Genomic DNA, 90,414 nt, shown 5'->3' with positions numbered 1-90,414 from the left:
CCTGGTCATCGACCCCACCCGCGACTACCAGGGCACCGGCAAACCACCCGGCCCCACACCAAAGAAAAAGTAAAGGCCGAACCCACGAATGTGGGTTCGGCCTATTCCGATGTCCTGAGACATCACATGGCGGAGGTAGGGGGATTCGAACCCCCGAGGGCTATTAACCCAACCCGCTTTCCAAGCGAGCGCCATAGGCCACTAGGCGATACCTCCGCCGAGGAGGGTACCGGTGGGTCCGGGGGCGGACGAAATCGCCCGGGACGCCGGCTCGCGGTGGCGGCCGGAGGCACCCGGGGGCGCTCGGGTCGGGTTGGCCGCCCCTCAGGGCCTCACCTAGACTCCTCGGCAACCCCCCGCGTGGCGGCATCTCGCCCAACTCCCCCAGGGCCGAGAGGCAGCAAGGGTAAGTGAGCTCTGTCGGGTGCGCGGGGGGCCTTTTCATGCCCGCACCCGGCGGCGGAGGACCTCACGGCGGGCGCTCTCCCCAGGCCGGTGGCCGCGCCGTGGCCGATGTCGACGGGGCTGGTTAGGGTCAGGGCGTGGAGTCGCCGCTCGCCCTGTACCGCCGCTACCGGCCCGAGACCTTCAGCGAGGTCATCGGGCAGGACCACGTGACGGCGCCCCTGCGCGCGGCCCTGGCCAACAACCGGGTCAACCACGCCTACCTCTTCTCGGGCCCGCGCGGCTGCGGCAAGACCACCTCGGCGCGCATCCTCGCGCGCGCGCTCAACTGCGAGCAGGGCCCGATCGCCGACCCCTGCGGCGAGTGCGACTCCTGCCGCGACCTGGCGCGTGGCGGCCCGGGCTCGATCGACGTGATCGAGATCGACGCGGCCTCCCACGGTGGCGTCGACGACGCCCGCGACCTGCGCGAGAAGGCGTTCTTCGCGCCGGTGCGCAGCCGCTACAAGATCGACCTCCTCGACGAGGCCCACCGGGTCTCCCCGCAGGGCTTCAACGCCCTGCACAAGCTGGTCGAGGAGCCGCCGCCGCACCTGCGGTTCATCTTCGCCACGACCGAGCCCGACAAGGTGATCGGGACGATCCGCTCCCGCACCCACCACTACCCGTTCCGGCTGATCCCGCCCCGGCTGCTCTCGGCCTACCTCTCCGAGCTGTGCGAGAAGGAGGGCGTGGCCATCGAGCCGGCCGCGATCCCGCTGGTCGTCCGCGCCGGGGGCGGCAGCGCGCGCGACACGCTCTCGGTGCTCGACCAGCTGCTCGGCGGCGCCGGCCCGGAGGGCGTGACCCACGCGCTGGCCACCGGCCTGCTCGGCTACACCCCCGACAGCCTGCTCGACGAGGTCGTCGACGCCTTCGCGGCCGGTGACGGTGCGTCGGTCTTCGGCGTGGTCGACAAGGTCATCGAGACCGGCCAGGACCCACGACGGTTCACCGAGGACCTCCTGCGTCGCCTGCGCGACCTGGTCATCGTCGCCGCGGTCCCCGACGCGCCCGCCACGGGGCTCATCGACGTCTCCGAGGACGCCGGCGAGCGGCTGGTCGCCCAGGCGGCCCGTTTCGGTGCCGCCGACCTGACCCGTGCCGCGGACCTGGTCGCCGCCGGGCTCACCGAGATGCGCGGTGCCACGGCCCCGCGCCTGCTGCTCGAGCTGATCTGCGCCCGTGTCCTCCTGCCCGCCGCCGACCACGGCACCGACGGCCTCGCCGCCCGCCTGGACCGACTCGAGCGCCGGATGTCGGTCACCGGTACGCCGGCCCCGGCCGCCGTCCAGCCCGCACACCAGCCTGCACACCGGCCCGCACACCAGCCCGCCCCTGCCCGGCCGGCTCCTGCGGCCGCCGCCCCGGCCGCGACCCACCAGGCGCCTGCCGAGATACCCGCCCAGGACCGGCCCGCCCCCGCAGCGGCCGCGCCCGAGCCGGTGCCGACACCCGCGCCCACCCCGGCGCCGGCCCAGGGCTGGCCGACGACCCCCGAGCCCGACCCGAACCCGCCGGCCGAGCCGATGGGGCAGCAGGCCCCGGCGACGGGAGGTCCGGCTCGGGACCAGGCGCCGGCTGCGACCTCCGGTGCAGGGCCAGTGGAGCCGGCGGAGTCGGCGGCGCCGGGTGGCGGCCTGTCGCTGGTCGAGGTCCGGCGCCTGTGGCCCGACATCGTCGACGCCACCAAACTGCGCCGCCGGGTCACCTGGATCCACCTCACCCAGAACGCCCAGGTCGTGGCGGTCGACGAGCGCACCCTCACCCTGGGGTTCGCCAACTCAGGGGCCCGTGACTCCTTCGACGGCAACGGCAGCGCCGAGATCGTGCGTCAGGCCGCGATCGACGTGGTCGGCGCCGACTGGCGCATCGAGACCATCGTCGACCCCGGTGCCTCCCCCGACGCCGGCCCGCCGGCCGCGCCCCGACCCTCACCCGGTGACTCGGCCCCGGCGGCCCCGGCGCAACCCGCCGCCCCCGCCCCGGCAGCGCCCGTCGAGCCGCCGCCCACCCCGGCAGCGCCCGCCACCCCGGTGGCCGCCGACGAGCCCCCGCCCCCGTGGGCCGTCGAGCCGCCCGCCGGCCTCGGCGACGAGCCCGAGCCGGGCGCCCCCGCCGCCGCTCCGGCCCCCGCGCAGGTGCAGGTCGCCCCGGCCGGTCGCGCCTCCATCGACGCGGCGCGCGGTGCGATCCTCCAGACGCGTGCCGCCGGAGCGCCGGTGGTCGAGGAGGGCCCCGACCTCTCGGCAGCCGACGCCGACGCCCACCCCGACGACGAGGTCGTCGAGCACGACTCGGTCGCCGACGCCGAGCTGCTCGCCCGCGAGCTCGGGGCCCGGGTGATCGAGGAGATCAACCACACCTGAGCCCCGGCGGGCGCGGCGAGCCCTCGCCTCACCGCCGTCCCGGCACACTCGACCCCAGCGCCCACCAGCAGCACGGACCAGCAGCACCAGCCGACCACCATCCACCCGAGGTGAACCCCATGAGCCAGAACCCGTTCGACGCCCTCGGCGGCGGAGGTCTCGACATGAACGCCCTGCTCCAGCAGGCCCAGCAGATGCAGGAGCAGCTCACCCAGGCCCAGGCCCGCCTCGCCGACCCCGTCGTCGAGGGCACCGTGGCCGGCGGTGCGGTGACGGTCAAGGTCAACGGCGTGGGCGAGCTGGTCGGGGTCGACATCCGGGCGGGCGGCTTCGACGGGTCCGACGCCGACGACCTGTCCGACCTCGGCGACATGATCGTGGCGGCGTACCGCGACGCGAAGTCCCAGGCCGACGCCGCCGCCGGCGAGGCCCTCGGCCCGCTGGCCGGCGGGCTGGGCGGCATGGGTGGCGGGCTGCCCGGGGGCACCCCGGGTCAGCTCGGCTTCTAGGGGCGGTCGGTGTACGAAGGCGTCGTCCAGGACCTCATCGACGAGCTCGGCCGGCTGCCGGGTGTGGGGCCCAAGAGCGCCCAGCGCATCGCGTTCCACCTGCTGCAGGCCGACCCCGTCGACGTACGCCGCCTCGCCGACGTGCTCATCGAGGTCAAGGCCAAGGTGCAGTTCTGCTCCACCTGCTTCAACGTCAGCGAGGACGAGCAGTGCCGGATCTGCCGCGACCCGCGGCGCGACCCCGGCGTGCTGTGCGTCGTCGAGGAGTACAAGGACGTCGTGGCGATCGAGCGCACCCGTGAGTACCGCGGCCGCTACCACGTCCTCGGCGGCGCGATCAGCCCCATCGACGGCATCGGGCCCGACCAGCTGCGGGTCCGTGAGCTGATGACCAGGCTCGCCGACGGAGCCGTCACCGAGGTCATCCTGGCCACGGATCCGAACCTCGAGGGTGAGGCGACGGCGACCTACCTCACGCGCATGCTGAAGGTTCTTGACTTGCGCGTGACGCGGTTGGCGAGTGGACTGCCGGTGGGCGGCGACCTCGAGTACGCCGACGAGGTCACCCTTGGCCGCGCGTTCGCAGGGAGGCGAGCAGCAGAATGACCAGCACCCAGAACACCCCCGCCGGGAGCAGCAGCGCCCCGGTCCTGGACGCCGAGACGCTCGCCTTCGCCGAGCAGATCTCCGACCAGGTCGCCAGCTTCCTGCTCGCGCTGCGCGCGATCGCCCAGGAGAACGACGCCGGTCGTGCGGTCTCGCTGCTGCTGCTCGAGATCAGCCAGGTGCTGCTGGCCGGCGCCCGGCTCGGCGCGCAGCGCGACTTCACCCCGCGCGAGGAGTACCAGCCCGACGTCGGCCCCGAGCCTGACCTCGACGAGATGCGGATGCGGCTGGCGGGGAGGCTCGACAACGTCGACACCTCCCGCTTCGGCTTCGAGCCCTACGTGCCCGAGGTCGTCGAGAGCCAGCTCTCCGACGACCTCGCCTCGATCGCCACCGACCTCGACACCGGTCTGCGGCACTACCGCAACGGCCACGTCACCGAGGCCCTGTGGTGGTGGCAGTTCTCCTACGTCTCCAACTGGGGCAACCTCGCCGGCGCTGCGCTCAACGCGCTGCTCTCGGTGGTCAGCCACGACCGCCTCGACGTCGAGGTCGACCTCGACTCCGACCAGGTCGTCGTCGCCGAGCAGATGCTCTCCGACCCGTCCTGAGGCCCTCCTCGCCCCACCTCGTCCACGGCTGAGCCTGGCGCGGGGCGGCACCCGGGCGCGCCGGTAGACTCGGCCACCGGCCGGGCGCACCCGTGACGGGAGGTCGCGCCGCAGCACGTGGAGCAGTCGAGGGGACAGAGCAGTGGGCATTGTCGTGCAGAAGTACGGCGGGTCGTCGGTGGCGGACGCCGACGGCATCAAGCGGGTGGCCCAGCGCATCGTCAACACCAAGAAGCAGGGCCACGAGGTCGTCGTGGTCGTCTCGGCGATGGGCGACACCACCGACGACCTGCGCGACCTCGCCGAGCAGGTGACGCCGCTGCCGCCGCCGCGCGAGCTCGACATGCTGCTGACCGCCGGCGAGCGCATCTCGATGGCGCTGCTGGCCATGGCGGTCTCCTCGCTGGGCCACGAGGCGCAGTCGTTCACCGGCTCCCAGGCCGGCGTGATCACCGACTCGGTGCACGGCAAGGCCAAGATCATCGACATCACGCCGGGGCGCATCAAGAGCGCCATCGACGAGGGCCACGTCGCCATCGTCGCCGGCTTCCAGGGCGTCTCCCAGGACACCAAGGACGTCACCACGCTGGGCCGCGGCGCCTCCGACACCACCGCCGTCGCGCTGGCCGCGGCGCTGGGCGCCGAGGTCTGCGAGATCTACACCGACGTGGCCGGCGTCTTCACCGCCGACCCGCGCATCGTGCCGGCCGCCCAGAAGCTCGACCGCGTCTCCCACGAGGAGATGCTGGAGATGGCCGCCTCCGGCGCCAAGATCCTCCACCTGCGCTGCGTCGAGTACGCGCGCCGCTACGACGTCCCGATCCACGTGCGCACCTCCTTCGACACCATCGAAGGCACCTGGATCCTCCCCGACACCGCAGACACTGAAGGAGACACCGTGGAGCAGGCGATCATCGCGGGCGTGGCCCACGACCGGTCCGAGGCCAAGATCACCGTGGTCGGCGTGCCCGACAAGGTCGGCGAGGCCGCCCGCATCTTCGAGGTGCTGGCCGGCTCCGAGGTCAACATCGACATGGTCGTGCAGAACGTCTCGGCCGCGGCCACGGCGCGCACCGACATCTCCTTCACCCTGCCGCGCGAGGACGGCCAGAACGCCATGGCGGCGCTGGCGAAGATCCAGGACGAGGTCGGCTACGACAAGCTGCTCTTCGACGACCGCGTCGGCAAGGTCTCGCTCATCGGCGCGGGCATGCGCAGCCACCCCGGCATCACCGCGAAGTTCTTCGCCTCGCTCGCCGCGGCCGGGGTCAACATCGAGATGATCTCGACCTCGGAGATCCGCATCTCCGTCATCGTCGACGAGGGCCAGATCGACACCGCCGTGCGCGCCACGCACACCGCCTTCGACCTCGACGCCGACGAGGTCGAGGCCGTCGTCTACGGAGGGACCGGCCGATGAGCCGCGGCCTGCGAATCGGCGTCCTCGGCGCCACCGGCCAGGTGGGCGTCGCGATGCGGCAGATCCTCGCCGAGCGCGACTTCCCGGTCGAGGAGATCCGCTTCTTCTCCTCCCCCCGCTCCGCCGGCAAGGTGCTGGACTACCGCGGCACCGAGGTCGTCGTCGAGGACGCCGAGTCCGCCGACCCGACCGGTCTCGACGTCGCGCTGTTCTCTGCGGGCGCCACCGCCTCCCGCGCGCTGGTGCCCCGCTTCGTCGAGGCGGGCGTGATCGTCGTCGACAACTCCTCGGCGTTCCGCAAGGACCCCTCGATCCCGCTCGTGGTCTCCGAGGTCAACCCCGAGGCTGCTGCCGAGGTCATCGAGGCCGGTCGCGGCATCATCGCCAACCCCAACTGCACGACCATGGCCGCGATGCCGGTGCTCAAGCCGCTGCACGACGAGGCCGGGCTGGTGCGGCTGATCGCCTCCACCTACCAGGCCGTCTCCGGCTCCGGCGTGGCCGGCGTGGCCGAGCTCTCGGGCCAGGTCGCGGCCGCGGGCGACGCCAGCGCCCTGGCCTACGACGGCGCCGCGGTCGAGTTCCCCGCCCCCGGGGTCTACCAGCGCACGATCGCCTACAACGTGGTGCCGCTGGCCGGCAGCATCGTCGACGACGGCTCGCAGGAGACCGACGAGGAGCAGAAGCTGCGCAACGAGTCGCGCAAGATCCTCGGCCTGCCCGACCTGCGGGTCTCCGGGATCTGCGTGCGGGTGCCGGTGTTCACCGGTCACTCCCTGGCGATCAACGCCGAGTTCGAGCGCCCGCTCACCCCGGCCCGGGCCCGCGAGCTGCTCGCCGGTGCTCCCGGCGTCGAGCTGAGCGACATCCCGACCCCGCTGCAGGCCGCCGGCCAGGACCCGTCCTACGTCGGCCGGATCCGTCAGGACCCGGGCGTGGACGGCGACCGCGGGCTCGCGCTGTTCATCTCCAACGACAACCTGCGCAAGGGCGCGGCCCTCAACACCGTGCAGATCGCGGAGCTGCTGCTCCAGCGCTGAGGTCGCAGACCGTCCCACCGCGTCTCGAGACGCGTGGAGGGGACGGGGTGCCGTGCCCGTCGTCGCTGGTCGGCTCGCTGCGTCTCGTGACGGCGCTGGGGCGCCTCCTCGACGAACGTGGGTGATCACGGTCGTCGCGCCGACCACCGTAGGGAAGCTACGGTCGTCGAGGAGCGAGCGGTGCGAGCGTCACGAGACGCCCGCACCCGGCGTCGGCGTCAGGGGCGGGTCAGCGGCCGCGCGACGGCGTGTCCGGGACGGCGGTGGTGAGCCACCAGCCGCCGAGGTAGGTCAGGGCGCACAGCAGCGGCAGGATCGGCGCCATCACCCAGCTCCCCACCAGTGGGGTCAGGAAGATCAGCACGACGGCACAGGCGCCGCCCAGGCCCAGGAACCCGATGGTGTCGGGGTCGGCCACCTGCCACATCCGCAGGAGCGCGCGGCCGGCGACGTAGGCCAGCATCACGATCACGGTCTGGGCCAGCAGGCCGGGGCCGTTGCCGCACGACGGCACGTCGCGCGCGGCCTCGCACACCGTGATGCCACTGCGGGTGAGGCCGACGAGCACGATCCCGACGAGCAGGCCCGTGGCGGCCGCGGCGATGCGCGGTGCCGGTCGTCGCACGGTGCTGCGACGCCGGATGACCCGCGGGCCCTCGGGGGCGGCATGGCTGCGGGCGGTCCGGGCGGCGCCGCGACGGCGTCCGCGGGGCGCGGCCGGCGGTGCCGGGGCGGTCTCGGCGCCCGTGGGTCCCGCCGCCGTTGGGTCGGTCGAGAGATCAGCGAAGAGCCAGTCGTGGTCGCCGCCACCGGTGGCCGCGTCGTCGTCGGGCACGTGGTGGGACGCCGGCTCGGACACCTCCGCGCGGATCCGCAGCTCCTCCGGAGGCGGCGTCACGTCGTGGTGGTCGCGTCGCCGGCGCCGCGCCCGCAGCCGCGGGGGCGCCAGGTCGCGCTGCTCACGACGCGGGAGTGCCATGGTCACAGTGTTCCATCCGGAGCCGAGCCGTGGGGCGGTACCGGCAGGACCCGGGTGTCACGTGGGCCACGCGCCGGCCAGTCCCAGCGCGACGCCGAGGCCCGCGCAGACGCCGAGCGCGCTCAGGGTCGACCAGCGGCGCACGAGCAGCAGGAGCGCGGCGAGCGCGATGATGGCCAGGGCCGGCAGCACGAGCGTGTCGAGGTCGGGCAGCGCGATCTCGGCCGGGCCGACGTCGACCTGACGCTGGCGGCTGGTGACCACGTGCACGGTGAAGTAGAGCGCCAGGCTGCCGATCACCCCGACGACGGCGGCCGTGATCCCGGCCAGCGCGTCGCGCAGCCCCTTCACCCCGCGCAGCCGCTCGACGTAGGGCGCCCCAAGCAGGATGAACACGAAGCAGGGCACGAAGGTCACCCACGTCGTCAGCAGCGCACCGAGGACGGCCGCCACCCACGGGTCGAGGCCGCCGGGGTCGCGGTACGCGGCGAGGAAGCCCACGAACTGCACGACCATGATGAGCGGGCCGGGGGTCGACTCCGCCAGGCCCAGGCCGCGGGTCATCTCGGCACTGCTGAGCCAGCCGAAGGTCGTGACGGCCTGCTGGGACACGAAGGCCAGCACGGCGTAGGCGCCGCCGAAGGTGATGAGCGCGGTGCCGGAGAAGAACGTGCCGAGGTCGACCAGTGTGGAGTCGCCGCCCAGCAGCAGCCCGGCGGCCACGACGGGGGTGACCCACAGCAGCAGGCCGACGACGAGCACCCGCACGGCGTGGCCCGTGGACGGCGCCTCGTGGTGCAGGGCGTCGTCGGCGATCAGCGGCGCCGGGCCGTCGTCGACCGCCACCGGCACGGGAGCGGCCGGACGGCGTCGTCCCCACCACCAGCCCAGCGCGGCGGCCACCGCGATGACCACCGGGAAGGGCACCAGGTTCAGCGCCAGCACCACGAACGAGGCCAGTGCCAGCAGCCGGTTGCTGAGTCGCGTGAGGCTGCTGCGCGCCACCCGCAGCAGTGCCTGGACCACGATCACCACCACCGCGGCCCCGATGCCGAGGAACGCGCCGTCCACGCCCGCGACGTCGCCGAAGGCGACGTAGACCGCCGAGAGGGCGAGCAGGGTGACCACGCCCGGCAGCACGAACAGCGTGCCGGCCACCAGCGCGCCCTTCACCCCGTGCAGCAACCAGCCGAGGTAGGTGGCCAGCTGCTGCGCCTCCGGGCCCGGGAGCAGGGTGCAGAAGGAGAGCGCGAAGAGGAACCGCTGCCGCCCGATCCACCGCTTCTCGGTGACCAGGTAGCGCTCCATGATCGCGATCTGGCCGGCCGGCCCGCCGAAGGTCTGCAGCGAGATCAGCGCCCAGACCCGGGTCGCGGCGCGCAGGCTGAGCGGGGCCGCCTCGGCGGCGGGGGTCTCGGCAGCCACCCCCCGAGTATCGCCCGACACGGGTCCCGGTCCGGACCCACCCCGAGCGACGGGGTCGGAAAATGCGAACGGACCCACGGTTCTCCGTGGGTCCGTTCCGATGTCGGGCTGACAGGATTTGAACCTGCGGCCTCCTCGTCCCGAACGAGGCGCGCTACCAAGCTGCGCCACAGCCCGTGCACTCTCGCGAGCACAACGTCGCGATCCTACCGCCGAGACCGCTCACCCCTGCAATCGGGGGGTGAGCGTGAGCAGGGTGGCCTCGGGGCGGCACGCCACCCGCACCCGCAGGTAGGGGTTGGTGCCCGCGCCGGCGCTCACGTGCAGCCAGGACGACGCGGCGTCGCCGGGCCGCGAGGCGGCCGGATGGCGGTGCAGACCGCGCGCCCGGGCGGGTTCGAGGTCACAGTTCGTGGCCAGCGCCCGGCCACCGGGCAGGCACACCTGGCCGCCGTGGGTGTGGCCGGCCAGGATCGCGTCGTAGCCGTCGTGGGCGAACTGGTCGAGCACGCGCAGGTAGGGGGCGTGGGTGAGCGCGAGGCGCACGTCGGCCCCGGTGTCGGCGGGCCCGGCCACGGCGGACAGGTCGTCGTAGGAGAGGTGGGGGTCGTCCACGCCCGCCAGTGCGATCCGCACGCCGGCGACGTCGATCCCGTCGCGCCGGTTGGTGAGGTCGCGCCAGCCGGCGCCGGTGAACGCGGTGGACAGGTCGCGCCACGGCAGCTCGGGCACGTCGGTGCGGCGGCGGCCGTCGTCGGGCAGCAGGTAGGCGAACGGGTTGCGCAGCCGCGGCTCGAAGTAGTCGTTGGAGCCGTGCACGAACAGGCCGGGCCGCTCCAGCAGCGGTCCGAGGGCGTCCAGGAGGGCGGGCACGGCGTGGCGGTGCGCGAGGTTGTCGCCGGTGTCGACCACCAGGTCGGGCCGCAGTCGCGCCAGCGACCGCACCCAGTCCAGCTTGCGGCGCTGGGTCGGCACGACGTGGAGGTCGCTGAGGTGCAGCACCCGCACCGGGTCGGCGTCGGGCGGCAGCACCGGCAGGTCCACCGTGCGCACGACGAAACGGCGCGCCTCGCTCAGGCCGTAGGCCGTGAGCGCGCCGCCGAGCAGGGTCGCCGCGGCGCCGGCACGCGCGACAAACCGGGTGGGGGGCACCCCTCCAGGCTGCCACAATGGCCACCATGACCAGCACGCCGAGCCTCAAGGACCAGTTGCGCACCGACCTCACCACCGCCATGAAGGCGCGCGACGACGTCACGTCCTCGACGCTGCGCATGGTGCTGGCGGCCGTGAGCACGGCCGAGGTCGCCGGCAAGGTCGCCCGCACCCTCAGCGACGAGGAGGTCCTGGAGGTGCTCGGCAAGGAGGCCAAGAAGCGCCGCGAGGCCGCCACCGCCTTCGCCGACGGCGGCCGCCCCGAGAGTGCTGCGAAGGAGGAGGCCGAGGCCGCCGTGATCGGCCGCTACCTCCCCGAGGCGCTCAGCGCGGCGGAGATCGAGGCGATCGTGGCCGCCGCCGTCGAGAGCACCGGCGCCGCGGCCGAGGGCATGCGCGCCATGGGCAAGGTCATGGGCGTGGTGACGCCCCAGGTGAAGGGCCGCGCCGACGGCGGCGTCGTCGCCGCGGAGGTCAAGCGCCAGCTCGCCGCCGGCTGATCGGGCCCCCGGGCCCGGCGGCCTGAGATCAGTCGCCCCGGCCGCCGCGTCCCCCGTCGCCCCCGCGTCCGCCGCGGCCACCGCGGTCGGGCTGGGGCGCGGGCGGGTTGATGGCGCCGGCGCCCTCCACGGTGGAGGGGTAGACGAAGTCCTCGAAGGGCAGGCCGTCGTCGATCACCTTCATGGCGTCGCCCCAGATGGGGGCCGCGACACCGGAGCCGGACACCGAGCCGAGGAACGAGCCGTTCACCGTGACCGTCGAGAGCGGGATCGGGGTGCCGAACTGGTTGGCACCGGCGAGCATGGCGGCCGCGGCCACGGTGGGGGTGTAGCCCACGAACCACACCGACCGGCCGCTCTGGGTCGTGCCGGTCTTGCCGGCCGCCGGCACGGCGAGCTTCTGCGCCACCGCGAATCCGAAGTCGATGACGCCGCGCAGGATGTCGTTGACGGCGTCGGCGGTGGACTGGTCCATCACCTGGGTGCATCGCGGTGAGTAGTCCTTGAGCACGTTGCCGTCGGAGTCCTCGATGCTGGTGACCGGCCGGGAGTCGCAGTGCAGGCCGCGCGCGGCGAAGGTGGCGTAGGCCTCGGCCATCTCCAGCGGGCTGACGTCGGCGACGCCGAGGGTGAGGTTCGGCACCCGCTCGGGCTCGACGCCGGGGCAGGAGTCGGCCTCGGGGCAGGTGAGCCGCACGCCCATGGCCTTGGCCAGCTTGTAGGGCGCGCACACGCCGGTGTCCTGCTCCAGGCGCAGGTAGAAGGTGTTCACGGAGTCGCGGGTGCCGCTGTAGAGGTTCTCCAGGCCGCCCGCGGTCGAGTTGGTCATCGGGAACGTGCCGGCGCCGTAGCTCGGCGCCCCGGGGCAGTTCTTGTAGTCGGCGTAGCTGAAGGTCGTGGCGTCGGGGGAGTTGTAGACCGTGTTGAGCGGGACGCCCTTCTGGATCGCCGCGGCGAGGGTGAAGGCCTTGAACGTCGAGCCGGCCTGGAAGCCGTTGGAGTCGCCGTACTCGGACGGCACCACGTAGTTGAGGTAGGTCTCCCCGGCCTTGGCGTCGTTGCCCATCGGGCGCGACTGCGAGATCGCGCGCACCAGGCCGGTGCCGGGCTCGACGATCGCCAGGGCCCCGATGGCCTGGTCGGTGGGCAGCACCTTGGAGGTGACCGAGGCGTCGGCCGCGCGCTGGTAGTCCAGGTCCACCGAGGTGCGGATCGTCAGGCCGCCGGAGAACACCAGCCGCTCACGGTCCTCGCGGGTCTTGCCCAGCGCGGGGTCGGACTTGAGGTACTCGATCACGTAGGAGCAGAAGAACGGCGCCGCGGTGTTGACGCAGCCGTTGGGCACGTCCTGCACGTCCAGCCCGAGCGGGCGCTTCTTGGCCTTCTCCGCCCGGTCGGCCGGGATCGCGTTGAGCTCGGCCATCCGGTCGAGCACAACGTTGCGCCGCGCGAGCGCCTCGTCGGGGTAGTTCGTGGGGTCGTAGGCGTCGGGGCTCTTGACCAGGCCCGCGAGCATCGCCGACTGCGTGAGGTCGAGGTTGCGGGCGTTGACGTCGAAGTAGTGCCGCGCCGCGGCCTGGATGCCGTAGGCGCCGTCGCCGAAGTAGGCGGTGTTGAGGTACTGCTCGAGGATCTGGTTCTTGGTGTAGCGCTTCTCCAGGGCGATGGCGTAGCGCAGCTCGTTGAACTTGCGGGCGTAGGTGTCGGCGCTGACCTCGCGCCGCTCCTCGTCGGTCTCGGCCTGGGCCTGGAGGGTGAGCTTCACCAGCTGCTGGGTGATCGAGGAACCGCCCTGCACGACGCCGCCGGCCCCGGCGTTGGTGAGGAACGCGCGCAGGGTGCCCTTCACGTCCAGCGCCCCGTGCTCGTAGTAGCGGTAGTCCTCGATCGCCAGGATCGCGGTGACCATCTGGCGCGAGACCTGGTCGAGGGTGACGTTGATCCGGTTCTGGTCGAAGACCGTGGCGAACGGCTTGCCGTTGGCGTCGAGGATCGTGGTGCGCTGCGGCAGCTGACCGATCTCGAGGTCCTGGGGCAGCTCGTCCATGCTCTCGGCGGTGGTGCGCGCCGCGAAGCCCAGCACGCCCGCGAACGGGATGGCGAGGCCGGCCACGACGACGCCCATGATGGCGGCGACGGCCACCATCACGCCGAGGTGGCTGGTCACGGTGGCAACGGTGGGTCGCTCCGAACGAGGTCGAGACACGCCGCCCAGGGTACGTGACGACGCCGCATCGGACCGCCTCGCCGGGACCCGCCCGAGCGCGGGCCCCACCCCTGAGTAGCCAGGACGGACTAGTCATTTCGGGCCATCCAACTTGGGTCGATAGAGCCTTACCCCTGTGGGCCGCGTCTCTTTACGTTAAGGGTCAAGAGATGGATTCGGGTGGGGCGCCACCGTGGCGCCGGACCTCTCGAGATGATGTGGGGACATCGCTATGTGGGTTGAAGACTGGGCGCCGAGCGCCGCGTGCCGGACCGAGCAGCCGGACAGCCTGTTCGTTCGAGGGGCCGAGCAGAACAAGGCCAAGCAGCTGTGCCAGGGGTGCCCCGTGCGCACCGAGTGCCTCGCCGAGGCCCTGGACAACCAGATCGAGTGGGGCGTCTGGGGCGGGATGACCGAGCGTGAGCGGCGTGCGCTGCTCAAGCGCCGGCCGTCGTCGTCGTGGCGCGAGGTGCTCGAGTCGGCGCGGACCCGCGCCGAGCACGGCAACATCGCCGTCTGAGGCTCACTCGGGCCTGTCGGCCGGACCGGAGGGGTTCGGCCGGAGGGGTGGGCCTGAGAGGTCTCAGCCGGTCGCGCGACCGAGCAGGTCGCCGACCGCGCGCAGGCCGTCGAGGTCGTGCACGTCGGCCGCCAGTGCCGGCACGACCGCTGTCGCCACCTGCGGGTGCGACGCCGCAAACCGCTCGCGCAGTGCGGCCTCCCGCTCGACCAGCCGGGTCTGGTCGGCGTGCAGGCGCAGCAGTCCGGCCGTCAGCGACGTCGGGTCGTCCTCGCGCAGTCGCGCGGCGGCGGTGAGGGCCTCGTCGGCCGACACCGAGCCCAGCGGCGCGGGGCCCGCGCGGTTGATCACCAGGCCGGCCAGCGGCATGTCATCGGCGCTGAGCCGCTCCACGAAGTAGGCGGCCTCGCGCAGCGCGTCCGGCTCGGGTGCGGCGACGACGACGAACGCCGTGCCGCGGTCCTGCAGCAGGGCGTACGTGGCGGTGGCGCGCTGCCGGAACCCGCCGAACACGGTGTCGATCGCGGCCACGAAGGTCTGCAGGTCGCGCAGCACCTGGGCGCCCAGGATCTTGGTGAGCGCACCGGTGATCAGGCCGAGCCCGGCGGTCATCAGCTTCGCCGGTCCCTTGGCCGGGGCCAGCATCAGCTTGATGAAGCGGCCGTCGAGGAAGCTCGAGAGCCGTTCGGGGGCGTCGAGGAAGTCCAGCGCCGAGCGCGAGGGCGGGGTGTCGACCACGATCAGGTCGTAGGTGCCCTGCTCGCGGGCCTCGGCGTGGATCTGGCCGAGCTTCTCCATCGCCATGTACTCCTGCGTGCCCGCGAAGGACGACGACAGCACGATGTAGAAGGGGTTGTCGAGGATCTGGCGGGCCTTCTCCGGGCTGGCCTGGCTCTCCACCAGCTCGTCGAAGGTGCGCTTCATGTCCAGCATCATCGCGTCGAGCCGACCGCCGGCCGCGGTGTCGATGCCGGTCACCGGGCGCGGGGTGTTGTCCAGGGCCTCGATCCCCATCGACTGCGCGAGGCGCCGCGCCGGGTCGATGGTGAGCACCACGACCTTGCGGCCCTGCTCCGCCGCGCGCAGCGCGAGGGCGGCCGAGGTGGTGGTCTTGCCGACGCCGCCGGAGCCGCAGCACACGATGATCCCGACGCTGCGGTCGGCGAGCAGCGCGTCGACGTCGAGAGGGGTCGCACTGCTGCCCGGGGGCAGGCCGGGGCCGACGCGCGAGGTCTGCTTGCTCATGCCATCCCCTGCTGTCGCAGCCGGGCCGCGAGGTCGTAGAGGGCGCCGAGGTCGACGCCGCCGGGCAGTCGCGGCAGCTCGTAGGCCGGCACGCCCAGGTCCGCCACCAGGGCCCGCTGGGACTCCTCGAGCCGACGCCGCTCGGCGTGCTGGTGGCCCTCGGCGACCAGCGCGCCGGCGAGGTCGTCCAGGGTGGTGCTGCGGTCGGTCTTGACCCCCGCGGACACGAGGTCGGCCGCCACGGCCGGGGCCTGTGCGCCGTCGAGCTGGTCGAGGGTGAGGTCCTGCGGGCGCACCTGGTTGACGACGACGCCGCCCACCGGCAGCGCCACCGAGCGCAGCTCGGCGATGCCGTCGGCGGTCTCCTGCACCGGCATCTCCTCCAGCACGGTGACCAGGTGCACGGCGGTGCGGGGGCTGCGGAACAGCGTCATCATCGTGTCGGCCTGCGACTTCACCGGCCCGACCTTGGCCAGGCCGGCGAGCTCGTTGCTGACGTTGAGGAACTGCACGATCCGGCCGGTGGGCGGGGCGTCGAGCACGACGTGGTCGTACTCCTGGGCGCCCTTGTTGCGGGAGTTGCGCTGCACGGCCTCGAAGATCTTGCCGGTGAGCAGGACGTCGCGCACGCCGGGCGCGATCGTGGTGGCGAACTCGATGACGCCGAAGCGGTCCAGGGCCCGGCCGGCGCGGCCGAGCTTGTAGTAGAGCGCGAGGTACTCCAGCAGTGCCGACTCGGCGTCGACGTGCAGGGCGTTCACGACGCCGCCGGGGCGGCCGTCCTCGCCGGGCAGTCCGGTGGCGAGGCGGCGCTCCTCGAACGGCAGCGGGTCGACGTCGAACATCCGGGCGATGCCCTGACGGCCCTCGACCTCGCACAGCAGCACGTGCTTGCCCTGGGTGGCCAGCGCGAGCGCCAGGGCGGCGGCGACGGTGGACTTGCCGGTGCCGCCCTTGCCGGTGACGACGTGCAGTCGCACCTTCGGCCAGTCGCTCACAAACCGGAAGGCTAGCGCCCGGGGACTCACCCGGCTGAGGATCGGGGGCGACGCGCGTCACACCGGCCGCGGGGGAGTGTGCCGCGGGCGCGGTGGATGTCACACACGGTGGGGCTGCGTCGTCGTGAGGGGGAGCGGGTCCGCCGGACCCGAGGACGGGAGTGGAGCACGATGAGGATCGCGATCGCCGGGAGCACCGGCACGGTGGGACGGCACGTGACGGCGGTGGCCCGGGAGCGGGGGCACGAGGTGGTGGGGCTGTCCCGCGCCTCCGGGGTGGACCTCACCGACGGCGGAGACCGCGGCCGCGGGCTCGCGACCCGGCTCGCGGGGGTGGACGCCGTGATCGACGTGCTCGGCACGCCGGCGCAGAACCGCGCGGCCGCCACCGCCTTCTTCACCGGCACCACCGCCGCGCTGCACGAGGCCGAGCGGGCCGCCGGCGTCGGGCACCACGTGCTGCTCTCGATCGTGGGCATCGAGCAGGTGCCCACCGGCTACTACCGCGCCAAGCTCGCCCAGGAGGAGGCCGTGACGCGCGGACCGGTGCCGTGGTCGCTGCTGCGCAGCGCGCAGTTCACCGAGTTCGCCGAGCAGGCCCTGGGCTTCGTGCGGGTCGGGCGCACCGCGCTGGTGCCGCGCATGCGGATCGCCCCGGTGCCGGCGCGCACCGTGGCCGCCGCGCTGGTGGACGCCGTCGAGGCGGGGCCCGGCGGGAGGCTTCCCGACCTGGTGGGTCCCGCGCGGCACGACCTGGTGCGGCTGGCGCGTGCCGAGGCCGCGGTGCACGACCCGCGGCTGCGGGTGATCGGCGTGCGGATGCCCGGTCGGGCGGGCCGGGCCATGCGGTCCGGGGCGCTGTGCGGGGACGCCGGGTGAGCCGCACCGGCGCGGGTGCGCGGGACGTCGAGCTGGCGGAGGCCTACGCCCGGGTGCGCCCGCGGCTGGAACGGGTCGCCTACGCCATCCTGGGCAGCCTCGCGGAGGCCGAGGACGTCGTCGCCGAGACCTGGTTGCGGCTCGTGGCGGCCGACGCCCGCGAACCGGTGCGCGACGTGGGCGGCTGGGCCACGGTCGCGGTCTCCCGCGGCGCGCTGGACGTGCTGGGCTCGGCGCGCGTGCGGCGCGAGGCCTACGTCGGTCCGTGGCTGCCGGAGCCGTCGGTCGCGGGCACGGCGGGGAGTCCGGTCGGGGATCCGCCAGGGGATCCGGCGGACCGGGTCACCCTCGACGACGACGTCCGCTACGCCCTGCTCGTGGCGCTGGAGCGGCTCAGCCCCGCGGAACGCACCTCGTGGGTGCTGCACGACCTGTTCGCCGTGCCCTTCGACGAGGTGGCGGCCGCAGTAGGACGCTCGCCGGAGGCGGTGCGGCAGCTGGCCTCGCGGGCCCGGCGACACGTGCGGGCCGAGGCGCCCCGGCTGGAGGTCAGCCGCGACGAGCACGACGAGGTCGTGCAGGCCTTCCTCGCCGCGGCCGGCACCGGCGACCTCGCGGCGCTGGTGGCGGTGCTCGACCCGGCCGTGGTCGCCACCAGCGACGGCGGCGGCGTCGTCTCGGCCGCGCGGCGCCCGGTGGAGGGCGCCGACCGGGTGGCGCGGTTCCTGCTCGGCGTCACCGCCCGGGCGCTCGGCCACCCCGGTGCCGACCTCGCCCTCGTGCAGGTCAACGGCCGGCTCGGCCTGCTCCTGCTGCGCGACCGCGCCCCCGACGCCGTCGTCTCCCTCACCGTGGCCCACGGCCGGGTGCAGCGGGTGGACCTCGTCCGCGCCCCCGACAAGCTGACGCGCGTGCGGGCGGGCTGACGGGAGCGGGCTCAGGGGACTCGCGCGGCGTTGGGGGCTTCCCCACGCGTCCCGCGCCCGGGCCGCCACCGAGGCGACGAGTAGGGTGCGGCCATGACCAAGTGGGAGTACCAGGTGGCGCCGATCCCGTTGCACAACGAGGCGCTGATGCTGAACAACTTCGGCCAGGACGGCTGGGAGCTGGTGACCATCCAGACCAACGCCCAGGGCGGCCTGATCGCCTTCCTCAAGCGGCCCGCGCAGGGCTGAGGCGGGCGGCCGCGATGAGCACGCCCACGCCGGAGCAGCGCCTCGCCGAGCTCGGACTCGCCGTGCCGGAGGTCGCGAAGCCGGTCGCGGCCTACGTGCCGGCCGTGCGCACCGGCTCCCTCGTCTACACCTCCGGCCAGCTGCCGATGCGCGGCGGCGAGCTGATCGTCACCGGCAAGGTCGGCGGCGAGGTCACGGTCGAGGAGGCGGTGGAGTGCGCGCAACAGTGCGCCCTCAACGCCCTGGCCGCCATCAACGCCCAGCTCGGCGACGCCGGCCTGAGCGGCATCGCGCGCATCGTCAAGGTCGTCGTCTTCGTGGCCTCCACCCCCGACTTCACCGGCCAGCCGCAGGTCGCCAACGGCGCCTCCGAGCTGTTCGGCACCGTCTTCGGTGACGCCGGGGTGCACGCCCGCTCGGCGGTCGGCGTGCCCTCGCTGCCGCTGGACGCGCCGGTCGAGGTGGAGGTCATCGCCGAGGTCGTTCCCGGGATCGCCGGGGCGTGAGGATCCCGATCCCGCCGGTGCCGCTGCCGCCGCACCTGGCCGACGTCGCACGTGAGTACGCCGACGGCACCCGCGTCGCCGTCGAACCCAAGGACGCCGCCACGGTCGTCGTCATGCGCCAGGGCGCCGCGGGCCCGGAGGTCTACCTGCTGCGCCGGCAGGTCTCGATGGAGTTCGCCGGCGGGATGGCGGTCTTCCCCGGCGGCGGCGTCGACCCCCGCGACTTCGACGACGTGCTGGAGGACCACGCCGCCTGGGTGGGCCCCACGCCGCACGAGTGGGCGCAGCGGCTGGCCTGCACCCCCGAGCAGGCGCGCGCGCTGGTGTGCGCCGCGGTGCGCGAGACGTTCGAGGAGTGCGGGGTGCTCCTCGCGGGGCCCGACGCCGACACCGTCGTCGCCGACACCACGGGCGAGGACTGGGAGGCCGACCGGCAGGCGCTGGAGGCCCGCGAGCTCTCCCTCACCGACCTGCTCGTCCGCCGTGGGCTCGTGCTGCGCACCGACCTGCTCGGCACCTGGTCGGGCTGGCTGACGCCGGTCTTCGAGTCGCGGCGCTACCGCACCTGGTTCTTCGTCGCCGCGCTGCCCGAGGGGCAGCGCACCCGCGACGTGTCCACCGAGTCCTCCGCGGTCATGTGGACGGGGGCGATGCAGGCCGCCGACGCCGTCGACGCCGGCGAGCTCGCGATGCTGCCGCCCACCTACCTCACCTGCCTCGAGGTCGGCGGGCACGCGAGCATCGAGGACGTCCTCGACGCCGCCCGACACCGCAGCGTCGCGATGTTCATGCCCGAGGTCGAGCCGCTCGGCGAGGGCTGGACCCTCTCGATGCCCGACGCGCTGCGGCCGATGGTGGCCGAGCGCGCCGCCCGCCGGGGCGCCACCGGGAGCGCGTCGTGAGCGAGGCGCCCCAGGGCTGGCGGGGCGGCCGGTTCGGCCGCACCGGCACCTGCGTGCTGGCCCCCAACCCGGGTCCGATGACGCTGGACGGCACCAACACCTGGGTGCTGCGCGGCTCCGACGCCGACCGGTCGATCGTCATCGACCCCGGCCCGCTCGTCGCCGAGCACCTCGACGCCGTGCAGGCCGTCGCGGGCCGCGTCGGGCTGGTGCTGGTCACCCACCACCACCACGACCACACCGAGGCGCTCGCGGAGTTCTGCGAGCGCACCGGCGCCCCGGCGCGGGCGCTGGACCCCGCCTGGTGCGTGGAGGCACCCGCGCTCACCGACGGCGAGCTGCTCACCGTCGACGGCCTGCGGGTGCGCGCCCTCCACACCCCGGGCCACACCGCCGACTCCACCTCCTTCGTGCTGCCCGAGGAGCAGGTCATCCTCACCGGCGACATGGTGCTGGGGCGCGGCACGACCGTCGTCGCCCACCCCGACGGCGGGCTCGGCGACTACCTGGCCTCGCTGGAGCGGATGCGCGCGCTGGTCGAGGCCGGCGAGATCGCCCACTGCTGGCCGGCGCACGGGCCGGTGCTCGACGACGCCGGCGCCGCGCTCGACTTCTACCTCGCCCACCGCCGCGACCGCCTCGCCCAGGTGCAGGCCGCACTCGACCACCTCGGCGTGCGGGCCGGCGACGTCGACCTCGCCGCCGAGGAGCACGGCCAGGGTCTGCCGCGTCGGGTGGTCGAGGTCGTCTACGCCGACGTCGACACCGCGCTGTGGGACGCCGCCGAGCTCTCGGTGCGTGCCCAGCTGGTCTACCTCGCCGACGCCGACCGGGCCTGAGGCCGGTCCCGGCCGTAGGTCGGGTGCGGGCGTCTCCGCCCGCTGCGCTCGCTCCTCGACGACCGTGCTTCCCGGGTTCGTCGAGGAGGCGCCCCGGCGCCGTCACGAGACGCGGCGAGGTGGGGGCGCTGCGGGAGGGACGGTTTCCTCGGCTGACCGAGGAAACTGCCCGACACGCCGACGACGGTGCGGCGTGTCGGGCAGTTTGCTCGGCTGACCGAGCAAACTGCCCACCGATCGCATGGGGTGACACGATCGGCGCATGCGAGCGGTGGTCATCGAGTCGGCGGGCGGGCGCGTCGGGGTGGAGGAGCGGCCGGTCCCGGCCGCACCGCCGGGCGGGGTCGTGGTCAGGGTGCTCGCCACCGGGCTGTGCCGCTCCGACTGGCACGCCTGGGCCGGTCACGACACCGACGTGACGTTCCCGCACGTGCCCGGGCACGAGCTGGCCGGGGAGGTCGCCGAGGTCGGTGACGGCGTCGGCGGGTGGGCGGTGGGCGACCGCGTGACCGCGCCGTTCGTGTCCGGCTGCGGGCGCTGCGCGTGGTGCCGCCGCGGCGAGGCGCAGGTCTGTCCCGACCAGCAGCAGCCCGGCTTCACCTACCCCGGCTCGTTCGCCGAGTACGTCGTGATCCATGCCGCCGCCCTCAACCTCGTCCGGGTCCCCGTCGGGGTCTCGATGCCGGCCGCCGCGTCGTTGGGCTGCCGCTTCGCCACCGCCTACCGGGGCCTCGTGGCCCGCGCGGGGCTGCAGGAGGGCGAGTGGCTGGCCGTCGTCGGCGCCGGTGGGGTGGGGTTGAGCGCGGTGATGATCGGCCGCGCCCTCGGCGCCCGCACGGTCGTGGTCGACCGTCACCAGGAGGCGCTCGACGCGGCCCTGGCCCACGGTGCCCGCCACGCCGTGCTGGCCACCCCCGACCTGACGCCGAGCGACCTCGCCGAGCGACTCCACGAGCTCACCGACGGCGGTGCCCACGTCGCCGTCGACGCCGTGGGCGACGAGGCCACGGCCGCCGCCTCGATCCTCGCGCTGCGTCGTCGCGGTCGGCACGTGCAGGTGGGCCTCCTGCCACCCGTCGACGGACACCCGCGGATCCCCATGGACCGGGTCATCGGCTGGGAGCTGGACCTGCTCGGCAGCCACGGCATGGCGGCCGCGGACTACCCCGAGCTGATGGCGCTCGTCGCCGCCGGCCGGGTGCGGCCGCAGGACCTCGTGGAGCGCACCATCGGGCTGGCGGAGGCGGCAGTAGTGCTGCCCACCTTCGACTCCGCGCGGCTGGGCGGGATCACGATCATCGACCCCACCCGCTGAGCCGCTCGGCAGGCCCGTCCCGGAACACGACGACGCCCCCACCGGCGAGCGGTGGGGGCGTCGTGGAGCAGCGGTGTCAGCGGGCCCGGCGGGAGAGCCGTTCGACGTCCATGATCACGACCGAGCGGGGCTCCAGGCGCAGCCAGCCGCGGGAGGCGAAGTCGGCCAGCGCCTTGTTCACGGTCTCGCGCGAGGCGCCGACCAGCTGGGCGAGCTCCTCCTGGGTGAGGTCGTGGTGCACGTGCACGCCGTCGTCGGCGGTGCGGCCGAAGCGGTCGGCGAGGTCGATGAGGGCCTTGGCCACGCGACCGGGGACGTCGGAGAACACCAGGTCGGCAACGACGTCGTTGGCCTTGCGCAGCCGGCCGGCCAGCTGCGCCAGCAGGTTGCGGGCCACGACGGGACGGCCCTCGAGCCAGCGCAGGAGGTCCTCGTGGGACAGCGAGGCGAACTCGGCGTCGGTGACGGCGGTGACGGTGGCCGAGCGCGGGCCGGGGTCGAAGAGCGAGAGCTCGCCGAACATCGAGCCCGGGCCGAGGATGGCCAGCAGGTTCTCGCGGCCGTCGGCGGAGGTGCGCCCCAGCTTCACCTTGCCCTCGAGCACGATGTAGAGCTTGTCGCCGGTGTCGCCCTCGTGGAAAAGCACGTCGCCGCGGCGCAGCCGGGCCTGCGACATGGAGGCGCGCAGGGCCGAGGCGGCCTCGTCGTCGAGGGCGCTGAAGAGCGGGGCCTGGCGGAGCACGTCGGTGTCCACGTCGGACCTCCTGGCATCGTCGAGGGTAGGGGTGGGGCAGGCAGGCGACCGCTCGCGGCCGTCGGCCCGGTGCGATCCTAGTGCGTGGTGGAACTCACAGTCGCCCGCACCCGCCGACTCGCCGCAGGATTGCTCGCGCGCGACCGGCGCGCTCCCCCCTGCGGGCGGGCGAACCCGGCGTCGGCGGTGCGCCGTACGCTGCCCACGTGAGCACCTCCGGCCCCGCATCCCGCGCCCGCGGCGAGGAGACGGCGCTCGCGCGGGTGCGCCGTGCCCGCCGGATGCACCGCGTGCTGGCCGAGACCTACCCCGAGGCCGGCTGCGAGCTCGACTTCGACGACGCCTTCCAGCTGCTCGTCGTCACCGTGCTGAGCGCCCAGACCACCGACCGGCGGGTCAACGCCGTCCGGCCCACGCTGTTCGCGGCCTACCCCGACCCCGCCGCGATGGCCGCCGCGCCGCGCGAGGACCTCGAGCGCATCGTGGGGCCGCTGGGGTTCTTCCGCGCCAAGACCGATGCGCTGCTCAAGCTCAGCGCGGCGCTGGTGGAGCGCTACGACGCCCAGGTGCCGGGTCGGCTGGAGGACCTCGTCACCCTGCCCGGGGTGGGGCGCAAGACGGCCAACGTCGTGCTCGGCAACGCCTTCGACGTGCCCGGCATCACCGTCGACACCCACTTCGGACGGCTCGTGCGCCGCTTCGGGTGGACCACCGAGACCGACCCGGTGAAGGTCGAGCACGCCATCGCCGCGATGTTCCCGAAGTCCGACTGGACGATGCTGTCCCACCGCCTGATCTGGCACGGTCGCCGTCGCTGCCACGCCAAGAAGCCCGCCTGTGGAGCCTGCCCGCTGGCCCGGCTGTGCCCCTCGTTCGGCGAGGGCCCGACCGATCCGGAGGTCGCCGCCGCGCTCGTCACCACCCAGGGCCCGGCATGACCCCGGCGTCGTCGCGCCGTCCCGGTCGCTCCCGCCGGGCCGTCGTCGCGGCGCTGGCGCTCGCCGTCGTGCTGCCGCTGGCGGCCTGCGGCGACGGCGCCGGCACCGCGGGCGGCACCTCGGTCGACGTCGACACCCCGGAGCTGCGCGACCTGCGCGCCGCGGCCGGGATCGAGCCCTGCGCCCCCGGGACCGCCACCGAGCCCGCGAGCGGCGGGCTGCCGTCGCTGACCCTGCCCTGCCTGGGCGGCGGGGAGTCGGTGGACCTCGCCGGGCTGCGCGGACCCCTGGTCATCAACCTGTGGGCCTCCAACTGCGGTCCGTGCCGCTCGGAGATGCCGGTGCTGCAGGAGTTCCACACCACCTACGGCGACCGCGTGCCGGTGCTGGGCATCGACATGCAGGACACCTACCCCGAGGCCGCGATCGGGCTGGCCCAGCTCACCGGCGCCACCTACCCGAGCCTGGCCGACCCCGACGGCGAGCTGTTCGGGATCTCGGAGTTCCGCATCCCCCCAGCGCTGCCCCAGTTCATCCTCCTCGACGCCGACGGCGCGGTGGCCCACCAGCAGCTGGGTGGCTTCGACACCCTCGCCGAGGTCGAGGACATGGTCGCCCAGCACCTGCCCGGCGTCCTGCCCGACAAGCGACCCGGCGCGGACGCCGACGTCGCGAAGGAGCCCTCCTGATGACCGAACCGACGCGTCCCGCCCCGGTGCTCCCGGACTGGCTGCACCCGGTGCGCGAGGCCGCCGAGCGCATCACCGTGCACGACCTCACCCGGTTCCTGGTGCCCGAGGGGGCCGACCCGCGTCGCTCGGCGGTGCTGATGCTCTTCGGCGAGGGCCCCGACGGTCCCGACGTCCTGCTCACCGAGCGGGCCCACCACATGCGCTCCCACCCCGGCCAGGTGTCCCTCCCGGGCGGGTCGCTCGACCCGGGGGAGACCCCGGTCGACGCCGCCCTGCGGGAGGCGTGGGAGGAGACCGGCCTGGACCCGGCCGGCGTCCACGTCTTCGGGCGCCTGCCCGACCTGTGGCTGCCGCCGAGCAACTTCGCGGTGACCCCGGTCCTGGGCTGGTGGCACGCACCGAGCCCGATCTCGGTGCAGTCGCCGGACGAGGTGCACGCCATCTACCGGGTGCCGGTCGCGGAGCTGCGCGACCCCGAGCGCCGCATCACCGTGCGGGGGCCGGGCGGCTACCGCTCCCCGGGGTTCCTGATCGGCGATCGCCGCGACGTGATCCTGTGGGGCTTCACCGGCGGGGTCATCAGCCGGATGTTCACCTTCCTCGGCTGGCTCGAGGATGCGCCGGATGCGCCCGAACACGAGCTGCCTGCCTATATGCTCGCGGGCCAACCGCGTTCCGCCTCCCGGGTGCGGCCCCCCTCCCCCACTGGTCCGGACGAGTCCGAGGAGCCCCAGGGTCCATGAACCTGCTCGACTGGCTGCTGATCGTGCTCGTCCTCGCCTACGCCCTCTCGGGCTACTGGCAGGGATTCGTGACGGGTGCGTTCGCCACGGCCGGTCTGCTGCTGGGTGGTCTGGCGGGCATCTGGCTCGCCCCGCTCGTGCTCGGCGACGCCATGCCCTCCCTCACCGTCTCGCTCGGCGCGCTGTTCATCGTCATCGTGGCGGCCTCCCTCGGGCAGGCGCTGCTGCAGTACACCGGCGCGCGGCTGCGCGACCGCATCACCTGGCAGCCCGCGCGGGCCGTCGACGCCGTCGGCGGGGCCGCGCTCAGCGCGCTGGCGGTGCTGCTGGTCGCCTGGGCGCTGGGGGTGGCGGTGTCCGGCACCCGCATCGGCGGGCTGACGCCGTTGGTGCGGGAGTCCTCGGTGCTGCGCACCGTCAACTCCGCCCTGCCCACGGCCGCCACCAGCGTGCTCGACCGCTTCAACAGCGTCGTCGGCACCTCCTTCTTCCCCCGCTACCTCGAGCCGTTCGCCACCGAGCAGATCCGCGAGGTCGCCCCGGGAGCGCAGCGCCTGCTGGCCGATCCCGACATCGCCGACGCCGAGCAGAGCGTGCTCAAGGTGCGCGGCACCAACAGCTGCGGCAGCGGGGTGGAGGGCTCCGGCTTCCTCTACGCCCAGAACCGGCTGATGACCAACGCCCACGTCGTGGCCGGCGTCTCCGACCCCGAGGTCGAGGTCGGCAGCATCGACGTGCCCGCCACCGTCGTCTACTACAACCCCGGCCTCGACATCGCCGTGCTCTCCCTCGACGACCAGGGCCGTCCGCCGCTGCGGTTCGTCGACAGCGACGAGGAGGAGCAGCAGTTCGTCACCGAGTCCGACGACGGCGTCGCCATCGTCGGCTACCCCCAGGACGGTCCGTACGACGTCGAGCGGGGCCGCGTGCGCGCCGAGCAGCAGCTGCAGTCGCCCGACATCTACGGCGAGGGCCGGGTCGTGCGCGAGGTCTACTCGCTGCGCGGCAACATCCGCCCCGGCAACTCCGGCGGTCCGATCATCACCACCCAGGGCCACGTCGCCGGCGTGGTGTTCGCCGCCTCGGTCACCGACGACGAGACCGGCTACGCCCTCACCTGGCAGCAGGTGCAGGACGCCGCCGCCGCCGGCGCCTCCGCCAGCGACCGGGTGAGCTCCGGCGGCTGCCCCGGCTGATCGTCGCCGCCGCGGCCCGGGCCCCGGGCCGCGGAGCCGGCCCCGGACGACGTCCGCCCCGGCGCCGAGGGCACCGGGGCGGAGGGGGAGCGGGAGGCGTCAGCGCTGGCCGCGCAGCGCCTTGGGGATCTCGCGGCCCTGCTCGATGGCGCGCTCGGGGGCCTTGACCTTCTTGACCTTCTTCACGCCGAGCGCCACCAGCAGGCCGGTGAGCAGCAGGTAGAGGCCGGTGACGATGAGGTAGGCCCAGTGCAGGTCGAGGCCGTCGCCGTTCCAGTGGATGAGGTAGGCCAGGGCGACCGAGAACATGATCACCGCGAGGATCGCGAGGAACCCGGCGACGGCGAAGTACAGCGCGCCGGTCATGCCGAACTTCACCGACACCTTCAGCTCGGACTTGGCGAGCTGGATCTCCTTCTGGACCAGGGTGCCGACGTCGCGGATCGCGTCGGTGACCAGAGCGCCGATCGTGGGCTCCTCCACGGGCGCGACGGGCGTCGTGCCTGCCTTGGCAGCGGTGGGGAGGTCCGGGGTGGGCTCGGTCGCCATGGTGGGTCCTCGGGGGTCGGGAGCGGTGTGACGGGCCTGACCTTACCGACTACGCGCTCGGGCGGCGCTCGCCCTCCTGGTACACGTCGGGGATGCCGTCGGCGTCGAGGTCCACCAGCTCCAGCTCGCACAGCCGTCGGTAGGTGCGGTTGCGCAGCCGCAGCACGACCGCGGCGCCCCCGGCGGCGATCAGCGACCCCAGCAGGACGCCGACCTTCACGTGCTCCTCGGCGTCGGTGCCGACGCCGAAGGCGAGCTCGCCGATGAGCAGCGAGACGGTGAACCCGACGCCGGCGAGCATGGAGAGTCCCAGCACGTCGAGCCAGGACAGCTCGTCGTCGAGGTCGGCGCGGGTGAAGCGGGCCAGCAGCCAGGTCGCGAGCAGGATGCCGATCGGCTTGCCGAGCACGAGGCCGAGCATGATGCCCAGCGTCACCCGGTCGCCGAGGGCGGCGGTGAGGCCGTCCCAGCCGCCGACGGTCACGCCGGCGGCGAAGAACGCGAACACGGGCACGGCGACGCCGGCGGACAGCGGGCGCACCAGGTGCTCGAGGTGCTCGGCGAGGCCGAGGCCGGAGTCGGGCTCGCGGTCCTCCTTCACCCCCTGACGGCTGCGCAGCACCGGCACGGTGAAGCCGAGCAGGACGCCGGCGACGGTGGCGTGCACCCCGGACTCGTGCACGCAGAACCAGGTGAGGGCCGCCAACGGGACCAGCAGCCAGCCGCTGGAGATCCGACGCTGCACCAGCACGGCGAACAGGCCGAGCGGCACGAGCGCGGCCAGCAGCCACAGCGGTGCGAGCGTGTCGGTGTAGAACACCGCGATCACGGTGATCGCCAGCAGGTCGTCGACGACGGCGAGGGTGAGCAGGAAGGTCCGCAACCCCGCCGGCAGGTGGGTGCTGATGACGGCCAGGATGGCCACGGCGAAGGCGATGTCGGTGGCGGTGGGGATCGCCCAGCCCACGAGGCCGTCGCCGCCGAGGTTCACCAGGAGGTAGATGAGGGCGGGCACGGTCATGCCGCCCACCGCCGCGGCCACCGGCAGGGCGGCGCGCCGCGGGTCGCGCAGGTCGCCGGCCACGAACTCGCGCTTGAGCTCCAGCCCCGCCACGAAGAAGAAGATCGCCAGCAGTCCGTCGGCCGCCCAGGTGCCGAGGCTCAGGTCCAGGTGCAGCGCGGAGGGGCCGACGGTGAGGTCGCGCAGGTCGGCGTAGGCGTCCGACCAGCCGCTGTTGGCCCACACCAGCGCGACGACGGCGGCCACGATCAGCAGCACACCGCCGGTGGTCTCGGCACGCAGCACCTGGGCCACGTGCGAGGCCTCCGGCCAGGTGCCCCGGTCGAAGAGGCGGCGGCGCAGCGGGGACGGGTCGGTCACGGGGGCTCCTGCGGGGTCGTCGGCGTCGTCGCCGACCAGACTTCCCGGCACACCCATGAACCCTGCGATCCTATCGCGCCGTGCGGGGTCCTCGTTCCCCGTCGTCACCAGCACCTGGCAGGTGATCCGGGCCGGATCGGGTGCCGTTCGCTGGTGACGACGGAGAACGGCGACCCGCCGCCCACCGTGAGGGGAGGGGCTCAGCCGGCGGCGAGCGCCTCCTCGCGCGGTGCCTCGGGCTCGGCCTGACGACGTCGGCGCCAGGCGCCGGGCAGCAGCAGCATCAGCGGCAGCGCCACCACCTGGGCACCGAGGCAGACCCGCCACCAGGTGCCCCACTCGTCTTGGCCCTCGAGCAGGCCGTCGCGCACGTCCTCGCGGTGGGCGGCGAGGTAGGCGACGTCCTCGGGCGGCATGGTGGCCTCGGCGGCCTGCCGCACCGCCGGGTCGGGGTCGGTGAGGCGGTCGGCGGCGGGGTAGGTGGCGTAGATCCGGCCGACCTCCGCCACGTGGTCCACCAGGGTGCTGGCCGCGGGCACCAGCACGAGCACCGCGCTGAGGCTCAGCGCCGCCGAGATCCGCACGACCCAGCCGTAGATCGCCATGCCGGTCGCGACCAGGCGCGGCTCGACGGCCTCCACGGCCTCGCTGTAGGCGGTCAGCCACATGCTGGAGGCGATGACGCCGCCGAACGCCGCGGGGATGATCACCGCGATGAACCCGTCGTAGGAGGTGGCCTCGGTGGCGCGGCTGCCGAACAGGGTGAGGGCCACGATCGAGATCAGCCCCCCGCCCAGCAGCAGCGGCTTGCGCACCCCCAGCCGGTCGGAGACGACGCCGATCAGCAGCAGGGTCAGCGCGCTGGTGCCCCACCACCAGTTGCTCAGCGCGTTGGCGTCGGCCAGCGAGAACGGCGCGGGGGTGAGCAGGAAGGAGGTGGTGAAGAAGATCGTCCAGTACGCCAGGCGCGTGAAGTAGAAGACGAGGAACAGCCCGATCCCCACCAGCGGGAGCAGCAGTGTCGGGGTCAGCAGCAGGCGCCAGGCGCCGGGGGCCAGGGGCGTGAGGACGGCGGCTCCGGCGGCGGCGTCGACGTCGTCGGGCGACTCGGTGCCGCGCACCACCTGGGCGCGCAGCTCGGGGCTCAGCTCGCGCAGCCCGACCCAGGCCAGCACCAGCGCCCCGAGCACGACCAGCCCGCAGACGCGGTACTGGTAAGGCCAGTCGGGGTGGTCCTCGAGGGTGCGGCTGGCCACCTGGCTCACCATCAGGCTGCCCAGGATCGGGCCGAGGTTCCACACGCACATGCCGGTCGCGCGGTTCAGTTGGGGGGCGAAGTCGCGCACGAGGGCGGTGGTGGCCACCAGGATCGCGCCGAGCACGCCGGCCTGGGTGACGTCGGCGATGAGGAACACGGTCTTCGAGCCCGCCGTCGGGATCACCACGAGCGTCAGCAGCGTGACCACCGCCGTGCCGCCCAGCACGATGCCGGTGCGTCCCACCCGGTCGGTGCGGCTCGCGGCGAGGGCGGCGAACGCGCCCACCAGGCTGCCGGCGATCGAGATCGAGACGTAGAAGGTCAGGGTCATGTCGAAGTCGGCGATGATCAGCGGCGCGACCGAGCCCTTGACGTAGAGGGCGTAGTAGAGCGTGATCGTCACCAGCACGGTGACGGCGAGCGTGCGCACGCGGACGGCGGTGCTCGGGTACTGGGGGAGGACGCGGGGGATCACGCGGGAAGTATGGACCCGTCGGGGCCCGTGTGGGGGCCGAACCGTGCCCGCTGGATCGCATCCTCGCGAAACGGATCAATGTCGACCCGTGCGGTCTAGTATCCCGGCATGCTCCCCGCACGACGTCGCCTCCCCCTGCTCGGCCTCGCCACCGCCGCCGCGCTGGCCGGGCTCGCCGCCCCCCTCGCGCCCGCCCCGGCCGCGCCGGCACCCGATGCCCCCGCGCCGTCCGCGCGCCCGGCCGAGCCGAGCTGCCGCACCCCGCGCGGCCCGCACGAGCCCCCGTGCAACCCCCACCTCGCGACGTCCGGCTGGGGCGCCAGCCACCGCAACTCCTACGCCAGCGGCTCCTCGCCGTTCCCCGCGCCCCGCCCCGGCGACGACGTCGTGCGCGACCGCACCACGTTGACCCGCAGCCCGTTCAGCACCCCGATCACGGTGACCTTCACCGAGCCCTACCGCGACGGTCGCCGCGCGGCCTGGGCCTCGGTGGTGCTGCAGTCGGCGGTGCACAAGATCGACGTCGACACCGGCGAGGTCATCGACAGCTTCACCCCGCCGCCGAGCCCGAGCACGGTGGGCATCTCCGGCGCCTACAACCTGCTCGACCGCGACGGCCACTTCTTCGTCGGCCGCGGCGAGTCGATCGAGGTCTTCGGCGACGCCCGCCCCGGCGTGCGCACCTCGGGCATCAAGCGACTCGGCGAGCTCGTGCTGCCCGCGCGCGCCCGCTGCGGCGACGACAAGCTGGTCGGCATCACGATGACCTACGACGGCCACATCGCCTTCGCCACCGAGCGCGGAGTGGTGGGCGTGGTCCCGCGCGACCTGACGCGGTTCACGCCCGCGAACCTGCAGACCGTCAACCTCAACGCCGGGCGCTGCGCCCGGCCGGACGCGCAGCTGGAGATCGTGTCGAACTCGATCTCCGCCGACGAGGGCGGCGGCATCTACGTCGTGACCTCCCAGGCGATGAACCGGGTGCAGTGGAACGGCCGGAGGCTGCGGCTGGGCTGGACGGCCGACTACAACGTCGGCCCGCCGGCGTCCGGGGTGCGGCTGGGCGACGGCTCCGGCTCGACCCCCGACGTCATGGGTACCGAGGCCGACCGCGACCGGTTCGTCGTCATCACCGACGGCGGCCCGCTGATGAACCTCGTGCTGTTCTGGCGTGACCGCATCCCCGCCGACTGGCGTCCGCTCGCCCCCGGCCTGGACCGCCGGATCGCCTGCCAGGTGCCGGTGACCTTCGGCGACCCCGAGGCCACCCGCACGATCTCCGAGCAGTCGGTGCTCACCACCGGTTACTCCAGCATCATCGTGAACAACAGCCTCAAGAACGAGGAGCTGCTCGACGCCGTGCCCGCGCAGCTGCGCCCGCTCGTGGCGGCCGAGATGGGCGGCAACCCGCTCTTCGCGCCCTACGGCATGCAGCGCATCGACTGGAACCCCCGCACCCGCACCTGTGCGGTGCGCTGGGTGAACCGCACGGTCTCGATCCCCAACGCCATCCCGACCCTGAGCACCGACTCCGGCCTGATCTACGGCCAGGGCCAGCGCAACGGCGTCTGGGGCCTGGAGGGCGTCGACCTGCGCACCGGCCGCACGCGGCTGTGGGTGCGCTCCACCGCCCTGCCCACCGGCAACTCCTTCTACGCCGCCACCGAGGTCGGCCCCGACGGCGACGTCTGGCAGGGCACCACCGGCGGCATCGACATCTACCGGGGTCCCGACCGCTGAGGACACCTGAGCCCCCTCGGGGCGTTCGGCGTTCGGGGTTGTTCGGGACCGATCCGCGGCGACGACGGCGTCCCTAGCGTCGGTGCGTCGGCCCGCCCGGGCCGGTGCACCGACGTCCCCAGGAGGTCCTGCCGTGCCCGACGATCCTGCGCCGTACCCGTGGGTGCCGGCGGTCGCGCCGGCCTACCCCTCACCGCCGGTGCCGCCGGTGCCGCCGGCGCCCCCGCTCCCGCCGGTCCCTGACGACACGGGCTCCTGACGACACGGGTTCCTGACGACACGGGGGCGCGGAGCCGTCGGCCCCGCGCCCCCGTCGTCGTGGGAGGACGTGCCGGTCAGTCCTCGGACTTCCCGGTGCTCAGCCCGGCCGAGATCAGGTCCATCACCGAGGAGTCGGCCAGGGTGGTGACGTCGCCGACCTGGCGGTTCTCGGCGACGTCGCGCAGCAGCCGGCGCATGATCTTGCCCGAGCGGGTCTTGGGCAGCTCGGGCACGACCATCACCTGCCGCGGGGTCGCGATCGGGCCGATCTCCTTGCGCACGTGCTGGCGCAGCTCGGCCACGATGTCGGCGCCGCCGTCGCCGGCCTCCTCGCGCAGGATCACGAAGGCGACCACGGCCTGGCCGGTGTCCTCGTCCTTGGCGCCCACCACGGCCGCCTCGGCGACCTTGGGGTGGGAGACCAGCGCCGACTCGATCTCGGTGGTGGAGAGCCGGTGGCCCGAGACGTTCATGACGTCGTCGACGCGGCCGAGCACCCACAGGTCGCCGTCGGAGTCCTTCTTGGCGCCGTCGCCGGCGAAGTACCAGCCCTGCTGGGCGTACTTGCTCCAGTAGGTCTCCTTGAACCGCTCGTCGTCGCCCCAGATGGTGCGCAGCATCGAGGGCCAGGGGGCGGTGAGCACGAGGTAGCCGCCGGAGCCGTTGGGCACCGACTCGCCCTCCTCGGTCACGACGTCGGCGCTGACGCCGGGCAGCGGGATCATCGCCGAGCCGGGCTTGCCGTGGGTGACGCCGGGCAGCGGGGAGATCATCACCGCGCCGGTCTCGGTCTGCCACCAGGTGTCGACCACCGGCGTGCGGCCGCCGCCGATGACCTCGCGGTACCAGACGTAGGCCTCGGGGTTGATGGGCTCGCCCACCGAGCCGAGGATGCGCAGGCTGGAGAGGTCGCGCTGGTCGGGGATCTCGCGGCCCTGCTTCATGAACGAGCGGATGGCGGTGGGCGCGGTGTAGAACAGCGAGACCTTGTACTCCTCGATGATCCGCCACCAGCGGCCGCGCTCCGGGGCGTCGGGGGTGCCTTCGTAGAGCACCTGGGTGACGCCGTTGGCCAGCGGGCCGTAGACGATGTAGGAGTGGCCGGTCACCCAGCCGATGTCGGCGGTGCACCAGTACACGTCGGTCTCGGGCTTGAGGTCGAACACGGCCCAGTGGGTGTAGCTGGCGCCCACGAGGTAGCCGCCGGTGGTGTGCAGGATGCCCTTGGGCTTGCCGGTGGTGCCGGAGGTGTACATGACGTAGAGCGGGTGCTCGGCGTCGAAGGCCTGCGGGGTGTGGCTGGTGCTCGCGCCGCCCACGGCGTCGTGCCACCACACGTCGACGCCGTCGTGCCAGTCGACGTCCTGCTCGGTGCGACGCACGACCAGCACCTTCTCGACCGTGTGGCCCAGCGCCTCGGCCTTGGTGCGGGCCTCGTCGACGGCCGGCTTGAGGGCCGACGGCGCGCCGCGGCGGTACCCGCCGTCGGCGGTGACCACGACCTTGGCCTGGCAGTCCTCCAGCCGGGAGGCGAGGGCGTCGGAGGAGAAGCCGCCGAACACGACGCTGTGGGGGGCGCCGATGCGGGCGCAGGCGAGCATCGCCACCACGGCCTCGGGGATCATCGGCATGTAGATCGCGACCCGGTCGCCTGCCTGCACGCCCAGGTCGGTGAGGGCGTTGGCGGCCTGGCTGACCTCGTCCTGGAGGTCGGCGTAGGTGATCGTGCGGGTGTCGCCGGGCTCGCCCACGAAGTGCAGGGCGACCTTGTCGCCGCGCCCGGCCTCGACGTGGCGGTCGACGCAGTTGTAGGCGGCGTTCAGCTTCCCGCCGACGAACCACTGCGCGAAGGGCGGGTTGGTCCAGTCCAGCACCTGGGTGAACGGCGTCTCCCAGGTCAGCCGCTGCGCCTGCTCGGCCCAGAAGCCCTCGCGGTCGGCCTCGGCGCGGGCGTAGGCCTCCTCGGTCAGGTTGGCGTTCGCGGCGAGCTCGGCCGGCGGGGCGAACCGACGGTCCTCCTTGAGCAGGTTCGACAGGGTCTGGTCGCTCACGAATGTCTCCTCGGGCGTGGGGTGGGGCGGGTGTTCGGGGGGTGTGGGACGTGCCCGCCATCACAGTAGTCAGGCGGGGTTGCCGCCTGGTTGCGGCGGGTTGGGGCTGGTGGCGGAGCGGTGAGGCGTGCCGGACGCCGGGCCGGCGAGGTGCCGACCCGGCGTCCGGTCCCCCGTCAGGGGGTGTCGCTGAGCGAGCTCGGCGACCTCAGTGGGCGACGGCCTTCTCGGCGCCCGCGCCGGTGAGGGCGCGCACCTCGAGCTCGGTGTACTTCTCCGCCGAGGTCGGCTCCTTGCTGGTGACGGTGCCGAGCCAGCCGAGGAAGAAGCCCAGCGGGATCGAGACGATGCCGGGGTTCTCCAGGGGGAACCAGGAGATGTCGATGCTGGTGGGCAGCAGGGACAGGTTCTTGCCGGCGGCGTCGAGGCCCTTGCCGGACACCACGGGGCTGAAGATCACCAGGGCGATGCAGGAGCCCAGGCCGCCGTAGATGCTCCACAGCGCGCCGCGGGTGTTGAAGCGTCGCCAGAACAGGTTGTAGACCAGCGCCGGCAGGTTGGCCGAGGCCGCGACCGCGAAGGCGAGCGCCACCAGGAAGGCGATGTTGAGGTGGCGGGCCGGGATCGCCAGGGCGATCGCGACGACGCCGATGCCGGCGGCGGCGTACCGCGTCATCCGGATCTCCTCGCGCTCGGTGGCCTGGCCCTTGCGGATCACGGAGTTGTAGATGTCGTGAGCCACGGAGGTGGAGGAGGTGAGCACCAGGCCCGCGACCACCGCCAGGATCGTGGCGAACGCGACCGCCGAGATCACCGCGAGCAGCACCGAGCCGCCCACCGATCCGGCGCCTCCGCCGACCTCCTCGGCCAGCAGCGGGGAGGCGAGGTTGCCCTTGCTGGTCGCCACCTCGGAGGTGGCGCCGGTGTCGAGCAGCGCGGCGGCACCGAAGCCCAGGGCCAGGGTGAAGAGGTAGAACACGCCGATGATGCCGATCGCCCAGAGCACCGACTTCCGCGCGTCGCGGCTGGTGGGCACGGTGTAGAAGCGCACCAGGATGTGGGGCAGGCCCGCGGTGCCGAGCACCAGCGCGATGCCCAGGGACAGGAAGTCGATGCGCGAGGTCGTGTCGATGCCGTACTTCAGGCCCGGCTCCAGGAAGCCCTCCTTGCCGGAGTTCGACGCCGCCGCCCCGAGCAGCTCGGAGAGGTTGAAGTCGAACTTGGCGAGCACCAGCACCACGATGAGCGCCGAGCCGGCCATGAGCAGCACGGCCTTCACGATCTGCACCCAGGTGGTGCCCTTCATGCCGCCGACGGTCACGTAGAAGACCATCAGGGCGCCGACGCCGGCGATGACCGCGCTGATCGCGAGGGTGTTGTCGGTGTCGATGTCGAGCAGCAGCGCCACGAGCGAGCCGGCGCCGACCATCTGGGCGAGCAGGTAGAAGATCGAGACCACCACGGTCGACGTCGCCGCCGCGGTGCGCACCGGCCGCTGCTTCATCCGGTAGGCCAGCTGGTCGGCCATCGTGAACTTGCCGGAGTTGCGCAGCATCTCCGCCACCAGCAGCAGCGCCACGAGCCAGGCCACGAGGAAGCCGATGCTGTAGAGGAAGCCGTCGTAGCCGGCGAGCGCGATGGCGCCGGAGATGCCGAGGAACGAGGCCGCCGACATGTAGTCGCCGCCGATGGCCAGGCCGTTCTGGAAGCCGGAGAACGACCGGCCGCCGGCGAAGTAGTCGCTGGTGCCGCTGGTGGAGCGGCTGGCGCGGATCGTGATGCCGACGGTCAGGCCGACGACGGCGAGGAACAGGCTCGCGGTGAGCACCTGGTCGTTCATGCCCGACCCCCGTCCTGCGTGCCGGGCTGGCCGGCCTCGAAGCGGTCGTACAGCTCGCCGGCGAGCGGGTCGAGGCGGGCGCTGCTGAACCGGGCGTAGGCCCAGGCGATCGCGAACGTCGTCGCGAACTGCAGCAGCCCGAAGAGCAGGGCGATGTTGACGTTGCCGAACACCTTGGTGCTCATGAAGCCGGTGGCCCAGTTGGACATCACGACGTAGAGCAGGAACCAGGCGAGGAACGCGATCGAGGCGGGGATCGCGAACCCGCGGTAGCGACGGCGCAGCTCGGCGAACTCAGGGGAGGCGTGGAGCTCGTCGAACAGCTCCTCGCTCCGCGTGCTCGCCCGCCGCCCGCCCTCGGGTGCGCCCGCGGGCGCCTCCGGGGTCTTGTGGAGGTCGTGTGCCATGGGTGGCTCCGCCTTTCCGCTGGGAGGGAGTGGGGGTGGAACGTGACGCCGGTCACGCTAGGAGTGGCGTGGGTCACGTCGGCACCCGTCAGGTGTCCCCCTGCGCCCGATGGGACGCGGCCTGCGACGAACGGTCGGATGGGCGGGACGAGCGGCACCGGCCCTGGGGACGGATCGCCTCAGCCCTGGTCCGCCCTCGCCGGGCTCCGGGCCTCGGCGGCGTCGCCCGAGGGCGTCGCCGGCGCCTGTCCCCGGGTCGCGTACAGCACCGCGGCGGCGATCGTGGCGCCGACGAGCGCGCCGAGCGTGTTGGTCGCCCAGTCGTTCGTCGAGCACGCGCGGTGCAGGACGGTCAGGAGGGCCTGCGCGGTCTCGACGAGGGCCGAGCCCGCACTCGCGATCAGCACGACCAGCCACGGACGTCGGACCGCGGCGGCCAGCAGCAGCGTCGGTGGGATGAACAGCACGACGTTCGCGACGAGTTCGACCCGGCCCAGCGTGGGGAGGGACCACTCGGCCGCACAGGCGATCCCGGTGGGCCCGGCGCTCGCCGGCGTCAGCGTCAGGACCACCACCGGCACGACCGCGGCGACCCCGAGCAGGAGCGCGGCCCGGCGCCGGTGCAGCAGTGCGACGGCGACGAGCGGACCGCCGACCAGGCATGCCACCAGGGCGACGGTGGTGAGCCAGGGGTGGGCGACGAGGAAGGTGGAGATCACCCTGCGACGGTAGGCAACCAGGGTGCCCATCGCCTCGTGCGCAGGTACCGACCGCCTCCCCCTCGGGTACCGCGGCAGCGCGTGGAGGCCGTGGCGCCCGATCGCCCGTGGGGTCGTCGTTCTCGTGAGGTGGTGAGGCCCGTGAGGTCGTGAGGGAACCGTGACGGCATGTTTCATGCCGGCGACCGGGCCCTGAAACAGCCGGGGTCTGGACTACCACCATGACCCTCACGACTCCTCCGGCCTCGGCGACGCCCGTGGCCTCCCGCCGCGCACGACGCGGCTCCCGTTGGATCGACGACTGGCGTCCGGAGGACGCCGCGTTCTGGGAGGGCGGCGGCCAGGACGTCGCCCGCCGCAACCTGGTCTGGTCGATCTTCGCCGAGCACCTGGGCTTCTCGGTCTGGCTGATCTGGAGCGTCAGCTCGGCGTTCCTCGTGGCCCAGGGCTTCACCTTCACCCCGCAGCAGCTGTTCCTCCTGGTGGCGCTGCCCAACCTGGTGGGCTCGCTGCTGCGCCTGCCCTACACCTTCGCCGTCGGCCTGTTCGGCGGGCGCAACTGGACGATCGTGTCCGCGGCGCTGCTGCTGGTGCCCACCCTGCTCTTCGCGGTGGCGGTGACGAACCCGGGCACGCCGTACTGGGCGTTCTGCCTGATCGCGGCCACGGCCGGTGTCGGTGGCGGCAACTTCGCCTCCTCGATGGCCAACATCAACTACTTCTACCCCGCCGCCAAGAAGGGCGCCGCGCTCGGCCTCAACGCCGCCGGCGGCAACCTCGGCGTCGCGCTCATCCAGCTGCTGCTGCCCGTGATCGTCGGCGGTGCCGGCATCTTCGGGCTGGTCAAGGCCCGTGAGGCCGGGATCCACCTCGAGTACGCGGCCTTCGTGTACGCCGCCCTGGCGATCGTCGCGATCGTCGCCGCCGCCACGCGCATGGACAACCTCTCGACCGCGGTGGCCGAGCCCCGCAAGCAGCTGCAGGTCGTGAAGGAGCGCCAGACCTGGGTGATGTCGTTCCTCTACATCGGCACCTTCGGCTCCTTCATCGGCTACTCCGCCGCGATGCCGCTGCTCATCAAGCTCAACTTCTGGCGCCAGCCCGTGCCGGCCGTGGAGGGCATCGGCATCAACTTCGTGTTCTACGCCTTCCTCGGCGCCCTCGTCGGCTCCATCTCCCGCCCCTTCGGCGGCTGGCTCGCCGACCGCTTCGGCGGCGCGAAGGTCACCCTGGCGGCGTTCGGCGGCATCATCGCCGGCACGCTCGGCATCCTGGTCGTGCTCGGCAACCTCCAGACCCTGCCCCCGCCGCCGGACAAGGACGCGCTGGCCGCGATCGCCGCCGACCCCGCCGCCTTCGAGTTCCCCGCCCCGGTGCGGGCCGCGGTGGAGAGCAACGCCGACCTGTTCCCGGTGTTCCTCGCGGTGTTCCTGTTCATCTTCGCCTGCACCGGTATCGGCAACGGCTCGACCTACAAGATGATCCCCGCGATCTTCCGCACCCAGGCCGAGCGCGCCACCGAGGCCGACACCGTCGAGCGCGAGGTCGCCGTCATCGAGGCCAACTCGCAGTCCTCCGCGGCGATCGGCGTGATCGGCGCGGTGGGTGCCCTCGGCGGCTTCCTGATCCCGCTGGCCTTCGCCACCCCGTTCGTGGACGACCCGCTGTCGGCGGCCACCGGCGCCTTCCGGATCTTCCTGGGCTACTACGTCGCCTGCGCGGTGGTGACCTACGCGGTCTACCTGCGCCGCAACGCCACGGCCGACAGCCTCGCCACGGCCGGGATCTGAGGAACCCCCGTGACCCCCACCCACTGCCCCTACTGCAGCCTCCAGTGCGGCATGACCCTCACCGGTCGACGCACCCTCGAGGTGCAGGCGTGGCCGGAGTTCCCCGTCAACCAGGGGGCGCTGTGCCGCAAGGGCTGGTCGGCCGGCGGTCTGCGCGGTCACCGCGAGCGGCTCACCACGCCGCTCGTGCGTGACCGCGCGACCGACACCTGGCGGGCCGTGGAGTGGGACGACGCGCTCGACCTCGTCGCCGAGCGACTCCGCACGCTCCGCGCCGAACACGGCCCCGACGCCGTGGCCGTGTTCGGCGGGGGCGGGCTCACCAACGAGAAGGCCTACGCCCTCGGCAAGTTCGCCCGGGTCGTGCTCGGCACCAGCCGGATCGACTACAACGGCCGCTGGTGCATGTCCTCGGCCGCCGCCGCCTCCAATCAGGCGTTCGGACTCGACCGAGGTCTGCCGTTCCCGCTCGCCGACGTGGAGCAGGCCGACGTCGTCGTGCTCGTCGGCTCCAACCTGGCCGAGACGATGCCGCCCGCGGCCCGCCACCTCGACGCCGTGCGGGCCCGCGGCGGGCGCGTCGTCGTGATCGACCCGCGGCGCACCGCCACCGCCGAGCGCGCCGACGTCGTGCTGCAGCCCGTGCCCGGCACCGACCTCGCCGTCGCCCTGGGGCTGCTGCACCTGCTCGACGCCGCCGGCGCCCTCGACGAGGCCTACCTCGCCGCCCGCGTGGCCGGCTTCGACGACGTGCGCCGCTCCGCCGCCGGCTGGTGGCCCGAGCGGGTGGAGCGCGTCTCCGGCGTCGCGGTCCACGAGCTGCGCGCGCTGGCCGACCTGCTCGCCGCCCACCGCCGCGTCATGATCCTCACCGCCCGCGGCGCGGAGCAGCACGCCCAGGGCACCGCCACCGTGCTCGCCTGGATCAACCTCGCCCTCGGCCTCGGCCTGGTGGGCCGGCCCTTCGCCGGCTACGGCTGCCTCACCGGCCAGGGCAACGGCCAGGGCGGCCGCGAGCACGGCCAGAAGGCCGACCAGCTGCCCGGCTACCGGATGATCACCGACCCCGCCGCCCGCGCCCACGTCGCCGCCGTCTGGGGCGTCGACCCCGACACCCTGCCCGGCGCCGGCCCCTCGGCCTACGAGCTGCTGGAGTCCCTCGGCGCCGACGACGGTCCGAAGGCGCTGCTGCTGCACGGCAGCAACCCCGTGGTCTCCGCCCCGAACGCCACGCACGTCGCCGGGCGGCTCGACGCGCTCGACCTGCTCGTGGTCTGCGACCTGGTGATGAGCGAGACCGCCGCCCGCGCCGACGTCGTGCTGCCCGTGGCGCAGTGGGCCGAGGAGACCGGCACCATGACCAACCTCGAGGGCCGGGTCGTGCTGCGCCAGCGCGCGCTCACCCCGCCCGCCGGGGTGCGCGACGAGCTGGACATCCTGGCCGGCCTCGCCGCCCGGCTCGGCCACCCCACCGGCTTCCCGACCGACCCCGAGGAGGTCTTCGCCGAGCTCGGCCGCGCCTCGGCCGGCGGCCGCGCCGACTACGCCGGGATCACCTACGACCGCATCCGCGCCGAGCACGGCGTCTTCTGGCCCTGCCCCACCCCCGAGCACCCCGGCACCCCGCGGCTGTTCGCCGAGTCCTTCCCGACACCCGACGGCCGGGCCCGGGCGGTCGTCGTCGAGCACACCGGCCCCGCCGAGATCGTGGACGACGCCTACCCGTTGCACCTCACCACCGGCCGGGTGCTCGCCCAGTACCAGTCCGGGGCGCAGACCCGTCGCATCCGCGACCTCCCCGACACCGGCCCGTTCGTGGAGCTGCACCCGCAGCTGGCGGGGCGCCTCGGCGTGCGCGACGGCGACGCCGTCACGGTCGCCACCCGGCGCGGGCGGCTGCGCGCCCCCGCCCGGGTGGTCCCCACCATCCGGCCCGACACCGTGTTCGTGCCCTTCCACTGGGTGGGCGCCAACCGGCTCACCCACGACGCGCTGGACCCCACCAGCCGGATGCCGGAGTTCAAGGTCTGTGCCGCGGCGGTGAGCGCATGAGCACCCAGCCCGGCCAGCCCGGCCAGCCGGGCCGGGTGGTCGTGGTCGGCGCCGGCATGGCCGCCCAGCGCCTCGCCGAGTGCCTCGTGGCCCGCGGCCACCGCGACGTGACCCTGCTCGGCGACGAGCACCACCTGCCCTACAACCGGATCCTGCTCTCGGCGGTGCTCGAGGGCAGCCACCCCTCCCGGGCGCTCACGCTGCGCGACGCCGACTGGTTCACCGCCCACGGCGTCGTGCTGCGCACCGGCGCGCGCGTGCTGGAGATCGACCGCGAGGCACGCGAGGTGATGCTCGTGGACGGCGAGCGCGTGCCCTACGACCACCTCGTGCTGGCCACCGGCGCCATCCCCACCCTGCCGCCGATCCGCGGCCTGGTGCGCATGGACGGCCGGCTGCACGACGGCGTGCACGCCTTCCGCAGCCTCGACGACTGCACCCGCCTGCTCGCCGCGCTGCAGGGCGGCGACGGCACTGCCCGCGCCGTCGTCGTGGGCGGCGGACTGCTCGGTCTGCAGGTGGCCCGCGCCCTCGCGGTGCGCGAGGTGCGCACCGAGCTGGTGGAGGGTGGCGAGCACCTGCTGCGCAGCCAGGTCGGGCCCGCCGCCGGCGCCGCCCTCGCCCGCGACCTGCGCCTGCTCGGCACCGAGGTCTACACCGGCGCCCGCGCCGTGCGACTCACCGGCCGCGGCCTGCAGCTGGACCACGGCCACGTCCTGGACACCGACCTCGTCGTGCTCACCGCCGGCGGGAGGCCCTCGACCGCCCTCGCCCGCCGGGCCGGGCTGGAGGTGCGCCGCGGCGTCGTCGTGGACGCCGCGCTGCGCACCAGCGACCCCGCCGTGAGCGCCCTCGGCGACTGCGCCCAGCGCGGCCTGCGCACCACCGGCTTCGTGGCGCCGGCCTGGGAGCAGGCCGAGCTGCTCGCCGCCCGGCTGACGGGCGAGCCGATCGACTACGACGGCAGCCGCCTCGTGGCGCGCCTGCGCGCCAGCGACCTCGAGGTGGCCGTGCTCGGCGATCCCGAGCGCGAGCCCGGCGAGGTCATCGAGATCGCCAACCCCGTGCGCGGCACCCACCGCAAGCTGGTGGTGCGCGAGGGCCGCCTCGTCGCGGCCTCGCTCGTGGGCGACCTCTCCCGGGTCGGCCTGCTCACCCAGCTCTTCGACCGCGGCACCGTGATGGCCCCCCACGAGCCGGGCGAGCTGCTGCTCGGCGACCGGCCGCCCGCCCCCGTCGTGCTCGGCGACGACGCCGAGGTCTGCGCCTGCGCCGGCGTCACCGCCGGCGCGATCCGCGCCTGCCGCACCCTCACCGACGCCGTGGAGCGCACCCGCGCGACCACCGGCTGCGGCGGCTGCGCCCCCACCGTCCGCCAGCTCGTGGCGGCCCGACCCACCCTGGAAGGAGCCAGCGCATGACGGCCCCCCCCTCTCCTCGCTACCGCCCGCAGCTCGTGGTCGTCGGCCACGGCATGGTGGCCCACCGGTTCGTCGAGTGCGCGATCGAGCGCGGTCTCACCGAGACCCACGACGTGCTCGTGCTCGGCGAGGAGCCGCGGGCGGCCTACGACCGGGTGGGGCTGACGTCGTTCTTCGAGCGCGGCGCCGACGCCCTCGCGCTGGCTCCCGACGGCTACGCCGACCCGCGGGTGCGCGTGCGGCTGCAGGCACAGGTGACCTCTCTCGACCTCGGCGCCCGCACCCTCGAGCTCGCCAGCGGCGAGGCGCTGGCCTACGACGAGCTCGTGCTCGCCACGGGTGCGGCGCCGTTCGTGCCGCCGGTGCCCGGGCACGACCTGCCGGGCGCGTTCGTCTACCGCACGATCGAGGACCTCGAGGCCATCCGCGACGCCGCCGCCCCGGCGACCGGTGCCCGTACCGGGGTGGTCATCGGCGGCGGCCTGCTCGGCCTGGAGGCCGCCAACGCCCTGCGGCTGCTCGGCCTGCAGACCCACGTCGTCGAGATGGCGCCGCGGCCGATGGCCGTGCAGATCGACGATGCCGGCGGCGCGGTGCTGCGGCGCCACATCGAGGGCCTGGGCCTGCAGGTGCACACCGACGCCCGCACCACCGCCGTGCTGGAGGCCGAGGGTCGGGTGGCCGGTGTCGAGCTGGCCGACGGCTCGCGGATCGCCGCCGACGTCGTGGTGTTCTCCGCCGGCATCCGGCCCCGCGACGCCCTGGCCCGCGACGCCGGCCTGGAGGTCGGCGAGCGCGGCGGGGTGCGCACCGACGCCCACGGCCGGGCGAGCGTGGCCCACACCTGGGCGATCGGGGAGTGCGCGGCCCCCCACGGCCTCACCTACGGACTGGTGGCCCCCGGCTACGCGATGGCCGAGGCCGCCGTCGACGCCCTGGTGGGCCGGGCGGGGGAGGGCTTCCTCGGCGCCGACACCTCCACCAAGCTCAAGCTGCTCGGGGTGGACGTGGCCAGCTTCGGCGACGCCTTCGCCGCCACCCCCGGTGCGCTGGAGCTGGTGTACTCCGACGCCGTGGCCGGGCTCTACAAGAAGCTGGTCGTCTCCGCCGACGGGACCCGGCTGCTCGGCGGGGTGCTGGTGGGCGACGCCTCCGCCTACGGCCTGCTGCGCCCGATGGTGGCCGCCGGCACGCCGCTGCCGGAGAACCCCGAGGACCTCATCCTGCCCGCGGGCCGCGGCGGCGCGGCGGTCGAGCTGGGCGAGCAGGCCCAGATCTGCTCGTGCAACGACGTCACGAAGGCCGAGATCACCGCCGCCGCCGCCGCGGGCGGCACCACCCGCGCCGGCGCCACCTGCGGCTCCTGCAAGACCCTGGTGAAGGGCATCATCGAGGACTACTTCGCCAGCACCGGCCAAGAGGTCGACCGGTCGTTGTGCGAGCACTTCGGGCTCACCCGGGCCGAGCTGTTCGACGTCGTGCTCGTGCAGGGTCACACCACCTTCGAGGCCGTGCTCGCCGCCCACGGGCGCGGCGGCCGGGGCTGCGACGTCTGCAAGCCGGCGGTGGCCTCGATCCTGGCCAGCCAGCTGAACCAGCACGTGCTGGCGCCGGAGAACCGCGCCCTACAGGACACCAACGACGCCTACCTCGCCAACATCCAGCGCAACGGCACCTACTCGGTGGTGCCGCGCATCCCCGGCGGGGAGATCGCGCCCGAGAAGCTGATCGTGATCGGGGAGGTCGCGCGCGACTTCGGGCTCTACACCAAGATCACCGGCGGCCAGCGCATCGACCACTTCGGCGCCCGGATGGAGCAGCTGCCGGCCATCTGGCGCCGACTCGTGGACGCCGGGTTCGAGTCCGGCCACGCCTACGGCAAGTCGCTGCGCACGGTGAAGTCCTGCGTCGGCTCCACGTGGTGCCGCTACGGCGTGCAGGACTCGGTCACCATGGCCATCGACCTGGAGCTGCGCTACCGCGGGCTGCGCTCGCCGCACAAGCTCAAGGGCGGGGTGTCGGGCTGCGCCCGGGAGTGCGCGGAGGCGCGCGGCAAGGACTTCGGCGTCATCGCCACCGAGAAGGGCTGGAACCTCTACGTCGGCGGCAACGGTGGCGCGGTGCCGGCCCACGCCCGCCTGCTGGCCGGCGACCTCGACTCCGCCACGCTCGTGCGCTACCTCGACCGGTTCCTCATGTACTACATCCGCACCGCCGACCGGCTGCAGCGCACCTCGACCTGGATCGACTCCCTCGAGGGCGGTCTGGAGCGCGTGCGCGAGGTCGTCGTCGACGACGCGCTCGGCCTGGGCAGCGAGCTGGAGGCCGCGATGGCCGCGCACGTGGACACCTACCAGGACGAGTGGCGCGCGACGCTGGAGGACCCCGACAAGCTGCGCCGCTTCGTCTCCTTCGTCAACGCCCCCGACGTGCCCGATCCCCACATCTCCTTCCGCGAGGAGCGGGGGCAGCAGGTGCCGGGCGAGGCCACGGGCCCGGTGTCGCTGGGGTCCGCGATCCCGGTCGGCGCCCCGAGCGCGGGGGTCGAGCGATGACCGCCACCGAGCTGCCTCAGACCGGCACCCGGGTGTGCGCGCTGGAGGCCATCGACCGCGAGACCGGCGTGCTCGCCCTCGTGGACGGCGAGGCCGTGGCGGTGTTCCGCACCCACGACGACGTGATCTACGCCCTCGGCGCCTACGACCCGTTCAGCGGCGCGTGCGTGCTCGCCCGTGGGATCGTGGGCACCCGCGGCGACGTCCCGTACGTCGCCTCGCCCGTCTACAAGCAGGGCTTCGACCTCCGCACGGGGGTGTGCCTCGACAGCCCCGAGGGGGAGACCGTGACCGTGCCGACCTACCCGGTGCGCCTCGTGGACGGTGTCGTGCACGTGGCCCCGCGCCAGCCGTGAACGCGCCCCCGACCTCCGGCTCCGACCGGCCGCTGGAGGGCTTCCGGATCGGCGTCACCGCCGCCCGCAAGGTGGAGGAGCAGATCGGGCTGTTCGAGCGTCGCGGCGCGGAGGTCGTGTGGGCGCCGGCGCTCTCGCAGGAGCCGCACACCGTGGACGACGCCGACCTGCGCGCCGCCACCGAGGAGGTGCTCGCCCGGCCGGTGGACCTCTTCCTGGCCACCACCGGCATCGGGGTCAAGGCGTGGTTCGCGGCCGCCGAGGGGTGGGGGCTGCTCGAGCAGCTGCGTGCCCATCTCGCGACCTCCGAGATCCTGGCGCGCGGCCCGAAGTCGGTGGGGGCGCTGCGCCGTCGGGGGCTGCGCGAGCTGTGGGCGCCCGACTCCGAGGCCTTCGACGACGTCCTGGCCCACCTGCGCGGACGCGACCTGCACGGCAAGCGGATCGTGGTGCAGGAGCACGGGCAGTCGCTGTCGATGGCCGCGCACGCGCTGCGGCGGCGCGGCGCCGACGTCACCACGGTCACGGTGTACCGCACGGTCAGCGCCGAGGACCCCACCGCGATGTTCCACCTGATCGACGAGATCGCCGAGCGCACCGTGCACGCCGTCACCTTCACCGCCGCGCCCGCCGTCGCCGCGCTCATGGACGCCGCCGGCTCCACCGGGCGCCGCGAGGAGGTGATCACCGCCTTCCAGGCCGACGTCGTCGCCTCCTGCGTCGGCCCGGTCACCGCCGCCGCCTTCGAGCTGTGGGGGGTGCCGTCGATCTACCCCGACCGCTCCCGGCTCGCCGCGATGGTGCGCCAGCTCGAGATCGAGCTGCCCTCCCGCGCCCGCGGCCTGACGCTCGAGCTCGCCGGCCACCAGCTGCTGCTGCACGGCGACGAGGTGCTGCTCGACGGCGTGGAGGTGAAGCTGTCCCCGGCCCCGCTGGCGGTGCTGCACCTGCTCGCCGAGAACCCCGGCCACGTCGTGTCCCGCGCCCACCTGCTGGCGGCCCTGCCCTCGGGCACCGCCGGCAGCGAGCACGCCGTCGAGATGGCCGTGGCGCGCCTGCGCGCCGGCATCGGCACCCGCTCGGTGCAGACCGTCGTCAAGCGCGGCTACCGGCTCGCCGTCCCCACCTCCTGACGGTCCGCCGGGGTACTGCTTCTTCGTTGTCACCAGCGGAATGCACCGGTTGTCGGCCGGAACCGGTGCATTCCGCTGGTGACGACGGCCGACAGATGTGACGCGTTCCCCCCTGGGGGTGGGAACGGATCCGGGAGAGGATGGAGCAATGACGACGACGCTGGTCACCGTGGCCCACGGCACCCGACGCGACGGCGGCAACGAGGTCGCGCGACTGCTCACCGCCGCCGCCGGGGAGCGGCTGGGCGGTCCGGCGGTCACGACCTACGTCGAGCTGAGCGAGCCGTTGTTCGCCGACGTCGTCGCGGGACTGACCGAGCCGGCGGTCGTGGTGCCGCTGCTGCTCTCGACCGGCTTCCACCTGCGCACCGACCTGCCCGAGGCGCTCGCCGAGGCCGGGGCGCCGGTGCGGATGGGTCCCTCCTTCGGGCCCGACCCGCTGCTCGCGCAGGCCCAGGTGGCCCGCCTGCTGGAGGCCGGTGCGCAGCCCGGCCAGCGGGTGGTGCTGGTGGCCGCCGGCAGCAGCGACCCCGACGCCACCGCCGACCAGCTGGCCGCCGTCGCCCACCTCGCCCGGGCCTGGGACGGCCCGGTCGAGCTGGCCGTCCTCTCCGGCCTCGGCACCCGGTTCCGCGACGTCGTGCGCCCCGGCGACGCCGTGGCCCCCTACCTGCTCTCGCCCGGCTTCTTCTCCGACCGCGTGGCCAAGGAGGCGCCGGAGGGGGTCGTGGTGGCCGACGTGCTCGGCGATCACCCGCTGGTGGTCGACCTGCTCGTGCAGCGGGCGCAGGCACTGCTGGCCACGCCGGTGGGCTGATGCCGGCGCGGCCCGAGGTCGCCGCGGCGGTCGTGGCGATCGACGCCCTGCTCGCCCCGGCCGGCTTCGCCCCCGCCCAGGGCGACCCCGCCTCGGCGGGTCAGCTGATCTGGTGCGCCGCCCACCCCACCGAGCCGGGTGCGTGCGTCGACGTCGTCGTGGATCTCGACGACGACGGCCTCGTGCGCGACGCGCACTGGGAGGGCGAGCCGCGCGACGTCGTGGGGGCGCCGCTGGCCGCGCTCGTGCCGGCGCTGCGTCCTCGGGTCGAGCCCGGCGGCTGACGTACGCTCCGGGGTATGCGCCGCACCCCCCTCGCCGTCCTCCTCGTCCCCGCGCTGCTGGCCGCCCTGCTCAGCGCCCTGCTCCTCGCGCCCAGCCCCGCCCGGGCTGCCGTGCCCTCGGAGCGGGTCTGGAAGGCCGACGTCCGCAAGGCCATGGCGGGCTCGCTGGACTACCTCGAGCAGCGCGCCGCCCGCGCCACCAAGGGCGAGATGCTCGCGATCAACCTCGACATCGACAACACGATGCTCGCCACCCGCTACGCCCCCGGCCGCCCGGTGTTCCCGGTGCTGCAGTTCGCCCGCAAGGCCCGCTCGCTGGGCATGAAGGTGTTCGTCAACACCGCCCGGCTGGAGGAGAAGCGCGCCTCCACCCTCGCGGAGTTCGACGCCGCCGGCTACCGCGTCGACGGCCTGTGCATGCGCGACCTCGGCGAGGGCAAGGTCAAGAGCAAGACCGAGTGCCGCGCGAGCTTCCGCGAGCAGGGCTACACGCTCGTGGCCAACGTCGGCAACAACGTCACCGACTTCACCGGCGGCGGCTTCGAGAAGGCCTACCGGCTGCCCAACTACAACAAGCAGCTGACCTGAGGCTCGACGACGCCCCCTCAGCCCGCCGGCGTCTCGGCGAACCGGATGACCCCGGTCGCGATGACGCCGTCGACCCGCACGTCCGAGGCCGGCCCGCGCTCGGAGCCCAGCACCACCCCGTCGAACTCCACCACGACCTGGTCCCCGATCGCGCAGCCGGCCTCGCGCACCGCCACGGTGCCGCGCGAGCGCGGCTGGTCGCCGGTGGCTCCGGCATCGAGGTCGGCCTGGATCGCCGCCTCCTCCGACGCCGGTGTCCACGGCAGCTCGACGACCCACGGCAGCGGCTGACCCTCGGGCACCGGCAGGCTCACCGTCACCACGTCGCGCCCACCGTCGCCCTCCAGGACGATGTTCAGCAGCCGGGTGCCGGGGTCGAGGAACGAATCGGTGCACGCCGCGAACACCTGCGCGGGCCGCTCCGTGCGGTCCCGGTCCCGCACGGTGACGTCGACGAGTGAGTCCGGCACCGGATCGTAGGAGCCGTCGTACTCGGTGGTGAGCTCGGCGCCGTCGGTGTCGATGGTGCCGGTCACGCTCAGGTCGTCCTGCGGCCCGGCGGTGCCGGGGAGCCGGAGGTCGACGACCGCCGCGGCGCCCGCGGGCGAGCAGCCCGCCGAGAGCAGGTCGATCACGCCGGTGGCCCCCGGACCCGAGGCGTCGGCCGCCCGGCCGTCCACCGTCGCGGTGACCCGGCTGGTGTCGCTCGCCGCCGGGAAGCGCAGCTGCCGGGCCGTGCCGGTCGCCTCGATCAGGGTGCGGAAGGTGAAGCCGACGCTGCCGTCGGCGGTGCGGGCCTCGACCTCGAGCAGCCGCTGTCCCGGACGCGGGTCCATGGTGGCCGCTCCCGCCGGCAGGCACCGGGCCGTCGCGACGTCGAGCGCGTGCTCGGTGCCCTCGGCGTCGGTGACCGAGAGGTCGGTGCCGAAGTCCGCTCCCGGCCCGGTGTCGTCGGTGTGGTTCCCGTCCCGGTTCGGGTCGGTGGCCGCCGACCCGCCGTCGTCGCCCGGGCGCACGATCACGACGGCGAGCACGGTCGCGGCCGCGACCAGTCCCGCGGCCGGCAGGAGCCGGCGTCGCCCGGACCGCGCGTCGGCGGGGTGCGGAGGCGCGGCGTCGCGGAGGTCCGCGGGGGTCACGAGATCGGCGCGGGCGGCCAGCGCGCGGCGCAGCCGGTCCTCGGTGGGGCTGGTCATCGCTCCTCCTCGGGGGTGGTCAGGATCCGCTCGAGGGCGTCGAGCGCGCGGCTGGCGGTGGACTTCACCGCGCCGCGGGAGATGCCACACGCCGCCGCGATCTCGGCCTCGCTGAGGTCGCTCCAGTAGCGCAGCACCAGCACCTCGCGCTGGCGCGGGGCCAGCCGGTCGAGCGCGGCCAGCACCTCGCGGTGCTCCTCGGCCAGCAGCAGGTGGTCGTCGGGTGGCCGTGGCCCGGTGTCGTGCGGCGGCCGGTAGCCGCGGGCGGTCCGACGACGTCGCAGCGCCGAGCGGGCACCGTTCACCACCGAGGTGCGCAGGTAGGCGAGCGCGGCCCGGGGGTCGCGCAGTGCGGTGGGGCGTGCCGAGAGGGCGGCGAAGGCGTCCTGCACGACGTCCTCGGCGGAGGCGACGTCGTCGACCAGCAGCACCGCGAGCCGCACCAGCGCCATCCGGTGCGCGGCGTACAGCTCGGCGAGGGAGGTCACGGCGGGCGGGGGAGCAGCCACCGGGGTCCTTCCGATCGTGGGGGTCATGGTGAGAGGACGTCTGGCGGGCGCCGAGGTTGCGTCGTACCAACCGATCCTGCTGTCTTTCCGCCGAGAAACAGCACCGACGGTTGGTACGACGACCCCCGGCGAGCCGCGAGGCCGGTCACCGGCCGGTGCGGGCCTCCAGCCCGAGGCCCTCGGGGGTGTGGAGGCGCACGAGGAACCGGCGGGCGTGGCGGGGGATGCGGTCGCGGGTGGCGCGGGAGACGGCGACCATCGTGACCACCGCCAGCGGCACCGTCCAGGCGGCGGGCTGGCCCAGGGCGACGTCGACCCAGGTGCGGGCCTGCGGGTGGGCGACGGTCCAGGCGACACCGGCCAGTGCCCCGGCCCCGCCCACGACCAGGCCGGCCACAGCCCCGGGGGCGGTGAGGCCGCGCCACCAGATGCCGAGCACGAGCAGGGGGCAGAAGGTGGAGGCCGCCACCGCGAACGCCAGCCCCACCGCCCGGGCGACGTTGACGTCCGGGAGCGCCAGCGCCGCCGCCAGCGGCACCACGACGGCCACCACCGCGGCCAGCCGGAACGCCCGCACCTCCCCGGTGCCGGGACGACGCCGGGTGGCGCCCTGCGCGAGCACGCCCGAGACCGCGATCGCCAGCCCCGAGGACGTGGACAGGAACGCCGCGAACGCCCCGGCCGTGACCAGCGCGGTGAGCAGGTCGCCGCCGAGGCCGTCGACCATGAGCCGGGGCAGGTCGAGCACGAGGGTGTCGGCGTCGTCGGACACCCCGTAGGCCCGGCCGAGGGCGCCGTAGAGCGGCGGCAGCACGTAGAACAGCCCCAGCAGCCCGAGCACGACCAGCGTCGTGCGCCGGGCCGCGCGACCGTCGGGGTTGGTGTAGAAGCGCACCACCACGTGCGGCAGGCCCATCGTGCCGAGGAAGGTCGCGATCACCAGGGAGTAGGTGGTGTAGAGGTCGCCGACGCCGGTGCCGCCCAGCGGCAGCGACCACGCGTCGTCGCCGGTGGCGGGTGCGGGCAGCCGGCCGCGGTCGCCGACCCACACGACGAGCAGCACCAGCAGCGGCACGAGCAGGGCGGTGAGCTTGAGCCAGTACTGGAAGGCCTGCACGAACGTGATGCTGCGCATGCCGCCGGCGCTGACGTTGACCACCACGACCGCGCCCACCACCAGCGGCCCGACCCACGCCGGTGCGCCGAGCGCCGCGCCCAGGGTGAGGCCGGCGCCCTCGAACTGCGGCACGAGGTAGAGCCAGCCGATGGTGACCACCAGCAGCGAGCACACGCCCCGCGCCCGCTTGGAGTCCAGCCGAGCCTCCGCGAAGTCCGGCAGGGTGTAGGCCCCGCTGCGGCGCAGCGGGGCGGCCACGAGCACCAGCAGCACGAGGTAGCCGGCGGTCCAGCCGATGGGGTACCAGAGCATGTCGGCGCCGAAGGTGAGCACCAGTCCCGCCACGCCCAGGAACGAGGCGGCCGAGAGGTACTCCCCGCCGATCGCGCTGGCGTTGAGGCCCGGGCGCACGCTGCGCGAGGCGACGTAGAAGTCGGAGGTGGTGCGCGAGACCCGCAGCCCCCAGGTGCCGATCGCCAGGGTCGCCAGGCTCACTAGCACCACCGCGACGACGCCCGGCCAGGCCGCCTCGGCGCTCACTGCTCCACCTCGCCCACGAGCTCGGCGAAGTCGCGCTCGGTGCGCTCGGCGGCCCGGACGTAGCGCCAGCCCAGGAACACCAGCCAGGGGTAGACCAGCCCGCCGAGCAGCAGCCACGCCAGCGGCGCCCCCAGCACCCGCACCTGCGCCAGTCCGGGCGCCAGCCAGAACACCAGCGGCCACACCCCCACGCTCAGCGCCAGCGCCACGAGCACCCGCAGCGCCAGACGCCGCTGCTCGCGCAGCAGCGAGCCGAGGTAGAGCCCGCCCAGCGGGGTGTCGTCGTCGAGGTCGCGCACCGCCGGTCGTGGACGATGACGTCGGTCGGGGCCGGTCACCCGCACCCGCGCCGGCCGCGCGCCCTCGGACTCGCTCACGTGAGATCCACCAGGCTCACCGGGTCGCGCGCCGCACGAGCAGGTCGCGCAGCTCGCGGGTGTTGCGGCGGCTCACCCCGAGCTCGACGTCGTGCGGCCCCACCAGCACCGTGCAGCGCCCGGCGTCCATGCGCACCTGGGTGACGTGCGCGATCGCCACCAGCAGCGAGCGGTGCACGCGCACGAACCCGGCCTCGCGCCACTCCTCCTCCAGCGTCGAGAGCGGCACCCGCAGCAGGTGGCTGCCGGTCGGGGTGTGCAGCCGGGCGTAGTCGCCCTGGGCCTCCACGTGGGTCACGCTCGCGCGGTCCACGAAGCGTGTGACCCCGCCCAGCTCCACGGGGATCTGCAGGTCCGGGGCCGACGACGTCGCCCGCTCACCGCCCGCGATCACGCGGCGCACCGCCTCGGCGAGCCGCTCGGCGCGCACCGGCTTGAGCACGTAGTCCACCGCCTGCAGGTCGAAGGCCTCCACGGCGTGGGCCTCGTGCGCGGTCACGAACACGATCGGCGGCGGGGTGCGGAAGCGGCCCAGCACCTCGGCCAGCTCCAGCCCCGAGAGCCCCGGCATCTGGATGTCGAGGAACACCGCGTCGACGTCGTCCTCGCGCAGCACGCGCAACCCGTCGGTGGCGGAGTCGCAGGTGCGCACCGAGGCGATGCGCGGGTCGCGGCGCAGCAGGTAGTCCAGCTCGTCCAGCGCCGGGCGCTCGTCGTCGACCACCAGCACCCGCAGCCCGGCCCCGGGCGTCCCGGCCGTGGTCATGCACTCACCCCCGCGGCGAACTTGGGCACCCGCACGATCACCTTGGTGCCCGCGCCGGGTGCGGTCTCGACCACCAGACCGTAGTCGTCGCCGTAGGTGCTGCGCAGCCGTGCGTCGACGTTGCCCAGCCCCACCGAGTCGAGCGCGGCGTCGCCGGCCAGCGCCCGGCGCACGCGCTCGGGGTCCTCCCCGGCGCCGTCGTCCTCCACCTCGATGAGGCAGTCGACGCCGCGGTCGCGCGCCACGATCGAGAGGTGGCCGACGCCCTCGGCGCCCTCCAGTCCGTGGCGCACGGCGTTCTCCACCAGCGGCTGCAGGCACAGGAACGGCACCGCGACGCCGAGCACCTCGGGGGCGATCTGCAGCCGCACCTGCAGCCGGTCGCCGAAGCGGGCCTGCTCGAGCAGCAGGTAGCGCTCGATCGAGCGCAGCTCCTCGGCCAGGGTCGTGAACTCGCCGTGGCGGCGGAAGGAGTAGCGGGTGAAGTCGGCGAACTCCAGCAGCAGCTCGCGGGCCCGGTCGGGGTCGGTGCGCACGAAGCTGGCGATGGCGCCCAGGGAGTTGTAGATGAAGTGGGGGCTGATCTGGGCCCGCAGCGCCCGCACCTCGGCCTCGGCCAGCCGGGCGCGGCTGCCGGCGAGCTCGGCCAGCGCCAGCTGACCCGAGGCCCACGACGCGGTCTCCTCCACTGCGCGCGCCAGCCCCGCGGTGGGCGACGGCGTCAGCGCCACGAGGGCGCCCACGAGCCGCTCCTCCACCACCAGGGGGCTGACCACCGCCGAGCGCACCGCGCAGCCGGAGTCGGTGCAGGACAGGTCCTCGCGCTCGAAGACACGCGTGCGACCACGGTCGAGGGTGGCGCCCACCAGCCGCGGCACCTGGGCGGCGTGGTGGTGGCCCACGCCGTGCCACGCCAGCACGCCGGCGGTGTCGGCGAGCGCGAGCGCCGGGGTGCCGAGCATCGCCCGCAGGTGGGCGATGGCCCGCTCGGCGCTGTCGGGCGTCAGCCCCTCCTGCAGCGCCGGGGAGGCCAGCGAGGCTTCGTGCAGGGTGCGGTAGGTCGCCCGGTCGGCCTCGGTGCCGAGGTGGCCGGGCCGGGTGCGCCCGGGCCACCGGATCCGTCGTCGTGCCATCCGCGCGTCGTCCGTCCCGACGGGTCAGCGCAGGTCGATCAGCACGGTGCCCGCCCCGAGCGTGGAGTCGTCGAGGATGCGCGGCAGCGTGGCGGCGCTGTCGGTCATCCGGTCCGGCGGGGCGAGGTCGAGCTTGATCTGCATCGTGGAGTCGGGGTCCTCCACCGGTGCCGCCGGCTCCGGCGCGCTCCCGGACGCCGACTCGGCTGTGGCCCCGACCTCCGCCGGTGCGTCGTCGGCCGGCACCTGCTCGGCCACCGGCTCGGGCACTGGCTCGGCCGCCGGCTCGGGGCGGGGGGCGACCCGGGCGCGGAAGCACCGCGTGAGGTAGGGCAGCTGCATGCCGTCCATGCCGCGGCCGTAGTCGTCGTAGAGCGCGAGCAGGTCGGCCAGCAGGGCGTGGCGGGCGTCGTCGTCGAGGGTCAGCACGTTCGAGCGCGACGTCGCGAGGTCCACCACCGAGGTCCGGTTGATCACCTGCCAGTGCGGGAAGGTCTCGGCGGCGACCTCCTCGAACAGCGCGGAGGCCGCGAGCGCGGCGGCGGGGTCGCGCAGGTGGTCCTGGGTGCCGATGATGCGGCCGAGCTTGCGCACCCACGGGATCCGCTCGTCGCGCTCGTTCCACACCACCGCGAGGTGGCCCTCGGGCTTGAGCACGCGGGCGATCTCGGCCAGCGCGGTCTCGGGGTCGAACCAGTGGAAGCACTGGGCGGCCACCACGACGTCGACGCTGCGGTCGGGCAGCGGGATCTCCTCCGCGCCGCTGGCCGAGGTCGGCACGTCGGGCAGCTCGGCGCGCAGGACCGCCAGCATCGCGGCGTCGGGGTCGGTGGCGTGCACGGCGTGGCCGTGGGCCACGAGCGTGGTGGTCATCTTCCCGGTGCCGGCGCCGAGCTCGAGCACGAGCAGTTGTTCGTCGGGGGCGGCGGAGTCCGCGGGCTCCACCAGCCACCGCACGGCGGCGTCGGGGTAGTCGGGGCGGCCGCGATGATAGGCCTTCGCCGCCACTCCGAAGGAGCGGGCGCGTCGCTGGTGGTCCTCGCTCACGGACCCGATCGTAGGACCTCGGTAGCGTGCCTTCTGTGAAGTCGGACCCGTTGTCGTGGTTGGTGTCGCTCGAGGGGGTGCCGTCGGCGTTCGCCTCGGCCCGCGACGGCGTCGACGTGCTGCTGCGCGACCGCGGTCTGCGGCGCACCAGCCCCGAGCTGACGGCCGAGTCGCTGCTGCGTGGCGCCCACGCCAGTGCGGTGCTCGAGGGCTCGGGCTCGACCTTCGACGACGTCCGCGACGGCGCGGGCGACGAGGTCGCCATGGACGCCGTGCGGCTGTCCACCGAGCTGCTCGGCCTCGCGCCCCTGCTCGCCCGCGCGCCGCTGCAGGCGCTGGCGCGCATGCACGCCGTGGTGGCCGGGGGCCTGCCGGAGTCCTCGCGCGGTCGGCCGCGCGACGCCGAGTCGGCCGCCCGGCTGCGCGACATCGCCCAGGTGCTCAGCGCCCCCACCGACGCCCCCGCGCTGCTGGTGGCGGCGCTGGTGCACGCCGAGCTCGCCACCGCCGCCCCGTTCCCCTCCCACAACGGTGTCGTGGCGCGGGCCCTGGAGCGGCTGGTGATCGTCGCGCGCGGCGTCGACGAGAAGTCGCTGGTCGTCCCCGAGGCCGCCCACCTCGAGCTCCGCCCGGCCTACGAGGGCCGGCTGCGCGGCTACGCCGCCGACGGGGCGGCCGGGGTGCACGCCTGGCTCCTCTACGCCGCCGAGGCGATCGGCGTCGCCACCGAGGCCAGCCCGCTGCGCCGCTCCTGACCCGCCGCGCGCCGGGGTGCTGTCGTCCGTTGTCACCAGCGGAATGCACCGCTGTGGGCCCGGAATCGGTGCATTCTTCTGGTGACGACGCGAGGAGCCGACACCATAGCCCGGACATGCAGGTGGCGCCCCGGTCCTCGATCGACCGGAGCGCCACCGCTGACACGTGAGGCCGCTGGCTACCAAGCGTGCATCTCTTCTTGCCGGCCCGGAAGTCTTCCGGGACCGTGCGCCCTGGTCGGAAGGGTGGATCGCCGCGTGGGTACCCGGCTCACGTGCTGTCTGGAGTTGTGAGTCCAGTTCTACGCCCGCCCCGGAGCACCTTCAAGGCTTGACTTTTGCGGCGGTCGGGTGTGTCTCAGGTCACACCGGAACGCGCGTTCGCGTGACCGGTCGGTAGTTCCGGAACGGTTCAGATCTGGCCGGTGCGTCGACGTCGTCCGGCCCAGATCACGCCGCCCACCGCGACGACGCCCCCCACCGCGAGCGCGGCGAGCGTGGGTCGCGACGGGACCCGGCTGCGCAGCGCGACGGGCCGGGTGAACTGCAGGACCGGCCAGCCCCGCGCGGCCGCCTCGCGCCGCAGCTCGCGGTCGGGGTTGACGGCGTGGGGGTGGCCCACGGCCGCGAGCATCGGGACGTCGGTGATCGAGTCGGAGTAGGCGAAGCAGGCGTCGAGGTCGTAGCCGCGCTCGGCGGCGATGGCCCGGATCGCGACCGCCTTCTCCTCGGCGTAGACGTAGCGACGGATGGCGCCGGTGTAGCGACCGTCCTCCTCCTCCAGCTCGGAGGCGATGACGTGGTCGGCGCCGAGCATGGCGCCGATCGGCTCGACCACCTCGGTGCCGGAGGCGGAGACGATCACGACGTCGCGCCCGGCCAGCTGGTGCTCGGCGATGAGGGTGACGGCCTCGTCGTAGACGATCGGGTCGACGATGTGGTGCAGGGTGTCGGCCACGATCTCGCGCACCGTGGCGACGTCCCAGCCCGCCACGAGGTCGGACATGAACTGGCGCAGCTTCTCCATCTGGTCGTGGTCGGCCCCGCCGAGCAGGAACAGGAACTGGGCGTAGGCGCTGCGCAGCACGCCCCGCCGCGAGATCAGACCGCCGGCGCGGAAGGGCCGGGAGAACACCATCGCGCTGGACTTGGCGATGATCGTCTTGTCGAGGTCGAAGAAGGCAGCACTCGGTGCGGCGCCTGTCGTGCGGGCGGCCCAGGGGCTCGGCCCGGTGCTGCTGACCATGGTGCCGCCATCGTAGGGCGGCGTCGTGGTGGCGCCAGGGACCGTGGGGGTGAGCGGGTCCGCGCTCCGTCCACAGGTGCCCGATCGCGGCCGCTCCTCCCCAGGCGCCTCGAGGGGTCGCCCGGGCCCCGGTCCCCCGGGGTCAGGCTCGCCCCATGCCCGATGCCCTCCTGCTCACCGCCGACCCCGCCCTGCACGACGTCGTCGCCCGCTGCGCCGCGGCCGCCGGGGTCGGGCTCGAGCCGTGCGCCGACCCGGCCGAGGCGCTGGCGCGGTGGTCGGCGGCCCCCCTCGTGCTGGTCGACGCCGCTGCGGCGGCGGCGCTGACGGCGCTGGTGCCGGGGCGCCGCGACGGCGTCCACGTGGTGTCGCGGGGCCGGGTCGCCGACGAGGTCTTCCGGCTGGCGGTGGGGCTGGGCGCCGAGACCGTCAGCGACCTCGAGCACGCCGAGGGCTGGCTCATGGAGCAGCTCACCGACCTCGGCGACCACGCGCGGCCCCCCGGTCTGGTGGTCGGCGTGCTCGGTGGATCGGGGGGCGCGGGCGCCACCACGCTCGCGGTCGCCCTGGGCCAGGTCGGGGCCCGACGCGCGCCGGCGCTCCTCGTCGACGCCGACCCGCTCGGCCCGGGCCTGGACCGCCTGGTCGGCCTCGAGCGTCGTCACGGCGCCCGGTGGGAGGCGCTGTGCCACACCACCGGCCGGCTCAGCGCCCGGGCGCTGCGCGACGCCGTGCCGCGCCAGGGCCGCCTCGGCGTGCTCACCTGGGGCCCGGGCGAGGCCGGCGAGCTGCCGGGATCCACGGTGCGCGAGGCGGTCTCGGCCGCCCGCCGGGGCCATGACCTGGTGGTGGTCGACCTCCCCCGGGTGCTCGACGCCGCCGCGCGCGACGTCCTGGTGCGCTGCGACCGGCTGGTCGTCGTGGTCTCCCCGACCCTGGTCGGGGTCGCGGCGGCGGCGCGGGTCTGCGCCCGGTCGGCGGGGACGGTCGCGCCGGTGCTGGTGGTGCGACGACCGGCCACGGGCCCGGTCCTCAGCGACCGCGAGGTCGCCGCGGCCTGCCGCCACCCCGTCGTCGTGTCGATGCCCTCCCAGCGCGGCCTGGCGGAGTCGGTCGATCTCGGCCTGGGGCCGGTCCGCTCCCCGCGCAGCCCGCTGGCCCGGGCCGCCCGCACCCTCCACGACCAGCTCGGCGCCGCGGCGGGGAGCGCCTGCGCATGAGCAGCACGCCGGGTGAGGTCGCGGCGGCCGACCCGCTGACGCCGCTGGTGGAGCAGGTCCGCGACCGGTTGGCGCGCGAGCCCGGCGACCTCACGCCGCACCGGGTGGCGGCCCTGCTGCGCGCCACCGGCCGACCCGTGGGCGACGCGACCGTGCTCGCGGTGCACGAGCGGTTGCAGCGCGACATCCTCGGCGCCGGCCCGCTCGAGCCACTGCTGCGGCTGCCCGGCGTCACCGACGTGCTGGTCAACGGTTCCGGCGAGGTCTACCTCGACCGTGGCCGGGGCCTCGAGCGCAGCGACGTCCGGTTCGCCGACGAGGCCGCGGTGCGTCGTCTCGCGGTGCGCCTGGCCGCCGGCGCCGGACGTCGGCTCGACGACGCCAGCCCGTACGTCGACCTGCGGCTGGCCGACGGCACCCGGTTCCACGCCGTGCTCGCGCCCCTGGCCCAGCCCGGTACCGCCATCTCGCTCCGGGTCCCGCGCGGGGGAGGGATGTCGCTGGCCGACCTCGAGGCGGCGGGGGCCTTCCCGCGCGCGGTGGGCGGCGTGCTGCGCCGGCTGGTCGCCGCGCGGGCGCCGTTGCTGGTCACCGGCGGCACCGGGACGGGCAAGACCACCCTGCTGGCCGCGCTGCTGGAGCAGGTCCCGGCCGCCGAGCGGCTCGTGGTGGTCGAGGACGCCGCCGAGCTGCGCCCGCGCCATCCGCACCTCGTGGCGCTGGAGGCTCGCCCGGCCAACCTCGAGGGTGCGGGTCAGGTGCCGCTGGCGGTGCTCGTGCGCCAGGCGCTGCGCATGCGGCCGGACCGGCTGGTCGTGGGGGAGGTGCGGGGCGCCGAGGTCGTCGACCTCCTCACCGCCCTCAACACCGGCCACGAGGGCGGTTGCGGCACCCTGCACGCCAACCGCGCCGCGGCCGTGCCCGCGCGCATCGAGGCCCTCGCCCTGGCCGCGGGTCTCTCCCGTGCGGCGGTGCACAGCCAGCTCGCCTCCGCCGGCCTGCTGGTCGTGCACCTCGTGCGCGGGCGCGACGGCCGCCGTCGGCTCGCCGAGCTGGCGGTCCCGGTGGCCCGTCCCGACGGGCTGGTCGCCATGGCGACGGCCCTCACGGTCGACGCCGACCACCGGCTGGCCGAGGGTCCGGGCGCCGCCGCCCTGGCCGAACTGCTGGAGCCGACGCCCCCGACCGTCCCTCACGGTGCGAGGTGAGCACCGGTCCTGCGGCCGCGGTGGTCGCGGTCCTCGCCGCGGCGATCGCCGCCGGCCTGCTGCTCGCGCCGGGGCGGCTGCGCGCCACCGACCCCCACCGCCCGGCCGGCGGGTCGGCCCCGAGCGGGACCGCGGTCGTGGCCTCGGTCGTGGGGGTGGCGGGTGTGGTCGTGCTGATCGGCGGCCGGATCGTGCTCGTCCCGGCCGTGCTCACGGCCGTGCCGGGCGTCGTCGTCGTGCGCTGGCGCCGTGGTCGCCGCCGGGAGCACGCGGTCGCCCGACGCCGCGAGGAGGTGCGGTCCTGGTGCGAGCAGCTCGCCGGCGATCTCGCCGCCGGTCGTCCGCCGGTGCTCGCGCTCGACGACGCCGCCCGTGAGTGGCCCCTGATCGCCCCCGTCGCGCGGGCCGGCGCGGTGGGCGCCGACGTGCCGAACGCGTGGCGCGCCGTCGCGCTCACGCCGGGGGCCGAGCGGCTCGGCGTCGTCGCGGCGGCCTGGCAGGTGGCCGGTCACAGCGGTGCCGGTCTGGCGAGCACCCTGGACGACCTCGCGCGCTCGCTGCGTGCCGACGATGCCACCCGACGCCTGGTCGAGGGCGAGCTGGCCTCGGCCCGCGCCACGGGGCGCCTGGTCGCGGCGCTGGCTCCGCTGGCGCTGCTCCTCGGCCAGGGCCTGGGTGGCGATCCCTGGGGCCTGCTCCTCACCACCCCGCTCGGGCTGGGCTGCCTGGGGATCGGCGGCGGTCTGCTGCTGCTCGGCCTGGGCTGGATCGAGCGACTCGCGCGCGACGCGGTGGGGTGAGGGCCATGCTGGAGCTGCTCGCGGCCGCGGGCGCGGCCCTGGCGATCGCCCTGGCGCTCCCGCCGTGCCGCAGCCCCGCGCCGACGCGGGCCGAGCCCGTGGGTGGGGGTGACGCCGAGCCGGCGCCGTCGGGCGACCGGCCCGGCCCGCTCCGCACGGCGCTCACCGGGCTCGGAGCCGGTGCCGGGATCGCGCTGTTCCTCGGTGGCGGTGTCGGGCTCCTGGCCGGCGGGGTCGGCGGGGTGCTGGCCGGTCGGTGGGTGCGCCGGCAGGAGCCGGAGTCGGTGCGGCGCGAGTGCGCGCTCGTCCGCCGTGACCTGCCGGTCCTGGTCGCTCTCCTCTCGGCCGCGCTCCGCTCCGGGCTCGACGCCGGCGCGGCGGCCTCGCTGGTCGCCCACGCGCTGCCCGGGCCCGCGGCCGCGCGGCTGCGGCCGGTGGTCGACCGCCTGCGCCTGGGGGTACCGCCGGAGGAGGTCTGGCGCTCCCTCGCCGCGGACCCGGAGCTGGCACCGCTGGGGCGGGCGCTGGCCCGCGCGGCGCGCTCGGGGGCCGGGGTGGCCGAGGTCGTGGCGCGCCTGGCCGACGACCTCGCGGCCCAGGAGCGGGCGCGCGCCGAGAGCGAGGCGCGGCGGGTCGGGGTACGGGCCGCGGTGCCGCTGGGGCTGTGCCTGCTGCCGGCCTTCCTCGTGCTCGGGGTGGTCCCGGTGGTCGCCGCCACCCTGCGCACCCTCGTCTGAGGGTCGTACGCCGACGTCCTGACCTCCGTTCCTGCACAGCGGGGCGTCCGGTGGCCGGGGTCCCCAGCCCGGGTCGGCTCGCCCGTGCGTCGTCGGCCCGCCGCCCCAGGGTGGGGGTCGGTGGGGCCGCATCGGGCGGCCCCGAGCACAAGGAGGAACCCATGGACCACCGATCGGATCACGACGACATCGCCCGCCCGGGCCGGCCGCTGCCCGACCAGCTCGACCGGGGCGACCGGGCGCCCGCACCCCGGTCGAACGCCGTCGTGCGCCGCCGCGACGACGAGGGCATCACGACCGCCGAGTACGCGATGGGCACGGCCGCGGGCGCGGGCCTGGCCGCCCTGCTCTACAAGCTGCTCACCGGCGGCTTCGGCGACCAGCTGCTCAAGAAGTTGTTCGACCACGTGCTCGGGCTGCTGGGCCTCGGGTGAGGTCGCGCAGGGCGTGCCGCGACGACCGGGGAGCGGTCACCGCCGAGCTCGTGCTCGGGATCCCGGTGCTGCTCGGGGTGGTCGTCGGTCTGGTCTGGCTGCTCGCGGTGGGGGCCGCCCAGGTGCGGGCGGTCGACGCCGCGCGGGAGACGGCGCGGGCGGCAGCCCGGGGCGAGGACCGATCGGTCGCCCTCGCCGCGGGTCGCCGGGTGCTGCCGGAGGGCGTCGTCGAGCTGAGCGAGGACGGCGAGCAGGTGACGGCCGTGGCCAGCGCCCGCATCGATCCGCCCGGAGGTCTCTTCGACGCCCTCGCCGGCATCACCGTCCGGGCCGAGGCGCACGCCCTGCGCGAGCCGGACCTCGGGTCTGCGCCGTGAGTCCCCGGTGCAGTCCGCACGACCGGGGCGACCGGGGCGCGGCGACGGTCCTCGTCGTCGCCCTGTGCGGACTGCTCCTGCTGCTCGGCACGGCCCTGGCGGTGCTGGGGGCCGCGGTGGTGGCGCACCGCCGGGCACAGGCGGCGGCCGATCTCGCCGCGCTCGCGGGGGCCCAGCAGCTGCTGGTCGGCGCCGACGCGTGCGCGGCCGCCACCGAGCTCGCGGCGCGGCACGGCGCGCGGATGGTCCGGTGCACCGTCACCGGCGCCGACGTCGCGGTGGAGGTCGTGGTGCCCGGGCCGCGGTGGCACGGGCTCGGAGCCGACCTCGGGGCCCGGGCGCGCGCCGGTCCCGTGACCGGATCGGCTCCCTAGTCCGGGAGGGGTGCCCGGTTGATCTGCAGTACGTAGGCCACGAGCACCTCCATGCCGCCGTCGTGGCGCAGGGGCTCGCGCCAGACCTGCTCCCAGGTCACGCGGTGCTCCTCGACCCGGCGCCCGAGCGAGCGCAGCACGAGGCTCGCGTCGGGGGCGCGGCAGATGGCCTCCAGCGCCTCGACCGGCGGCTGCTGGGGGTCGTCGGCGTGCCGCTCCTGCACCTGCTCGGTGAGGTCGGCCACCGCCTCGAGCCGCCGTTCCAGGGCGGTGGTGGCGACCTCGTCGGCCAGGTCGGCGAGATCGGGGGCGGTCCGGGTGGAGGTGCCGAGCACGAAGCCGTGATCGCTCACGCCGACACCCCGCCCGAGGTCGAGCCGCCGGCGTGTGGACCCCCGAGGGGGCCGGGGGCGATGATCGTCTCGCCGGGCCCGACGTCAGCGAAGTCCGCGTCAGCGGATTCGCCGTCGTCCTCGGCCTCCCCGGTGATCCGCTCGAGCTCGTCGATCACCGACCCGGCGTCGGTGTCGGCCGCGCGGCCGGCGTCCTCGGCGAGACCGTCGGCCCGGTCGCGCACCCGACCGGCGGCGTCGTTGGCGTCGGCGAGCCGGCCCTGGGCGCTCACCCCGGGCAGCTGCTCGACCAGGTCCATGACGCGCTGCAGCGCACGCAACCGGTCCGACTGCGCCTCGGCCCAGGACTTGATGTCGTCGGCGAGGCCGAGACAGGCCTCGATGAGGGTGAAGATCTCGCGGATGTCGTCGACGATGTCGGCCACGATGCCCAGCCCGTGCTTGGCCAGGTCGACCGCCAGACTGGCCCACCCCAGCAGCGGCACCATCTTCGAGCCGACCCGGGCGGCGACCTTGAGCAGCCGTTCACCGAGGATCGTCAGCACCCGCTCGACCTGCACCGCGATGCGCTCGGAGAACCGGGCGATCGTGGTCCAGATCCGGGCGCCGGACTCCACGACGGTGCCGATGCCGCGGGCGACGGCGGCGTAGGCGTCGATGTGGCCGACGAGCGCCAGTGCGGTGCGGCCCTCGATGGCGGCGTCGACCTTGCCGCCGAGAGTGAGGAAGTTGTCGGACCATACGGCCATGCCGTCGTGGAACTTCGCGCACGCGTCGGCGTTGGCCCCGAGCTTCTCGTAGTCGGCCGAGAGCGGGTAGACGATGTGCTCGCGCAGGTTCTCGGGCAACTGCGGCAACCCGGCGCCGAACCGGTTGATCATGCCGATGAAGTCGTTGATCAGTCCGGTCGCGCCCTCCCAGCCGTCGGCGATGGCGTCGAACTTGGCGGGGTGGCGCAGGTGCGAGCGACCCGGGGAGGGCGCGGCGAGGGCGTCACCGACGTCGTCGAAGGAGGCCAGCCTCGGTCCGTCGGGGCCGGCCGCGCCGATGATGCCGAACAGGCCCTCGGCGAGGTAGGCCCGGAAGACCTCCTCCTGCTGGGCGTCGGTGGTCGCGAGGTCGCGGGCCGAGGACAGGATCGCGTTCTGCACCTCGGTCCAGCGGCTGACGAACCCGTTCTGGGCGCGCACGAACGCATCGGAGAGCGGGGGCAGGACGGCCCCGATCGGTTGCAGCGCGCAGGTGTCGAAGTCGAACCCCGAGGGATCGCAGACGTGCTCGCCGAAGTACTCCACCAGGGGTGCGGACTGCCGCCCGAGCTCGGCCATCGATCCGATGAGGTCGTCGAGGTGGGCCCAGTGGACCCGCATCTCGGTGCTCATGCAGGCGGGCCTACCCGCCCGGACGCCGGTTCACGCGCGCGGTGGGTCACCGGCCCGGACGCGCGCCCGGCCCGGTGACCGGGGTCAGGACCGCAGGTCGGGGTCGGCGTCGAGCTCGCGCTCGGCCTCGACCCGGCCGAGCTTGCGGGAGAGCTCCTCAAGGCGCTTCTGGTCGCGGCGCTGGCGCCACTCGCGCTTGGCGCCGAACTTGCTGATCGACAGGCCCCACAGGATCAGCGCGGCCGCGATCGCGCCGAGCAGGAACACCACGCTGCCGTTGATGTCGATCCCGTAGAAGGAGACCGTCACGGAGTCGGTGAAGAACGCGCCGCCGAGGGCGAGGACGACACCGAGCGCGATGAGGAGCAGTCCGAACGCCAGCATGGGTCCCAGGCTAGTGGCCGGGACCCGACGCGGCTCCCTCCGCGGGGGCGGCCGCGAGCAGCACGTCGAGCAGGCGCCCGGCCCCGTCCTTGTCCAGCGGGTTGTTCTGGTTGCCGCACTTGGGGGACTGCACGCAGCTGGGGCAGCCCTCGCGGCACTCGCACGCCGCGATCGCCTCGCGCGTGGCGCGCAGCCAGGTGGCGGCGCGGTGGTAGCCGCGCTCGGCGAACCCGGCACCGCCCGGGTGGCCGTCGTACACGAACACCGTGGCCAGGCCGGTGTCGGGGTGGCGGGCGGTCGACACGCCGCCGATGTCCCAGCGGTCGCAGGTGGCCAGCAGCGGCAGCAGCCCGATCGAACAGTGCTCGGCGGCGTGCGCGGCGCCCGGCAGCGAGGCCGCGTCGAGGCCGGCGGCGGCCACGAGGTCGTCCGGGACGGTCCACCATACCGCGGTGGTCACCAGGGTGCGTGCGGGCAGGTCCAGCGGGTACTCACCGACGACGTCGCCGCCCGGCACCCGGCGGCGCAGGTAGGACACGACCTGGTGGGTGACCTCGACCTCGCCCAGTACCAGCCGACACGCGCCCCAGTCCTGGGAGGCGCGCTCGCCGAGGATGCGGATGTCGGTGATCTCGCGGGCCGAGGTGCTGTAGCCCGGGTCCTCGCGCCGCATCGTGGCGACGCCGGCCTCGAGGTCGAGCTCGGTGACCAGCCAGGTCTCACCCCGGTGCAGGTACACCGCGCCGTCGTGGGCCGTGCCGTGGGAGCGGCCGGCGTCGACCGTGCCGACCACGCGACCCGTGGTCTCGTCGATCAGCGTCACCGGCTCGCCCCCGGCCGAGCGGAGGTCGGTGAGGTCGGCCGCCCGCCGTCGATCGGTCCAGAACCAGCCGTGCGGACGGCGTCGCAGCAGTCCGGCGCCCTCCAGCGCGGCGACGACGTCGGCGGCGAGCGGCCCGAACAGCGGCAGGTCCTCGCGGGTGAGCGGCAGCTCGGCGGCGGCCGCGGCGAGATGGGGGCCGAGGATGTGGGGGTTGTCGGGATCGAAGACCTGCGCCTCCACGGGGGCGTCGAGCAGCGCGGCGGGATGGTGCACGAGGTAGGTGTCGAGCGGGTCGTCGCGCGCCACGAGCAGCGCGAGGGCGTCCTGCCCGGCGCGGCCCGCACGCCCGATCTGCTGCCACAGGGCGGCGCGGGTGCCGGGGAAACCGGCGAGCAGCACGGCGTCGAGGCCCGCGATGTCGATGCCGAGCTCGAGGGCGTTGGTGGAGGCCAGGCCGAGGAGCCGGCCGGCGCGCAGCTCGCCCTCCAGCGCCCGGCGCTCCTCGGGGAGGTAGCCGCCGCGATAGGCCGCCACGGTGCCGGCCAGGCGGGGGTCGACCTCGGCGAGGGCGGTGGAGGCGGTGAGCGCCACCTGCTCGACGCCGCGCCGTGACCGCACGAACGCCAGCGTGCGGACCCCCTCGACGACGAGGTCGGTGAGCAGGTCGGCGGTCTCGGAGGTGGCCGAGCGGCGCACGGGCGCCCCGTTCTCGCCGGTGAGGGTGGTGAGCGGCGGCTCCCACAGGCCCAGGGTGATGCGGCCGCGTGGCGAGCCGTCGTCGGTGACGGCCACGGCGGGTCGCCCGACCAGCCGGCCGGCGGTGACCGCGGGATCGGCGGTGGTGGCCGAGGCCAGCACGACCACGGGATCGCTGCCGTAGTGGGCGCAGACCCGCCGCAGGCGGCGCAGCACCTGGGCGACGTGGGCGCCGAGCACGCCGCGGTAGTGGTGGCACTCGTCGACCACGACGAACCGCAGCGCCCGCAGGAACCCCACCCACCGTTCGTGGCCGGGCAGGATCGAGCGGTGCAGCATGTCGGGGTTGGTGAGCACGTACTCCCCGAACGCCCGGGCCCACTCGCGCTCGTCGCGGCTGGAGTCGCCGTCGCAGGTCGCCACCCGCACCGGAGGCGCCCAGGCGCGCAGGCCGTCGAGCTGGTCGTGGGCCAGCGCCTTGGTGGGCGCCAGGTAGAGCGTGGCCGCGCCGCGTCGGCCGCGCTCGCTGCGCGCCTCCAGGGCGGCCGAGAGCGCGGGCAGCTGGTAGGCCAGCGACTTGCCGGAGGCGGTGCCGGTGGCGATCACGACGTCGCGCCCCGCCCAGGCGTGCTCGGCGGCCTCGGCCTGGTGCACGTAGGGCAGCAGCACCCCCCGCGCGCCCAGCGCTGCGACGACGTCGGGGTGGGCCCACGTCGGCCAGGCGCCGTGCCGCGCCTCGCGGGCGGGCCGCTCGTGCCGGTGGGTGAGCCGCTCGGCGCGGCCCGGCAGCGCCGTCAACCGGTCGAGCAGGCGCTCACCCGCCCCCGCCCCGCCCGGGGGCGCCGACGGGCGACCGGGGTGACCGGCGGGACCGGGCCGGTCGGAGGGGAGTGCCACCGCGCCATCATCGCGCCCACCACCGACGCCGGTGCCGGTCGGTGCCGCCGTCCATGCGCGTTCGCGGCGATCGGGCCCGATCGATCGTCAGGTACCTGACGTCGTGGCGGGCGCCCGGAGCCGGTCGCGGGCGCCGGGGCGGGGCCGGCCGCCATCCCCGTGGTCGTGTGCAGGCGGTGCGTCGCCCGTGGTTTGATAAGGACGCGGGGCTGTCTGCGCCCCGACCTCGACCTGCTCCCCGGGAGATGCACGTGGACCTGACCCTTGAGACGCGCGACGTCGACGGCCGCACGATCGTGTCCGTGGGCGGGGAGATCGACGTCTACACCGCGCCGAAGCTGCGCGAGACCATCAGCGACCTCGTGGCCGCCGGCCACTACCAGCTGATCATCGACCTGCAGGGCGTGGAGTTCCTCGACTCCACCGGCCTCGGGGTGCTCGTGGGCGGCCTCAAGCGCGTGCGCGCCCACGACGGCTCGCTGGAGCTGGTGTGCCACCAGGACAGGCTGCTGAAGATCTTCCGCATCACCGGCCTCGCGAAGGTGTTCGTCATCCACGACTCCCCCGAGACGGCGCTGGCCTCCGCCGGAGCCTGACCGTCCGACCGGCCTGACCGGCCGGGCCCCGGGCCCCTGGCTGGGCGCCGCAGCGGAGTGCGAGACTCGGGGGGTGCCCCGCGACCGCCTCGCACTGATCTCGGACGTCCACGGCAACCTCACGGCCCTCGAGGCCGTGCTCGCCGACATCGCGGATCGCGGGATCACGCGCATCCTCAACCTCGGCGACTACGTCGGCAAGGGCCCGCGTGGCAACGCCGTCGTGGCCCGCTGCCGCGAGGTCTGCGAGGTGAACATCCTCGGCAACTGGGACGACCACATCGGCGACCGGTCCTTCGACAAGGGCGACTCGGTGTGGTGGCGCGCCGAGCTCGACGACGACCAGGTCGACTGGCTGGCCGCCCTGCCGTTCTGCCACGAGATCGTCATGAGCGGACGACGGATCCGGATGATGCACGCCAGCTCGACCTCGGTGCACCGCCGGGTGCGCTACATCAAGACCGAGGAGGAGTTCCTCGGTCAGTTCCGCAACACCGACGCCACCCGCGCCGTGCTCGGCGACGGCCCCGAGCCCGACGTCGTGGTGTACGCCGACACCCACGACCCGGCCTTCGAGACCCAGCACCGCAGCCGCACGCTGATCAACATCGGCGCGGTCGGCAACGCCATGGGCGACCCCACCGCCTGCTACGTGATCCTCGAGGGCGAGCTCGACCGGCCCGACCCGGCGCCCTTCGCGACGACGTTCGTGCGCGTGCCCTACGACGTCGAGGCCGAGCTCGCCGTGGCCCGCGCTGCGGGGGTGCCCGAGCTCGCGGGCTACGAGGCCGAGCTGCGGCTCGGGCTCTACCGCGGACTGGTCGCGGCCCACGAGCGCGGCGAGTACGGGCTCGACGACTACTACCACCCCTACCCTCCGATGAACCTCCCGCAGTTCCTCCGCCGCCGTGAGGACGCCCCGCCCGCCCAGGAGCCCCGCGCATGAACCCCCGTCTCGCCCCGTCCCTGCGCGAGGCGCTGGTGGCCGCCGACTTCACCTACGACGCCGTCGCCGACCTGCTCGGCCCGCGCGCCCACGACGCGCTGGGCCGCAACGAGACCCTGCCGGGCCGGCAGCGCACCCGCGGCGGATCGCCGTTGGAGACCCTGGTGCGGCTGTTCCTGCTGCAGACCACGGTCGAGCTCGCCGACGCCGAGCGTGCCCTGCCCGGTCTGGTCGAGCCGCTGGCGGTGGCCGGGCTGCTGGAGCAGAGCGTGGGCGAGGTGGCCGCGCGGCTGGACTGCCGGCCCTACGCCAGCGCGGGTGCCGACGGTCCCGAGAGCGACGAGCACCTCTGGGTGGTCAGCGACCTCACCCCGGGCCTGGACGGCGGCCCGCAGCGCGTGGGCGCCGACCACGTCCTGGGGATCAGCCCGGCCTCGACCTCCCTGGCCCAGCTGACCCTGCGGCGGCCCGCCGCCTCCGCGCTGGACCTCGGCACCGGCTGCGGCGTCCAGGCGCTGCACCTGGCCCGGCACGCGGGTCGCGTCGTCGCCACCGACGTCAACCCGCGCGCGCTGCGGCTCACCGCCTTCAACGCGGCGCTCAACGAGCTGGACGTCGACGTGCGCGAGGGCTCCTACTTCGCGCCGGTGCGCGGGGAGCGCTTCGACGTCGTGGCCACCAACCCGCCGTTCGTGATCTCCCCGGCCACGGGGGAGCGGCTGGTGTACCGCGACTCCGGCCTGCCCGGGGACCGCGTGGTCGAGGACATCGTGCGCGCCCTGCCCGGCCACCTCGCCGCGGACGGCTGGGGTCAGGTCCTGGCCAACTGGATCATCGAGCGCGACCGGCCCTGGGACGAGCGGCTCGCGGGCTGGCTCGACGCCGGCTGCGACGCCCTGGTCGTGCAGCGCGAGGTGCTCGACCCGGCCGCCTACGTCGAGCTGTGGCTCAAGGACGCCGGGCAGCACGGCGCCCCCGACTACCTCGAGCGCTACGACACCTGGCTCTCGTGGTTCGACGCCCAGGGCATCGAGGCGATCGGGTTCGGCTGGATCAACCTGCGCCGGCGCGCCGACGGCGCGCCCGCCCGCCACCGGCTGGAGGCCTGGCCCTACGACGTCGAGCAGCCCATCGCCCCGGCCATCGAGGCCTGGGGCGACGCGCTCGGGGTGGCGGCCGGCCCGGGCGCCCGTCTGGTCACCCGCGCCGACGTGGTGCAGGAGACCGTCGGCCCCGCGGGGGCGGAGGACCCGGCCACGATCGTGCTGCGCCAGCAGCGCGGCTTCCGTCGCGCCCGCAGCGTCGACACCGTGCTGGCCGGGTTCGTCGGTGCCTGCGACGGCGACCTCACCGTCGGCCAGCTGCTCGACGCCCTGGCCGACCTGCTCGACGCCGACGCCGCCGCCGTGCGCGAGGACTACCTGCCGCAGGTGGCCGAGCTGGTCGAGGACGGCTTCCTGGAGCCCGCCGCCGGCTGACACGGGACGAGGTGGGCGAGGCCTGGTGGAGGCGTGGTCTTCCTGGTGCGGGCGTCTCGTGACGCTCGCTGGCGCTCGCTCCTCGACGACCGTGGGGGGCTCGTCGTGTCGCTGGCGCTCGCTCCTCGACGACCGTGGGGGGCTCGTCGTGTCGCTGGCGCTCGCTCCTCGACGACCGTGGGGGGCTCGTCGTGTTGTTGGCGCTCGCTCCTCGACGACCGTGGGTGCTCGTCGTGTCGCTGGCGTTCGCTCCTCGACGACGGTGGGGGCTCACGTTCGTCGAGGAGGCGCGCCAGCGCCGTCACGAGACGCGGTGGGCCGGGCAGGAACCGGGCCCGCGCGGGACGACGCCGCGGGTAGCCTTCGATGTCGTGGCGATCCGTGGCTGGTACCCCGACCCTGCCGGTCAGCCCGGCCTGTACCGGTACTGGGACGGCGACGCCTGGACCCACGACCTCACCGCCGACCCCGCGACCCCGCTGCCCGGGACCGCGCCCCCGCCGCCCGACCCGGGCAAGCCGGCGACGTCGACCTTCGACGAGCCCACCCGTTACCCGGGGGCCCCGGCGGACCCCGCCGTGCCGCAGTGGACGCCGATGCTCCCGCCCCAGCCCGTCGCCCCGGCCGCCCCGCCCGCCCCGCCGCCCACCCCCCCGTGGCCCACCGCACCCCAGACCGCCCCCACCCCGCCCGCCTGGACGCCGGGCCCGCCCCTGCTGCCGACCTCGGGCGGGGCGCCCGCGGGCGGCCGCGGCAACGCCGTCGTCCTGGTCGTGGGGGCGGTGCTGCTCGTGCTGGCGGTCGGTGTCGGCAGCTTCCTGGTGGTGCGGGCCCTCACCGGTGACGACGCCGAGGGCGCGGGCGCCGCGCCCACCCCCTCCGCCGACACCTCGATCGTGCCGCGCCCCAGCCCGACGCCCGACGACGGCCCGCCGCCCACCGCGCCGGACCCGGCCACCTGCGTAGCCGGCGCGCCGACGCTCGGCAGCACCGGCATCCGCGGCGGGCGCATCACCGGCGGTGGTCTGAGCACCCCGCTGCCGGACGACTACGCCCTCAGCGACGCCGGGACGCCGCTGGACCAGGCGGCGGCCTTCACGTTCGCCGACGCCGTGACCGCGCCGTCGAAGGTCGTGGCCACCAGCGAGACCTCCGGGTGGGTCGCCACCGTCGCGCTCGGCGGGCTGAGCCGGGTCGGCGAGTTCGGGCCCGATGCCGGCGTCACGAGCGCCCAGCTCGCGGCCGAGCAGGTCTTCGCCTGCGCCATCAACTCCCCGACGCTCTACACCTCGGTCGAGTCGATCGGTGCCCAGACCTCCGAGGCCACGACCGTCGACGGCGTCGCGGCCTGGTCGGTGAGCGGGGAGGTGCGGGTGGACGAGCCCGAGCTGGGCATCGAGGGCGACCTGATGCGGATCGTCGTGGTGGACCTCGGCGAGGACCGGCCCTGGGGGATGTTCCTCAGCGTCGCGCCCCTGGGGCAGGACGCCGAGCTGGCCACCCAGCAGGCCCTCGTCGAGGGTCTGGGCGTCGACTGAGCCCCCACCCGCACGGGTGGCCGGGCCGCGGTCGGGAGGAGGGGGCCGACCGTCCCAGCGGGCGGGACGGGCCGTCCGCCCCACCCGGTCGGATCGTGGGTGGTCGGGGATCACGCGCTACCGTGATCGGCCGTGGGCCCCGGACGGGGCCACGTAGTGGAGGAAGTGACCCGCGCCGTGCCGCACAAGTTGGTGATCGTCGAGTCCCCTGCCAAGGCCCGCACCATCGGGAACTACCTCGGCAGCGACTACGTCGTGGAGTCGTCCATCGGACACATCCGCGACCTGCCCACGAGCGCGGCCGACACCCCGGCGTCGATCAAGGACAAGCCGTGGGGCCGGTTGGCGGTCGACGTCGATCACGAGTTCACCCCCTACTACGTGGTGCCGCGCGACAAGAAGGACCACATCCGCAAGCTCAAGAACCTGCTCAAGGACGCCGACGAGCTCTACCTCGCCACCGATGAGGACCGCGAGGGCGAGGCCATCGCGTGGCACCTGCTCGACGAGCTGAAGCCGAAGAACATCCCGGTCAAGCGGATGGTGTTCCACGAGATCACCAAGCAGGCGATCCTCGACGCCGCCGCCAACCCCCGCGAGCTCGCGATGGACCTCGTCGAGGCCCAGGAGACCCGCCGCATCCTCGACCGCCTCTACGGCTACGAGGTCAGCCCGGTGCTGTGGAAGAAGGTCATGTCGGGCCTGTCCGCGGGCCGCGTGCAGTCGGTGGCCACCCGGATGGTCGTCGACCGCGAGCGGGAGCGGATGAAGTTCCGCATCGCCTCCTACTGGGACCTCGAGGGCACCTTCGACGCCGGCAGCGCCCACGACGCCCGGATGTTCCCCGCCAAGCTCCACTCCGTCGACGGCACCCGGGTGGCCTCGGGCGGCAACTTCGGCCCCGACGGCCTGCTCAAGTCCGGCGCCGACGTCGTGCACCTGGACCGGCAGCGCGCCGAGGCGCTGGTGGGGGCGCTGTCCGACACCGCCTTCAGCGTGCGTTCGGTGGAGTCCAAGCCCTACCGCCGCTCGCCGTACCCCCCGTTCCGCACCACCACGCTGCAGCAGGAGGCCAGCCGCAAGCTCGGCATGAGCGCCAGCGTCACGATGTCGGTGGCGCAGCGGCTGTACGAGAACGGCTACATCACCTACATGCGTACCGACTCCACCACGCTGTCGGACTCGGCGATCACCGCCGCCCGCAGCCAGGTGCGCGAGCTCTACGGCGCGGAGTACCTGCCCGACGCCCCCCGCAGCTACACGAGCAAGGTCAAGAACGCCCAGGAGGCCCACGAGGCCATCCGGCCGGCGGGGGAGTCCTTCCGCACCCCCGCGCAGACCGGCCTCAAGGGCGACCAGTTCCGGCTCTACGAGCTGATCTGGATGCGCACCGTGGCCTCGCAGATGAAGGACGCCACCGGGCAGAGCGTCTCGATCCGCCTCGGCGGCGCCGCGGCCACCGGCGAGGACGTCGTGTTCGGCGCCTCGGGTCGCGTCATCACCTTCCACGGGTTCCTCAAGGCCTACGTGGAGGGCACCGACGACGGCGGCGCCAAGGACGACTCCGAGACGCGCCTGCCGGCCCTGGCCGAGGGCGACGCCGTGAGCGCGGCGTCCCTGGCGGCCTCGGGACACGAGACCAAGCCGCCGGCCCGGTTCACCGAGGCGACGCTGATCAAGGAGCTGGAGGAGCGCGAGATCGGCCGCCCCTCCACCTACGCCTCGATCATCGCCACGATCCTGGCCCGCAACTACGTCTACAAGAAGGGCACCGCGCTGGTGCCCTCGTGGCTGGCGTTCTCGGTGATCCGGCTGCTGGAGGAGCACTTCCCCCGCCAGGTGAGCTACGAGTTCACCGCGGTGATGGAGACCGTGCTCGACGACATCGCCGGTGGTCGCAAGGACCGGGTCTCGGAGCTGAAGGAGTTCTACTACGGCTCCGAGCGGGTGGAGGGCCTCAACACCCTGGTGCGCGAGCTCGGCGACATCGACGCCCGCGACAACGCCACGTTCCCGATCGGCGACGGCGAGTCCGGCATCGTGCTGCGGGTGGGGCGCTACGGCCCCTACCTCGAGGGCCCCGACGACGAGGGCAACCCCACCGGCCGCCGCGCCAACGTGCCCGACGACCTCCCGCCCGACGAGCTGACCCTGGAGAAGGCCAAGGAGCTCTTCACCAACCCCGCCGGGGAGGAGATCGACCTCGGTCCCCACCCCGAGACCGGCCTGCGGGTCGTGGCGAAGAACGGCCGCTACGGCCCCTACGTCACCGAGCTGCTGCCCGAGGACGCCCCCAAGAGCGCCAAGCCGCGCACCGGGTCGCTGTTCAAGTCGATGTCGCTCGACACCGTGAGCCTCGACGACGCCGTCAAGCTGCTCTCGTTGCCGCGCGTCGTGGGCGCCGACCCGGAGACCGGCGACGAGATCACCGCCCAGAACGGCCGGTACGGCCCGTACCTGAAGAAGGGCACCGACTCCCGCTCGCTCACCAGCGAGGACCAGCTGTTCACGGTCACGCTGGAGGAGGCGCTGGCGATCTACGCCCAGCCCACGCAGCGTGGCCGCGCGGCCGCTGCCCCGCCGCTGAAGGAGCTCGGTCCGGACCCGGTGTCGGGCCAGCCGATGGTCGTGAAGTCGGGCCGGTTCGGCGAGTACGTCACCGACGGTGAGTACAACGCCACCCTGCGCAAGGACGACACGGTGGAGTCCCTCACCCCCGAGCGTGCGGCCGAGCTGCTCGCCGAGCGGCGCGAGCGTGGTCCGGCCAAGGGCGCCAAGAAGGGTGCGAAGAAGGCGCCGGCCAAGAAGACCGCGGCGAAGAAGACGGCGGCGAAGAAGACTGCGGCCAAGAAGACCACGGCGAAGAAGACCGCGGCCAAGAAGTAGCAGCCGTCCCCGGCACTGGGGATCACACGGGACTTCACGCCCACGCGGCCCGGAGCGCTGGTCAGGTCGGGCCGCGCGTGCCACGGTGTGCGGACGCCGCGGCCCGCACGGGGGGTGCGGCCCTGCCGGGGAGCCGCCATGCCCACGCACCCGATCCGCGCCGACCACGCGCCGCCCGGTGGCCGACGCCGGCGCGGCGCCCCGGCGCTGGCGGTCGCGCTGCTGCTCGGGCCGACCGTGACCGCCGCCTCCGGCCCGGCCGAGGCCCACGGGATCGGCCTCGCCGCCGGTCCCGCGCCGATCGCCGCCCACGCGGCCGCGCGAGCGGCACGACCCACCCTGGCCCCCCTGCCGGCGGAGGTGGACGCCGGCACCCGCGTGCGCCTGCGCGGCACGGCGCCGGCACGCGCCGTCGTCGTCGTGCAGCAGCGTCGTGGCGGCGCCTGGTCCCCGCTGACGAAGGCCCGGAGCGGCAAGACCGGTGCCTGGCGCGCCTCGGCCGTCTTCACCGGCGGTGGCACCACTCAGGTGCGCGCCGTGGTCGGGCGGCGGGCCGGCGCGGTCCGGTCCCTGGCGGTCTACCAGTGGCTCGACCTCGCCACCCAGCCCGGCTACACCAGCGCCGCGACGGCGCGCGACGTCCCCGTGCCGATCGGCAGCCGCACCTACCCCCACTCCATCCTGGCGTGGTTCAGCCCGGCGCCCGTGGTGTGGTTCCGCCTCGACGGGGCCTGCACCACGCTCACCTCCACCGTCGGTCTCGACGCGCGGGAGCGTGCACGGGCCGACGGGACGGAGACCTTCGGCACCAAGGCGATCGGCTACCGCGCCGACGGCAGCGAGTCCGGCGACTCCGGCTACCTCACCGGTGGGTGGGACCAGCCGCGCGAGGTGCGGCTCACCGGGCTCACCACCGCGACCCGGCTCTCGGTGCTCACCGTGCTCAGCGACCCGGACGACGACGGCCTCTCGACCGTGCTCGGCAGCCCCCGCGTGCGGTGCAGCGCCGCCGGCCTCGCGCCCTTCCGTGCGGAGGACCTCCCGTGAGCGCCGCGACGAGCCCGCGCCGGCCGCGCCGCCTGCCCCGGGCCCGCGTGTCCGGCGGGCTCGCGCTCGTCCTGGCGGCGGCGCTGCTCGCCGGGCCGAACGCTGCTCCGGCTCCGGCAGCCGCCGCGGCACCGCTGGTGGCGCCCCTGCCCGACGCCGTCGACGTGGGGCAGACGCTGACGGTGCGGGGACGGGCGACGGCGGGGACGACCGTGGCCGTGCAGACCCGGCAGGGCGGTGCGTGGCGCACCGCGGCCCGCGCCACGGCGTCCGGCTCCGGGGCGTTCCGCGCCGCCGTGCGCTTCACGGCGGGCGGACCGGCGCAGGTGCGGGCCGTCGTCGGCGACCGTGCCAGCAACACCCAGCGGCTCGCGGTCTACGGCTGGCTCGACCTCGCCACCCAGCCGATCCTGGTCGGGTCCGCGGCGTACGTCGACGTGCCGGCCACCATCGGCGGAGCGTCGTTCCCGCACTCGCTGCTCGTGCAGGGCGGGAGCGCCTCGGTGTGGTGGCGGGTCGACCGGCAGTGCACCGAGGTGCGGTACACCCTCGGGCTGGAGGACACCGAGTTCCCGCGCTCCGACGGCGACGAGGAGGTCGTCAGCCGCGTGTACGCCCTGGACGAGGGGGTGGGCAGCGCCTCCGGCGAGGTCGTGGCCGGGTGGTACACCGCGTCCCCGGTGACGCTGCGCGGCCTCGCGCAGGCCGAGCGGCTGGTCATCACCGGCACGCTGCGGGACCTCGACGCCGACGGGCTCTCGATCGTCATCGGCACGCCCCGCGCCCGCTGCAACGCCGCCCGGCTCGGGCCGGTCAGCCGCTCCGACACCCACGTCCCGTGACGGCCGAGCGTCCGCCGGGAGCCCCCGGGAGCCTGGACAGGGCGTCCCTGCCGCGTCAGGGTGGCGGCATGGCCCTCTCCCCGATCCCGGTGTCCGCCGTCCCACGCCGCGGCCCGTCCCGCCCGGTCCCGCTGCTCACGGTGGTGGGGCTCGTGCTGGCCCTGCTGGTCCCGGTGCTGCCTCTCGACCCGGCCGCCGCGGCCGCCCGCCCCACCCTGACGGCCCCGACCGCGGTCGACGCGCGCACCAAGGTGCGCCTGCGAGGCACCGCACCCGCGCGCACCGGCGTCGTCGTGCAGGTGCGGGTCGGGAAGCGGTGGGCGCCGCTGGGTGAGGCGACCGCGTCGGCGAAGGGCCGCTGGAGCACGACCGTGCTCTTCCGCACCGCCGGCACCGCCACCGTGCGCGCACTCGTCGGGAAGCGCGCCAGCAGGGTGCGCACCATCGACGTCTACGACTGGATCGACCTGGCGCCCCAACCCTTCGTGAGCGAGGCGGCGGGCCGCGACGTCCCTCTCCAGATCGGGGGGCGCAGCTACCCCCACTCGATCCAGGCGGTGGACCCCGGCACCTACTGGCCCGCCGCCTGGCGTCTCGACGGAGCGTGCACCGACCTGCGCGCCACCGTCGGGTTCCTCGATCCGGAGCGGTCGACCTCCGATCAGGACGAGACCATCCAGACGCGGGCGATCGGGCAGCGCGCCGACGACACGAACGGTCCGCTCATCGGTCCGGTCGACTCCACCTGGGACGCACCCGGACGGTTGCGGTTGAGCGGTCTGCGCTCCTTCGACCGGATCCTGGTGGTGCTCGGGATCACCGACCCCGGCGACAACGACAACCTCTCCGGAGCCCTCGGCACGCCCCAGGCGCGCTGCCGTGTGCCCGCCCTGCCGCCGTTGCAGGTCAGCGACTTCCCTTCGGCATGAACCCGCACCTGACCCACCACCCCCCCCGACCGGAGGTCCACCCATGACCCGCTCCGCCACCCGCACCCGCCTCGGCGTCCTCGCCGCGGCGACCCTCGCCCTCAGCCTGCTCTCCCCGCTGTCCGCCGTCCGTGGCGACGCCGTCGTCGCCGTGGAGGCCCGGGCCGCGAAGCCCACCCTCACCGCGCCGGCCCAGGTCGATGCCGGCACGCGCGTCACGCTGAAGGGCACGGCTCCCGCCGGGGCCAAGGTCGTGGTGCAGCGGCGGCAGGGGTCGCGCTGGGTCGCGCTGGGCGCGGCGACGGCGTCGAAGGGCGGGGCGTGGTCGGTCCAGGTGCGGTACCCGACGGCGGGCACCGTGAAGACGCGCGCCCTGGCTGCCGGTAAGCCGAGCGTCGTGCGCAGCGTCGACGTCTACGCCTGGCTCGATCTCGCGGCCCAGCCGTCGGTGATGAGCACGGCCGCGCGCGACCTCACGGTCAGCATCGGCACCCGCGCGTTCCCGCACTCGATCCTCGCCATCGAGCCCGACACCGACAACTTCACCGCGTTCTGGCGCACCGACCGCGCCTGCACCGACCTGCGCTACACCCTCGGCTTCGACGCCGCGGAGAAGTCCCGCGCCGACCTCGACGAGACCGTCACGTCCCAGGCCTACGGCATCCGACCCGACGACTCCCAGGCCACCGCCACGATGGCGATGTTCGCCGAGTGGACCCGCCCCCAGCCGTTCGCGCTCAGCGGCCTCGGAACCTCCGACCGGATCCTGGTGCTGGTCGGGGCGAACGACGTCGACAAGGACGGCCTCTCCGGCGTCGTCGGCACCCCGCAGCTGCGGTGCCGGATCGCCCGGCTGCCCGCGATGCGGCTCAGCGACATCCCGCCGCTGTGAGTCGGGGGTCGGACGGGCGTCGCGGCCTTGTCACGATCTTGTTGAATCCCGCACGATCATGGACAGCGGCTGCCCGGGTCGCGAGGGTGTCCGCATGAACCTGCTCCCCCAGCGGCGCCGTGCCGGTCTGCCCGTGCTCGCCCTCCTGCTCACCGCCCTGGCGGCTCCCGCCGCCACGTCCCCGGCCGGCGCGGTGTCCTCCGCCGTGGTCGACCGTGCCGCGAAGCCGACGCTGACCGCCCCGGCCGAGGTCGACGCCGGGGAGAAGGTGCGGCTCAAGGGCACGGCTCCGGCGGGGTCCACGGTGCTCGTGCAGCGCCGGCAGGGCTCCCGCTGGGCGGCGCTCGGCAGGACGACGGCCTCGAAGGCCGGCCGCTGGTCGACGACCGTGCGGTTCCCTGGCGCGGGCACCGTCACGACGCGGGCGGTCGCCGCCGGCACGCCGAGCAAGGTGCGCCGCGTCGTCGTCTACGCCTGGCTCGACCTGGCGAGCCAGCCGGCGATCATGACGACCAGCAACCGCGACCTGCCGCTCGTGCTGGGAGGGCGGACCTACCCGCACTCGGTGATCTCGCTGGACTCGAGCTCGCTCACCGCGGTCTGGCGGATCGACCGCCGGTGCACCGACCTGCGGTACTCCTTCGGGTTCGAGGACGCCGACCGGGCCAAGGGTGACCCGACCGACCGGATGCTGACCCTCGCCTCCGGCTACGCGCCCGACGACAGCGTCGCCGCGACCTCGGGGGAGCGCAGCACCGATCTCGACACCACCGCCCGCGTGGCGCTGGCCGGGCTGCGGACCTCCGATCGCCTCGCGATCCTGTACGGCACCGACGACAGCGACGACGACGGCCTCGCGACCCTCATGGCCAGCCCGCAGGTGCGGTGCTCGGTCGCCGCGCTCGGCCCGATCGCCACGGCCGACCTCCCGCCGTTCGGCGGCTGACGACGGTGTCTCCGCTGCTGCGCCGGGTGGTCACCCGGATCCTGGTCGCCGTCGTCACCCTCGCACCCGCCGTCGTGATGTCGACGCAGTCGCCGACGATGGTCCTCGAGTCGACGGCGGGCGCCGGGGCGCGCGCGGCTGCGCCCACCCTCACCGCACCGGCCACGGCCGACGCCGGTGCGAAGGTGCGGCTGCGGGGGCGTGCGCCGGCGCGCAGCACGGTCGCGCTGCAGCGGCAGCAGGCCGGTCGCTGGGTGGCGCTGGGGAAGGCGAGAGCCTCGACGAAGGGCGCGTGGTCCACCCGGGTGCGCTTCCCGGCCGCCGGCCCGACGAAGGTGCGGGCCGTGGTCGCCGGGAGGGCCAGCAAGGTGCGCACGGTGGTGGTCTACGCCTGGCTCGACCTCGCCCGGCAGCCGAAGCTGATCAGTGCGGCGTTCGAGGACCTCCCGCTGAGCATCGGTGGGGAAGTGTTGCCCCACTCGATCCAGGGCTTCAACGTCAACCCCGACGGTGATCTGCTCTACCTCGTGTGGCGCACCGACCGGCACTGCACCGACCTCCGGCTGCGCGTCGGGTTCCTCGACGACGAGCGGTCGCAAGCCGATCTGAACGAGACGATCCAGGGGTACGCGGCCGGCTTCGACGCGGCTGACGACGCCGTCGCCGGCACCCCGGTGCTCGTGGCCACCTGGACCGACCCGGTCGACGTCGCGCTCGGCGGCCTCGCGACCGCCGACCGGATCGGGTTGGTCTGGTCGGTCAGCGACACCGACGCCGCCACCGACCGACTCTCCGAGGGCATCGGCCGGCCCCAGGCGCGCTGCGACGTCGCCTCGCTGCCCTCGATCCGCGCCGACGACGTGCCGCCACTGGGGGTGTGAACCAGGCCTGGGCGGGAGCGGGTCCGGGTGCGGCGCCCGGTAGCGTCACGCCCGTGACCTGGCCCGGCCGCTACACCGACACCGGACTCTTCGTGTGCTTCGAGGGAGGCGAGGGGTCGGGCAAGTCCACCCAGTCCCGGGCCCTGCACGCCCACCTCACCGGTCTGGGCCACACCGTGGAGCTCACCCGTGAGCCGGGAGGGACCGCGGTGGGGCAGGAGATCCGCCGGATCGTGTTGAGCCCCGAGACCGGGGTGCTCGCCGACCGCACCGAGGCCCTGCTCTACGCCGCCGACAAGGCCGAGCACGTGCACCAGGTGGTGCTGCCGGCGATGGCGCGCGGGGAGGTCGTGATCACCGACCGCTACGTGGACTCCACGCTGGCCTACCAGGGGGCCGGGCGCGCCCTGGCGCCCGCGGAGGTCGAGCACGTGGCGCGGTGGGCCACCGGCGACCTGCGCCCCCACCTCACCGTCCTGCTCGACCTGCCGCCCGAGGCCGGGCTGGGGCGCTTCGACGGCCGCGACCGCATCGAGGGCGAGCCGCTGGCCTTCCACGAGCGCGTGCGCTCCTCCTTCCTGGCCCTGGCCGCCGCCGATCCCGAGCACTACCTCGTGCTCGACGCCCGCGACGACGTCGAGGTGCTGGCGGCGCGCATCCGCGACGCCGTCGCGCCGCTGCTGGTGGCCCAGGCTGTCGGCACCCCGGCGTAGGTTGGCGGACATGTCGGGCACGTCGGACACCCTGGACGCCGCCCCCGCCGTCGGGGTGTGGGCCGAGCTGGTCGGCCAGCGCGCCGCGGTGCACACCCTGCGCACCGCCGCGACCGGTCACGGCATGACCCACGCCTGGCTCGTCACCGGCCCGCCGGGCTCGGGACGGTCCAACGCCGCCATCGCCTTCGCCGCCGCACTGCAGTGCGAGCAGGCCGGGTGTGGCGAGTGCCAGGCGTGCCGCACGGTGCTCGCCGGCACCCACCCCGACCTCAAGGTCGTGCGCACCGCGGTGCTCTCCATCGGGGTGCAGGGCATGCGCGACCTCGTGCTGAGCGCCAGTCTGGCGCCGGTGGGGCGACGCTGGCAGATCATCGTCGTCGAGGACGCCGACCGCCTCACCGACCAGGCCGCCAACGCGCTGCTCAAGGCCATCGAGGAGCCCGCACCCCGCACGGTGTGGATGCTGTGCGCACCCACCTCGGAGGACGTGCTGCCCACCATCCGCTCCCGCTGCCGGCACGTCAACCTCACCACCCCCGCGGCCGACGACGTCGCGGCCTTCCTGGTGCGCAAGGACGCCGTCGACCCCGCGCTGGCGGCCCACGCCGCCCGCGCGAGCCAGGGCCACATCGGCCGGGCCCGGGCCCTAGCGCGCGACCCCGAGACCCGCACCCGCCGCCACCGGGTGGTCTCGATGCCGGCGCGGCTCACCTCCCTCGGGGCGTGCCTGCAGGCCGCCACCGACCTCGTCTCGGTCGCCCAGGAGGAGGCCGCCGGCATCACCGTCGCCCTCGACGCCCGGGAGCGCGAGGACCTCGACGCCGCCTACGGCGTGGTCGAGCGGGGTCGTCGCCCGCGCGAGTACGCCCCGGCGCTCGCGGCGCTGGAGCGCACCCAGAAGCAGCGTGCCAAGCGGCAGGTGCTCGACGTCGTCGACCGGGGCCTGATGGACCTCACCTCGGTCTACCGCGACGCCGTCGGGCTCGGCCTGGGCGCCACCACCGCGCTGGTGAACGAGGACCTGCGCGAGCAGATCGCCTGGCTGGCCGAGGTGTCCACCCCCGAGGAGCACCTGCGCCGGATCGGGGCGATCTTCACCGCCCGCGAGCAGATGCTGGAGTTCAACGTGCCGCCCGCCTTGGCGTGTGAGTCGATGATGGTGGCACTGCAGATCGCGCCGAGCCCCGGCGCGGGGAGGGGAGCCCGATGACGTACCTGCCGCCGCCGCCACCGCCCGTGCCCCCGGGCGCCGGGGGGCCCGAGCGGAGCCCCCGGCCGCGCTGGGTCGTGCCCGTCGTGGTGGTGCTGCTGCTGGCGCTGGGCGTCGGCGGCGGGGCCTCGGCCGCGCTCCTGGTCGGCGACGACGACCCGGCCCCGGCCGGTGCGTCGGGCCCGGACGCCGGTCCGACCGGCCCCGGCAGCGACGGGTCCGACCCCGCCGAGGGCACCGATCCCGCGGAGCCGGCGCCGGGCGCCGGCGTCGTCCCGGCCGGGCTCGAGGTCTTCTACACCCAGCAGCTGGACTGGCAGCCGTGCCCGTCGGGCGACGGCAACGACTGCGCCGTCCTCACGGTGCCGGTGGACTACGACGAACCCGGGGGCGAGACCGTCGGGATCGCGCTCGAGCGCGCCCGCGCCACCGATCCCGCCCAGCGGGTCGGCTCGCTGATCGTCAACCCCGGCGGGCCGGGTGCCGGCGGCACCTCGATGGCCGAGGACGCGGAGTTCTACTTCACCGAGGCCCTGCGCGCGCGCATGGACATCATCGGCTTCGACCCCCGCGGCACCGGCGACTCCGATCCCGTCGACTGCATCTCCGACGAGCAGCTCGACCAGTTCGTGGCCGCCGACCCCACGCCCGACGACGCCGCCGCGGCCCAGCAGCTGGCCACGGGCCAGGAGGACTTCTTCGCCGGCTGCGTGGCCAACTCCGACGCCGTCGTCGGCCACGTCTCCACCGTCGAGGTCGCCCGCGACATGGACGTGCTGCGCTCGGTGCTGGGGGAGGAGAAGATGCTCTACCTCGGTTTCAGCTACGGCACCACGCTCGGCTCCACCTACGCCGAGCTGTTCCCCGCCAACGTCGGCCGGGTGGTGCTCGACGGCGCCACCGACCCCACGCTCGGCCCGATCGAGAACTCCCTGAGCCAGGCGGCCGGCTTCCAGACCGCGCTGGAGTCCTACGTCGGCGCCTGCGTCGACGCCGGCGACTGCTTCCTCGGCGACACCGTGGAGGAGGGCCTCACGACCATCGAGGACCTCATCGCCCGCATCGACGACGAGCCGCTGCCCACCAGCAGCGGCCGCGAGCTCACCATCGGCAACGCCTTCTACGGCATCGTCACCCCGCTCTACGCCCAGGAGAACTGGCCCTTCCTCGACCAGGCGCTGCAGGAGGCGCTGGACGGCCAGGGCGACACCCTGTTGTTCCTCTCCGACACCTACGGCTCGCGCGACCCCGCCGGGGGCTACACCGACAACTCCATCGAGGCCAACCTCTCCATCAACTGCCTCGACGACCCCACCGCGTTCACGCCGGAGGAGGTCCCGGCCCGGCTGCCGGAGTTCGAGAAGGCCTCGCGCACCTTCGGCGAGGTCTTCGCCTGGGGGCTCATGGGCTGCCTCGGCCTGCAGGTCGAGTCGGAGTTCCCCGCGCCCACCATCCGCGCCGAGGGTGCGGCCCCGATCGTCGTCATCGGCACCACCCGCGACCCCGCCACGCCGTACCAGGAGGCGGTGGCGCTCGCGGAGCAGCTGGAGTCCGGGGTGCTGGTCTCCCGCGACGGCGACGGCCACACCGGCTACAACCAGGGCAACGCCTGCGTCGACGATGCGGTCGAGGGCTACCTCCTCGACGGCGTCGTCCCTGACGACGGCCTGGAGTGCTGAGGCGCCGCGCGCACCCGAGGGGCTGGCGTCCTGGGCGTGGTCTGTCGTCTCGCTGCGTCTCGTGACGGCGCTGGCGCGCCTCCTCGACGAACGGGGGGGTCTGCGGTCGTCGAGGAGCGAGCGCCAGCGAGCGTCACGAGGCGCCCGCAGCCGACGAGCAGCGAGCGCCAGCGAGTGTCACGAGACGCGTGCACCCGAGCGGGGCCCGTGCCCGGTGCCGGCGCGTGCGTCCCTGCGTCTCGTGACGGCGCTGGGGCGCCTCCTCGACGAACGTGGGGGTCTGCGGTCGTCGAGGAGCGAGCGCCAGCGAGCGTCACGAGGCGCCCGCAGCCGACGAGCAGCCTCAGGGGAGGCGGGAGAACCAGCGCAGCGAGAGGCCGGCGCCGAGGAGGCCGAGCAGCAGGGTCGCGGCGAGCACCTGCGGCGTGACGTCCTTCGGGACCGTCTCGAAGCCGATGTCGGACTGGATGTCCTCGTACACCTGGTCGAGCTGGTCGGCGGTCTCCGCGGCGTAGCCGGTGCCGCCGGTGGCGGCGGCGAGGGCGTCGAGGGAGGGTTGGTCGACCGGCACGGGCACGATCTCGCCCTGCACGACCACGGTCCCGGTGGGGGTGCCGTAGGCGATGGTCGAGACCGGCACCCCGGCCTCCTGGGCCGCCGAGGCCGCCTGTTCGATGCTGGAGCCGACGGTGTTGGTGCCGTCGCTGAGCAGCACGATCTGGGCGGGCACGGGCTCGCCCTGCTCGTCGGTGCGGTCGGTGGCGGCCGTGGCCTGGATCTGGGCGATCGAGGTGAGCACGCCGTCGCCGATGGCGGTGCCCTCGTCGAGCTGGAGCCGGTCGAGGGCCTCGATGGCGGCCTGGTGGTCGCGGGTGGGGGCGGCCAGCACCGAGGCCTGCCCGGCGAAGGCGACGATGCCGACGTTGAAGCCGTCGGGCAGGCCGTCCACGAACTGCTTGGCGGCCTCGCGGGCGGCGGTGAGCCGGTCGGGGGCGACGTCGGTGGCCTGCATCGACAGCGACACGTCCACCACGACCATCACGGTGGCCCGCTCGCGCGGCACCTGCTCGTCCACGGCGGGCCCGGCCGCGCCGAGCGCGAGTCCGGCGAAGGTGAGCAGCAGCAGGACGGCGGGCACATGACGGCGCCAGGCGGGGCGCTTGGGGAGCACCGACTCCAGCATCGGCAGGGCGGCGAATCGGACGGCGTAGGTGGTGCGGGTGCGCTGCTGCCAGAGGTAGGCCGCGGCCAGCCCGAGCACGGGCACCAGCAGCCACAGCCAGCCGGGGGAGGCCAGGCTCATGCGCCCACCCCCGCAGTGCCGGCGGCGGCCGGGGTGCGGCGGCGGGGCCCGGAGCCGAGCGCGCGGGCCAGGTCGCGCACCCAGTCGCGGTCGGTGCGCAGCACGACGTGCTCGGCGCGGGCGCCGCGCACGGCGGCGCGGGTGGCGTCGCGGTGGGCGGCGGCGGTGGCGGCGTAGGTCTCGCGCAGGCGCCGGTCGCGGGTGTCGACCTCCACGGTGCGGCCGCTCTCGGGGTCGAGCAGCGTCACGACGCCGACGTCGGGCAGCGCCAGCTCGCGCGGGTCGAGCACCTCCACCACCAGCACGTCGTGCACCGCGGCCAGCCGGCGCAGCGGCCGCTCCCAGGCGAAGGGCCGCGCCGTGCCGCCGTCGGCGTCGAGCAGGTCGGAGACCACGACGCGCAGTCCGGGGCGCGGGTAGCGGCGGGCCAGCGCCACGAGGGCGTCGGCCAGCGGCGGGGCGACGCCGTCGTCGGGCGAGTGGTGGTGCTGGCGCAGCGCGCGGTGGGCGGCGGCGCGGGCCGGCACGGGGGCGGCCCACCGCAGGCCGGTGGCGGTGACCTCGAGGGTGCCGACCCGGTTGCCCGGGCCCTGGGTGAGCAGCGCGACGGCGCCGACGACGCCGTCGGCGAGCCGGTTCTTGGGCAGGTTGACGGTGCCGAAGGCCATGCTCGGGCTGCGGTCGACCAGCACCCAGCTCTCGAGCTCGTGCTGGGCCTGGGTGCGCCACACGTGGGGTTCGCCGGCGGCGCGGGAGGTGGCGTTCCAGTCGATGCGGCGCACGTCGTCCTCGCCGGGGCGGTAGCGCACGATCTCCTCGGGGTCGCTGCCGGCGCCCAGCCCGAGGCCGCGGTGCTCGCCGTGCAGTCGGCCGGGCAGACGGCGTCGCAGGGCGAGCTCGAGGGCGGCGAACACCGCCTCGGGCGAGGTGGTGGGGTCGGCCAGCGGCGGCTGGCCGTCGTGCGTCGGGGGGACCGGGGTCATGCGGGTCAGACCTTCGGCGCCGGGGCGGCCGCCGGGGCGCCGGCTCCGCCCGCGCCCGAGGCCTCGCGGCTGGCCACCGCGGGCTGCGGAACGGCGGCGATCACCTGGCGCACGACGTCGCGGGGGTCCACGCCGTCGGCCACGGCGTCGAAGCTGAGCAGCAGCCGGTGGCTCATGACGTCGGGGGCCACCTCGGCGACGTCGCCGGGCAGCACGTAGGAGCGGCCCCGCAGCAGCGCGAGGGCGCGGGCGGCGGCCTGCATGCCGAGGCTGGCGCGGGGGCTGACGCCGAGCTCGATGACCCCGGCGAGGTGGCCCAGGCCGTAACGGTCCGGCGTGCGGGTGGCCATGGTGAGGTTCACCAGGTAGGAGGCCACGGCGTGGTGCACGTAGAGGCCCTCGGCGAGCCGCTGCAGACGCACGACGTCGTCGAGGCTCAGGACCTGTTCGGCGTGCGGGGCCGCCGCACCCATGCGGGCCAGGATCGTGAACTCCTCCTGCCCGGTGGGGTAGGGCACGTCGACCTTGAGCAGGAAGCGGTCGCGCTGGGCCTCCGGCAGCCGGTAGACGCCCTCGGACTCCACCGGGTTCTGGGTGGCGAGCACCAGGAACGGGTCCGGCAGCGGGTGGCTGACCCCGCCGAGGGAGATCTGCCGCTCGGCCATCGCCTCCAGCAGCGCGGACTGCACCTTGGCGGGCGCGCGGTTGATCTCGTCGGCGAGCACGAGGTGGGCGAAGATCGGGCCGCGCTCGACGTCGAAGCTCTCGGTGCTGGCCCGCCACACGCGGGTGCCGGTGATGTCGCCGGGCATGAGGTCGGGGGTGAACTGCAGCCGGGAGAACGTTCCGCCCACGACCTCGGCGAGGGTACGCACCGCCAGGGTCTTGGCCACGCCGGGCACGCCCTCGAGCAGCAGGTGGCCCCGCGCGAGCAGGCCGATGAGCATCCGCTCGACCATCGCGTCCTGGCCGACGACGACCTTCTTGACCTCGATCAGGGCACGCTCGAGCAGCGCGGCCGCCTCCGCGATCGCGGCCTCCTGTTCCTGCGACATGGACCTAGTTGACCAGACGAGTCCCAAGATCTGCTGAGGACGGCGTCGTGGGGTACGGGAGACGGCGACCTCAGCGGCGACGGCGGGCCGGGAGGGGTTCGGCGATCTGCTGGATCCGGGCGGTGGCGAGCTCGATCATCAGCCGGGCGGCGGGGGAGAGCACGGCGCCGGTGCGGTGCACGATGCCGAAGGTGTCGTACTGCGCGGGGCGCAGCGACACCCAGCCGGCGCCGGGGGCCAGGCGGGGGATCAGCTGCTCGGCCGCGCCCCGGGGGATCACGGTGTCGGCCAGGCCGAGGCCGACGAGCTCGACGGCGGTCTCGACGTCCTCGACCTCGATGCGGGTCTGCGGGTTGGCGCCGATCTCGTGCAGCATCTGGCGCAGCAGGATGCGGGTGGAGTCGTCAGCGCGCCAGGTGGTCTCGGGCATCACGAGGTCGGCCTTCGCCAGGCGGGCGGCGTTGACGGGGGTGCGCACGCGCTCGGGGTCGGCGCTGACGTAGACCAGCTCCTCCCGGGCCACCGGGGTGATGTCGATGCCCTCGCTGGCGACGCCGGAGACGGCGAGCATGGCCGCCTCCAGCCGGCCGCGGCGCAGGTCCTCGGCGACCTCGGTGGAGTTCTGGCCCACGAGCTCGACCCGCACCCCGGGATAGCGGGCCAGCACGTCGGCGATCAGGCCGGCGCCGGCGTAGAGCCGCGCGACGCCGAACATGCCGAAGCGGATCGTGCCGGTCTCGAAGGACCGCACCCGCCGCACGGCGTCCTGGGCCTCGGTGACCGAGGCGAGCACGCGTTCGGCGTAGGGGCGCAGGGTGTCGGCCACCGTGGTCGGCACGACGCCGCGGCCCACGCGCCGGAACAGCTGCACGTCCAGGCTCTTCTCCAGGGCGCGGATCTGCTCCGAGACGCTCGGCTGGGCGTACCCCAGCTCCTCGGCGGCGCGGGTGAGGGAGCCGTGCTCGTAGGTGGCGAGGAAGCAGGTGAGCTGGTGCAGCGACAGCATGTGACCCCCGTCTCTCTGAACTCAAGGCTGAACCTTGAGTTCGTGCTGGAAAGAGAGGCTACCCCTGTGGCTTGAGCCGATCCAGAATGGAGGGGACGGCAGCCCGACCGGGGCCGCCCCGCTCGATCCGAGGAGGTCGTCGATGTTCGCCCACCACTGCACCGCCTGCCAGCGCCGCATGCTCATCTTCCCCAGCCAGATCCACGCGCTCGCCAACACCGCGGCCGGCATCGAGCTGACCTTCACCTGCTGGTGCGGCGCCGAGCAGACCCAGGTCACCGGCCGCACCGCCGCCCCCGCCACCCGGGTCCTGGCCGAGTCCGCCGCCTGACGCGCTCCGGCGGGGGTCCGGGTTTCCACCGGCCCCCCGCCGTCCGGTATCGTCCGCCTTCGGCGCCGCGCGCGCCGCGCCGCCTTAGCTCAGTCGGTAGAGCGAATCACTCGTAATGATTAGGTCGTCGGTTCGATTCCGACAGGCGGCTCACCCGAACACCCGGTCTGACCACGCGAAACGCGCAGGTCAGGCCGGGTGTTCTGCGTTTGGGGTGAGACGAGAAAACGGCAACTGAGGGCAACTGACGGGCAACTGGCGCGCAGCGAAATGCTGCGTAGTTTGCCGCGTAGAGGAGGCCCCCATGAGCACCACGAACCGCCGGGACTACGGCACCGGATCCATCTACCGCCGCTGCGATACCCGTCGCGGCTGCCCACCTGCCGTAGACGGGACCAGGCCGCCCCACAAGTGCACCGCGCCCTGGGTCGGCGCCCTCGTCACCGGCTTCACCGCCAGCGGCGCGGTCCGCCGCCGCACCGTGTCCGCCCCGACCGAGGCCCAGGTCAAGGTCAAGCTCCGCAAGCTCGCCGCCGACCTGGCCGACGGCGCGACCGCCAGCGACCGCACCACGGTGAAGATCTGGGCTGCGCAGTGGCTCGACATCGCCGAGCGCCGCCTCCGCCCGCAGCCCTTCGTCTCGGCCAGGTCCGCCGTGAACCGCTGGATCATCCCCACCATCGGCCACCGGCGGCTGAGCGAGCTCACACCTGGCGATGTCCGATCCGTCTCCGACGCTCAGCGCCGTGCCGGGCTCACCACCTCCACCCAGCGCCGAGCTCACTCCGTGCTCGTGTCGATGCTCAAGGCCGCCCGCGCCGACGGCTACCCCGTGCCGGCGCGCGTCGTCGAGGTCACCGCGCCGGCCGCGAGCGTGTCCGACCGCGTCGACATCCCGGCCGCCGACGCCATCGCCATGCTCGAGGTCGCCGCCGGCGGCGCCGACGGCTCACGCTGGGCCGCAGCTCTGCTCCAGGGGATGCGCCAGGCCGAGTGCCTAGGGCTCACGTGGGACGCCGTCGACCTGGAGCGGCGCATCCTGTCCGTGACGTGGCAGCTGCAGCCCATCCCGTACCGCGTGAAGCGGGACCGCTCGTCAGGCTTCCGGGTGCCCGACGGCTACGAAGCCCGGCAGCTGAGCGGTCGGTGGCACCTCGTGCGCCCGAAGACCCGAGCCGGGATCCGGATCATCCCGATCGTCGAGCCGATGGCAGCCGCGCTGGCCGCGTGGGCCGAGGTCGCCCCGACCTCCCCCCACGGGCTGGTCTGGCCGTCCCCCGATGGCGGGCCCCGCGACCCGCGCAAGGACGACGCTGCCTGGTACGCGCTCCAGGAGGCCGCGGGGGTGACGCACCCGGCGGGCCGGCGGTTCACGATCCACGAGGCCCGCCACACCACCGCAACCCTGCTGATGGAGGCCGGCGTGGCCCCCGCCGTCATCAAGGCCATCGTCGGACACTCCACGATGCTGTCGACGAACGCCTATCTGCACGTCAACACTGCCCCCCTCGCCGCCGCTGTCGAGGCCGTCGCGCAACGTCTCGCGCTCCGCCCTGCTGAGTAGCCTCGGCCCATGGCGACTGCCGAGAACCTCCTGATCGCGGCGCTGTGCGGCGTCGCGGGCCGGGCCGTGCACGCCAAGGCCCCGTGCGACGTCGCGGTCGCCGAGTTGCGCAAGATCACCACCGACCCGCGTGTCCTGGGCATCGCGGCCGGCGGCGAGCTCGGCGCGTGGCAGGCCAACCCGGTGCGCTACTGGTCGGCGAAGGACAAGGCGGATCTCCTCGACGCGGCCGGCGCCGACACGGACGTCCGTGACGCTGAGGCCGCGGCCGTCCGCGCGCGGCTGTCCTAGGGTGGCTGGAGGCCCGGTGGGGCCGTGGACCTCTGGGGAGAGGGTCGCGCCCTGCCGGGCCGCCCCTTGCCCGGGTGGTCGGCCCCCGGGGAGACTCCGTGGATGGGCGAGAAGATGCCGGGCCAGTCCCTGCCGACCTGGGTGCTGCTCACGCTGACTGTGATCCTGGCGGTGTTCTTCACCGTCCTGGTGATGTTCGCGCTGGTGTAGCGCCAGGCGCCGATCAGGCGGTGTGGTCGAGCCTGATGCGGAGGTCGGCGCGCTGCTCGGCCGGGAGCCGACGCAGGCGTGTCCAGACCCACTCCTCGGGGAGCTTGAGCAGCCCGGCCATCTCGGTGAGGTCGGTCGACTCGTGCCACGCCCACCTCAGGGACTCCCAAGGCATCGCGAGCTCGGCGGCCTGACGGTCCACCAGCCCCTCGACACGGGCATCGGTGTGCCCGACGCGGTCGCGCCGCTCGGCGTGCACCAGCTCGTGCCACAGCACCCGGCGCTCCTCGGCCAGGAGCAGGCCCGACCGCACCACGATGGTGCGGATCTCGTCGTAGTAGCGGCCCGGCTCGGAGATGCGGTGCCGGACGAGCATGAGGTCGGGACGAGCGGCGAGGGCGACCCAGGGGTCAGGGACGCTGCTGCTCGAGTCGCGCCACCCGTTCCGACAGAGCCCGGATCTCGCTTCGCAGGTCCTGGCGGTCGTCGCGGACCTCGGCGCGGAGCTGGTCGTACTCAGCCCGGCCGCGGAGAATTTCCCGCAGCAAGTCCTCATTCGTCACACCACCCTCGACCCTCGTGCCCGGCGCGGCCACGTAGCCGGGAGTCTGCTGGTCACCTCCGACAGAGTCGGTCGGCAGGACGTCGTCGGGGTCGGCGCCCATGCTGATCTGGCGGATGCTTCCGGCCGGCCAGCCAAGCGCGGACTCGATCTTCCCCTGCGTGGAGAGCTTGGGCCACCGGGTGCCGGCGAGGAAGTCGGCAACGGTGCCCGGGTCGATCTTGGCGTTCCCGGCCAGCCACGAGCTGTTGACCTGACGGGCGGCGAGCCACTGCGCGACGCGATCGCTCGCCTTGCGCTGGTAGGCGTTCTGGGCCATGCGGGGTGTTCTCCATGCCTCGGAGCGTTTCGGAAATCTCAGGGAACATCAACGGACCCGATCCCGTACAGCGTGGAACTTTGGCGGGAATACAGGGGAGTAGTTACACAGATGTGAGATGTACTGACCTGCGAAGATGGCACCTGTTCCCACTATTTCCGTTCCCTCTCTTGCGTAGTTCCCTGTTGTTCCT

86 protein-coding genes, 3 tRNA genes and 1 other RNA gene are annotated in these 90,414 nt (G+C 74.4%); 56 read left to right on the top strand and 34 right to left on the bottom strand.

Features of this window, described 5'->3' with window-relative positions; genetic code table 11:
• Positions 1 to 127 precede the first annotated feature (127 nt).
• Positions 128 to 216: transfer RNA gene (locus ACERUJ_RS03365), tRNA-Ser, on the bottom strand.
• Positions 217 to 350: 134 nt separating this feature from the next.
• Here ACERUJ_RS03365 and ffs point away from each other — a divergent pair.
• The 7 genes from ffs to ACERUJ_RS03330 all read left to right on the top strand — a co-directional run bounded on the left by ffs (position 351) and on the right by ACERUJ_RS03330 (position 6,999).
• Positions 351 to 441: signal recognition particle sRNA small type (gene ffs / locus ACERUJ_RS03360), an RNA gene on the top strand.
• 101 nt (positions 442 to 542) lie between these two features.
• The gene (locus tag ACERUJ_RS03355) at positions 543 to 2,813 is read left to right on the top strand and encodes a DNA polymerase III subunit gamma and tau (protein ID WP_370247024.1); all 2,271 of its coding nucleotides are present in this window, start codon (positions 543 to 545) and stop codon (positions 2,811 to 2,813) included.
• A gap of 119 nt (positions 2,814 to 2,932) precedes the next feature.
• Entirely contained in the window at positions 2,933 to 3,322 is a 390-nt protein-coding gene (locus ACERUJ_RS03350) for a YbaB/EbfC family nucleoid-associated protein (protein ID WP_370247023.1), read from the top strand.
• Between the two features lie 9 nt (positions 3,323 to 3,331).
• Positions 3,332 to 3,928 (top strand): recombination mediator RecR, encoded by a 597-nt coding sequence (gene recR / locus ACERUJ_RS03345; protein ID WP_292607768.1) that lies wholly within the window; start codon positions 3,332 to 3,334, stop codon positions 3,926 to 3,928.
• The gene (locus ACERUJ_RS03340) at positions 3,925 to 4,539 is read left to right on the top strand and encodes a DUF5063 domain-containing protein (protein WP_370247022.1); all 615 of its coding nucleotides are present in this window, start codon (positions 3,925 to 3,927) and stop codon (positions 4,537 to 4,539) included. The genes recR and ACERUJ_RS03340 overlap by 4 nt, the downstream gene beginning before the upstream one ends.
• Positions 4,540 to 4,681: 142 nt before the next feature.
• Positions 4,682 to 5,959 carry an aspartate kinase gene (locus ACERUJ_RS03335; RefSeq protein ID WP_300403437.1) on the top strand — a complete coding sequence of 426 codons (1,278 nt, stop codon included), beginning with the start codon at positions 4,682 to 4,684 and terminating at the stop codon, positions 5,957 to 5,959.
• A complete protein-coding gene (locus ACERUJ_RS03330) occupies positions 5,956 to 6,999 on the top strand; it encodes an aspartate-semialdehyde dehydrogenase (protein WP_370247021.1) in 1,044 nt (347 codons plus the stop codon). The genes ACERUJ_RS03335 and ACERUJ_RS03330 overlap by 4 nt, the downstream gene beginning before the upstream one ends.
• Before the next feature lie 229 nt (positions 7,000 to 7,228).
• On the opposite strand, the gene ACERUJ_RS03325 is transcribed toward ACERUJ_RS03330, so the two are convergent.
• From ACERUJ_RS03325 to ACERUJ_RS03310, 4 genes are all read right to left on the bottom strand, one after another.
• Positions 7,229 to 7,978 carry a hypothetical protein gene (locus ACERUJ_RS03325; protein ID WP_370247020.1) on the bottom strand — a complete coding sequence of 250 codons (750 nt, stop codon included), beginning with the start codon at positions 7,976 to 7,978 and terminating at the stop codon, positions 7,229 to 7,231.
• 57 nt (positions 7,979 to 8,035) lie between these two features.
• Positions 8,036 to 9,403 (bottom strand): chromate efflux transporter, encoded by a 1,368-nt coding sequence (chrA, locus tag ACERUJ_RS03320; protein WP_370247019.1) that lies wholly within the window; start codon positions 9,401 to 9,403, stop codon positions 8,036 to 8,038.
• A 103-nt stretch (positions 9,404 to 9,506) separates the two neighbouring features.
• Positions 9,507 to 9,580: transfer RNA gene (locus ACERUJ_RS03315), tRNA-Pro, on the bottom strand.
• 45 nt (positions 9,581 to 9,625) lie between these two features.
• Complete coding sequence (locus ACERUJ_RS03310) at positions 9,626 to 10,555, bottom strand: metallophosphoesterase (protein ID WP_370247018.1); 930 nt, start codon at positions 10,553 to 10,555, stop codon at positions 9,626 to 9,628.
• A 26-nt stretch (positions 10,556 to 10,581) separates the two neighbouring features.
• Here ACERUJ_RS03310 and ACERUJ_RS03305 point away from each other — a divergent pair, with 26 nt between their 5' ends.
• The gene (locus tag ACERUJ_RS03305; RefSeq protein WP_370247017.1) at positions 10,582 to 11,055 is read left to right on the top strand and encodes a GatB/YqeY domain-containing protein; all 474 of its coding nucleotides are present in this window, start codon (positions 10,582 to 10,584) and stop codon (positions 11,053 to 11,055) included.
• 28 nt (positions 11,056 to 11,083) lie between these two features.
• Here the strand turns inward: ACERUJ_RS03305 and ACERUJ_RS03300 are convergent, their stop codons facing one another.
• The gene (locus tag ACERUJ_RS03300; RefSeq protein WP_370247016.1) at positions 11,084 to 13,222 is read right to left on the bottom strand and encodes a transglycosylase domain-containing protein; all 2,139 of its coding nucleotides are present in this window, start codon (positions 13,220 to 13,222) and stop codon (positions 11,084 to 11,086) included.
• A gap of 271 nt (positions 13,223 to 13,493) precedes the next feature.
• Here ACERUJ_RS03300 and ACERUJ_RS03295 point away from each other — a divergent pair, with 271 nt between their 5' ends.
• Positions 13,494 to 13,781, top strand: coding sequence for a WhiB family transcriptional regulator (locus ACERUJ_RS03295; RefSeq protein WP_370247014.1), 288 nt, complete (start codon positions 13,494 to 13,496; stop codon positions 13,779 to 13,781).
• Positions 13,782 to 13,844: 63 nt separating this feature from the next.
• Here the strand turns inward: ACERUJ_RS03295 and ACERUJ_RS03290 are convergent, their stop codons facing one another.
• Entirely contained in the window at positions 13,845 to 15,026 is a 1,182-nt protein-coding gene (locus ACERUJ_RS03290; RefSeq protein ID WP_370247013.1) for an ArsA family ATPase, read from the bottom strand.
• Entirely contained in the window at positions 15,023 to 16,024 is a 1,002-nt protein-coding gene (locus ACERUJ_RS03285) for an ArsA-related P-loop ATPase (protein WP_370247012.1), read from the bottom strand. Before ACERUJ_RS03285 ends, ACERUJ_RS03290 begins: the two co-directional genes overlap by 4 nt.
• 171 nt (positions 16,025 to 16,195) lie before the next feature.
• Here ACERUJ_RS03285 and ACERUJ_RS03280 point away from each other — a divergent pair, with 171 nt between their 5' ends.
• From ACERUJ_RS03280 to ACERUJ_RS03250, 7 genes are all read left to right on the top strand, one after another.
• Positions 16,196 to 16,903, top strand: coding sequence for an SDR family oxidoreductase (locus tag ACERUJ_RS03280; RefSeq protein ID WP_370247011.1), 708 nt, complete (start codon positions 16,196 to 16,198; stop codon positions 16,901 to 16,903).
• Positions 16,900 to 17,829, top strand: a complete 930-nt coding sequence (gene sigJ, locus ACERUJ_RS03275; protein ID WP_370247010.1) for an RNA polymerase sigma factor SigJ — start codon at positions 16,900 to 16,902, stop codon at positions 17,827 to 17,829. Before ACERUJ_RS03280 ends, sigJ begins: the two co-directional genes overlap by 4 nt.
• A gap of 93 nt (positions 17,830 to 17,922) precedes the next feature.
• Positions 17,923 to 18,078 carry a hypothetical protein gene (locus ACERUJ_RS03270; RefSeq protein WP_370247009.1) on the top strand — a complete coding sequence of 52 codons (156 nt, stop codon included), beginning with the start codon at positions 17,923 to 17,925 and terminating at the stop codon, positions 18,076 to 18,078.
• A gap of 14 nt (positions 18,079 to 18,092) precedes the next feature.
• Entirely contained in the window at positions 18,093 to 18,584 is a 492-nt protein-coding gene (locus ACERUJ_RS03265; RefSeq protein ID WP_370247008.1) for a RidA family protein, read from the top strand.
• Positions 18,581 to 19,486, top strand: coding sequence for an NUDIX hydrolase (locus ACERUJ_RS03260; protein WP_370247007.1), 906 nt, complete (start codon positions 18,581 to 18,583; stop codon positions 19,484 to 19,486). The genes ACERUJ_RS03265 and ACERUJ_RS03260 overlap by 4 nt, the downstream gene beginning before the upstream one ends.
• Positions 19,483 to 20,325, top strand: a complete 843-nt coding sequence (locus ACERUJ_RS03255) for an MBL fold metallo-hydrolase (protein WP_370247006.1) — start codon at positions 19,483 to 19,485, stop codon at positions 20,323 to 20,325. Before ACERUJ_RS03260 ends, ACERUJ_RS03255 begins: the two co-directional genes overlap by 4 nt.
• 262 nt (positions 20,326 to 20,587) lie before the next feature.
• Positions 20,588 to 21,640, top strand: a complete 1,053-nt coding sequence (locus tag ACERUJ_RS03250) for an alcohol dehydrogenase catalytic domain-containing protein (RefSeq protein WP_370247005.1) — start codon at positions 20,588 to 20,590, stop codon at positions 21,638 to 21,640.
• A gap of 76 nt (positions 21,641 to 21,716) precedes the next feature.
• On the opposite strand, the gene ACERUJ_RS03245 is transcribed toward ACERUJ_RS03250, so the two are convergent.
• Positions 21,717 to 22,394: a Crp/Fnr family transcriptional regulator gene (locus ACERUJ_RS03245; RefSeq protein ID WP_370247004.1), complete on the bottom strand. Its 678-nt coding sequence runs from the start codon at positions 22,392 to 22,394 to the stop codon at positions 21,717 to 21,719.
• Between the two features lie 281 nt (positions 22,395 to 22,675).
• On the opposite strand from ACERUJ_RS03245, the gene nth reads away from it, so the two are divergent.
• The 4 genes from nth to ACERUJ_RS03225 are packed head-to-tail and all read left to right on the top strand — an operon-like array spanning position 22,676 to position 25,963.
• The gene (nth, locus tag ACERUJ_RS03240; protein WP_370247026.1) at positions 22,676 to 23,332 is read left to right on the top strand and encodes an endonuclease III; all 657 of its coding nucleotides are present in this window, start codon (positions 22,676 to 22,678) and stop codon (positions 23,330 to 23,332) included.
• Complete coding sequence (locus ACERUJ_RS03235; RefSeq protein WP_370247003.1) at positions 23,329 to 24,021, top strand: TlpA family protein disulfide reductase; 693 nt, start codon at positions 23,329 to 23,331, stop codon at positions 24,019 to 24,021. Before nth ends, ACERUJ_RS03235 begins: the two co-directional genes overlap by 4 nt.
• The gene (locus ACERUJ_RS03230) at positions 24,021 to 24,767 is read left to right on the top strand and encodes a CoA pyrophosphatase (protein WP_370247002.1); all 747 of its coding nucleotides are present in this window, start codon (positions 24,021 to 24,023) and stop codon (positions 24,765 to 24,767) included. Before ACERUJ_RS03235 ends, ACERUJ_RS03230 begins: the two co-directional genes overlap by 1 nt.
• Positions 24,764 to 25,963, top strand: coding sequence for a MarP family serine protease (locus tag ACERUJ_RS03225; RefSeq protein WP_370247001.1), 1,200 nt, complete (start codon positions 24,764 to 24,766; stop codon positions 25,961 to 25,963). The genes ACERUJ_RS03230 and ACERUJ_RS03225 overlap by 4 nt, the downstream gene beginning before the upstream one ends.
• A 99-nt stretch (positions 25,964 to 26,062) precedes the next feature.
• Here ACERUJ_RS03225 and ACERUJ_RS03220 read toward each other — a convergent pair whose 3' ends face one another.
• From ACERUJ_RS03220 to ACERUJ_RS03210, 3 genes are all read right to left on the bottom strand, one after another.
• Positions 26,063 to 26,512, bottom strand: a complete 450-nt coding sequence (locus tag ACERUJ_RS03220) for a phage holin family protein (RefSeq protein WP_370247000.1) — start codon at positions 26,510 to 26,512, stop codon at positions 26,063 to 26,065.
• 49 nt (positions 26,513 to 26,561) lie between these two features.
• Positions 26,562 to 27,950, bottom strand: coding sequence for a Na+/H+ antiporter NhaA (gene nhaA, locus ACERUJ_RS03215; protein ID WP_370246999.1), 1,389 nt, complete (start codon positions 27,948 to 27,950; stop codon positions 26,562 to 26,564).
• A gap of 143 nt (positions 27,951 to 28,093) precedes the next feature.
• On the bottom strand, positions 28,094 to 29,626 hold the full coding sequence (locus ACERUJ_RS03210; RefSeq protein ID WP_370246998.1) for an MFS transporter: 1,533 nt from the start codon (positions 29,624 to 29,626) through the stop codon (positions 28,094 to 28,096).
• A gap of 108 nt (positions 29,627 to 29,734) precedes the next feature.
• Here ACERUJ_RS03210 and ACERUJ_RS03205 point away from each other — a divergent pair, with 108 nt between their 5' ends.
• A complete protein-coding gene (locus ACERUJ_RS03205; RefSeq protein ID WP_370246997.1) occupies positions 29,735 to 31,366 on the top strand; it encodes a hypothetical protein in 1,632 nt (543 codons plus the stop codon).
• Between the two features lie 335 nt (positions 31,367 to 31,701).
• Here the strand turns inward: ACERUJ_RS03205 and acs are convergent, their stop codons facing one another.
• From acs to ACERUJ_RS03185, 4 genes are all read right to left on the bottom strand, one after another.
• Positions 31,702 to 33,678, bottom strand: a complete 1,977-nt coding sequence (gene acs, locus ACERUJ_RS03200; RefSeq protein WP_370246996.1) for an acetate--CoA ligase — start codon at positions 33,676 to 33,678, stop codon at positions 31,702 to 31,704.
• 208 nt (positions 33,679 to 33,886) lie between these two features.
• Positions 33,887 to 35,518, bottom strand: coding sequence for a cation acetate symporter (locus tag ACERUJ_RS03195; RefSeq protein ID WP_370246995.1), 1,632 nt, complete (start codon positions 35,516 to 35,518; stop codon positions 33,887 to 33,889).
• Positions 35,515 to 35,925, bottom strand: a complete 411-nt coding sequence (locus ACERUJ_RS03190) for a DUF485 domain-containing protein (RefSeq protein ID WP_370246994.1) — start codon at positions 35,923 to 35,925, stop codon at positions 35,515 to 35,517. The genes ACERUJ_RS03195 and ACERUJ_RS03190 overlap by 4 nt, the downstream gene beginning before the upstream one ends.
• 179 nt (positions 35,926 to 36,104) lie before the next feature.
• Entirely contained in the window at positions 36,105 to 36,644 is a 540-nt protein-coding gene (locus ACERUJ_RS03185) for a VanZ family protein (RefSeq protein ID WP_370246993.1), read from the bottom strand.
• 221 nt (positions 36,645 to 36,865) lie between these two features.
• Here ACERUJ_RS03185 and ACERUJ_RS03180 point away from each other — a divergent pair, with 221 nt between their 5' ends.
• The 9 genes from ACERUJ_RS03180 to ACERUJ_RS03140 all read left to right on the top strand — a co-directional run bounded on the left by ACERUJ_RS03180 (position 36,866) and on the right by ACERUJ_RS03140 (position 47,640).
• Positions 36,866 to 38,434 (top strand): MFS transporter, encoded by a 1,569-nt coding sequence (locus tag ACERUJ_RS03180; protein ID WP_370246992.1) that lies wholly within the window; start codon positions 36,866 to 36,868, stop codon positions 38,432 to 38,434.
• A 9-nt stretch (positions 38,435 to 38,443) separates the two neighbouring features.
• Complete coding sequence (locus tag ACERUJ_RS03175; protein WP_370246991.1) at positions 38,444 to 40,486, top strand: molybdopterin oxidoreductase family protein; 2,043 nt, start codon at positions 38,444 to 38,446, stop codon at positions 40,484 to 40,486.
• A complete protein-coding gene (locus ACERUJ_RS03170; RefSeq protein WP_370246990.1) occupies positions 40,483 to 41,907 on the top strand; it encodes an FAD-dependent oxidoreductase in 1,425 nt (474 codons plus the stop codon). Before ACERUJ_RS03175 ends, ACERUJ_RS03170 begins: the two co-directional genes overlap by 4 nt.
• On the top strand, positions 41,904 to 44,462 hold the full coding sequence (nirB, locus tag ACERUJ_RS03165; RefSeq protein ID WP_370246989.1) for a nitrite reductase large subunit NirB: 2,559 nt from the start codon (positions 41,904 to 41,906) through the stop codon (positions 44,460 to 44,462). Before ACERUJ_RS03170 ends, nirB begins: the two co-directional genes overlap by 4 nt.
• Positions 44,459 to 44,818, top strand: coding sequence for a nitrite reductase small subunit NirD (gene nirD / locus ACERUJ_RS03160; protein WP_370246988.1), 360 nt, complete (start codon positions 44,459 to 44,461; stop codon positions 44,816 to 44,818). The genes nirB and nirD overlap by 4 nt, the downstream gene beginning before the upstream one ends.
• The gene (locus ACERUJ_RS03155; RefSeq protein ID WP_370246987.1) at positions 44,815 to 45,951 is read left to right on the top strand and encodes a uroporphyrinogen-III synthase; all 1,137 of its coding nucleotides are present in this window, start codon (positions 44,815 to 44,817) and stop codon (positions 45,949 to 45,951) included. Before nirD ends, ACERUJ_RS03155 begins: the two co-directional genes overlap by 4 nt.
• Before the next feature lie 148 nt (positions 45,952 to 46,099).
• The gene (locus tag ACERUJ_RS03150; protein ID WP_370246986.1) at positions 46,100 to 46,768 is read left to right on the top strand and encodes a sirohydrochlorin chelatase; all 669 of its coding nucleotides are present in this window, start codon (positions 46,100 to 46,102) and stop codon (positions 46,766 to 46,768) included.
• The gene (locus ACERUJ_RS03145) at positions 46,768 to 47,052 is read left to right on the top strand and encodes a hypothetical protein (protein WP_370246985.1); all 285 of its coding nucleotides are present in this window, start codon (positions 46,768 to 46,770) and stop codon (positions 47,050 to 47,052) included. Before ACERUJ_RS03150 ends, ACERUJ_RS03145 begins: the two co-directional genes overlap by 1 nt.
• A gap of 15 nt (positions 47,053 to 47,067) precedes the next feature.
• Entirely contained in the window at positions 47,068 to 47,640 is a 573-nt protein-coding gene (locus ACERUJ_RS03140; protein ID WP_370246984.1) for an HAD family acid phosphatase, read from the top strand.
• Between the two features lie 17 nt (positions 47,641 to 47,657).
• Here the strand turns inward: ACERUJ_RS03140 and ACERUJ_RS03135 are convergent, their stop codons facing one another.
• From ACERUJ_RS03135 to ACERUJ_RS03105, 7 genes are all read right to left on the bottom strand, one after another.
• Positions 47,658 to 48,836 (bottom strand): hypothetical protein, encoded by a 1,179-nt coding sequence (locus ACERUJ_RS03135; protein WP_370246983.1) that lies wholly within the window; start codon positions 48,834 to 48,836, stop codon positions 47,658 to 47,660.
• Entirely contained in the window at positions 48,833 to 49,345 is a 513-nt protein-coding gene (locus tag ACERUJ_RS03130) for an RNA polymerase sigma factor (protein ID WP_372715294.1), read from the bottom strand. Before ACERUJ_RS03130 ends, ACERUJ_RS03135 begins: the two co-directional genes overlap by 4 nt.
• Before the next feature lie 145 nt (positions 49,346 to 49,490).
• Positions 49,491 to 51,002, bottom strand: a complete 1,512-nt coding sequence (locus ACERUJ_RS03125) for a cation acetate symporter (protein ID WP_370246981.1) — start codon at positions 51,000 to 51,002, stop codon at positions 49,491 to 49,493.
• Positions 50,999 to 51,379, bottom strand: a complete 381-nt coding sequence (locus ACERUJ_RS03120; RefSeq protein ID WP_370246980.1) for a hypothetical protein — start codon at positions 51,377 to 51,379, stop codon at positions 50,999 to 51,001. Before ACERUJ_RS03120 ends, ACERUJ_RS03125 begins: the two co-directional genes overlap by 4 nt.
• Positions 51,380 to 51,395: 16 nt before the next feature.
• The gene (locus tag ACERUJ_RS03115; protein WP_370246979.1) at positions 51,396 to 52,145 is read right to left on the bottom strand and encodes a LytR/AlgR family response regulator transcription factor; all 750 of its coding nucleotides are present in this window, start codon (positions 52,143 to 52,145) and stop codon (positions 51,396 to 51,398) included.
• Positions 52,142 to 53,278, bottom strand: a complete 1,137-nt coding sequence (locus ACERUJ_RS03110; protein ID WP_370246978.1) for a sensor histidine kinase — start codon at positions 53,276 to 53,278, stop codon at positions 52,142 to 52,144. Before ACERUJ_RS03110 ends, ACERUJ_RS03115 begins: the two co-directional genes overlap by 4 nt.
• Before the next feature lie 24 nt (positions 53,279 to 53,302).
• Positions 53,303 to 54,325 carry a methyltransferase domain-containing protein gene (locus ACERUJ_RS03105; protein WP_370246977.1) on the bottom strand — a complete coding sequence of 341 codons (1,023 nt, stop codon included), beginning with the start codon at positions 54,323 to 54,325 and terminating at the stop codon, positions 53,303 to 53,305.
• A 35-nt stretch (positions 54,326 to 54,360) separates the two neighbouring features.
• On the opposite strand from ACERUJ_RS03105, the gene ACERUJ_RS03100 reads away from it, so the two are divergent.
• Complete coding sequence (locus ACERUJ_RS03100; protein ID WP_370246976.1) at positions 54,361 to 55,080, top strand: oxidoreductase; 720 nt, start codon at positions 54,361 to 54,363, stop codon at positions 55,078 to 55,080.
• A 412-nt stretch (positions 55,081 to 55,492) separates the two neighbouring features.
• Here the strand turns inward: ACERUJ_RS03100 and ACERUJ_RS03095 are convergent, their stop codons facing one another.
• On the bottom strand, positions 55,493 to 56,326 hold the full coding sequence (locus ACERUJ_RS03095) for an HAD family hydrolase (protein ID WP_370246975.1): 834 nt from the start codon (positions 56,324 to 56,326) through the stop codon (positions 55,493 to 55,495).
• A gap of 155 nt (positions 56,327 to 56,481) precedes the next feature.
• Between ACERUJ_RS03095 and ssd the strand changes: the two genes are divergently transcribed.
• The 7 genes from ssd (at position 56,482) to ACERUJ_RS03060 (ending at position 61,476) form a co-directional block, all read left to right on the top strand.
• The gene (ssd, locus tag ACERUJ_RS03090) at positions 56,482 to 57,546 is read left to right on the top strand and encodes a septum site-determining protein Ssd (protein ID WP_370246974.1); all 1,065 of its coding nucleotides are present in this window, start codon (positions 56,482 to 56,484) and stop codon (positions 57,544 to 57,546) included.
• On the top strand, positions 57,543 to 58,754 hold the full coding sequence (locus ACERUJ_RS03085) for a TadA family conjugal transfer-associated ATPase (RefSeq protein ID WP_370246973.1): 1,212 nt from the start codon (positions 57,543 to 57,545) through the stop codon (positions 58,752 to 58,754). Before ssd ends, ACERUJ_RS03085 begins: the two co-directional genes overlap by 4 nt.
• Entirely contained in the window at positions 58,751 to 59,554 is an 804-nt protein-coding gene (locus ACERUJ_RS03080; protein ID WP_370246972.1) for a type II secretion system F family protein, read from the top strand. Before ACERUJ_RS03085 ends, ACERUJ_RS03080 begins: the two co-directional genes overlap by 4 nt.
• 5 nt (positions 59,555 to 59,559) lie before the next feature.
• Entirely contained in the window at positions 59,560 to 60,291 is a 732-nt protein-coding gene (locus ACERUJ_RS03075; RefSeq protein ID WP_370246971.1) for a type II secretion system F family protein, read from the top strand.
• A 161-nt stretch (positions 60,292 to 60,452) separates the two neighbouring features.
• Positions 60,453 to 60,725: a DUF4244 domain-containing protein gene (locus ACERUJ_RS03070; RefSeq protein ID WP_370246970.1), complete on the top strand. Its 273-nt coding sequence runs from the start codon at positions 60,453 to 60,455 to the stop codon at positions 60,723 to 60,725.
• Positions 60,722 to 61,102 carry a TadE family type IV pilus minor pilin gene (locus ACERUJ_RS03065; RefSeq protein WP_370246969.1) on the top strand — a complete coding sequence of 127 codons (381 nt, stop codon included), beginning with the start codon at positions 60,722 to 60,724 and terminating at the stop codon, positions 61,100 to 61,102. The genes ACERUJ_RS03070 and ACERUJ_RS03065 overlap by 4 nt, the downstream gene beginning before the upstream one ends.
• Complete coding sequence (locus ACERUJ_RS03060; RefSeq protein WP_370246968.1) at positions 61,099 to 61,476, top strand: Rv3654c family TadE-like protein; 378 nt, start codon at positions 61,099 to 61,101, stop codon at positions 61,474 to 61,476. The genes ACERUJ_RS03065 and ACERUJ_RS03060 overlap by 4 nt, the downstream gene beginning before the upstream one ends.
• On the opposite strand, the gene ACERUJ_RS03055 is transcribed toward ACERUJ_RS03060, so the two are convergent.
• From ACERUJ_RS03055 to ACERUJ_RS03040, 4 genes are all read right to left on the bottom strand, one after another.
• Positions 61,473 to 61,829, bottom strand: coding sequence for a hypothetical protein (locus tag ACERUJ_RS03055; RefSeq protein ID WP_370246967.1), 357 nt, complete (start codon positions 61,827 to 61,829; stop codon positions 61,473 to 61,475). The genes ACERUJ_RS03060 and ACERUJ_RS03055 overlap by 4 nt on opposite strands.
• Positions 61,826 to 63,211 (bottom strand): hypothetical protein, encoded by a 1,386-nt coding sequence (locus ACERUJ_RS03050; RefSeq protein ID WP_370246966.1) that lies wholly within the window; start codon positions 63,209 to 63,211, stop codon positions 61,826 to 61,828. The genes ACERUJ_RS03055 and ACERUJ_RS03050 overlap by 4 nt, the downstream gene beginning before the upstream one ends.
• A gap of 84 nt (positions 63,212 to 63,295) precedes the next feature.
• Positions 63,296 to 63,595 (bottom strand): hypothetical protein, encoded by a 300-nt coding sequence (locus tag ACERUJ_RS03045; RefSeq protein ID WP_370246965.1) that lies wholly within the window; start codon positions 63,593 to 63,595, stop codon positions 63,296 to 63,298.
• Positions 63,596 to 63,605: 10 nt separating this feature from the next.
• Complete coding sequence (locus ACERUJ_RS03040; protein ID WP_370247025.1) at positions 63,606 to 65,912, bottom strand: DEAD/DEAH box helicase; 2,307 nt, start codon at positions 65,910 to 65,912, stop codon at positions 63,606 to 63,608.
• Positions 65,913 to 66,262: 350 nt separating this feature from the next.
• Between ACERUJ_RS03040 and ACERUJ_RS03035 the strand changes: the two genes are divergently transcribed.
• The 14 genes from ACERUJ_RS03035 (at position 66,263) to ACERUJ_RS02970 (ending at position 82,597) form a co-directional block, all read left to right on the top strand.
• Positions 66,263 to 66,607, top strand: coding sequence for an STAS domain-containing protein (locus ACERUJ_RS03035; protein WP_370246964.1), 345 nt, complete (start codon positions 66,263 to 66,265; stop codon positions 66,605 to 66,607).
• Positions 66,608 to 66,680: 73 nt separating this feature from the next.
• On the top strand, positions 66,681 to 67,553 hold the full coding sequence (locus tag ACERUJ_RS03030) for a metallophosphoesterase (RefSeq protein ID WP_370246963.1): 873 nt from the start codon (positions 66,681 to 66,683) through the stop codon (positions 67,551 to 67,553).
• Positions 67,550 to 69,031, top strand: a complete 1,482-nt coding sequence (locus ACERUJ_RS03025; protein WP_370246962.1) for a methyltransferase — start codon at positions 67,550 to 67,552, stop codon at positions 69,029 to 69,031. The genes ACERUJ_RS03030 and ACERUJ_RS03025 overlap by 4 nt, the downstream gene beginning before the upstream one ends.
• Positions 69,032 to 69,402: 371 nt before the next feature.
• Entirely contained in the window at positions 69,403 to 70,569 is a 1,167-nt protein-coding gene (locus ACERUJ_RS03020; RefSeq protein ID WP_370246961.1) for a DUF2510 domain-containing protein, read from the top strand.
• A gap of 177 nt (positions 70,570 to 70,746) precedes the next feature.
• The gene (gene topA, locus ACERUJ_RS03015) at positions 70,747 to 73,455 is read left to right on the top strand and encodes a type I DNA topoisomerase (protein ID WP_370246960.1); all 2,709 of its coding nucleotides are present in this window, start codon (positions 70,747 to 70,749) and stop codon (positions 73,453 to 73,455) included.
• 138 nt (positions 73,456 to 73,593) lie between these two features.
• Positions 73,594 to 74,502 carry a hypothetical protein gene (locus tag ACERUJ_RS03010; protein WP_370246959.1) on the top strand — a complete coding sequence of 303 codons (909 nt, stop codon included), beginning with the start codon at positions 73,594 to 73,596 and terminating at the stop codon, positions 74,500 to 74,502.
• A complete protein-coding gene (locus tag ACERUJ_RS03005; protein ID WP_370246958.1) occupies positions 74,499 to 75,344 on the top strand; it encodes a hypothetical protein in 846 nt (281 codons plus the stop codon). The genes ACERUJ_RS03010 and ACERUJ_RS03005 overlap by 4 nt, the downstream gene beginning before the upstream one ends.
• A gap of 68 nt (positions 75,345 to 75,412) precedes the next feature.
• The gene (locus ACERUJ_RS03000; protein WP_370246957.1) at positions 75,413 to 76,273 is read left to right on the top strand and encodes a hypothetical protein; all 861 of its coding nucleotides are present in this window, start codon (positions 75,413 to 75,415) and stop codon (positions 76,271 to 76,273) included.
• Positions 76,274 to 76,316: 43 nt separating this feature from the next.
• On the top strand, positions 76,317 to 77,165 hold the full coding sequence (locus ACERUJ_RS02995; protein ID WP_370246956.1) for a hypothetical protein: 849 nt from the start codon (positions 76,317 to 76,319) through the stop codon (positions 77,163 to 77,165).
• A 94-nt stretch (positions 77,166 to 77,259) separates the two neighbouring features.
• Positions 77,260 to 78,111 carry a hypothetical protein gene (locus ACERUJ_RS02990; protein WP_370246955.1) on the top strand — a complete coding sequence of 284 codons (852 nt, stop codon included), beginning with the start codon at positions 77,260 to 77,262 and terminating at the stop codon, positions 78,109 to 78,111.
• 5 nt (positions 78,112 to 78,116) lie between these two features.
• The gene (locus ACERUJ_RS02985) at positions 78,117 to 78,992 is read left to right on the top strand and encodes a hypothetical protein (RefSeq protein WP_370246954.1); all 876 of its coding nucleotides are present in this window, start codon (positions 78,117 to 78,119) and stop codon (positions 78,990 to 78,992) included.
• Positions 78,993 to 79,045: 53 nt separating this feature from the next.
• Positions 79,046 to 79,705, top strand: a complete 660-nt coding sequence (tmk, locus tag ACERUJ_RS02980) for a dTMP kinase (RefSeq protein ID WP_370246953.1) — start codon at positions 79,046 to 79,048, stop codon at positions 79,703 to 79,705.
• 10 nt (positions 79,706 to 79,715) lie between these two features.
• Positions 79,716 to 80,918 (top strand): DNA polymerase III subunit delta', encoded by a 1,203-nt coding sequence (locus ACERUJ_RS02975; RefSeq protein ID WP_370246952.1) that lies wholly within the window; start codon positions 79,716 to 79,718, stop codon positions 80,916 to 80,918.
• Complete coding sequence (locus ACERUJ_RS02970; RefSeq protein ID WP_370246951.1) at positions 80,915 to 82,597, top strand: alpha/beta hydrolase; 1,683 nt, start codon at positions 80,915 to 80,917, stop codon at positions 82,595 to 82,597. The genes ACERUJ_RS02975 and ACERUJ_RS02970 overlap by 4 nt, the downstream gene beginning before the upstream one ends.
• A 343-nt stretch (positions 82,598 to 82,940) precedes the next feature.
• On the opposite strand, the gene ACERUJ_RS02965 is transcribed toward ACERUJ_RS02970, so the two are convergent.
• The 4 genes from ACERUJ_RS02965 to ACERUJ_RS02950 form a co-directional block, all read right to left on the bottom strand.
• Positions 82,941 to 83,900 carry a VWA domain-containing protein gene (locus ACERUJ_RS02965; protein WP_370246950.1) on the bottom strand — a complete coding sequence of 320 codons (960 nt, stop codon included), beginning with the start codon at positions 83,898 to 83,900 and terminating at the stop codon, positions 82,941 to 82,943.
• Entirely contained in the window at positions 83,897 to 84,883 is a 987-nt protein-coding gene (locus ACERUJ_RS02960) for a DUF58 domain-containing protein (protein WP_370246949.1), read from the bottom strand. The genes ACERUJ_RS02965 and ACERUJ_RS02960 overlap by 4 nt, the downstream gene beginning before the upstream one ends.
• Before the next feature lie 5 nt (positions 84,884 to 84,888).
• Entirely contained in the window at positions 84,889 to 85,938 is a 1,050-nt protein-coding gene (locus ACERUJ_RS02955) for an AAA family ATPase (protein WP_370246948.1), read from the bottom strand.
• A 70-nt stretch (positions 85,939 to 86,008) separates the two neighbouring features.
• Positions 86,009 to 86,944, bottom strand: coding sequence for a LysR family transcriptional regulator (locus ACERUJ_RS02950; RefSeq protein ID WP_370246947.1), 936 nt, complete (start codon positions 86,942 to 86,944; stop codon positions 86,009 to 86,011).
• Between the two features lie 142 nt (positions 86,945 to 87,086).
• Here ACERUJ_RS02950 and ACERUJ_RS02945 point away from each other — a divergent pair, with 142 nt between their 5' ends.
• The 4 genes from ACERUJ_RS02945 to ACERUJ_RS02930 all read left to right on the top strand — a co-directional run bounded on the left by ACERUJ_RS02945 (position 87,087) and on the right by ACERUJ_RS02930 (position 89,130).
• Entirely contained in the window at positions 87,087 to 87,275 is a 189-nt protein-coding gene (locus ACERUJ_RS02945) for a hypothetical protein (protein ID WP_370246946.1), read from the top strand.
• Between the two features lie 78 nt (positions 87,276 to 87,353).
• Positions 87,354 to 87,426: transfer RNA gene (locus tag ACERUJ_RS02940), tRNA-Thr, on the top strand.
• 153 nt (positions 87,427 to 87,579) lie between these two features.
• On the top strand, positions 87,580 to 88,839 hold the full coding sequence (locus tag ACERUJ_RS02935; RefSeq protein ID WP_370246945.1) for a tyrosine-type recombinase/integrase: 1,260 nt from the start codon (positions 87,580 to 87,582) through the stop codon (positions 88,837 to 88,839).
• Between the two features lie 9 nt (positions 88,840 to 88,848).
• Positions 88,849 to 89,130, top strand: coding sequence for a hypothetical protein (locus ACERUJ_RS02930; protein WP_370246944.1), 282 nt, complete (start codon positions 88,849 to 88,851; stop codon positions 89,128 to 89,130).
• Positions 89,131 to 89,353: 223 nt separating this feature from the next.
• On the opposite strand, the gene ACERUJ_RS02925 is transcribed toward ACERUJ_RS02930, so the two are convergent.
• Together ACERUJ_RS02925 and ACERUJ_RS02920 are read right to left on the bottom strand one after the other, a co-directional pair.
• The gene (locus tag ACERUJ_RS02925) at positions 89,354 to 89,716 is read right to left on the bottom strand and encodes a hypothetical protein (RefSeq protein WP_370246943.1); all 363 of its coding nucleotides are present in this window, start codon (positions 89,714 to 89,716) and stop codon (positions 89,354 to 89,356) included.
• 34 nt (positions 89,717 to 89,750) lie between these two features.
• The gene (locus tag ACERUJ_RS02920; RefSeq protein WP_370246942.1) at positions 89,751 to 90,221 is read right to left on the bottom strand and encodes a hypothetical protein; all 471 of its coding nucleotides are present in this window, start codon (positions 90,219 to 90,221) and stop codon (positions 89,751 to 89,753) included.
• Positions 90,222 to 90,414: the final 193 nt, after the last annotated feature.

Origin of the sequence: Nocardioides sp., assembly GCF_964228225.1 — a bacterium.
GTDB lineage: Bacteria > Actinomycetota > Actinomycetes > Propionibacteriales > Nocardioidaceae > Nocardioides.
Note: the sequence above shows the minus strand (reverse complement) of the source record. Positions and strands in the feature narration are given on the sequence as shown.

What these genes read in the sequence shown, in the direction of transcription:
- ACERUJ_RS03350 (WP_370247023.1), top strand. Translation starts at nt 2,933, where the DNA reads ATGAGCCAGAACCCGTTCGACGCCCTCGGCGGCGGAGGTCTCGACATG.
- ACERUJ_RS03340 (WP_370247022.1), top strand. Translation starts at nt 3,925, where the DNA reads ATGACCAGCACCCAGAACACCCCCGCCGGGAGCAGCAGCGCCCCGGTC.
- ACERUJ_RS03330 (WP_370247021.1), top strand. Translation starts at nt 5,956, where the DNA reads ATGAGCCGCGGCCTGCGAATCGGCGTCCTCGGCGCCACCGGCCAGGTG.
- ACERUJ_RS03325 (WP_370247020.1), bottom strand. Translation starts at nt 7,978, where the DNA reads ATGGCACTCCCGCGTCGTGAGCAGCGCGACCTGGCGCCCCCGCGGCTG.
- ACERUJ_RS03305 (WP_370247017.1), top strand. Translation starts at nt 10,582, where the DNA reads ATGACCAGCACGCCGAGCCTCAAGGACCAGTTGCGCACCGACCTCACC.
- ACERUJ_RS03295 (WP_370247014.1), top strand. Translation starts at nt 13,494, where the DNA reads ATGTGGGTTGAAGACTGGGCGCCGAGCGCCGCGTGCCGGACCGAGCAG.
- ACERUJ_RS03290 (WP_370247013.1), bottom strand. Translation starts at nt 15,026, where the DNA reads ATGAGCAAGCAGACCTCGCGCGTCGGCCCCGGCCTGCCCCCGGGCAGC.
- ACERUJ_RS03280 (WP_370247011.1), top strand. Translation starts at nt 16,196, where the DNA reads ATGAGGATCGCGATCGCCGGGAGCACCGGCACGGTGGGACGGCACGTG.
- ACERUJ_RS03270 (WP_370247009.1), top strand. Translation starts at nt 17,923, where the DNA reads ATGACCAAGTGGGAGTACCAGGTGGCGCCGATCCCGTTGCACAACGAG.
- ACERUJ_RS03265 (WP_370247008.1), top strand. Translation starts at nt 18,093, where the DNA reads ATGAGCACGCCCACGCCGGAGCAGCGCCTCGCCGAGCTCGGACTCGCC.
- ACERUJ_RS03250 (WP_370247005.1), top strand. Translation starts at nt 20,588, where the DNA reads ATGCGAGCGGTGGTCATCGAGTCGGCGGGCGGGCGCGTCGGGGTGGAG.
- nth (WP_370247026.1), top strand. Translation starts at nt 22,676, where the DNA reads ATGCACCGCGTGCTGGCCGAGACCTACCCCGAGGCCGGCTGCGAGCTC.
- ACERUJ_RS03235 (WP_370247003.1), top strand. Translation starts at nt 23,329, where the DNA reads ATGACCCCGGCGTCGTCGCGCCGTCCCGGTCGCTCCCGCCGGGCCGTC.
- ACERUJ_RS03230 (WP_370247002.1), top strand. Translation starts at nt 24,021, where the DNA reads ATGACCGAACCGACGCGTCCCGCCCCGGTGCTCCCGGACTGGCTGCAC.
- ACERUJ_RS03225 (WP_370247001.1), top strand. Translation starts at nt 24,764, where the DNA reads ATGAACCTGCTCGACTGGCTGCTGATCGTGCTCGTCCTCGCCTACGCC.
- ACERUJ_RS03220 (WP_370247000.1), bottom strand. Translation starts at nt 26,512, where the DNA reads ATGGCGACCGAGCCCACCCCGGACCTCCCCACCGCTGCCAAGGCAGGC.
- nhaA (WP_370246999.1), bottom strand. Translation starts at nt 27,950, where the DNA reads ATGGGTGTGCCGGGAAGTCTGGTCGGCGACGACGCCGACGACCCCGCA.
- ACERUJ_RS03205 (WP_370246997.1), top strand. Translation starts at nt 29,735, where the DNA reads ATGCTCCCCGCACGACGTCGCCTCCCCCTGCTCGGCCTCGCCACCGCC.
- ACERUJ_RS03195 (WP_370246995.1), bottom strand. Translation starts at nt 35,518, where the DNA reads ATGAACGACCAGGTGCTCACCGCGAGCCTGTTCCTCGCCGTCGTCGGC.
- ACERUJ_RS03190 (WP_370246994.1), bottom strand. Translation starts at nt 35,925, where the DNA reads ATGGCACACGACCTCCACAAGACCCCGGAGGCGCCCGCGGGCGCACCC.
- ACERUJ_RS03180 (WP_370246992.1), top strand. Translation starts at nt 36,866, where the DNA reads ATGACCCTCACGACTCCTCCGGCCTCGGCGACGCCCGTGGCCTCCCGC.
- ACERUJ_RS03170 (WP_370246990.1), top strand. Translation starts at nt 40,483, where the DNA reads ATGAGCACCCAGCCCGGCCAGCCCGGCCAGCCGGGCCGGGTGGTCGTG.
- nirB (WP_370246989.1), top strand. Translation starts at nt 41,904, where the DNA reads ATGACGGCCCCCCCCTCTCCTCGCTACCGCCCGCAGCTCGTGGTCGTC.
- nirD (WP_370246988.1), top strand. Translation starts at nt 44,459, where the DNA reads ATGACCGCCACCGAGCTGCCTCAGACCGGCACCCGGGTGTGCGCGCTG.
- ACERUJ_RS03150 (WP_370246986.1), top strand. Translation starts at nt 46,100, where the DNA reads ATGACGACGACGCTGGTCACCGTGGCCCACGGCACCCGACGCGACGGC.
- ACERUJ_RS03145 (WP_370246985.1), top strand. Translation starts at nt 46,768, where the DNA reads ATGCCGGCGCGGCCCGAGGTCGCCGCGGCGGTCGTGGCGATCGACGCC.
- ACERUJ_RS03140 (WP_370246984.1), top strand. Translation starts at nt 47,068, where the DNA reads ATGCGCCGCACCCCCCTCGCCGTCCTCCTCGTCCCCGCGCTGCTGGCC.
- ACERUJ_RS03135 (WP_370246983.1), bottom strand. Translation starts at nt 48,836, where the DNA reads ATGACCAGCCCCACCGAGGACCGGCTGCGCCGCGCGCTGGCCGCCCGC.
- ACERUJ_RS03115 (WP_370246979.1), bottom strand. Translation starts at nt 52,145, where the DNA reads ATGACCACGGCCGGGACGCCCGGGGCCGGGCTGCGGGTGCTGGTGGTC.
- ACERUJ_RS03110 (WP_370246978.1), bottom strand. Translation starts at nt 53,278, where the DNA reads ATGGCACGACGACGGATCCGGTGGCCCGGGCGCACCCGGCCCGGCCAC.
- ACERUJ_RS03095 (WP_370246975.1), bottom strand. Translation starts at nt 56,326, where the DNA reads ATGGTCAGCAGCACCGGGCCGAGCCCCTGGGCCGCCCGCACGACAGGC.
- ssd (WP_370246974.1), top strand. Translation starts at nt 56,482, where the DNA reads ATGCCCGATGCCCTCCTGCTCACCGCCGACCCCGCCCTGCACGACGTC.
- ACERUJ_RS03085 (WP_370246973.1), top strand. Translation starts at nt 57,543, where the DNA reads ATGAGCAGCACGCCGGGTGAGGTCGCGGCGGCCGACCCGCTGACGCCG.
- ACERUJ_RS03075 (WP_370246971.1), top strand. Translation starts at nt 59,560, where the DNA reads ATGCTGGAGCTGCTCGCGGCCGCGGGCGCGGCCCTGGCGATCGCCCTG.
- ACERUJ_RS03070 (WP_370246970.1), top strand. Translation starts at nt 60,453, where the DNA reads ATGGACCACCGATCGGATCACGACGACATCGCCCGCCCGGGCCGGCCG.
- ACERUJ_RS03050 (WP_370246966.1), bottom strand. Translation starts at nt 63,211, where the DNA reads ATGAGCACCGAGATGCGGGTCCACTGGGCCCACCTCGACGACCTCATC.
- ACERUJ_RS03045 (WP_370246965.1), bottom strand. Translation starts at nt 63,595, where the DNA reads ATGCTGGCGTTCGGACTGCTCCTCATCGCGCTCGGTGTCGTCCTCGCC.
- ACERUJ_RS03025 (WP_370246962.1), top strand. Translation starts at nt 67,550, where the DNA reads ATGAACCCCCGTCTCGCCCCGTCCCTGCGCGAGGCGCTGGTGGCCGCC.
- ACERUJ_RS03010 (WP_370246959.1), top strand. Translation starts at nt 73,594, where the DNA reads ATGCCCACGCACCCGATCCGCGCCGACCACGCGCCGCCCGGTGGCCGA.
- ACERUJ_RS03000 (WP_370246957.1), top strand. Translation starts at nt 75,413, where the DNA reads ATGGCCCTCTCCCCGATCCCGGTGTCCGCCGTCCCACGCCGCGGCCCG.
- ACERUJ_RS02995 (WP_370246956.1), top strand. Translation starts at nt 76,317, where the DNA reads ATGACCCGCTCCGCCACCCGCACCCGCCTCGGCGTCCTCGCCGCGGCG.
- ACERUJ_RS02990 (WP_370246955.1), top strand. Translation starts at nt 77,260, where the DNA reads ATGAACCTGCTCCCCCAGCGGCGCCGTGCCGGTCTGCCCGTGCTCGCC.
- ACERUJ_RS02975 (WP_370246952.1), top strand. Translation starts at nt 79,716, where the DNA reads ATGTCGGGCACGTCGGACACCCTGGACGCCGCCCCCGCCGTCGGGGTG.
- ACERUJ_RS02970 (WP_370246951.1), top strand. Translation starts at nt 80,915, where the DNA reads ATGACGTACCTGCCGCCGCCGCCACCGCCCGTGCCCCCGGGCGCCGGG.
- ACERUJ_RS02965 (WP_370246950.1), bottom strand. Translation starts at nt 83,900, where the DNA reads ATGAGCCTGGCCTCCCCCGGCTGGCTGTGGCTGCTGGTGCCCGTGCTC.
- ACERUJ_RS02960 (WP_370246949.1), bottom strand. Translation starts at nt 84,883, where the DNA reads ATGACCCCGGTCCCCCCGACGCACGACGGCCAGCCGCCGCTGGCCGAC.
- ACERUJ_RS02955 (WP_370246948.1), bottom strand. Translation starts at nt 85,938, where the DNA reads ATGTCGCAGGAACAGGAGGCCGCGATCGCGGAGGCGGCCGCGCTGCTC.
- ACERUJ_RS02950 (WP_370246947.1), bottom strand. Translation starts at nt 86,944, where the DNA reads ATGCTGTCGCTGCACCAGCTCACCTGCTTCCTCGCCACCTACGAGCAC.
- ACERUJ_RS02945 (WP_370246946.1), top strand. Translation starts at nt 87,087, where the DNA reads ATGTTCGCCCACCACTGCACCGCCTGCCAGCGCCGCATGCTCATCTTC.
- ACERUJ_RS02935 (WP_370246945.1), top strand. Translation starts at nt 87,580, where the DNA reads ATGAGCACCACGAACCGCCGGGACTACGGCACCGGATCCATCTACCGC.
- ACERUJ_RS02930 (WP_370246944.1), top strand. Translation starts at nt 88,849, where the DNA reads ATGGCGACTGCCGAGAACCTCCTGATCGCGGCGCTGTGCGGCGTCGCG.
- ACERUJ_RS02925 (WP_370246943.1), bottom strand. Translation starts at nt 89,716, where the DNA reads ATGCTCGTCCGGCACCGCATCTCCGAGCCGGGCCGCTACTACGACGAG.
- ACERUJ_RS02920 (WP_370246942.1), bottom strand. Translation starts at nt 90,221, where the DNA reads ATGGCCCAGAACGCCTACCAGCGCAAGGCGAGCGATCGCGTCGCGCAG.